At 66.3% G+C, this 113106-nt stretch carries 96 protein-coding genes, 23 pseudogenes and 1 riboswitch (2 of these 120 only partly in view); of the genes and pseudogenes, 52 read left to right on the forward strand and 67 right to left on the reverse strand.

Going from position 1 to position 113106, the window contains the following annotated elements:
- The 3 genes from AC0IX7_RS16575 to coxB all read right to left on the reverse strand — a co-directional run.
- A protein-coding gene (locus AC0IX7_RS16575; protein WP_471812901.1) for a hypothetical protein crosses the window boundary here: on the reverse strand, positions 1-854 show its 5' portion. The gene continues 616 nt to the left of window position 1, outside the view; 854 of the gene's 1470 nt are visible here — the first part of the coding sequence; the start codon lies at positions 852-854; its stop codon lies beyond the left edge, outside the window.
- Positions 855-1543: 689 nt separating this feature from the next.
- Positions 1544-3208, reverse strand: a complete 1665-nt coding sequence (gene ctaD / locus AC0IX7_RS16580) for a cytochrome c oxidase subunit I (RefSeq protein ID WP_471812902.1) — start codon at positions 3206-3208, stop codon at positions 1544-1546.
- 72 nt (positions 3209-3280) lie between these two features.
- Complete coding sequence (coxB, locus tag AC0IX7_RS16585) at positions 3281-4372, reverse strand: cytochrome c oxidase subunit II (protein ID WP_471812903.1); 1092 nt, start codon at positions 4370-4372, stop codon at positions 3281-3283.
- 371 nt (positions 4373-4743) lie between these two features.
- Here coxB and pyrE point away from each other — a divergent pair, with 371 nt between their 5' ends.
- The 5 genes and pseudogenes from pyrE (at position 4744) to AC0IX7_RS16610 (ending at position 8717) form a co-directional block, all read left to right on the forward strand.
- Positions 4744-5328 carry an orotate phosphoribosyltransferase gene (gene pyrE / locus AC0IX7_RS16590; RefSeq protein ID WP_471812904.1) on the forward strand — a complete coding sequence of 195 codons (585 nt, stop codon included), beginning with the start codon at positions 4744-4746 and terminating at the stop codon, positions 5326-5328.
- Positions 5264-6064, forward strand: coding sequence for a pyridoxine 5'-phosphate synthase (locus tag AC0IX7_RS16595; RefSeq protein WP_471812906.1), 801 nt, complete (start codon positions 5264-5266; stop codon positions 6062-6064). The genes pyrE and AC0IX7_RS16595 overlap by 65 nt, the downstream gene beginning before the upstream one ends.
- Before the next feature lie 167 nt (positions 6065-6231).
- Positions 6232-6665 (forward strand): annotated as a pseudogene (gene acpS, locus AC0IX7_RS16600) (holo-ACP synthase).
- A complete protein-coding gene (gene lepB / locus AC0IX7_RS16605) occupies positions 6662-7642 on the forward strand; it encodes a signal peptidase I (RefSeq protein ID WP_471812907.1) in 981 nt (326 codons plus the stop codon). The pseudogene acpS and the gene lepB overlap by 4 nt, the downstream one beginning before the upstream one ends.
- Before the next feature lie 43 nt (positions 7643-7685).
- Positions 7686-8717, forward strand: a complete 1032-nt coding sequence (locus AC0IX7_RS16610; RefSeq protein ID WP_471813921.1) for an AI-2E family transporter — start codon at positions 7686-7688, stop codon at positions 8715-8717.
- Positions 8718-8893: 176 nt separating this feature from the next.
- Here the strand turns inward: AC0IX7_RS16610 and AC0IX7_RS16615 are convergent, their stop codons facing one another.
- From AC0IX7_RS16615 to AC0IX7_RS16625, 3 genes are all read right to left on the reverse strand, one after another.
- Positions 8894-9193 (reverse strand): glycosyltransferase, encoded by a 300-nt coding sequence (locus AC0IX7_RS16615; protein WP_471812908.1) that lies wholly within the window; start codon positions 9191-9193, stop codon positions 8894-8896.
- Positions 9194-9399: 206 nt separating this feature from the next.
- A complete protein-coding gene (locus AC0IX7_RS16620; protein WP_471812910.1) occupies positions 9400-9579 on the reverse strand; it encodes a hypothetical protein in 180 nt (59 codons plus the stop codon).
- Positions 9579-9956, reverse strand: a complete 378-nt coding sequence (locus AC0IX7_RS16625) for a hypothetical protein (RefSeq protein WP_471812911.1) — start codon at positions 9954-9956, stop codon at positions 9579-9581. The genes AC0IX7_RS16620 and AC0IX7_RS16625 overlap by 1 nt, the downstream gene beginning before the upstream one ends.
- A gap of 160 nt (positions 9957-10116) precedes the next feature.
- Between AC0IX7_RS16625 and AC0IX7_RS16630 the strand changes: the two genes are divergently transcribed.
- The 4 genes and pseudogenes from AC0IX7_RS16630 to AC0IX7_RS16645 all read left to right on the forward strand — a co-directional run bounded on the left by AC0IX7_RS16630 (position 10117) and on the right by AC0IX7_RS16645 (position 12747).
- Positions 10117-10422, forward strand: coding sequence for a hypothetical protein (locus tag AC0IX7_RS16630; protein WP_471812913.1), 306 nt, complete (start codon positions 10117-10119; stop codon positions 10420-10422).
- On the forward strand, positions 10329-11048 hold the full coding sequence (locus AC0IX7_RS16635; RefSeq protein ID WP_471812914.1) for a hypothetical protein: 720 nt from the start codon (positions 10329-10331) through the stop codon (positions 11046-11048). Before AC0IX7_RS16630 ends, AC0IX7_RS16635 begins: the two co-directional genes overlap by 94 nt.
- Positions 11045-11551, forward strand: coding sequence for a DUF2141 domain-containing protein (locus AC0IX7_RS16640; RefSeq protein ID WP_471812916.1), 507 nt, complete (start codon positions 11045-11047; stop codon positions 11549-11551). Before AC0IX7_RS16635 ends, AC0IX7_RS16640 begins: the two co-directional genes overlap by 4 nt.
- Positions 11514-12747: pseudogene (locus tag AC0IX7_RS16645) on the forward strand (glycosyltransferase). Before AC0IX7_RS16640 ends, AC0IX7_RS16645 begins: the two are co-directional and overlap by 38 nt.
- 189 nt (positions 12748-12936) lie before the next feature.
- Here AC0IX7_RS16645 and AC0IX7_RS16650 read toward each other — a convergent pair.
- From AC0IX7_RS16650 to ubiG, 4 genes and pseudogenes are all read right to left on the reverse strand, one after another.
- The gene (locus AC0IX7_RS16650) at positions 12937-13428 is read right to left on the reverse strand and encodes a hypothetical protein (RefSeq protein WP_471812918.1); all 492 of its coding nucleotides are present in this window, start codon (positions 13426-13428) and stop codon (positions 12937-12939) included.
- Positions 13359-13913, reverse strand: coding sequence for a hypothetical protein (locus AC0IX7_RS16655; RefSeq protein WP_471812919.1), 555 nt, complete (start codon positions 13911-13913; stop codon positions 13359-13361). Before AC0IX7_RS16655 ends, AC0IX7_RS16650 begins: the two co-directional genes overlap by 70 nt.
- Positions 13835-14122 (reverse strand): hypothetical protein, encoded by a 288-nt coding sequence (locus AC0IX7_RS16660; protein ID WP_471812921.1) that lies wholly within the window; start codon positions 14120-14122, stop codon positions 13835-13837. The genes AC0IX7_RS16655 and AC0IX7_RS16660 overlap by 79 nt, the downstream gene beginning before the upstream one ends.
- 214 nt (positions 14123-14336) lie before the next feature.
- A pseudogene (gene ubiG / locus AC0IX7_RS16665) lies at positions 14337-15006 on the reverse strand (bifunctional 2-polyprenyl-6-hydroxyphenol methylase/3-demethylubiquinol 3-O-methyltransferase UbiG).
- Between the two features lie 121 nt (positions 15007-15127).
- Here ubiG and AC0IX7_RS16670 point away from each other — a divergent pair.
- From AC0IX7_RS16670 to pal, 9 genes and pseudogenes are all read left to right on the forward strand, one after another.
- On the forward strand, positions 15128-16381 hold the full coding sequence (locus AC0IX7_RS16670; protein WP_471812923.1) for an aspartate kinase: 1254 nt from the start codon (positions 15128-15130) through the stop codon (positions 16379-16381).
- 130 nt (positions 16382-16511) lie between these two features.
- A pseudogene (locus AC0IX7_RS16675) lies at positions 16512-17497 on the forward strand (NAD(P)H-dependent flavin oxidoreductase).
- 413 nt (positions 17498-17910) lie between these two features.
- Positions 17911-18642, forward strand: a complete 732-nt coding sequence (locus tag AC0IX7_RS16680; RefSeq protein WP_471812925.1) for a hypothetical protein — start codon at positions 17911-17913, stop codon at positions 18640-18642.
- Between the two features lie 136 nt (positions 18643-18778).
- On the forward strand, positions 18779-19237 hold the full coding sequence (locus tag AC0IX7_RS16685; protein WP_398457137.1) for a YbgC/FadM family acyl-CoA thioesterase: 459 nt from the start codon (positions 18779-18781) through the stop codon (positions 19235-19237).
- On the forward strand, positions 19234-19926 hold the full coding sequence (gene tolQ, locus AC0IX7_RS16690; protein WP_248523962.1) for a protein TolQ: 693 nt from the start codon (positions 19234-19236) through the stop codon (positions 19924-19926). The genes AC0IX7_RS16685 and tolQ overlap by 4 nt, the downstream gene beginning before the upstream one ends.
- 115 nt (positions 19927-20041) lie before the next feature.
- A complete protein-coding gene (gene tolR, locus AC0IX7_RS16695; RefSeq protein ID WP_248523964.1) occupies positions 20042-20479 on the forward strand; it encodes a protein TolR in 438 nt (145 codons plus the stop codon).
- Positions 20480-20489: 10 nt separating this feature from the next.
- Entirely contained in the window at positions 20490-21524 is a 1035-nt protein-coding gene (locus AC0IX7_RS16700) for a cell envelope biogenesis protein TolA (protein ID WP_471812927.1), read from the forward strand.
- A 220-nt stretch (positions 21525-21744) separates the two neighbouring features.
- A complete protein-coding gene (gene tolB, locus AC0IX7_RS16705; RefSeq protein ID WP_471812928.1) occupies positions 21745-23115 on the forward strand; it encodes a Tol-Pal system beta propeller repeat protein TolB in 1371 nt (456 codons plus the stop codon).
- Between the two features lie 51 nt (positions 23116-23166).
- A pseudogene (gene pal / locus AC0IX7_RS16710) lies at positions 23167-23693 on the forward strand (peptidoglycan-associated lipoprotein Pal).
- A 161-nt stretch (positions 23694-23854) separates the two neighbouring features.
- Here pal and AC0IX7_RS16715 read toward each other — a convergent pair.
- The 5 genes and pseudogenes from AC0IX7_RS16715 to AC0IX7_RS16735 all read right to left on the reverse strand — a co-directional run bounded on the left by AC0IX7_RS16715 (position 23855) and on the right by AC0IX7_RS16735 (position 27505).
- A pseudogene (locus tag AC0IX7_RS16715) lies at positions 23855-24704 on the reverse strand (S1/P1 nuclease).
- Positions 24701-25621 (reverse strand): annotated as a pseudogene (locus tag AC0IX7_RS16720) (isoaspartyl peptidase/L-asparaginase family protein). The pseudogenes AC0IX7_RS16715 and AC0IX7_RS16720 overlap by 4 nt, the downstream one beginning before the upstream one ends.
- Complete coding sequence (locus AC0IX7_RS16725; protein WP_471812929.1) at positions 25618-26175, reverse strand: acyltransferase family protein; 558 nt, start codon at positions 26173-26175, stop codon at positions 25618-25620. The pseudogene AC0IX7_RS16720 and the gene AC0IX7_RS16725 overlap by 4 nt, the downstream one beginning before the upstream one ends.
- 53 nt (positions 26176-26228) lie before the next feature.
- Positions 26229-26756 (reverse strand): annotated as a pseudogene (locus tag AC0IX7_RS16730) (acyltransferase family protein); the annotation flags it as partial.
- A gap of 227 nt (positions 26757-26983) precedes the next feature.
- Positions 26984-27505: a DUF1993 domain-containing protein gene (locus tag AC0IX7_RS16735; protein WP_471812931.1), complete on the reverse strand. Its 522-nt coding sequence runs from the start codon at positions 27503-27505 to the stop codon at positions 26984-26986.
- A 129-nt stretch (positions 27506-27634) separates the two neighbouring features.
- Between AC0IX7_RS16735 and ispG the strand changes: the two are divergent.
- The 5 genes and pseudogenes from ispG (at position 27635) to AC0IX7_RS16760 (ending at position 30854) form a co-directional block, all read left to right on the forward strand.
- Positions 27635-28772 (forward strand): annotated as a pseudogene (gene ispG / locus AC0IX7_RS16740) (flavodoxin-dependent (E)-4-hydroxy-3-methylbut-2-enyl-diphosphate synthase).
- A 37-nt stretch (positions 28773-28809) separates the two neighbouring features.
- Positions 28810-29109, forward strand: coding sequence for an AbrB/MazE/SpoVT family DNA-binding domain-containing protein (locus tag AC0IX7_RS16745; RefSeq protein ID WP_471812933.1), 300 nt, complete (start codon positions 28810-28812; stop codon positions 29107-29109).
- Positions 29106-29486: a type II toxin-antitoxin system VapC family toxin gene (locus tag AC0IX7_RS16750; RefSeq protein WP_471812934.1), complete on the forward strand. Its 381-nt coding sequence runs from the start codon at positions 29106-29108 to the stop codon at positions 29484-29486. Before AC0IX7_RS16745 ends, AC0IX7_RS16750 begins: the two co-directional genes overlap by 4 nt.
- Positions 29483-30382 (forward strand): DMT family transporter, encoded by a 900-nt coding sequence (locus tag AC0IX7_RS16755; protein ID WP_471812936.1) that lies wholly within the window; start codon positions 29483-29485, stop codon positions 30380-30382. Before AC0IX7_RS16750 ends, AC0IX7_RS16755 begins: the two co-directional genes overlap by 4 nt.
- Positions 30379-30854 (forward strand): annotated as a pseudogene (locus AC0IX7_RS16760) (GNAT family N-acetyltransferase). Before AC0IX7_RS16755 ends, AC0IX7_RS16760 begins: the two are co-directional and overlap by 4 nt.
- Positions 30855-31065: 211 nt before the next feature.
- On the opposite strand, the gene ppa reads toward AC0IX7_RS16760, so the two are convergent.
- The 4 genes from ppa to AC0IX7_RS16780 form a co-directional block, all read right to left on the reverse strand.
- Positions 31066-31644: an inorganic diphosphatase gene (gene ppa, locus AC0IX7_RS16765; RefSeq protein ID WP_471812938.1), complete on the reverse strand. Its 579-nt coding sequence runs from the start codon at positions 31642-31644 to the stop codon at positions 31066-31068.
- 74 nt (positions 31645-31718) lie between these two features.
- Positions 31719-33632, reverse strand: coding sequence for a M61 family metallopeptidase (locus AC0IX7_RS16770; RefSeq protein ID WP_471812939.1), 1914 nt, complete (start codon positions 33630-33632; stop codon positions 31719-31721).
- An 82-nt stretch (positions 33633-33714) separates the two neighbouring features.
- The gene (locus tag AC0IX7_RS16775) at positions 33715-34236 is read right to left on the reverse strand and encodes a DUF1345 domain-containing protein (protein WP_471812940.1); all 522 of its coding nucleotides are present in this window, start codon (positions 34234-34236) and stop codon (positions 33715-33717) included.
- Complete coding sequence (locus AC0IX7_RS16780) at positions 34200-34364, reverse strand: hypothetical protein (protein WP_471812942.1); 165 nt, start codon at positions 34362-34364, stop codon at positions 34200-34202. Before AC0IX7_RS16780 ends, AC0IX7_RS16775 begins: the two co-directional genes overlap by 37 nt.
- A gap of 49 nt (positions 34365-34413) precedes the next feature.
- On the opposite strand from AC0IX7_RS16780, the pseudogene hisS reads away from it, so the two are divergent.
- The 5 genes and pseudogenes from hisS (at position 34414) to AC0IX7_RS16805 (ending at position 39277) form a co-directional block, all read left to right on the forward strand.
- Positions 34414-35656, forward strand: a pseudogene (gene hisS / locus AC0IX7_RS16785) (histidine--tRNA ligase).
- A 123-nt stretch (positions 35657-35779) separates the two neighbouring features.
- Positions 35780-36832: pseudogene (prfA, locus tag AC0IX7_RS16790) on the forward strand (peptide chain release factor 1); the annotation flags it as partial.
- A gap of 135 nt (positions 36833-36967) precedes the next feature.
- Positions 36968-37768: pseudogene (gene prmC / locus AC0IX7_RS16795) on the forward strand (peptide chain release factor N(5)-glutamine methyltransferase).
- 256 nt (positions 37769-38024) lie between these two features.
- Complete coding sequence (locus tag AC0IX7_RS16800; RefSeq protein WP_471812944.1) at positions 38025-38879, forward strand: DUF4167 domain-containing protein; 855 nt, start codon at positions 38025-38027, stop codon at positions 38877-38879.
- Positions 38876-39277, forward strand: a complete 402-nt coding sequence (locus tag AC0IX7_RS16805) for a hypothetical protein (RefSeq protein ID WP_471812945.1) — start codon at positions 38876-38878, stop codon at positions 39275-39277. Before AC0IX7_RS16800 ends, AC0IX7_RS16805 begins: the two co-directional genes overlap by 4 nt.
- Positions 39278-39845: 568 nt before the next feature.
- On the opposite strand, the gene AC0IX7_RS16810 is transcribed toward AC0IX7_RS16805, so the two are convergent.
- From AC0IX7_RS16810 to AC0IX7_RS16850, 9 genes are all read right to left on the reverse strand, one after another.
- On the reverse strand, positions 39846-40604 hold the full coding sequence (locus tag AC0IX7_RS16810; RefSeq protein ID WP_471812946.1) for a sulfite exporter TauE/SafE family protein: 759 nt from the start codon (positions 40602-40604) through the stop codon (positions 39846-39848).
- On the reverse strand, positions 40597-41802 hold the full coding sequence (gene rlmN, locus AC0IX7_RS16815) for a dual-specificity RNA methyltransferase RlmN (RefSeq protein WP_471812948.1): 1206 nt from the start codon (positions 41800-41802) through the stop codon (positions 40597-40599). The genes AC0IX7_RS16810 and rlmN overlap by 8 nt, the downstream gene beginning before the upstream one ends.
- A 263-nt stretch (positions 41803-42065) precedes the next feature.
- Positions 42066-42389 (reverse strand): glycosyltransferase, encoded by a 324-nt coding sequence (locus AC0IX7_RS16820; RefSeq protein ID WP_471813923.1) that lies wholly within the window; start codon positions 42387-42389, stop codon positions 42066-42068.
- Positions 42299-42979 carry a glycosyltransferase gene (locus AC0IX7_RS16825; RefSeq protein ID WP_471812949.1) on the reverse strand — a complete coding sequence of 227 codons (681 nt, stop codon included), beginning with the start codon at positions 42977-42979 and terminating at the stop codon, positions 42299-42301. The genes AC0IX7_RS16820 and AC0IX7_RS16825 overlap by 91 nt, the downstream gene beginning before the upstream one ends.
- 4 nt (positions 42980-42983) lie before the next feature.
- Complete coding sequence (locus tag AC0IX7_RS16830; RefSeq protein WP_471812950.1) at positions 42984-43289, reverse strand: hypothetical protein; 306 nt, start codon at positions 43287-43289, stop codon at positions 42984-42986.
- The gene (locus AC0IX7_RS16835) at positions 43231-45024 is read right to left on the reverse strand and encodes a GumC family protein (protein ID WP_471812952.1); all 1794 of its coding nucleotides are present in this window, start codon (positions 45022-45024) and stop codon (positions 43231-43233) included. The genes AC0IX7_RS16830 and AC0IX7_RS16835 overlap by 59 nt, the downstream gene beginning before the upstream one ends.
- Positions 45021-45872 (reverse strand): hypothetical protein, encoded by an 852-nt coding sequence (locus tag AC0IX7_RS16840; protein WP_471812953.1) that lies wholly within the window; start codon positions 45870-45872, stop codon positions 45021-45023. Before AC0IX7_RS16840 ends, AC0IX7_RS16835 begins: the two co-directional genes overlap by 4 nt.
- Positions 45866-47356, reverse strand: a complete 1491-nt coding sequence (locus AC0IX7_RS16845; protein WP_471812954.1) for a polysaccharide biosynthesis/export family protein — start codon at positions 47354-47356, stop codon at positions 45866-45868. Before AC0IX7_RS16845 ends, AC0IX7_RS16840 begins: the two co-directional genes overlap by 7 nt.
- Before the next feature lie 19 nt (positions 47357-47375).
- Positions 47376-48599, reverse strand: a complete 1224-nt coding sequence (locus AC0IX7_RS16850; RefSeq protein ID WP_471812956.1) for a hypothetical protein — start codon at positions 48597-48599, stop codon at positions 47376-47378.
- Between the two features lie 234 nt (positions 48600-48833).
- Here AC0IX7_RS16850 and AC0IX7_RS16855 point away from each other — a divergent pair, with 234 nt between their 5' ends.
- Complete coding sequence (locus AC0IX7_RS16855; protein WP_471812958.1) at positions 48834-50300, forward strand: hypothetical protein; 1467 nt, start codon at positions 48834-48836, stop codon at positions 50298-50300.
- Between the two features lie 78 nt (positions 50301-50378).
- Here AC0IX7_RS16855 and AC0IX7_RS16860 read toward each other — a convergent pair whose 3' ends face one another.
- Together AC0IX7_RS16860 and AC0IX7_RS16865 are read right to left on the reverse strand one after the other, a co-directional pair.
- A complete protein-coding gene (locus tag AC0IX7_RS16860; RefSeq protein ID WP_471812960.1) occupies positions 50379-51551 on the reverse strand; it encodes a glycosyltransferase in 1173 nt (390 codons plus the stop codon).
- Positions 51552-51593: 42 nt separating this feature from the next.
- On the reverse strand, positions 51594-52034 hold the full coding sequence (locus AC0IX7_RS16865; RefSeq protein ID WP_471812961.1) for a serine O-acetyltransferase: 441 nt from the start codon (positions 52032-52034) through the stop codon (positions 51594-51596).
- Positions 52035-52510: 476 nt separating this feature from the next.
- Between AC0IX7_RS16865 and AC0IX7_RS16870 the strand changes: the two genes are divergently transcribed.
- The gene (locus tag AC0IX7_RS16870; protein WP_471812962.1) at positions 52511-53719 is read left to right on the forward strand and encodes a glycosyltransferase family 4 protein; all 1209 of its coding nucleotides are present in this window, start codon (positions 52511-52513) and stop codon (positions 53717-53719) included.
- On the opposite strand, the gene AC0IX7_RS16875 is transcribed toward AC0IX7_RS16870, so the two are convergent.
- Together AC0IX7_RS16875 and AC0IX7_RS16880 are read right to left on the reverse strand one after the other, a co-directional pair.
- Positions 53686-54759 carry a glycosyltransferase family 4 protein gene (locus AC0IX7_RS16875; RefSeq protein ID WP_471812964.1) on the reverse strand — a complete coding sequence of 358 codons (1074 nt, stop codon included), beginning with the start codon at positions 54757-54759 and terminating at the stop codon, positions 53686-53688. The two genes, AC0IX7_RS16870 and AC0IX7_RS16875, sit on opposite strands and share 34 nt — an antisense overlap.
- Positions 54760-54996: 237 nt before the next feature.
- Positions 54997-56007, reverse strand: coding sequence for a hypothetical protein (locus AC0IX7_RS16880; RefSeq protein ID WP_471812966.1), 1011 nt, complete (start codon positions 56005-56007; stop codon positions 54997-54999).
- Between AC0IX7_RS16880 and AC0IX7_RS16885 the strand changes: the two genes are divergently transcribed.
- The 4 genes from AC0IX7_RS16885 to AC0IX7_RS16900 all read left to right on the forward strand — a co-directional run bounded on the left by AC0IX7_RS16885 (position 55973) and on the right by AC0IX7_RS16900 (position 57909).
- Complete coding sequence (locus tag AC0IX7_RS16885; protein WP_471812967.1) at positions 55973-56455, forward strand: sugar transferase; 483 nt, start codon at positions 55973-55975, stop codon at positions 56453-56455. The genes AC0IX7_RS16880 and AC0IX7_RS16885 overlap by 35 nt on opposite strands.
- Positions 56456-56567: 112 nt before the next feature.
- Positions 56568-56834, forward strand: coding sequence for a hypothetical protein (locus AC0IX7_RS16890; RefSeq protein WP_471812969.1), 267 nt, complete (start codon positions 56568-56570; stop codon positions 56832-56834).
- Positions 56835-56954: 120 nt separating this feature from the next.
- Positions 56955-57593 carry a hypothetical protein gene (locus AC0IX7_RS16895; RefSeq protein WP_471812970.1) on the forward strand — a complete coding sequence of 213 codons (639 nt, stop codon included), beginning with the start codon at positions 56955-56957 and terminating at the stop codon, positions 57591-57593.
- Positions 57532-57909: a hypothetical protein gene (locus AC0IX7_RS16900; RefSeq protein WP_471812972.1), complete on the forward strand. Its 378-nt coding sequence runs from the start codon at positions 57532-57534 to the stop codon at positions 57907-57909. Before AC0IX7_RS16895 ends, AC0IX7_RS16900 begins: the two co-directional genes overlap by 62 nt.
- Positions 57910-57969: 60 nt before the next feature.
- Here the strand turns inward: AC0IX7_RS16900 and AC0IX7_RS16905 are convergent, their stop codons facing one another.
- The 5 genes from AC0IX7_RS16905 to AC0IX7_RS16925 form a co-directional block, all read right to left on the reverse strand.
- On the reverse strand, positions 57970-58437 hold the full coding sequence (locus tag AC0IX7_RS16905) for a hypothetical protein (RefSeq protein ID WP_471812974.1): 468 nt from the start codon (positions 58435-58437) through the stop codon (positions 57970-57972).
- Between the two features lie 114 nt (positions 58438-58551).
- Positions 58552-59703, reverse strand: coding sequence for an acyltransferase family protein (locus tag AC0IX7_RS16910; protein ID WP_471812976.1), 1152 nt, complete (start codon positions 59701-59703; stop codon positions 58552-58554).
- Between the two features lie 56 nt (positions 59704-59759).
- Positions 59760-61001 (reverse strand): glycosyltransferase, encoded by a 1242-nt coding sequence (locus tag AC0IX7_RS16915; RefSeq protein WP_471812978.1) that lies wholly within the window; start codon positions 60999-61001, stop codon positions 59760-59762.
- Entirely contained in the window at positions 60998-61582 is a 585-nt protein-coding gene (locus AC0IX7_RS16920; protein ID WP_471812980.1) for a serine O-acetyltransferase, read from the reverse strand. Before AC0IX7_RS16920 ends, AC0IX7_RS16915 begins: the two co-directional genes overlap by 4 nt.
- Positions 61579-62274, reverse strand: coding sequence for a lipopolysaccharide biosynthesis protein (locus AC0IX7_RS16925; RefSeq protein WP_471812982.1), 696 nt, complete (start codon positions 62272-62274; stop codon positions 61579-61581). Before AC0IX7_RS16925 ends, AC0IX7_RS16920 begins: the two co-directional genes overlap by 4 nt.
- On the opposite strand from AC0IX7_RS16925, the gene AC0IX7_RS16930 reads away from it, so the two are divergent.
- From AC0IX7_RS16930 to AC0IX7_RS16945, 4 genes are all read left to right on the forward strand, one after another.
- Positions 62264-62896, forward strand: a complete 633-nt coding sequence (locus AC0IX7_RS16930; RefSeq protein WP_471812984.1) for a hypothetical protein — start codon at positions 62264-62266, stop codon at positions 62894-62896. The two genes, AC0IX7_RS16925 and AC0IX7_RS16930, sit on opposite strands and share 11 nt — an antisense overlap.
- Positions 62897-63022: 126 nt before the next feature.
- On the forward strand, positions 63023-63646 hold the full coding sequence (locus AC0IX7_RS16935) for an acyltransferase family protein (RefSeq protein ID WP_471812986.1): 624 nt from the start codon (positions 63023-63025) through the stop codon (positions 63644-63646).
- Complete coding sequence (locus AC0IX7_RS16940; protein ID WP_471812988.1) at positions 63622-64359, forward strand: acyltransferase family protein; 738 nt, start codon at positions 63622-63624, stop codon at positions 64357-64359. Before AC0IX7_RS16935 ends, AC0IX7_RS16940 begins: the two co-directional genes overlap by 25 nt.
- Positions 64360-64385: 26 nt before the next feature.
- Positions 64386-65684 carry a hypothetical protein gene (locus AC0IX7_RS16945; RefSeq protein ID WP_471812990.1) on the forward strand — a complete coding sequence of 433 codons (1299 nt, stop codon included), beginning with the start codon at positions 64386-64388 and terminating at the stop codon, positions 65682-65684.
- A 49-nt stretch (positions 65685-65733) separates the two neighbouring features.
- On the opposite strand, the gene AC0IX7_RS16950 is transcribed toward AC0IX7_RS16945, so the two are convergent.
- Both AC0IX7_RS16950 and AC0IX7_RS16955 read right to left on the reverse strand, forming a co-directional pair.
- Positions 65734-65922, reverse strand: coding sequence for a hypothetical protein (locus AC0IX7_RS16950; protein WP_471812992.1), 189 nt, complete (start codon positions 65920-65922; stop codon positions 65734-65736).
- 153 nt (positions 65923-66075) lie between these two features.
- Positions 66076-66246 (reverse strand): hypothetical protein, encoded by a 171-nt coding sequence (locus tag AC0IX7_RS16955; protein ID WP_471812994.1) that lies wholly within the window; start codon positions 66244-66246, stop codon positions 66076-66078.
- A gap of 335 nt (positions 66247-66581) precedes the next feature.
- Here AC0IX7_RS16955 and AC0IX7_RS16960 point away from each other — a divergent pair, with 335 nt between their 5' ends.
- Positions 66582-67058, forward strand: coding sequence for a lysozyme inhibitor LprI family protein (locus AC0IX7_RS16960; protein ID WP_471812996.1), 477 nt, complete (start codon positions 66582-66584; stop codon positions 67056-67058).
- Here AC0IX7_RS16960 and AC0IX7_RS16965 read toward each other — a convergent pair.
- The 5 genes from AC0IX7_RS16965 to AC0IX7_RS16985 form a co-directional block, all read right to left on the reverse strand.
- Entirely contained in the window at positions 66991-68058 is a 1068-nt protein-coding gene (locus AC0IX7_RS16965; RefSeq protein WP_471813925.1) for a beta-barrel domain-containing protein, read from the reverse strand. The two genes, AC0IX7_RS16960 and AC0IX7_RS16965, sit on opposite strands and share 68 nt — an antisense overlap.
- A gap of 199 nt (positions 68059-68257) precedes the next feature.
- Complete coding sequence (locus AC0IX7_RS16970) at positions 68258-68458, reverse strand: hypothetical protein (protein ID WP_471812997.1); 201 nt, start codon at positions 68456-68458, stop codon at positions 68258-68260.
- On the reverse strand, positions 68455-70590 hold the full coding sequence (locus tag AC0IX7_RS16975; protein WP_471812999.1) for a type I secretion system permease/ATPase: 2136 nt from the start codon (positions 70588-70590) through the stop codon (positions 68455-68457). The genes AC0IX7_RS16970 and AC0IX7_RS16975 overlap by 4 nt, the downstream gene beginning before the upstream one ends.
- Positions 70591-70767: 177 nt before the next feature.
- The gene (locus tag AC0IX7_RS16980) at positions 70768-72777 is read right to left on the reverse strand and encodes a hypothetical protein (protein WP_471813000.1); all 2010 of its coding nucleotides are present in this window, start codon (positions 72775-72777) and stop codon (positions 70768-70770) included.
- Between the two features lie 31 nt (positions 72778-72808).
- Positions 72809-75880, reverse strand: a complete 3072-nt coding sequence (locus tag AC0IX7_RS16985; protein WP_471813001.1) for an RHS repeat domain-containing protein — start codon at positions 75878-75880, stop codon at positions 72809-72811.
- 283 nt (positions 75881-76163) lie between these two features.
- On the opposite strand from AC0IX7_RS16985, the gene AC0IX7_RS16990 reads away from it, so the two are divergent.
- Both AC0IX7_RS16990 and AC0IX7_RS16995 read left to right on the forward strand, forming a co-directional pair.
- Positions 76164-77465, forward strand: coding sequence for a UDP-glucose dehydrogenase family protein (locus AC0IX7_RS16990; RefSeq protein ID WP_471813002.1), 1302 nt, complete (start codon positions 76164-76166; stop codon positions 77463-77465).
- A gap of 2 nt (positions 77466-77467) precedes the next feature.
- Positions 77468-78444, forward strand: a pseudogene (locus tag AC0IX7_RS16995) (NAD-dependent epimerase/dehydratase family protein).
- 18 nt (positions 78445-78462) lie between these two features.
- Here AC0IX7_RS16995 and AC0IX7_RS17000 read toward each other — a convergent pair.
- The 7 genes from AC0IX7_RS17000 to AC0IX7_RS17030 form a co-directional block, all read right to left on the reverse strand.
- Positions 78463-79629, reverse strand: a complete 1167-nt coding sequence (locus tag AC0IX7_RS17000) for a PepSY domain-containing protein (RefSeq protein ID WP_471813004.1) — start codon at positions 79627-79629, stop codon at positions 78463-78465.
- A complete protein-coding gene (locus tag AC0IX7_RS17005; protein ID WP_471813006.1) occupies positions 79521-79925 on the reverse strand; it encodes a hypothetical protein in 405 nt (134 codons plus the stop codon). Before AC0IX7_RS17005 ends, AC0IX7_RS17000 begins: the two co-directional genes overlap by 109 nt.
- Positions 79912-82083 (reverse strand): TonB-dependent receptor, encoded by a 2172-nt coding sequence (locus AC0IX7_RS17010; protein ID WP_471813007.1) that lies wholly within the window; start codon positions 82081-82083, stop codon positions 79912-79914. Before AC0IX7_RS17010 ends, AC0IX7_RS17005 begins: the two co-directional genes overlap by 14 nt.
- Before the next feature lie 111 nt (positions 82084-82194).
- Positions 82195-82421: riboswitch (cobalamin riboswitch) on the reverse strand.
- 81 nt (positions 82422-82502) lie between these two features.
- Positions 82503-82829, reverse strand: coding sequence for a hypothetical protein (locus AC0IX7_RS17015; RefSeq protein WP_471813009.1), 327 nt, complete (start codon positions 82827-82829; stop codon positions 82503-82505).
- 250 nt (positions 82830-83079) lie between these two features.
- Entirely contained in the window at positions 83080-83664 is a 585-nt protein-coding gene (locus AC0IX7_RS17020; RefSeq protein WP_471813011.1) for a response regulator transcription factor, read from the reverse strand.
- Positions 83661-85241: a sensor histidine kinase gene (locus AC0IX7_RS17025; protein ID WP_471813013.1), complete on the reverse strand. Its 1581-nt coding sequence runs from the start codon at positions 85239-85241 to the stop codon at positions 83661-83663. The genes AC0IX7_RS17020 and AC0IX7_RS17025 overlap by 4 nt, the downstream gene beginning before the upstream one ends.
- A gap of 107 nt (positions 85242-85348) precedes the next feature.
- A complete protein-coding gene (locus tag AC0IX7_RS17030; protein ID WP_471813015.1) occupies positions 85349-85798 on the reverse strand; it encodes a MarR family winged helix-turn-helix transcriptional regulator in 450 nt (149 codons plus the stop codon).
- A gap of 119 nt (positions 85799-85917) precedes the next feature.
- Here AC0IX7_RS17030 and AC0IX7_RS17035 point away from each other — a divergent pair, with 119 nt between their 5' ends.
- Both AC0IX7_RS17035 and AC0IX7_RS17040 read left to right on the forward strand, forming a co-directional pair.
- Entirely contained in the window at positions 85918-86343 is a 426-nt protein-coding gene (locus AC0IX7_RS17035) for an organic hydroperoxide resistance protein (protein WP_471813017.1), read from the forward strand.
- 753 nt (positions 86344-87096) lie between these two features.
- Positions 87097-87612 (forward strand): Ros/MucR family transcriptional regulator, encoded by a 516-nt coding sequence (locus tag AC0IX7_RS17040; protein WP_471813019.1) that lies wholly within the window; start codon positions 87097-87099, stop codon positions 87610-87612.
- Positions 87613-87684: 72 nt separating this feature from the next.
- Here AC0IX7_RS17040 and AC0IX7_RS17045 read toward each other — a convergent pair whose 3' ends face one another.
- The 5 genes and pseudogenes from AC0IX7_RS17045 to rpmF form a co-directional block, all read right to left on the reverse strand.
- The gene (locus AC0IX7_RS17045) at positions 87685-88044 is read right to left on the reverse strand and encodes a MerR family transcriptional regulator (RefSeq protein ID WP_471813927.1); all 360 of its coding nucleotides are present in this window, start codon (positions 88042-88044) and stop codon (positions 87685-87687) included.
- 73 nt (positions 88045-88117) lie between these two features.
- Positions 88118-88417 (reverse strand): integration host factor subunit alpha, encoded by a 300-nt coding sequence (locus tag AC0IX7_RS17050; RefSeq protein WP_128455114.1) that lies wholly within the window; start codon positions 88415-88417, stop codon positions 88118-88120.
- A gap of 94 nt (positions 88418-88511) precedes the next feature.
- Positions 88512-89479: pseudogene (locus AC0IX7_RS17055) on the reverse strand (beta-ketoacyl-ACP synthase III).
- The gene (plsX, locus tag AC0IX7_RS17060) at positions 89476-90504 is read right to left on the reverse strand and encodes a phosphate acyltransferase PlsX (RefSeq protein ID WP_131587388.1); all 1029 of its coding nucleotides are present in this window, start codon (positions 90502-90504) and stop codon (positions 89476-89478) included. The pseudogene AC0IX7_RS17055 and the gene plsX overlap by 4 nt, the downstream one beginning before the upstream one ends.
- Positions 90505-90539: 35 nt before the next feature.
- Positions 90540-90710 (reverse strand): annotated as a pseudogene (rpmF, locus tag AC0IX7_RS17065) (50S ribosomal protein L32); the annotation flags it as partial.
- A 233-nt stretch (positions 90711-90943) separates the two neighbouring features.
- On the opposite strand from rpmF, the gene AC0IX7_RS17070 reads away from it, so the two are divergent.
- Positions 90944-91387 (forward strand): MAPEG family protein, encoded by a 444-nt coding sequence (locus tag AC0IX7_RS17070; protein ID WP_471813020.1) that lies wholly within the window; start codon positions 90944-90946, stop codon positions 91385-91387.
- A pseudogene (locus AC0IX7_RS17075) lies at positions 91384-92996 on the forward strand (M28 family metallopeptidase); the annotation flags it as partial. The gene AC0IX7_RS17070 and the pseudogene AC0IX7_RS17075, both read left to right, overlap by 4 nt.
- A gap of 283 nt (positions 92997-93279) precedes the next feature.
- Here AC0IX7_RS17075 and AC0IX7_RS17080 read toward each other — a convergent pair.
- Positions 93280-93947 (reverse strand): annotated as a pseudogene (locus AC0IX7_RS17080) (MBL fold metallo-hydrolase).
- An 80-nt stretch (positions 93948-94027) separates the two neighbouring features.
- On the opposite strand from AC0IX7_RS17080, the pseudogene pabB reads away from it, so the two are divergent.
- The 4 genes and pseudogenes from pabB (at position 94028) to msrA (ending at position 98244) form a co-directional block, all read left to right on the forward strand.
- Positions 94028-95799, forward strand: a pseudogene (gene pabB / locus AC0IX7_RS17085) (aminodeoxychorismate synthase component I).
- Positions 95800-95848: 49 nt separating this feature from the next.
- Positions 95849-97048 carry a pyridoxal phosphate-dependent aminotransferase gene (locus AC0IX7_RS17090; protein WP_471813022.1) on the forward strand — a complete coding sequence of 400 codons (1200 nt, stop codon included), beginning with the start codon at positions 95849-95851 and terminating at the stop codon, positions 97046-97048.
- A 340-nt stretch (positions 97049-97388) separates the two neighbouring features.
- Positions 97389-97535, forward strand: coding sequence for a hypothetical protein (locus AC0IX7_RS17095; protein ID WP_187502244.1), 147 nt, complete (start codon positions 97389-97391; stop codon positions 97533-97535).
- Between the two features lie 49 nt (positions 97536-97584).
- Complete coding sequence (gene msrA, locus AC0IX7_RS17100; protein WP_471813024.1) at positions 97585-98244, forward strand: peptide-methionine (S)-S-oxide reductase MsrA; 660 nt, start codon at positions 97585-97587, stop codon at positions 98242-98244.
- A gap of 159 nt (positions 98245-98403) precedes the next feature.
- Here msrA and pdeM read toward each other — a convergent pair.
- Positions 98404-99063: pseudogene (pdeM, locus tag AC0IX7_RS17105) on the reverse strand (ligase-associated DNA damage response endonuclease PdeM).
- 184 nt (positions 99064-99247) lie between these two features.
- On the opposite strand from pdeM, the gene AC0IX7_RS17110 reads away from it, so the two are divergent.
- Positions 99248-101194 (forward strand): potassium transporter Kup, encoded by a 1947-nt coding sequence (locus AC0IX7_RS17110; RefSeq protein WP_471813026.1) that lies wholly within the window; start codon positions 99248-99250, stop codon positions 101192-101194.
- Positions 101195-101354: 160 nt separating this feature from the next.
- Here AC0IX7_RS17110 and AC0IX7_RS17115 read toward each other — a convergent pair.
- From AC0IX7_RS17115 to AC0IX7_RS17125, 3 genes and pseudogenes are all read right to left on the reverse strand, one after another.
- Positions 101355-102750, reverse strand: a pseudogene (locus AC0IX7_RS17115) (M20/M25/M40 family metallo-hydrolase).
- A gap of 86 nt (positions 102751-102836) precedes the next feature.
- Positions 102837-103643, reverse strand: coding sequence for an aspartyl protease family protein (locus AC0IX7_RS17120; protein WP_471813028.1), 807 nt, complete (start codon positions 103641-103643; stop codon positions 102837-102839).
- A gap of 508 nt (positions 103644-104151) precedes the next feature.
- Positions 104152-106574 (reverse strand): annotated as a pseudogene (locus AC0IX7_RS17125) (ligase-associated DNA damage response DEXH box helicase).
- 92 nt (positions 106575-106666) lie between these two features.
- On the opposite strand from AC0IX7_RS17125, the gene AC0IX7_RS17130 reads away from it, so the two are divergent.
- Entirely contained in the window at positions 106667-107272 is a 606-nt protein-coding gene (locus AC0IX7_RS17130; protein ID WP_471813030.1) for a hypothetical protein, read from the forward strand.
- Between the two features lie 367 nt (positions 107273-107639).
- The gene (locus tag AC0IX7_RS17135; RefSeq protein WP_471813032.1) at positions 107640-108638 is read left to right on the forward strand and encodes a ligase-associated DNA damage response exonuclease; all 999 of its coding nucleotides are present in this window, start codon (positions 107640-107642) and stop codon (positions 108636-108638) included.
- A gap of 13 nt (positions 108639-108651) precedes the next feature.
- On the opposite strand, the gene AC0IX7_RS17140 is transcribed toward AC0IX7_RS17135, so the two are convergent.
- The 6 genes and pseudogenes from AC0IX7_RS17140 to AC0IX7_RS17165 form a co-directional block, all read right to left on the reverse strand.
- Complete coding sequence (locus AC0IX7_RS17140) at positions 108652-108825, reverse strand: hypothetical protein (RefSeq protein WP_471813033.1); 174 nt, start codon at positions 108823-108825, stop codon at positions 108652-108654.
- On the reverse strand, positions 108804-109292 hold the full coding sequence (locus tag AC0IX7_RS17145; protein WP_471813035.1) for a DUF418 domain-containing protein: 489 nt from the start codon (positions 109290-109292) through the stop codon (positions 108804-108806). Before AC0IX7_RS17145 ends, AC0IX7_RS17140 begins: the two co-directional genes overlap by 22 nt.
- A complete protein-coding gene (locus AC0IX7_RS17150) occupies positions 109235-110041 on the reverse strand; it encodes a DUF418 domain-containing protein (RefSeq protein ID WP_471813037.1) in 807 nt (268 codons plus the stop codon). The genes AC0IX7_RS17145 and AC0IX7_RS17150 overlap by 58 nt, the downstream gene beginning before the upstream one ends.
- Before the next feature lie 60 nt (positions 110042-110101).
- Positions 110102-111605, reverse strand: a pseudogene (rpoN, locus tag AC0IX7_RS17155) (RNA polymerase factor sigma-54).
- Between the two features lie 150 nt (positions 111606-111755).
- A complete protein-coding gene (gene lptB / locus AC0IX7_RS17160) occupies positions 111756-112538 on the reverse strand; it encodes an LPS export ABC transporter ATP-binding protein (RefSeq protein ID WP_187502235.1) in 783 nt (260 codons plus the stop codon).
- 127 nt (positions 112539-112665) lie between these two features.
- Positions 112666-113106, reverse strand: partial view of an LptA/OstA family protein gene (locus AC0IX7_RS17165; protein WP_187502234.1) — the 3' portion only. 123 nt of this gene lie beyond the right edge of the window; the window shows 441 of its 564 coding nt (coding positions 124-564); the start codon falls outside the window, past its right edge — the gene reads right to left on this strand; the stop codon is at positions 112666-112668.

Consider the following 113106-nt stretch of genomic DNA (forward strand, 5'->3'; position numbering starts at 1 on the left):
CGGAGGAGCAGGCAGGCGAGGGTGGCGAGCAGGATCGCCTCGAACCCGGAGAATGTCGCGAAGTCGGCGGGCTGCCACTCGTCGAGATGCGCGAGCAGTTTCAGCCGGTCGACGTAGAATGGGAAGACGAGGCCGTCGAAACCGGCGGGGGTCGCGGTGGCGGCGACAGCGCAGGCCAGACCGAACGAACCCCAGCCCAGGACGACGCGACGGCGGTCGGACGGGGCGGCGACGATCAGCGCTTCGAGCGCGAACACGCCGACCAGTGCCAGCCCGAACACGAAACTGCCATGCGCGTTCGCCCATACCAGCATGAGTAAGGCGACGCCCAATGGCGGCGGTCGGTCGCGCTCGCGTGCGTGCAGCAGGACGATCAGCCAGCCGGCCAGCATCGGCAGCGCGAGGATGTGCGGGCGTGCCAGTAACGACAGGAGCAGGCCGGTGACGAGCAGGAGCAGAGCGAGGATACTGGCGCGCGTGCTCAGCCAGCGGCGGATTTCATAGGCGACGAGCGCGAACAGCGCGGCCATCGCTGCGCCTATGAGGACGATCAGGCCACTCCAGCCGGCGGCGCGGTAACTCGCGTACATCGCCAGTTCGGACAGCCATTCGTGCGCGACCCACGGCCGGCCGGTGGCGGTGAACGAGAACGGGTCGGTGGTCGGGACATGGGCGTGGGTGACGACCCAGGCGCCGGTCGCGAGGTGCCAGCCAGTGTCGCCGTCACGCAGCGCGGTGGGGACTATGATCGTGAACGCGAACGCGGCGAACGCGGCGAGGAGGGCGAAGGTCGAGCGGGGGATGCCGGTGGGGGCGTCGGGACGGACTGGGGTTGGGGGCGGGGCGCTCGGCATGGAGGCGGGATTAGCGCGATTGTCCTTTGGAATGGTGAATGGGGGGTGGGGTTGCGTTTAGGCTGGGGTCTTGCCTGTAAGCCCGGCCTCTTTCCGTTCCCGCCCTCTGACCTTTGCTCCAGCCGGTAGCCGTCGTACGGGTCCGCTGCGTCACTCCGGCGCCTTTCCGCCGCCCGAGTCTCACAGTCCGAGTTCCCGCTGGCCTAGCTCCTTACCGTCACCCAGGCCCTTCCCGTCACCAACTCCTTTCCCATCCATCCCCGCATCTTCCGTCAGCCCCGCTCCTTCCCGTCACCCCAGCGAAAGCTGGAGTCTCCCGTTTGGCGAGCGCGTGGATTCATAGGGTGAGATCCCAGATTTCGCTGGGATGACGGCGGGGGAGACGGGCGTGCGTGATTATGGGCGTGGGGTGACGTGGAGGGGATGACTAAGGTGGGGATGACGAGCGCAGAATGACGCAGGTGCCGACTCCCGCCTCCTTGTTCTCCCGCGAAGGCGGGAGCCCAGGCTGTGTTTCGGCCTTCGCGGAGACACATGATCTGGCTTGAGGGCGTAATTGAACGAAAAACGCCCCGGGTCTCCCCGAGGCGTCTTCGTTTTTGGCTGGCCCCGACACGGGAGTAAATCCCGTGCCGTCGGACGCGGCGAGCCGCGCCGGCCGGGCGGGGGCCTGAGGGCCCTTGTCCGCCTCAGTCGATCTTCGGCAGGGTCTCGAACTGGTGGTACGGCGGCGGCGAGGAGATCGTCCACTCCAGCGTCGTCGCGCCGTCGCCCCATGGGTTGTCGCCCGCCGGCTTGCCCGCGACCATCGACCAGATCAGGTTGACGAAGAACACCACCATGCCCGCAGCCATGATCATGTAGCCGACCGAAGCGACCGTGTTCCAATGCTCGTACTGCGGCGTGTAGTCCGGGATGCGGCGCGGCATGCCCTGGAGGCCCAGGAAATGCATCGGGAAGAACATCACGTTCACGCCGATGAAGAACACCCAGAAGTGCAGCTGGCCGAGGAACTCGTTGTACATCTTCCCCGACATCTTCGGGAACCAGTAATAGAACCCGGCGAACAGCGAGAACACCGCACCCAGCGACAGCACGTAGTGGAAATGCGCCACCACGTAATAGGTGTCCTGCATGTAATCGTCGATGCCGCCATTGGCGAGCACCACGCCGGTCACGCCGCCGACGGTGAACATGAAGATGAAGCCGATCGACCACACCATCGGCGTCTTGAAGGTCAGCGAGCCGCCCCACATCGTCGCGATCCACGAGAAGATCTTGATGCCGGTCGGCACCGCGATGACCATCGTCGCCGCGGTGAAGTACATCTTGGTGTTCACGCTCAGGCCGGTCGTGAACATGTGGTGTGCCCACACGACGAACCCGACCACGCCGATCGCGACCATCGCATAGGCCATGCCGAGATAGCCGAAGACCGGCTTGCGGCTGAACGTCGAGATGATCTGGCTGACGATGCCGAAGCCCGGCAGGATCATGATGTAGACTTCGGGATGGCCGAAGAACCAGAACAGATGCTGGTACAGGACGGGATCGCCGCCGCCGGCCGGGTCGAAGAAGGTCGTGCCGAAATTGCGGTCGGTCAGCAGCATCGTGATCGCGGCTGCGAGCACCGGCAGCGCCAGCAGCAACAGGAACGCGGTGACGAGCATCGACCACACGAACAGCGGCATCTTGTGCAGCGTCATGCCGGGCGCGCGCATGTTGAAGATCGTCGTGATGAAGTTGATCGCGCCGAGGATCGACGAGGCGCCGGCCAGATGCAGCGCGAGGATCGCCATGTCGGTCGACGGCCCTGGCTCGCCGTACGTCGAGAGCGGCGCGTAGAGCGTCCAGCCGTTACCCGCGCCACCGAAGAACGGCGAGGCCAGCAGCAGCGTGAAGGCGGGGATCAGCAGCCAGAACGACACGTTGTTCATGCGCGGGAACGCCATGTCCGGCGCACCGATCATGATCGGCACGAACCAGTTGCCGAACCCGCCGACCATTGCCGGCATGACCATGAAGAACACCATGATCAGGCCGTGCGCGGTGATCAGCACGTTCCAGAGATGGAGCGATTCGTCGAGGCTGGCGCTGCCGCCGTGGAGCATCGACGCCCAGCCCTGGAGATACTGGATGCCGGGATGCGCGAGTTCGGCGCGCATGAGCCCCGAGACCGAACCGCCGATGATCCCCGCGACGATCGCGAAGATCAGGTACAGCGTGCCGATGTCCTTGTGGTTGGTCGACATGAACCAACGCGCGAAGAAGCCCGGTTTGTGATCGGTGTCGTGGTGATGGTCGTGCGCTTCGTGGCTTACGAACGCCGACGGGGTGAAAGCGGTGTCGGTCATCTTACTGTCCCGCGTTGCCGGCGCCGGCCGGGTTTGAGGTGGCGCCCTGCGTCGTCGCGGGGGCTGCGGTGGTCACGTTCTCGACCGGGCCGGTGGCGTTGGCGGTTTCCGCCGCCTCCTCGACCTTCGCCGCGGAGCCGTCGGCGCCGGGCTGCGGGATGACCTTGTCGGACGCCTTGCCGGGGTCGGCATCGTGCCGCCCTTGGCGCGGACCCACGCCGCATATTCGGCGGGCGGAACCGCCTCGACCGCGATCGGCATATAGCCGTGGCGCGCGCCGCACAGTTCCGAGCACTGGCCGAAATACAGGCCGGGTTTGTCGATCGTGAAGCTCGTCTCGTTCAGGCGGCCGGGGATCGCGTCGAGCTTGATCCAGAACGCAGGCACCGCCCAGCTGTGGATCACGTCGTTCGACGTGGTGATCAGGCGGATCGGCACGCCGACGGGGAGGACGATGCGGTTGTCGGTCGCGAGCAGTGCCGGTCCGTCGGCATCGGTGCGGGCGCGCTCGCCGGCGGCGACCTCACCCTTTTCCTTCAGCATGTTGGCGGTGATCTCGAAGCCGCCATTGTCCGGATACTGATAGGTCCAATACCATTGGTTGCCGATCGCCTTCAGCGTCACCGCGCCCGACGGGGCGGGCTTGAACTGTGCCTGGAGCAGCCCGATCGAGGGCACTGCGATCAGCACGAGGATCACGACCGGCGCGAGCGTCCAGATGATCTCGATGACGGTGTTGTGCGACGTCTTCGACGCGACCAGGTTGCGTGCCTTGCGATAGCGGAACGACACCCAGAACAGCAGCGCGAGAACGAACAGCGAGATGATCGTGATCGTCGGCACCAGGATCGAATTGTGCATCCAGTGCGCGAACTGACCGTTCTTGGTCACCTGGGGCTGGAGCCCGAACAGGCCGTCGGTCGGCTGGCCGATCATCGGCTTGGCCGTCATCGCCGGCGCACCGTCCATCGCGAGTTCGGGGCTGGACGGGTTGGCGGTCGGCGTCGCGGCCGATGTGGTCGGCGCGGTGTTGGAGACACCACCCGGCGCTGCCGCGGCCTGCGGTGCTGGTGCCGCTGCTGGCGTGCTCGTCGGCGTGCTTGCAGGCTGGGCCGCATGCCCGGCGACACCACCGAGACTCGCCAGTGCGAGCCCCGCTGCCATCGCAAATCCTCTCATCCCCATCTTGCGCATCGTTATTCTTGACCCCGGTTTATAGCGAACCCGATATCACGGACGCGCGGATGTCTGCTTATCATTTGGCAGGAGCTATACCCAGCAGGGGGCTCGCCTCAAGCATTGTCTGGTATGGGCCCTTCAGACGCCCGTACTAACCCCCGTCATCCTGACGAAAGTCAGGACCCAGGACCACAGGGGACGGCGTTCGTGATCCTGGGTCCTGACTTTCGTCAGGATGACGGAGGCGAGGCGGGGTGCAATGAAACGCAGGATAACGGTGAGCCGCCGGTTCTCGTTGCACGCGGTTTCGCGCGCCCGTATCAGCGCGGACAGACCTTTTGGAGCGATGACCCGCGATGACCGAAGACGACGTGCTCGCCGAATTCCGTGCTGCCGAGGCGCTGCTCGAAGGGCATTTCATTCTGTCCTCGGGGCTTCGCAGTTCGCGCTATCTGCAATGCGCGCGGGTCTTGATGGACCCTGCGAGAGGCGCGCGACTGTCGGAAGCGCTGGTGGCATCGATCCCGGCGGAGTTGCGCGCGCAGATCGATATCGTGGTCTCGCCGGCAATGGGCGGCGTGATCGCCGGCCACGAAATGGGCCGCGCGCTCGGTGTCGAGGCGGTATTCCTCGAACGCCCCGACGGCGTGTTCGAACTGCGCCGCGGCTTCCGCCTGGCGCCGGGGCAGCGCGTGCTTATGATGGAAGACGTCGTCACCACCGGACTGTCGTCGCGCGAGGCGATCGCGGCGATCGAGGGCGCGGGCGGCGTGACCGTTGCGGCGGCGGCGTTGGTCGATCGTTCGAACGGGACGGCGGATCTCGGCGTGCCGTTCTTCCCGCTGATCCGGCTCGACGTGCCGACTTACCCGGCGGATGCGCTGCCACCCGAACTGGCCGCGATCCCCGCGATCAAGCCCGGCAGCAGGGCGGCGGCATGAGCCCGCTGGCAACGACCACCTCCGCCTCGGCGTCAACATCGACCACGTCGCGACCGTGCGGAATGCGCGAGGGGCTGGCTATCCGGATCCGGTACGCGCGGCGCTGGTCGCGGCGGCGGCAGGGGCGGACGGAATCACCGCGCATCTGCGCGAGGACCGCCGGCACATTACCGACGACGACATCGCGCGGTTGTCGGCCGAGCTGACGATCCCGCTCAACCTGGAGATGGCAGCGACCGACGAGATGCTCGGCATCGCGCTGCGCCACAAGCCGCATGCCGCGTGCATCGTGCCGGAGAAACGCGAGGAACTGACCACCGAGGGCGGGCTCGACGTCGCCGGGCATTACGATCGGATGGCGCGGCTGGTCGACGCACTCGCGGGAGCGGGCATCCGCGTGTCACTGTTTATCGAACCGGCCGCGCACCAGATCGAGGCGGCGGTGCGGCTCAAGGTGCCGGTGATCGAACTTCACACCGGGCTGTATGCGGAGCTGTCGGGCGAGGCGCGGACGGTGGAACTGCGGCGGCTGACCGATGCAGCGGCACTGGCGGCGAAGAACGGCATCGAGGTGCATGCGGGGCACGGCCTGACCTACGACAACGTCGCACCGATCGTGGCCATCCGGCAGGTTCGAGAGCTGAACATCGGGCATTTCCTGGTCGGGGAGGCGCTGTTCGTTGGGCTCGGCGAAGCGGTTCGGCTGATGCGCGAGGCTATGGATGCAGCGCGGTAAGCCAGAAGGTGTGTTCACGCGGAGACGCGGAGACGCGGAGCAGAAGGGGGCCACTGGGCGCCGTCCCGCTTGCTTCTCACCTTCGCCGCGCTTGCGGCTCTCATACTCTCCGCGCCTCCGCGTCTCCGCGCGAACAAATTCTTTGTCTTCCGACTCCAGGCATCGCGATGATTATCGGGCTCGGGTCCGACCTCTGCAACATCGAGCGGATCGCAGCGTCGGTCGAGCGGTTCGGGGAGCGGTTCGAGCAGCGGGTGTTTACCGATGTCGAGCGGGCGAAGGCGGCGCGGCGGCCGTTCACCAAGGCCGGCACGCTGGCGAAGAGGTTCGCGGCCAAGGAGGCGTTTTCGAAGGCGGTCGGCACCGGGTTTCGCGCGGGCGTGTTCATGCGCGACATCGGCGTGGTCAACGCGCCCAGCGGCGCGCCGACATTGGCGCTGACCGGGGGCGCCAAAGCGAGGCTTGACGCGTTGACCCCGAAGGCCACGCCGCGCGCGTGCATTTGACGATGACCGATGATCATCCGTGGGCGCAGGCCTTCGTGATCATCGAAGCCATACCTCTGATATCCCCGGACATGCGCCAGGATACGAACCGATGAAGGACGCGGCGTTGGACGGCAACGAGTTCCCCGAAAAGCCCCTCGCGCAGACGACCGCGGCCGATACCGCGCCACCGGCCGGCACCACACCGGAAACAACCCGCCGCCGCGGCACCGACTGGTGGGGCGAGGTGAAGGGCATATTCTGGCTGATCCTGGTTGTGCTCGGCTTCCACAGCTTCATCGCCAAGCCCTTCTATATCCCCAGCAGATCGATGCTGCCGGGGCTTCGGATCGGCGACCGGCTGGTGGTGACGAAGTTTGCCTATGGCTGGTCGTTCGTGTCGCCGACGATCCCGAACCCGGTCGCGATCTTCAAGGGCGTCGTGCTGCGCCAGCAGGAAGACAGCTGGAGCGTGTCGCTGCCGTTCATCCACGGCCGCCTGTTCGGCTCGCTGCCGACGCGCGGCGACGTGGTGATCGTGACGCCGCCGGGCACGCATAACGACTATATCAAGCGCGTCATCGGCCTGCCCGGCGACAGGCTGGCCGTGCGCGGCGGGATCGTGTTCCTCAACGGCGTCGCGGTGAAGCGTGGCCCGCTGCATGACACGCTGATTCCGGTCGACACCAACAGCCCGTGCAGCGAGATCGACTATCCCGGCGCGCGCGAGACGCTGCCCGACGGGCGCGAGATGTGCCGCCTGCCGACTTATACCGAGACGCTGCCCAATGGTCGCCGTTACGAGACGATCGATCTGGAATCGGACAGCCAGGGCGACAATTTTGCCGAGATCACGATCCCCGCGAACCACGTCTTCCTGATGGGCGACAACCGCGATCGCTCGGCCGACAGCCGGTTCGCGCTGAGCCAGCTCGGGCTTGGCGGGCCGGTGCCGTATGAAAATCTCGGCGGGCGTGCGGAGTTCATCACCTTCAGTCTCGACGGCGATGCGACGTTCAATCCGCTGACCTGGTGGGGATCGCTGCGGCCTGATCGCGCTGGCACCTCGCTGCATCCCGCCAAGGCCGATTGAGGTGGCCGACGATAAAGCCGTCACCGAACGCAGCCCGGTCGAGATGCGCGATCCGTTCCTGCGCAAGGAACTGAAGCGCGCGGTCATCTGGCTCGGGCTCGCCTGCGTGATCGCGTTGCTGATCGTGCTGGTCCAGCCGTTGCTGATCATCTTTGCGGGCGTCGTGTTCGCGGCGTTGCTCGATGGCGGTGTGCGGCTGCTCGGGCGGGTGCTGCCGATCGGGCGCGGCTGGCGGTTGCTGATCGTGGTGCTGCTGACGTTCGCGTTCCTGGTCGGGACGTTCGTCCTGACCGGCGTGCAGGTGACCGAGCAGGTGACCCAGCTGCGCTCGACGCTGGAGACGCAAGCCAATCGCTTCACCGGCTATCTGACGTCGCAAGGGCTCATGCCAGGCGCGTCGGACGTCAACAGGATCGTCAAGCAGGCGCTCGGCTCGGTCGGGCGGGTGACGTCGTGGGTGGGTACCGCGATCGGCGCGTTGACCAGCATGTTCATGATCCTGATCCTCGGGCTGTTCATCGCGATGGATCCGGGCACCTATTCGCGCGGGCTCCAGTGGATGGTGCCGATCGACCTGCGTCCCGAATTCGCCAAGACGTTGGTCAAGATGGGCGACACGTTGCGCAAGCTGCTCGCCGGGCGCCTGCTGGGCATGGCGGTCGAGGGCGTCGCGACGGGTATCGCGCTGACGATCGGTGGCGTGCCGATGGCGATGCTGCTCGGCATCATCGCGGGTATCTTGGCGTTCATCCCGAATGTCGGCGCGATCGTGACCGGCGTGCTGATGGTCGCGGTCGGGTTCAGCGCGGGCGTCGATACGGGGTATTGGGCGATCGGCACGTATTTGATCGTGCAGACGATCGACGGATACGTGATCGTGCCAATGGTGGCCAAGCGGACGGTCGACCTACCGCCGGCGCTGACGCTGGGCGCGCAGATCCTGGCGAGCGCGCTGTTTGGGATCCTGGGGTTGGCGCTGGCCGATCCGATGACCGCGATGCTGAAGACGGCCTTGGAGCGGCGTTCGGCGCGGGAAGAGGAGAAGGCTGAGGCGGTTGGTGAGGCTACGGCCTGATCCAGTTTAGCGTACCCGCTTCCAACTGATGCCGGTTCAAGCCCACCCCCGTCATCCCCGCGGACGCGGGGACCCATACTGGCAAACCTCGGAGTATATGGGTCCCCGCTTCCGCGGGGATGACGGCAGGTGGGGCGGAGACCGATAATGGGGCGGGGGCAAATAGGGCTAGGGCGCTAGCGCCTTACCAATTGGTCGAAGAGCGCGAGGTATCGATCGGCCGAGTCCGCGCCGGGTTGCGGTACCGGCTCCGACCGTGGCGCAGATGGCGCTAGCCATGCATCCAACGCTGCGATCAGTCCCGCCGCATCGTCTCGCGCGACGATCGTACCGCGATCCGGGCGGTCGATGATCTCCGCCACCGCCGCGCTCGAATCGGTGGAGATTATCGGCGTCCCAACCGACAGCGCCTCGCGCAGCACGCCGGGCACACCTTCATAGTCCGAGGTCAGCACGACCACCTTAGCGCGGGCCATGACCGGCAGCGGGTCGGTGCTGTGGCCGAGCAGGCGAACACGGTTCCCAAACTGAGCGCCTGGATCTGCGCGTCGATCGCCCCCGCTCGCTCCCTTCGCCAAGGATAACCAGCGGTATCGTCCGGTCCGCCAGCAGCGGGAGTGCGGCGATCAGCCGGTCCCAGCGCTTCTGCGGTTCGAGCCGTCCGACGCCGAGAATGAAACGATCAGAGCAGGTCTGGCACCTCCCCGGGAATCACCACCGCCGGCGGGTTTGGAATGACGCTCGTCCGCCCGACCATCCGCGTCGCCCGCGCCGCCTCCTGCGCGGTCGCCGGTGTCATCGCCACAAGATGGTCGAGGAAACTGCCGTGCCGCGCCAGCCAGACCTGGTGCGCAGCGTGCATCAGCCGGCCATGATCCGCTCGGGCAGGCGCGTTGGACATCTTGGCGACGATCGGCGGACAGGCCTTGCCGAGCCGCAGCCGGGTCCAGGCCGCAATCCCGGTATAGAAATTGCCTGGGCAGAAGATGATGTCCGGCGACAGGCGCCGCACCACCCCGGCAATGCCAGCAACCGCGACGGCGTGATGATCTCCAGCCCCTCCGGCAGTTCCGCCGCCAGCGGTCCGGAGACATCCTCGATCGCCAGTGTCACCCGCCGCCCCGCCGCCAGCCAACCGCGCGCGAGGCGCAGTTGCGCGCGCTCGACTCCGCCGCCGCGCAGGTCCTCGGCATAGGTCAGGATGTGCCGCGCGGTCGGTGGTCCGCTCAGGAGTGACATATGGGGGTCATCATGATGCGCGATGGGTAAAGCGGAGATCGCGATCGAATGAAACCGACTTTACGTGCATGCGCGCCGACGGGCGGCTATTGGACCGCGCCACCTCGAATGAGCGTTGGGCGACGGAATGGCTTGAGGACAATGGTTTGAGGACCGGCGATTGAACTTCCGTGCGAAAACTGCCGATCGCGACGGCTATGCGGATATCGCACGCGCGGGGCTCGAACCGCTGAAGACGATCGGCAGCCGCTGGCCGGCGATCATCGGTGCGGTGCTGACGCTGGCGATGATCGTCGGGCTGGGGCGCGAACTGCTCGGGCATGGCCTCGCCGGACTTACGCGCTCGGTGCCGCAGGACCCGCGCTTCTATCTGTGCTTCGGCCTGCTCTACATGTCGCCGCCGACCGGGGACTACGTGATTTTCGCCGCCTGTGGGGCATCCCGCTCGGCGGCCTTGTCGCGCTGATCAAGAAGCGGATCGCGAACGAAGTGGTGTTCGGCTATTCGGGCGACGCCTATTTCTACGCTTGGGCGCGGGCCAAGGCGCGGATGGTGGCGTCGCCGTTCGGCGCGGTGAAGGACGTCACAATCTTGTCGGCGATCGCGGGCAATGCGGTCACGCTGCTGCTGGTGGCGATCGCGCTGCCGCTCGGCCGGCATCTGCTGACGCACGATCAGTTCCGCACCGTGCTGGCATCGGCCGGCGTGACGCTGGCGATCTCGCTGCCGTTCCTGATCTTCTCGCGCCGCGTATTCTCCCTGCCGCGCGCGAAATTGTGGTGGGTGTTCGGGATCCATTGCATCCGGTTGCTGTGCGGATCGGTGCTGATCGCGTTCGCCTGGCATTTCGCGTTGCCGGGCGTGCCGGTCGGGATGTGGCTGTTCCTCGCCGCCGGTCGCCTGCTGGTGTCCCGCCTGCCGCTGGTGCCGAACAAGGACCTGCTGTTCGCCAACGCCGCGATCCTGTTGATCGGGCAGGATCAGGCCTTGTCGGAACTGATCGCGTTCACCGCCGCTCTCACGCTGCTGGTGCATGTCGCGCTGATCGTGGCGTTCGGCGCGCATGCCGTTGCCGATAGAGGTCGCGCATGATTCGATACGCGATCGCCGGAACAGTGTTGCTGGCAAGCCCGGCGGGCGCGCAGCTGCTTGGCAGCGATGCGGCCGCCTGTCGGCCCGGAGGGAGCCCCGCGATCGCCGTCGAGATCACCGGGCTGAAGGATCGTACCGGCGAACTAAAGCTCGAACTCTATCCCGGCGACGAGGCGGGTTTCCTCAAGGACGATCACGTCCTGATCGCAGCGAGGAAGACGTTTCGCCGCGTGGTCGTGCCGACGCCCGCGACCGGACCGACGACGATGTGCATCCGGGTGCCGCAGCCGGGCCGCTATGCGCTGTTGCTGACGCATAATCGCGATGGGAAGAACAAGTTCAGTTTCTGGACCGATGGTGCCGGTTTCGCGAGCAACCGGAAGCTCGGGCGGTCGCGCCCCAAGGTCGAGCAGGCGCTGGTCGAAGTCGGGGCTGGCGTGACGACCGTGCGGATCACCGCGCAATATCTCCGCGGACTCGGCGGCTTCGGGCCGATCGGCTGATGATGGCCCCGCTAGGAGAATCGTCGACGTCAACGAGTTCTACTCGCCGACTGGCGGCGGCGTGCGGACCTATGTCGACCGCAAGATGGGCATCATGGCGGACATGGGCCACGAACTGATCGTCGTCGCGCCCGGCAGGAAGACCGCGTCGAGGAACGGCCGGGCGGCGGGCGGATCATCTACCTCAAGTCGCCGGGCATGCCGTTCGATCGTAACTACGGGCTGTTCTGGGACGAGCGCGCGATCCACCGCGTGCTCGACGAACTCGATCCGGACGTGGTCGAGTGCTGCTCGCCGTGGCGGCCGGCGTGGTTCGTCGGCGACTGGCAGGGCCGCGCGGTGAAGTCCTTCTTCATGCACAACGACAATATCGCGGCCTACGCACAGCGCTGGTTCGCGGGCGTCGCCAGCCACGACCAGATCGAGCGCGGGTTCGCCTGGTACAGCCGGTACATGAACCGCTTTCTCGCGAAATACGACGTCGTCGTCACCAACGGCCCGGCGCTGGAAAAGCGATTGCGCGCGCGCGGGTACGGATCGATGCGGCGATGCCGCTGGGGATCGAGCGCGGACATTTCTCGCCGGACCTGCGCGATACGCGGCTGCGTGCGGCGTTGCTGCGGCAGTGCGGCTTGCCCGAAAACGGCATGCTGCTGCTCGGGCTCGGGCGCCATCACGGCGAGAAGCGCTGGCCCTTGGTGGTCGATGCGGTGGCGCGGGCGGGGGCGACTCTGCCGGTCGGGCTGATCCTGATCGGCGCGGGCGCGCAGACCAAGGCGATCCAGCGGCGGATCGGCGGCTCGCCGCATATCCGGATGTTCGCGCCGGTCTATGACCGTGAGCGGCTGGCGCGGATCATGGCCAGTTGCGATGCGCTGATCCATGGGTCGGAGGCGGAGCCGTTCGGGCTGGTTGCGTCGGAGGCGATGGCGTCGGGCCTGCCGCTGATCGTGCCGGATACGGGTGGGTGCGCCGAAGTCGCCGACCGCCATGCGAGCGAGCTCTACGCGGCGCGCGATGCGGAGAGTGCGGCGGCGGCAATCGGGCGGTTGTTTGCGCGGGATCCGGCGATGCTCCGGCGCGCGGCGGCGGTGGCGGCGCGGCATGTCCGCAGCGACCGGGAGCATGCGGTCGAGCTCATGGACTATTACGCGGGACTGGTTGCGGCGAAGCAGGGGTGCGGGCTGGCGGCCTGAACGCGGTGAAGTGCGTGCCGGGAATCGGGATCGCGTCATACCCGGCGTCGCGCGCGGCGCTGGCGAGGGCGCGGTCTAGGCTGGCGTCGCCGCTGGTCGCTGGGCCTTCGCCGCCGGTGAGGATCGTCGATCCGTCGAGCTTTACGCGTGCTCGTGAGATCAGGTGGAGCGTGTGTTCCTGGGATGCGGCTAGCAGGTGCGTGCTGCGGAAATAGAAGGGGCCGGTGGCGAAGGCGGGGGCGGGCAGGCGGTTCGCCGCGGGGAGGATTTGCGGGAGAGCGTGGCGATCGGGCCTTCGACTCCGTGTTGGTCGAGCGTGCGGCCGACCGCTTGGCCTTCGCGCTGGGCTTGGGTCAGCGAGAGGCCGTCCGAATCCGCCAAGGCCGCGACCGAGGGGGCGAGGCCGGCGATGGCGAATGTCGCGAACGCGATCCGCCATGCACGGCTCGGGGGCGGGATCAGCGACAGGCGGACGAACAACGCGGGCAGGGCTGGGAGGAGATATTGCCGCCAGGTCGGGAACGGCAGCAGTGCGGCTATCAGGCCCGCGAGGATCAGCCAATCGAGCAATCCGACCGCGCGGCGTCGCCAGGCGTCGCGCGCGACCAGGGCTAGCGCGGGTAGGGCTGCGCCGAGCGCGAGGAACTTGAGCGTGTCGATCGCCTTGGCGGCGAGCGACATCTTCCAGGGCGCAGCGCGTAATATTCGGCGGGGCCGCGGGCCGGGAAGGTAAAGGTACCGAACACGAAGCCGGCCGGGCTGCTGGCATAGGTCCATGCGACGAAGGCGACGACCGGGAGCGTGCCCAGCAGGATCGCGACGGGGCGGTGGCGGCGGTCGACCAGCGCGTAGAGGCCGTAGGCCAGCGCGGGGAACGCGTAGAGATTTTCGCGGCGGCGGCGCTGGCGAGGAGCAGGCCGGCGAGTGCGGCGGTTTTGCGCCTGATGGCGGGGTGGACGATCAGGGGAGTGCGGCCGCCAGAAGCGCGGCGGGAGCGCGTCGTTGCGCGCGGTACCGATGCTGAAGAGGAGGATGTCGCAGGTGGCGAAGAGCGCTGCGCAGGTGATCGCGGCTTTGGGTTTGGCGCCTAGGGTCCGGCGGCGGTGTGGACGCAGGCTATCGTCGCGACGCCGAGCAGGGCGTTGAGGATGCGGAGGACTGGCCATGTCCACGCGCTGGCGAGGATTGCTACGGGCGCGAAGAGGTAGGGTTGGAGCGGGGTCTGGAGGTAGGCGAAGTCTCTGTACGGGAGCAGGCCGTGCGCAGTGAGCGCGGCTGCGGCGACGTATTGGCTCTCGTCGTGGTCTACCGGGCGAAGGAGTGCGAGGGTGATGAAGAGGATTGCCAGCGCTGCCAGCATCAGAAGGATGTTCACCCGCGAAGGCGGGTGCCCAGTCTGGGCACCCGCCTTCGCGGGTGAACTGGGTTGGGGAGGAAGCGCTCCATCACCCAGCCCCACCCGCTCGCCACCACCCCGGCGGAGGCCGGGGCCCAATTGGGGGACGGTTATGATTGAGGACGGCGCTCCGTTATCTTGGCCTTCCCAATTGGGCCCCGGCCTTCGCCGGGGTGAGGGAAAAGGCCACGGGTCAGGCTTTTACCGCGGTCAGGAAGTAATCGAGGTTGGTCGAATCGCTCAGCGCAAACCCGGTCGCGGGCGAGAAGCTCAGCCCCGCGTATCCGTCAACCGCAGTCCCGCATCCTTCAGCAACGCCGTCAGCTCTTCCGGCGTGAGGAACTTGTTCCAGTCGTGCGTGCCCTTGGGAATGACGCCAGCACCCTCCGCCACGGTGATCATCGCCAATCGCGACAATGGCGTGCGGTTAGGCGTCGACAGGATCAACAACCCGCCCTCCGCCAACGTCCGCGCGAGGCCGCGTACGAAACCGGCGGGATCGCTGACATGCTCGATCACCTCAAGGCTCGTCACGAGATCGAACTGCCCGACCAGCCCCTCGACTCCCCCGCGCGGTAGTCGATTGCCAAGCCGCTCTGCGCCGCATGGATCTCCGCCACCGCGATATTCTCGGGTGCCGCATCGATCCCCGTCACCGCCGCGCCAAGCCGGGCCAAAGGTTCGCACAACAATCCCGCGCCGCACCCGACGTCGAGTGCGGTCTTCCCCGCCAGCGGCGTGAAGGTCGACCCATCGCCACCCCAATGCGCGTCGACCTGCTCGCGGATGTAGCGCAGCCGCGGCGGGTTCAGCTTGTGGAGCGGGCCGGACGAGCCCTTCGGATCCCACCAGTCCTTCGCCATCGTGCCGAAATGCGCGGCCTCGCGCAGATCGATTGTTGCGCCGTTTACGGTGTCACTTGCCAGTATCATGCGCGCTACCTATCAGGGCCGCCGCTTCGACCCAAAGGGATTTGCGCTGCCAATGGCCCGTATCGTGATGAAATTCGGCGGGACGTCGATGGCTGGGATCGAGCGTATCCGCAACGTCGCCGCGCGCGTGAAGCGCGAAGTCGACGCGGGCAATCAGGTCGCCGTCGTCGTCTCCGCGATGGCTGGTGAGACCGATCGGCTGGTCGGCTTCTGCCGCGAGGCGTCGTCGCTGTACGATGCCAAGGAATATGACGTCGTCGTCTCGGCCGGCGAGCAGATCACGAGCGGCCTGCTCGCGATCGCGCTCCAGGCGGCCGGCTGCAAGGCGCGCAGCTGGCTCGGCTGGCAGTTGCCGATCAACACGTCGGACGCGCACGGCTCGGCCCGCATCGGCGAGATCGACACGGCCGCGCTCGACGCGAGCCTTGCCGAGGGCGTCGTCGCCGTGATTCCCGGTTTTCAGGGCGTCGCGGACGGCCAGCGCGTGACCACCTTGGGCCGCGGCGGCTCGGATACGTCGGCGGTGGCGATGGCGGCGGCGATGAAGGCGGATCGTTGCGACATCTATACCGACGTCGACGGCGTCTACACGACCGACCCCAGGATCGTGCCGCGTGCGCGGAAGCTGAGCAAGGTCACGTACGAAGAGATGCTGGAACTCGCCAGCGTCGGTGCCAAGGTGTTGCAGACGCGGTCTGTCGGCCTGGCGATGAAAGAGAATGTGCGGGTACGCGTGCTGTCTTCGTTCGAAGACGGGGATACCAATGACGGACATCGTGGCACGTTGATCGTGGGCGAAGAGGAAATCGACGATATGGAACGCCAGCTCATCACCGGCATCGCGCACGACAAGAACGAGGCGAAGATCACCCTGACTCAGGTCAGCGATCGGCCGGGTTCGGTCGCCGCGATCTTCGCGCCGCTCGCCGAGGCGGGGATCAACGTCGACATGATCGTGCAGAACGTCGCGCATTCGACCGGCTCGACCGACGTGACGTTCACGGTGCCGGCAGCCGATCTGGCGCGCTCGCTCGACGTGCTCGACAAGGCCAAGGACGCGATCGGCTATGCGACGATCGTCCATGACACGCGCGTCGCCAAGGTCTCTGTGGTCGGCGTCGGCATGCGCAGCCACGCGGGCGTCGCCTCGACGATGTTCACCACGCTCGGCGAGCGCGGGATCAACATCCAGGCGATCGCGACGTCGGAGATCAAGGTCAGCGTGCTGATCGAAGAGGATTATACCGAGCTCGCGGTGCGCGTGCTGCATACGGCGTACGGGCTCGATGCCGAGGATGCGGCGTAAAACTCTCCCTCCCGCTTGCGGGAGGGGTCGAGAGGAGCTAGGCGGGGCGCATGACCGACATGTCCGCGCCTCAGGCACACCCTCCCCGACCCCTCCCGCAAGACGGGAGGAGCAGAGGCTGCAACGCCGGATGGCGCGCGGCGCCGCGTTCCTCGGGTCGGAGGTCGCCATTCTCGGCGGCGCGATGTCGTGGGTGAGCGAGCGTCACCTCGTCTCGGCGATTTCGAACGCGGGCGGGTTCGGCGTGATCGCGTGCGGGGCGATGACGCCCGCGCTGCTCGATACCGAGATCGCCGCGACCAAGGCGATGACCGACAAGCCGTTCGGCGTGAACCTGATCACGATGCACCCCGATCTGTTCGAGCTGATTGCGGTCTGCACCAAGCACAAGGTCGGCCACATCGTGCTCGCCGGTGGCCTGCCGCCCAAGGGCAGCATCGAGGCGATCAAGGAAACCGGCGCCAAGCTGATCGCATTCTCGCCCGCGCTGGCGCTCGCGAAAAACTGATCCGTAGCGGCGTCGACGCGCTGGTGATCGAGGGGATGGAGGCCGGCGGCCATATCGGCCCGGTCTCGACCAGCGTGCTCGCGCAGGAGATGCTGCCCGAGATCGCGGAGCAGGTTCCCGTGTTCGTCGCTGGCGGGATCGGTCGCGGCGAAGCGATCGCCGGCTATCTCGACATGGGTGCGGCGGGCGTCCAGCTCGGCACGCTGTTCGTGTGCGCGACCGAATCGATCGCGCATACCAATTTCAAGAAGGCGTTCATCCGCGCCTCGGCACGCGATGCGATCGCCAGCGTGCAGATCGATGCGCGGCTTCCCGTCATCCCGGTGCGTGCGTTGAAGAACGCGTCGAGCGAGTTGTTCACCGCCAAGCAGCGCGAAGTCGCCGGGCACCTCGACGGTGGGCGCGTGGAGATGGCCGAGGCGCAGTTGCAGATCGAGCATTACTGGGCGGGCGCGCTGCGTCGTGCGGTGATCGATGGCGATGTCGAGCATGGCTCGGTGATGGCGGGCCAGTCGGTCGGCATGGTCAAGCGCGAGGAGCCGGTCGCGGACATCATCGGCGGGCTCATGGCGCAGGCGGCGGCTGCGCTAGAAGCACGCGCGGTTTGAAACACCTCTGATCCTCCCCCGGCGGGGAGGTGGCAGCCCGCTTGGGCTGACGGAGGGGTGACCCGCCATCGAGAGGGTGTCACCCCTCCGTCTGGCAAGCGCCAGCCACCTCCCCTTGCAGGGGAGGATTGCAGAGCATGTGTGTATTAAGCTCGGTCATGCCTCGCTCCTAGACATTCATCAGCACCACCCCGGCGAAGGCCGGGGCCCAGATTGGGAGACGTTGCTGATCCACGTGGGCGCTCCGTTACTGCGACCTTTCCAGTTGGGCCCCGGCCTACGCCGGGGTGGACTAGTCGAGCGCCACCAACCCCGCCCCCTCTCCACTCACCGCAAACCACGTACGGCTTACGTCTCGTTAACCTAATCCCTGCATAGAGTGTCCCGTCGGGGGACGTTACGAGGTGGTTGCGATGAGTCGTCGGTTTGCTTTGCTGTCCGTTACCGCGCTGGGCCTGCTGGCCGGCTGCACGTCGAAGCCGCGGACCGTCGCGCAGGTTGCGCCGCCCGTCATAATGGTCCCGGTGCCCGCGCCGACGATGCCGAAGGGCGCTTCGCCGACCATCGTCATCCCGGTCGCGCTGGCCGACGGCACTTATCCCACGCCGAATCGCAACCTGACGACGTCCGCCAAGGTTTGGCATCTCCGCGCCGCGCTCAACGTCGCCGCGCTTGCCTGCCGTGGGCCGCAGGAATTGACGATCGTCGCAGGCTACAACGCGCTGCTCTCGGCGCAGAAGCCGGTGCTCGCCAAGGCCGAGGCGACCTATGCCAGCGAATACAAGGCTGGCGGCGGCGACTGGCAGGATCGCTACGACGATTCGATGACGCGCCTGTACAACTTCTTCTCGCAGTCCCCGCGCGCGACGAGTTCTGCGCGGCGGCAGGCGTCGTCCTCGCGCAAAGCACGGGTCTTACCGCCGAGGCACTGCCAGCGTTCGCCGCGCAGAACCTGCCCTTGCTCGAGCGTCCGTTCACCGATTTCTACCGCGCGGTCGATGCATGGCGCGGTCGCACGGTGCGTCCGGTCCAGCCGCAGCTGGTCGCCTCGCGCCAATATGCGTCGAACATGCCGGTGCAGACGATCACCCAGGCCCGGCTCCAGCCGATCTCGCAGCCGGTGCCACCCGCGCAGCCCCGCCTGAAGCTCGACGCCAGCGTCTTCCAGTAAAATCCTTTGATCCTCCTCCGCCAGGAGGAGGATAGTAGAGAGGCGTTACCGCGAACATCTTGCAGGCAATGGTTGGCTTCCCTGCGAAGACTGGGTTAACAGCCGCGGGAATGGCTGAGGTTTCAGATCGTCCGGCGGAAGGCCGCTTCGAAGGGCGCGAGCACCGGTTTCCGGTGCGCGTCTATTTCGAGGACACCGACCTGTCGGGTGCGGTCTATCACGCCAATTACCTGCGCTACATGGAGCGCGCACGCTCGGACATGCTGCGGGTGGGCGGGATCGACCAGCGCGCGGCGTTCGAGGTAGGCGAGGGCTCCTACGCGATCGCCAGCGTCGCCATCCGCTATGCCGCGCCCGCCAGGCTCGACGACGCACTGCTGGTCGTCTCGCGGATCGTGCAGGTCCGCGCAGCCGGGGTCGCCATTCATCAAAGGGTCATGCGCGACGGGCTTGTCTTGGCCGAGGCGGACATTGTGGCGGCATTGGTCGCTCCCAACGGTCGCCCACGCCGCCAGCCACGCGCATGGATCGATATCTACGAACGCCTAGTCTGGCAGGGGGAAGCATGAATCCGGTGTTGACTATGGATAGCGCGACGCTGTCGCCGATCCACTTGTTCCTGCAGGCCGACTGGGTCGTGAAGGGCGTGATGATCGGGCTGCTGCTCGCCAGCATCTGGACTTGGGCGCTGATCGTCGCGTTCTGGCGGCGGATCGGCAAGACGCGCAAGAACATGGTGCGGTTCGAGCGCGATTTCTGGAAGGCCGAGGATATCGACGTCTTCTATAAGGCGGAAGGCGAGAGCGCCTTGCCGTCCGCGCGCGTGTTCGCGGCGGGCGTGACCGAGTGGCGGCGCTCGACCGCGGGCGGCACGATCGACAAGAGTGGCACGCGCGAGCGACTGGCGACGACGATGGGCGCAGCGGTCGCGAGCGAGATCGACACGCTGTCAGACCGGCTCAACGTGCTGGCGACGGTCGGCTCGGTCGCGCCGTTCGTCGGGCTGTTCGGCACGGTGTGGGGCATCATGCGGAGCTTCACCAGCATCGCGGCGGCGCAGAACACGTCGCTGGCGGTGGTAGCACCGGGTATCGCCGAGGCGCTGTTCGCGACCGCGATCGGCCTGTTCGCGGCCATACCCGCGGTGATCGCGTACAACCGCTTCTCGCATGGCATCAACCGGATCGAGGCGAGCCTGAACCGGTTCGCCGACGGCTTCCACACGACCCTCTCGCGCCAACTGGACGGCTCGCGATGAGCGGCCTTCTCATTCCGCTTGCGGGAGGGGTTAGGGAGGGGCTTCTATCTCTTCCTCGTACGGCTATCGCGGCACTGCCCTCCCCCGAGCCCTCCCGCGAGCGGGAGGGAGTAAGGTGGCGATGAACCTTCCTTCCTCCCGTGGCCGCGGTCGGCGCGCGCCGATGGCGGATATCAACGTCACGCCGCTGGTCGATGTGATGCTGGTGCTGCTGATCATCTTCATGGTGACCGCGCCCTTGATGACCGCAGGCGTGCCGGTGAACCTCCCCGACGCGCGCGCGAAAGCGCTCGACCAGGAGCAGAAACCCGTCGAGATCTCGATGGACGAGACCGGCGCGCTGTTCATCGACCAGGATCAGGTCGCCGACGACGCGCTGCCGATCCGGCTCGCGTCGATCGCCGCCAGCCGCGCGGTCGGGGACGAGCCGCAGGTGCTGCTGCGCGCGGACCGGAAGCTCGATTACGGCCGCGTGATGCGCGTGATGGGCGAACTCAACCGCGCCGGGCTGAACCGCGTCGCGCTGGTGACCGTCGAGGGCAACCAGAACTGATGGCTGGCTGATGGATCGTTCGGAGAAGATCGGCCTGGGCGTTGCCGTCGTCGGGCATGCGGTGCTGTTCGGGCTGTTGTCGCTCGGCTTCCTCAGCGCGCCCGAACCCCCGAAGATCACCCAGCAGCCGATCGACGTGAGCTTGGTGCCCGACGTCGCGCTGGAGGCGACCGCGCCGCAATCGACCGAGGCGCCCGCACAATCGATCGCGCCGGACGAGGGTGCGCCCGAGGATGCCGCGCCGCCCGCCCCGCAAGAGGCTGAGCGGGAGCCTAAGCCCGATCCCACGCCGCCTGCGCCGCAGCCTAAGCCTGCGCCGCCGAAACCGGCACCCAAGCCGCAACCGGCGCCGGAACCCGTGGCCAAGCCGCAGCCCAAACCCAGGCCCGCGCCACCAAAGCCCGCCGCCAAGCCGGCTCCGGTCGCGAAGCCTGTCGTGAAGCCGCAGCCAAAGCCGACCAAGGCCAAGCCGACCAAGTCAGCACCGGCGAAATCTGCGCCGGCGAAGACTGCGACGACGTCGAAGGATACCGCCGCCAAGTCGTCGTCGAGTGCGGCCAAGCCCGCCAAGCCGTCCTCGACCAAGGGCAGCGGCTCGACCGCGGAGGCCAAGACCTCGCGGCCGCGCGGCTCGCGGCTCGGCGACAATTTCCTGAAGGGGCTGTCGGCCGATCCGTCGCCGAGCAAGTCGGAGGCGCCCAAGGCCGCCAAGCTCGGCGCGCAGGCGGCGGCGAACATCGGCTCGGCGATTTTGCGGCAGGTGCAGCCCTGCGCCAACCGCCAGGTCACGCCGGGGCCGGGCGCGGAGCGGATCCGCGTGACGATCAACCTGAAGCTCAACCGCGACGGCACGCTGAAGTCGCGGCCGACGATCACCGGTCACGCGGGCGTCGACGACGACAACCGGCGCTATGTCGACCGCGTCGACGATCTGGCGATCGCGACCTTCGTCGGGTGTTCGCCGCTACGCGGTTTGCCCGACGACCTGTATGACGTGCAGAACGGCTGGAGCAATTTCAGCCTGCGCTACAAACTTCCCGGCTGAGGATGTCCGTTATGACTCGATCGATCCTGGGGTTTTTCCCTTCACCGCCAGTCTTCCCCCAGCTTGACCGCCACCCCGGCGGAGGCCGGGGCCCAGTGGGAAGGTGGAGGTAATGATGCGCAACGCTCCTTCAGCGGCGTCCCCCAACTGGGCCCCGGCCTTCGCCGGGGTGGTGTTGGGTGGGCGTAGGGCTCGTTCGATTTTTGCCTCGGTTGGGTTGATGGCGTTCGTCTCCGGCAGTGCCGCCTACGCACAGGACGCACCCGCTCCAGCACCCCAGCAAGCCCCTGCCGACCCTGCAGCTCCAGCCCCAGCAGGCGACCAGTCCGGCGGCCTCGTGGTCGACGTCACCGGCGGCATCTCCGCGCCGATGCCTATCGCGATTCCCGTCATGCCGACCGCTGCGGTCGTCTCCACCCCAGCAGGCTCCACCGACGTGCTCGGCCGCCAGCTCGCGGAGATCGTCACCAACGACCTGCGCAACTCCGGCCTGTTCACGCCGCTGTCCCCCGGCCAGCTTCGCCCGGTCAGCTTCCCCGAAGTCACCGCGCCCGGGTTCGAGTATTGGGGCAGCACAGGCGCACAGGCGCTGGTGCAGGGTTTCATCCGCGCGAACGGCGACGGCAACCTGACCGTCGGCTGTTACCTGTACGACGTGTCGTCCAAGGCCGAGCTGACCCGTACCGGCTTCGTCGTGTCGCCGTCGGACTGGCGCCGCGCAGGGCATAAATGCGCCGACATGGTCTACACCCGCCTCACCGGCGAAGGCGCGTATTTCGATAGCCGCGTCGTCTATGTGTCCGAGACCGGACCCAAGGGTCGCCGGATCAAGCGGCTCGCGATCATGGATCAGGACGGTGCCAATCACCGCTTCCTGACCAACGGCCAGTCGATCGTGCTGACGCCGCGCTTTGCGCCGAACCAGCAGTCGATCGTCTATATGAGCTATCTCAACAATCGCCCGGCGATCTATGTCTACGACATCGGCTCGGGCAAGCAGCGGCTTGTGGTGGCGAACGCGAACCTGACCTTTGCGCCACGCTTCTCGCCTGATGGCCGCAACATCCTGTTCTCGATGGCGCAGGGCGGCAACACCGACGTGTACCGCGTCTCGTCGCAGGGTGGTACGCCGCAGCGCCTGACCAACTCGCCGGGGATCGACACGGGCGGCAGCTATTCGCCCGACGGTTCGAAGATCGTGTTCGAGAGCGATCGGTCGGGCGGCCAGCAGATCTACGTGATGAACGCCGACGGATCGAACCAGCAGCGGATCAGCTTCGGCGGCGGGCGTTACGCCACGCCGGTGTGGAGCCCGCGCGGCGACCTGATCGCGTTCACAAAGCTAGGTGGCGGGTTCCGGATCGGCATCATGAGCCCGAGCGGGGGCGGCGAGAAACTGCTCACCAACGACTGGCAGGACGAGGGGCCGAGCTGGTCGCCAAACGGTCGCGTGATCAACTTCTATCGCTCGGGACGCGGCAGCGGCGGCAAGGCGGACCTCTGGTCGGTCGACCTGACCGGCGTCAACGAGCGGAAAATCCCGACGCCGCTCGATGGCTCGGATCCGGCATGGGGCCCCTTGCGGCCCTGAACCTGCTATGGGGGCATAACGGGGAATGTGATTTTCTACGGGAGACTATCTATGTCGAAGCTTTCCAACATCTTGCTCGCGTGTACCGCGCTGATCGCCGTTTCGGGCTGTGCGAAGAAGCGCCCCGCCGTGCTGCCACCCGCGCCGGTCGACAATAACGCGCCTGTCGATCCCAATGCGGGGATGAACAACGGCAATGTCGGCGGCGCGATCGTGCCGGGGTCGGATGCCGACTTCCAGCGCTCGGTGAGCTCGAACACGGTCAATTTCGGGCTCGACATGTACGACATCGATCCGACCGCCCGCGCGATCCTCGACAGCCAGGCGCAGTGGCTGGCGAAGTTCCCGAACCAGCGCATCACGATCGAAGGCCATGCCGACGAGCGTGGCACGCGCAGTATAACCTGGCGCTCGGCGATCGTCGGGCGAACGCGACGAAGAACTATCTGGCGGCGAAGGGCGTGTCGTCGTCGCGGATGACGACGATCAGCTATGGCAAGGAGCGGCCGGTGGCGATGGGCTCGGACGACCAGAGCTGGGCGGCGAACCGCCGTGCGGTCACGGTGGTGTTGAACTAATCTGCCTTGTCCCTCTCCCCTGCGGGGAGAGGGAAGGAGGAACCGCTTGGCGATGGGAGGGTGAGGGGTTGTTGGGGCTGATGGTCCGAGCCTCACGCCCCTCACCCTCCCACGCGCAAGGGCACGCGGGTCCCTCCCTCTCCCCGGAGGGGAGAGGGGTTTTAGCCTAGCGCCTTGTCGAGCAGTTTCGCGAGGCGGATGCCTCCGCGGCGGATTTCTTCGCGCGAGACGGGCACCATTTTCGCGATCGTTGCGTCTTCCATCTTCACGCGCGCCGGAACCGTGCCGCATGCGTCGCCACCCAGCGCCGCCGCATACGCTGTGTGCGACGCTTCCCAGCTCTCCCGGCTCCAGTCGACGACCGTCCCAGCGCCGATCTTCGCGCGCTCGGCCGCCGGATAGCGCCGCACCAGCGACGGTGGCGTCGAGATCGCGCGCTCCGCCAGCGGGCCGTCCCAGATCGAATGCAGGTTGAACCGCGCCGGCCCGTAGATGCCGTAATCCGCCTTCACGTCGTTGCCGCCCTTGTCGTGGCGGTCGCCGGCATGGAGCGGCTGGTGGAGATCGCCGACGAAGTGGATCAGGAACGCCAGCGCCTGGACGCGGTCCTTTGCGACGCGGCGCGATCCCGCAGCAATGTCACGTCGCGGTCGATCTGCGCCGAGACGCAGTCGCCGTCCTTGCAGGCAGGCGTCAGGTCGAACGGCGCGCAGACGTCGGCGTTCTGGTAGTGCCAGCTATACGCGAACCCGAAGCGCGACTTGCCGTCGGCGGTCTTGAGCGGCTTGATGCAGTCCGCCCAGACGCTCGCCTCCTCGATCGTGCCCGCCGGGCATTCGGGCGTGTCGAGCAACGCCTGTTGCGCCAGCAGTTTGCGGATCGCGGCCTTGGTCTTGGGCGTGACGTTGGCATAGGCGATCTGCGCGACGGTCTGGTGGCCATACTCCCAGAACGCGGTGGCGGGGAGGCGAGGCCGAGCAGGGCCCCGGCGGCGAGGAGATAGCGCTTCATGCCGCTTCGTTAGCGTAGATCGCGACCGTCCGGCTACCCGCTGACGACGCCGTGCCGCGGTACATGCCGACTGTGTTGAAGCCCCACGCCATGTCGCCGCCCGGCCCGGCGACGATGACGCCGCCAGTGCCGCCGAGCGCCTTCACTTCGGCGAGCACCGCGTCGGCCGCGACTTGCAGCGGCTCGCCTGACAGGCGGACGCGCGCGGCGATCTCGTGACCGACGCCAACTCGCAGGAAGAACTCGCCCGAGCCGGTGCACGATACCGCACAGGCGCGATCGTCGGCGAAGGTGCCCGCGCCGATTACCGGCGTATCGCCGATCCGGCCCCAGCGCTTGCCGGTGACTCCGCCGGTCGAGGTGGCGGCGGCGACGTGGCCATGCGTGTCGCACGCGACCGCGCCGACCGTGCCGTATTTCATGTCGACGTCGAACCCGCCGCCATCCGCCTGGAACTCCGCGAACTGCCGCCGGCGTTCGTCGGTCGCGAACCAGTCGGCATCGGCTTGCGGCAGTCCGCGATCGCGCGAGAACGCATCGGCGCCCTTGCCGGCGAAAATACGTGGCGCCCGTCGTCGAGGATCGCGCGCGCGAGTCCGACCGGGTTGCGCGTCGCGGTGGCTGCGGCAACGGCGCCGGCGGCTCGCGTCCGGCCGTCCATGATCGCCGCGTCCAATTCCAGCGTGCCGTCATGCGTGAAGACCGCCCCTCGGCCTGAATTAAAGTGCGGGTCGTCCTCCAGCACGCGCACCGCCGCTTCGACCGCATCGAGTGCGCTGCCGCCATCCGCCAGCACTTTCGACCCTACCGTCGAGCGCCCGCGACAGGCCGGCGCGCGCGCCCGCATCCTGCTCGGGCGATACCATCTCGCTATCGAGTTTGCCGGCGCCGCCGTGGATGACGAGGGTCCAGGTCATGCTGAGTCTTTCGAAGGCAGGGCGCGAAGGCCGATGAGGGGACGGAGCGGCGCGATGCTGCGACCGGTCCAGTAGAAGGCGACGCAGCCGACGATCGTCGCAGCCAGCAGGCATGCGAACTCCACCCCGCCCGGCAGGCCGGCGGGGAGCAACGCGAACATGACGAGGACGATGATCGTCTGGTGGATCAGGTAGAAGGGGAACACCGCCTCGGTCAGCATCGGCCGCCAGCGATGATCGCGGTTCCAGTGTCGCTCGGCGATTCCGATCAGCGCGACGATCGCGCCCCATTGCTCGACCGCGTGCGCGATACCGTAGGGCGTGTAGACCCAGCGCGGCGTCGGGACATCCGCCGGCCAGCGCAACTCGACGCCGATGATCCAGAGATAGGCCAGCAGCGCTGCGATCGCGCCGACCTTCCACCAGCTTGCGATCGCCGCCATCGCCGGCTCCGACCGCGCGAGGCCGAAGCCGAACAGGAAGGCGGGGAAATAGGTGACGTGCGCGATCCAGTCGCCCACAAAGCCTGCGTATCGCCGACCATCCGCATCCACCAGCCATGGACGAACGCCAGCCAGACGACCGGTAGCAGGACGACCGCCCAGCTACCGAATACCCGGTCGAACGCACGTTGCAGCCAGTCGCCGCGGACGACGACCACCCCGAGCGTCAGGATAGTGGTGTAGACCCAGAGATAGACGACGAACCAGAGGTGGTTCCAGGTCGGCAGCGACAGCCCGGCGAGCGTTTCGAAGCGAAAATAATCGTGTGTCCAGAACGTCCAGTAGCTGCCTGCATAGCCATGCTTGGTGACCAGCTCGACCCAGGGTTGCGGCGGCACGATCACCGCGATGCCGAAGACCAGCGGTACCAGCAACCGGTTGCAGCGGTTGGCGAAGAACCCGCCGGTGCCGCTCGACCGTGCGAGCAGCGCGCGGCTGGCATAGCCCGAGACGACGAACAGCAACGTTAGGCGCCACGCGTTGCTGGCGAGCATCGGCAGCCGCACCCAGTTCTCGACATGGAGCGACTTTACGTGGAAGTTCCACGGCACGAAGACCATGCCGATATGGTAGACGATCAGCAGGGCGAACGCGCCGATCCGCAGCCAGTCCATGCCGAAATGCCGATTCATCGCGCGGCCCTACGGGGCGGGGGCCGGTGCCGCAAGCGCGCTAGGGGTGATGTGGTGCTCAGGACGGGTGATCCCGCGATCCTCCCTCGCCAGGGGGAGGTGGCTGGCTATTGCCAGACGGAGGGGAGGACACGGAACACCGGTTGCCCTCACCTCCCCCTCCGTCACCTTCGGTGCCACCTCCCCTTGCGGGGAGGATCAGAATCATCGCAGCGCCTGCTTTCAGTTCAAACCTTCATCCGCGGCGTGCCCATGAAGTCGCGCTTGCCGATCAGGACACCCTGCGCGCGCAGGATCGCGTAGGCCGTCGTGGCGTGGAAATAGAAGTTCGGCTGCGAGAACGACAGCAGGAAGTTCGCGCCGGTGAACGGCATGACGAACGTCCCGAACTCGAACTTCGTGTCGTTGTCGGCAAGTGCGTCGAACGCCTCCCGGTCGATCGCCTCCAGCGTGGCGATCGCGTCGCGCAGGACGGCGTGGAGCCCCGCGAAATCGGTCGGCCAGGGCGACCGGTCGGGCGAGAAGGTGCCGCAGCGGACGCCTTCGATCCCGCCGACCGAATGCGCTGCGCACGACTTCACCTGATAGCCGAACGGCAGCATGTCGTCGGCGAGCTTCGCGTCGATCAGCGTCGCGGGCTCGATGCCGCGTTCGGCGGCAAACGCCTCCGCCTTGTCGAGCAACGCGTCGACCGCGCGGAGGATCTGGAGGTTCGAGGGGATCGTCGCATCGTAGAGGGAAAGCGTCATCGACCGGGCTCCTATGTGTCGCGCCGCTATGGCCGACGTTCGCGGCGCCTGCCAGCGCCGTCCTTGCCAGCGATGTTCCGTTCCGCCGCGCAAGTCGCTATATACCGCGTGAACTCCCGAGGAATCCTCATGTCCCTTCGTCCCTGGCGCGATATCACCCGCCGCAAGAGCCGCCAGATCATGGTCGGCACCGTCCCCGTCGGCGGCGACGCGCCGGTCACCGTACAGACGATGACCAACACGCCGACCGACGACGTACGCGCGACGGTCGACCAGATCCGCCGCTGCGAAGAGGCGGGTGTCGACATCATCCGCGTGAGCTGCCCCGACGTCGAGATCGACCACTGCACTGAAGCAGATCGTCCGCGCAAGCCGCGTGCCGATCGTCGCCGACATCCATTTCCACTACAAGCGCGCGCTCGAAGCGGCGGATGCCGGCGCGGCCTGTCTGCGGATCAACCCGGGCAATATCGGCTCGGCGGCGCGCGTGAAGGAGGTCGTCGACGCGGCCAAGTCGAACGGCTGCGCGATTCGGATCGGCGTCAATGGCGGCTCGCTCGAGCGGCACCTGCTCGAGAAATACGGCGAGCCTTGCCCCGATGCGCTGGTCGAGTCGGCGCTCGATCATATCAAGCTGTTGCAGGATCACGATTTTCACGAGTTCAAGGTCGCGGTGAAGGCCTCCGACCTGTTCCTCGCGGTCGCGGCGTATCAGCAGCTCGCCGAGCAGGTCGATTGCCCGCTGCATCTCGGCATCACCGAAGCGGGCGGCTTCGTCGGCGGCACGGTGAAGTCGGCGATCGGGATGGGCAGCCTGCTCTGGTACGGCATCGGCGACACGATCCGCGTGTCGCTGTCCGCCGAGCCCGAGGAGGAAGTCCGCGTCGGCTTCGAGATCCTCAAGGCGCTCGGCATCCGCAACCGCGGGGTCCGCGTCGTCTCGTGCCCATCCTGCGCGCGGCAGGGCTTCGACGTGATCCGCACGGTGCAGGCGCTGGAAGAACGCTTGCAGCACATCCGCACGCCGATGTCGCTCTCGGTGCTCGGCTGCGTCGTCAACGGCCCCGGCGAGGCGCGCGAGACCGACATCGGCATCACCGGCGGCGGCAACGGCAAGCACATGGTGTACCTCTCGGGCGTCACCGACCACCACGTCCAGGACGCCGACATGGTCGACCACATCGTCCGCCTGGTCGAGGCCAAGGCGGCGGAGATCGAAGCCGCGGACGAGGCGATGGCGGCACTGGTGCCGGTGGCGGCGGAGTAGGTCCCGTGATAGGCTCCAGCCTCGTTGGAGGCCGGCCATGACCTATCATGCTAAAGTCGTCAGTGGGCATGTTGCTTTGCCCGAGGACCTGCGCCGGGAAGCGGGGATCGAGGACGGCGATTCTCTGGTCGTCGAAGTCGATCCGAATGGCGGCCTGACGATGAAGACCTACGCGCAGGTCGTGCGCGAGGTGCAGTCCGAATTTCGCGCTATGGCAGTGCCGGGGTCGGCGCCGGAAGATCGCAATCTTGTCGACGAACTGATTGCCGAACGCCGCGCCGACGCCGCGCGCGAAAATGCCAAGCTTGAGGAATGGCAGTCGCGCCAGACTTCGTGACGGTCGTTTTCGACGCGTCCACCGTCTTGGCGATCCTCAAGAATGAAACCGGAGCGGACTCGGCGATCGAGCATGCGCGTGGCGCAATGCTGTCCAGCGTCAATCTGATCGAGGTGCGCAGCAAATTGTTCGAGATCGTGTCCGACGTGGACGCGGTGATCGCGAACCTCGATCGACTTGAGATCGTGATCATGCCGTTCACCGCGACCCAGGCGAAGATCGCCGCCGATTTATGGCCCGTCGTCAAAGGCAAGGATGTGTCGATCGCCGACCGGGTCTGCCTGGCATTGGCTATCGATCAGGCTGCAACGTTGTGGACGGCGGACAAGGATTGGGTGACGCTGGGGTTGGACTTGGATATCCGCCTGATTCGATGACCTCGCGCACCGTCTCCCCCGCACTGGCCTTCGCCGTTGCCGCGTTTGGCATCGGGCTGTTCTCCATGATGGATGCGGTGATGAAGTCGCTCGTCCTCGCGATCGGCGTCTATAACGCGCTGCTGTGGCGGCAGATGATCAGCGTCGGGCTCGGTGCGGTCGCGTGGAAGCTCGGGAACAGTGGGCGGCCGAGCGGGCGTGCGCTGAAACTGCACTGCGCGCGCGGGCTGGTGACCACGGCGATGGCGGTGCTCTTCTTCTGGGGGCTGGCACGCGTACCGATGGCGCAGGCGATTTCGCTGACCTACATCGCGCCGATTCTCGCCTTGTTGCTCGCGGCCGTCACGCTGGGCGAGCGAGTCGGGTGGAAGACATTCGTCGCGTCGATCGCCGCGCTTGGCGGCGTGCTGGTGGTGATGATCGGGCAGGGACGCGAGGTGCCCGGACCCGGGACGTTCCACGGGACGCTCGCGATCCTCGGCTCGGCGGTGCTGTATGCAGTCAATCTCGTGATCGCGCGGCTGCAGAGCCAGGCGGCGCGGCCGGGCGAGATCGCGTTCTTCCAGGCGCTCGTGATCACCGCGACACTGGCGCTGGCGGCGCCGTGGCTCGCGGTGGTGCCCGAGGCGGCTCAGTGGCCCAAGCTGTTGCTGGCGGCGGGGCTCGCCACCGCGTCGCTCTGGCTCCTCGGCTGGGCTTACGCGCACGGCGACACCGGATTCCTCGCGACCACCGAATATACCTCGTTCGTCTATGCCGCCGTGCTGGGTTTCCTGGTGTTCGGCGAGCGGGTATCGGCATTCACGCTGGCGGGCGCGGCGATCATCGTCGTCGCGTGCCTGTACGCGGCGCGGCGGCGTGACATCGCGCAGAGTTCGATCGAGGCCAGTGCATGACCCATATCCGTCCCGCCACCCGCGCCGATGTCGGCACGATCCTGCGCTTCGTCCGCGAACTCGCTGCGTTCGAGCGCGAGCCGGATGCGGTCGAGACCACGGAGGCGATGCTCGAAGAGGCGCTGTTCGGGGAAAAGCCGGCAGCCGAGGCTCTGATCGCGGAGAACGAGCACGGTCCGCTCGGCTTCGCGCTGTTCTTCCACAATTTCTCGACCTGGACGGGCAAGCGCGGGCTGTATCTCGAGGATCTGTACGTGACGCCCGAAGCACGCGGGCGGGGGTCGGCGGTGCGCTGTTGTCGCATCTCGCCGGCATGGCGCTCGATCGCGGGTGCGCGCGGTTCGAATGGTCGGTGCTCGACTGGAACGCCGATGCGATCGCGTTCTACCGGAAGGTCGGCGCGGTCGGGATGGAGGACTGGACGATCCAGCGGATGTCCGGGGATGCGCTGGTCAGGCTGGCAGGGCGGTAGGAGGGCCACCGCCGCGAACAGTATTGGGACTCGCCCGCGTCCACACTATCCCCGTCATTCCCGCGGAGGCGGGAACCCATATCGGCTAGCTTCACCCTTAGGTCGCGAGCGTCGGAGATTATGGATCCCGCCTGCGCGGGGATGACGGTAGAGTAGGTTTTGAAAGATGTACGCCCCGGATCGATCCGGGGCGACGATCATACCGGCGGGATCATCGCCCCGCGGCGTCGTCCGAATTCATCGGCTCCTTGCCCTCCGCCTTCTCGGCCTCGTAGCGCGCGATCGCCTCGACCGTGATGCGCTTGGCTTCCTCGGCGTCGCCCCACTTGCCGACGCGGACCCACTTCGTCTTCTCGAGGTCCTTGTAGTGGGTGAAGAAGTGCTCGATCTGCTCGAACACGATTTCGGGCATGTCGGCACGCTCGCCGATGTTGGCGTAATAGGGGAACACCGCGTCGACTGGCACGCAGACGAGCTTCTCGTCGCCGCCGGCTTCGTCTTCCAGGTTCAGCACAGCAATCGGGCGGGCGCGGACGACGCAGCCGGGGATGAACGGCGAGCGCGCGATCACGAGGGCATCCAACGGATCGCCATCGGGGCTCAGCGTGTGCGGCACGAAGCCATAGTTCGCCGGATAGCGCATCGGCGTATGCAGGATGCGATCGACGAACAGCGCGCCCGAGGCCTTGTCGAACTCGTACTTCACGGGCTCGCCGCCGGTCGGCACTTCGATGATGACGTTCAGGTCTTCGGGCGGGTTCTTGCCGGTCGGGATGAGATCGATACGCATGGCGGTCCTTTCGAATATGACGGTGCCGGCGCTCCTCGTCTGGGGAGCGGCCGGCACCGGTAGATTTCAAAGGCTCAACGCGGCGTCAGCAGCTTGTCGAGCCCGCCGTCACCTGTACCCACCTTCTGCAGGCGCGGATAGCGCGGCCCGTCATGGTAATCGAGCGTGATATCCCGGAATCGGTCATTGTTCTTGACCGTCAGGCGAATCGGCACCTTCGTCCCCTTCGCCGCCAGGATCGCCGCCTTGATCCGGTCGGACGAATAGGCCTCGCTGTTGACCGCCTCGATCTCGGTACCGACGTCGAGGCCCGCCTTGAACGCCGGGCTGTCCCAGATCGACGAGGTCACGACGCCGTCCTTGTTGATCACCATGCCGAGCGAATAGCTGACGTCGGTGCCACGCGTCTTTTCCGCCTGCTTCAGATACGGGCTCTGCTCGGGACCGTAGACCAGCTTGTAGCCGTTCATCGCGAAGCCGTTGATCGGCGCAGGCTTGCCGGTCTCGGTCAGCCGCGTGTTGAGGAACGTCGCCCAGTCATAGGGGACGATCCCGTTCAGCGTCTTGGCGACGTCGGCGAAGGTGTAGGTCAGCTCGCCGTAATCGCCGTCGCGGACGCCGAAGAACGCCTTGGCGAAGTCGTCGATCGACTTGGTCCCGCCGGACTTCTGGCGGAGCATCGCGTCGACCTCCATCCAGACCATCAGGCCCTCGTTGTAATAATCCTCCGACCGCTGCCAGCTGGTCCAGCCCTTGGGTTTCCGCGCCGAGATGACGGGATCGTTGGTGGTATCGATCAGCGGGCGCCATTCGCGACCCTTTGCGCTGTCGTAGACGCCGAGGATCGAGGCGTAGCCGTCGAGCGTGTCCTGCTTGCTGACCAGCCCCGAGCGCGCCTGGAGCACATAGCCCCAGAACTGCGTCTGGCCCTCATACACCCACAGCAGCGAATCGCGCATCGGCGTGCGGAAATCGGGCGTCCACAGGTCGGCGCCACGGCGGAACTTGCCGTCCCAGCTATGGGTGAACTCGTGCGGGAGCAGGTTGCGGGTGGCGGCACCGGTTTCCCATTCGGTGAAGTAGCCGGGACGGACGCCGTTCTCCGAGCTGCGGTGATGCTCCAGGCCGATCCCGCCGAGCTGGTCGGTGATCGACAGCAGGAATTCGTAATGATCGTAATGCTGCGCGCCGAACGTCTTCACCGCTTGATCGACGAGGCGCTTGTGCGCGTCGATCTGCTCGGGCTTAGCGGCGAGCTGATCGGGGCTGTCGGCGAAGACGTTGAGATCGACGCGCGGGCTGAGCGGCCAGACCTTGCCGTATTTGCCCGCCAGCGTCGGCAGATCGACCAGGATCTCGTAGTTGGTCGTGTCGTAGCTGTAGGTCGAGCCCGAGACCTTGGCCGGCACCGCGCCCGCCGCGGTCCAGCCGGTCGGATAGGTTGCCGTCATCTTGATCGGGATCTGGCGCGTGAAATAGCCGGCCGGGTACAGGCTGACGAGGTTCGGCTGGAGGCTGACCATCGTCGGCGTCATCACAACCCTGCCCTGGTCGGGTTTGGTCGCGGAGATGAACTGGAATTCGGCGACGATGCTCTTCACGCCGGTCGGCACGTCGATGTGGAACGCAAAGACATCGACCGGATCGCGCGTCCAGGGCACGATCTTGCCGTTCGCCCGGATCACGAGGCCGGCGAGCTTCTCGATCTCGCCGCGCGGCGAATGCGCGCCGGGCAGCCACTTCGGATAGAGCAGCGCCATCGGGCCTGCCTTGGCGACCGGAATGGTTTCCTTCACGCGGAAGATGCCACGCTCGGTATCGGTCGCGTCGACGTCGAGCAGCAGCGTGCCGGGATAGGGCGTGTCGACCGCGTCGGGGATGGTGTCGACGAAAGGCACCGGCTGTGGCGCGGTGTTGCCGGCGGGAACCTGCGCGACTGCAGGAAGTGCAGACGCGAGCAGGGATGCGACGAGAAGCTTGCGGATCAAGGAAGGGCCTTCCGGCTGAGAGACGATGTCACAAGGTGTAATCGTCGGAAAGGGCAGCCGTCCAGTCCTTTACAGGAGGAGCTCAACTACTCCCGAGCACGTTGATCGTGAACGCCAGCACGCCGATGTTGAACACGAACGCCGCCATGCTCTGGCCGAGCGCCGCTTTGCGCACCCGACGCGAGGTGATCTGCACGTCGGAGGTCTGGAACGTCATCCCCAGCGTGAACGCGAAATAGGCGAAGTCCCAGTAATCGGGCTCGTCGCAGTTCGGGAAGTCCAGTCCCTTCGCGTCCTTCCCGTCATCGTCGTCGCTGTAATAGAGATGCGCATAGTGCAGCGTGTAGATCATGTTCGAGAACAGCCACGCGAGCGCCAGCGTCGCGATCGTCAGCGCGATTCCGACCGCGTCGTTCTTGCCCTGCAATTCCTTGGCGACCGCGACCAGGATGACCAGCATGATCGTCCCACTGAACCCCAGCAGCACCGCGCGGTTGGCGTCGTTCTCCTCCGCCGCGCGGCGCATCCGGGCGGCGTTGGCGTTGCGGAACAGCGTCGAGACCGCGATCAGGAACACGATCGCACCGACGTCGAACGCCACCATCGTCCCCGGCCCAGCCCCAATCGCGGGATCAGCGCGACCAGCCCGACCACAAAGACCAGCACGAACAGGACGAAGCGCGGTGGGGCCACGCGTTGTCCGAGGCTCCAATATCTGGGTTTGTCGTTCATGCCACAGCGCTAGCGCTTCGGGAGGACGTCGCCTAGATACGCGCGCATCATGGCCAGAATAGAAACCCCGCGCCGCATCCGTGGCACCCAGGACATTTTCGGCGACGAGCAGCGCCGGTTCGCGCACGTCCTGTCGACGTTCGAACGCGTGCGGGCGCTGTATTGCTTCCAGCGCGTCGACATCCCGGTGTTCGAGTCGACCGCAGTATTCGCGCGCTCGCTCGGCGAGACGACCGATGTCGTGTCGAAGGAGATGTACACGTTCGAGGATCGCGGCGGGGACTCTTCACGCTGCGCCCCGAGTTCACCGCCGGCATCGCCCGCGCGTACCTCACCGAAGGCTGGCAGCAGTTCGCACCGCTGAAGCTCACCACCAGCGGCCCGGTGTTCCGCTACGAGCGCCCGCAAAAGGGCGTTTCCGGCAGTTCCACCAGATCGACGCCGAGGTGATCGGGGCTGCCGAGCCGGCGGCGGACGTCGAACTGCTCGTGCTGGCGGACCAGCTGCTGCGCGAACTCGGGATTTCCGATGGCGTGACGTTGCAGCTCAACACGCTCGGCGACGCGGCGACGCGCGATGCTTGGCGCGAGGCGCTGGTGGCGCATTTCGAGGCGCATCGCGGTGAGCTTTCCGAGGACAGCCTGACCCGACTCGAAAAGAACCCGATGCGGATCCTCGATTCGAAGGACCCGCGCGATCGCCCGATCGCCGACAGCGCACCCGACATTGACGCGTATCTCACCCCGGAAGCGCGCGCCTTCTTCGACGCAGTGACGGCCGGGCTCGATGCGGCCGGCGTCGCGTGGGAGCGCAACGCGCGGCTGGTCCGCGGTCTCGATTACTACCGCCACACCGCGTTCGAGTTTGTGACCAATCGGTTGGGCTCGCAGGGGACCGTGTTGGCTGGCGGACGCTATGACGGGCTGATCGGCTCGCTCGGCGGACCGGAAACGGCGGGCGTTGGCTGGGCCGCGGGTGTCGAGCGTTTGGCTATGCTGCTGGAGGAGCCGGCGGCGGCAACGATCGACGCGGTCGTCGTGCCGATGGGTGCCGAAGCCGAAACGCGCGCAACCGGTATCGTCGCGGATCTCCGGCGCGCGGGCGTGGCGGTCGAAATGGCGTACAAGGGCAAGATGAAGGCGCGGATGGCGAAGGCGGATGCGCTCGGCGCCCGGTTCGCGATCATCATCGGCGACGACGAACTCGCCAAGGGCGTTGCTGCGGTGAAGACGCTCGGCGCGGGGACGCAAGCCGAAGTCGCGTTCGCCGATCTCGCGGAGGCGCTGCGATGACCCGCTTCGTCATCCTGACGAAAGTCAGGACCCAGGGTCACGAACGCTGCGCCCCGTTACCCTGGGTCCCGGCTTTCGCCGGGATGACGGAAGGGGTGCGCGCGTGACCCAAATCTCCCCGACCGCATCCGCGCGATCGAGGCGCGGCGTGACGAGCTGCAAGCGCTGATGTCGACCGGCGACCTCCCCTCGGACCGCTTCGTCGCGGTGTCGAAGGAATATGCCGAGCTCGAGCCCGTCGCGCAGGCCGCCACCGAAGTGCGTCGGTTGCGGCAGGAGGCCGAGAGCCTCGCGTTCATGGCGGACGATGCCGATGACGAACTCCGCGCGATGGCGTCCGAGGAGCTGCACGAGAACCGCACGCTGCTCGAAACCGCCGACCGCAAGCTCGCGCTCGCGTTGTTGCCGCGTGATGCCGCCGACGAGCGCGCCGCGATGCTTGAAATCCGCGCCGGCACCGGCGGCGACGAGGCGGCGCTGTTCGCGGGCGACCTGTTCCGCATGTACCAGCGCTATGCCGAATCGCAGGGCTGGCGGGTCGAGATGATCTCCGGCTCGTCGTCCGACGCGGGCGGCTTCAAGGAAGTCGTCGCCAGCGTCACCGGCCAGGGCGTGTTTGCCAAACTCAAGTTCGAAAGCGGCGTCCACCGCGTCCAGCGCGTGCCGACCACCGAGGCCGGCGGCCGGATCCACACCTCGGCGGCGACCGTCGCGGTGCTGCCCGAGGCGGAGGAGGTCGACGTCAAGATCGATGACAAGGACCTGCGCATCGACGTCTATCGCTCGTCGGGCCCCGGCGGCCAGTCGGTCAACACCACCGACAGCGCGGTGCGGATCGTCCACATCCCGACCGGCCTGACCGTGATCCAGCAGGACGAGAAGTCGCAGCACAAGAACAAGGCCAAGGCCCTCCGCGTGCTCAGGACGCGGCTGTACGAGGCCGAGCGCGACCGGCTCCATGCCGAGCGGGCGGGTGCGCGGAAGTCGATGGTCGGCTCGGGCGATCGCTCGGAGCGGATCCGGACGTATAACTTCCCGCAAGGCCGCGTGACGGACCACCGCATCAACCTGACTCTGCACCGCCTGCCGGAGATCGTCGCGGGTGAAATGGACGAACTGATCGGCGCACTGGTCGCGCAGGACGAGGCCGACCGCCTTGCGCAACTGGATAGCTGAGCCCGCCCCGGCCGCAACGGCATTCCCCTTCCGCTTGCGGGAGGGGTTAGGGAGGGTGTCCCACAAACGCCGCCGCCCGGTGACGGCCCCTCCCCGACCCCTCCCGCAAGCGGAAGGGGAGCAGTAAGCGCAGCCATCGCCACCGCCGCCGCGCAGTTCGCGTTCTCCGCCACCCCGCGCCTCGACGCGGAACTGCTGATGGCGCACGCCCTCGGCGTCGAGCGTAACGCCGTCCTCCTCGACCCCGACCGCTACACCGTCCCCGCCACCTTCGCCCCCTCGTCGAACGCCGCCTTCGCCACGAGCCGATCGCCTACATCACCGGCACCCGCGGCTTCTGGTCGATCGACCTCGCCATCGGCCCCGGCGCGCTGGTCCCCCGCGCCGACAGCGAAACGCTCCTGATCGCCGCCCAAGCGCACTTCGCCGGCCGTGCCCCCGCCACCGTGCTCGACCTCGGCACCGGCCCCGGCACGCTGCTCCTCGCCACGCTCGACGAATGGCCCGCGCAAGGCCTCGGCGTAGACTATTCCCCCGAGCGCTCGCCTACGCCCGAGCCAACGCCGCCACCCTCGGCATGACCGATCGCACACATTTCCTCCGCGGCAGCTGGGCCAGCGCCATCTCGGGCCAGTTCGACCTGATCCTCGCCAACCCGCCCTACATCGCCACCGACGAGACGCTCCCGCGCGAAGTCCATGATCACGAACCGCACGCCGCTCTGTTCGCCGGCCCCGACGGGCTCGACGACTACCGCATCCTAGCCAAGCAACTCCCCGCGCTGATCGCCCCCGGTGGCGCAGCGGTGATCGAGATCGGATCGACGCAAGGCCCGCCCGTCACGGCACTGCTCGATGCGCAAGGTCTGTGCGTCGCGCTCCACCACGACTATGGCGACAACCCCGCGCGCTGGTCGCGACCAAAGCCGCCACTTGAAGAATATGGCGCGAATACGTACATTTCGCTTGTAGTAAGCCCGTTGGGGCCGCTATCACGCGGGCAGGGGCACGCACTCTCGACATCATGGTCGGTTTTGAGCGTTGACCCGCATCCTTCGCCTTGAAGTCGCTGCAGTCCGGCGACCCTGGGAAGTCCGACCAGCGATCTCGAACGGATCATCGCTGCGCGGCGGGGGTTTGCACCGCATTTCGGAGCACGACCAGATTTTGGTTCGACGACTGAGGACACAAGCTTGATCAACAACCGGCAAGCCGGCCGCCGTCGCGGTCGTGGCAACAATAATGGCGGCGGTGGTGGCGGTGGCGGTCAACGCCAGGGTGGCGGCGGCGGCCAGAACGGTCGCGACACCGGCAACCGCATCGACAGCCGCGCGCGCGGCAACGCGAGCCAGCTGTACGAGAAGTACAAGAACCTCGCGCGCGACGCGCAGATGCAGGGCGACCGCGTCAACATCGAATATTATCTGCAGTTCGCGGACCATTATTTCCGCGTCCTGAGCGAAACCCGCGCCCGCTTCGAAGAGAGCCAGCCGCAGGCGCAGCAGCAGCCGCGCCGCCAGCAGCCCTTCGATCTCGACGGCGACGACGATTACGGCGACGAGGGCGAACCGATCCGCTCGGGCGAGCAGCAGGGTGGTCAGGCTTCGGCTGAGCAGAACCGGGCCGAGCAGAATCGTGGCGAGCAGCAGAATGGCGGCCAGCAGAGCGGTCAATACTCGAATGCGCCCCGTCAGAACCGCGACAATCAGAATCGCGAGGACCGCCCTCAGCGCGAAGATCGCCCGCGGTACGAGAACAACCGCTACGAAGGTCAGCGCAACGACGGCCCCCGCAACGATGCTCAGCGCAGCGAAGGCCAGCGCGAGGACCGCGTCCGTGGCGACAGCCAGCGCAACCAGCGCAACGCCCCCGCGATACGCAGCAGCGCGACGAGCGTAGCGGCGAAGAGCAGGGGCAGGCTCGTGAGGCCCAGGCCCGCGAGAACCAGTCCCGCGACAACCAGGCCCGCGAGGAGCAGGTCCGCGAGCCGCGCAGCGACTACCGCGATGCGCCGCAGCGTGAGACGACCCGTCGCACGCCACGCGTGAGCGCGCCGATGGCCAACGCCAACCAGGATTCGGAAACCGACACGCTGCGTTCGGCGACCGAGACCGCTCAGCCGACCGAAACCGCCGAAACCACGGCGCCCGTCGCTGCAACCGAGGAGCAGCCCCGCCGTCGCGGTCGCCCGCGCCGCGATCGCAGCCTCGACGCCCCCGCCGCTCAGGATCAGGGTGCGCAGGACCAGGGTTCGCAGGACGAGGGCACGCCGACCGCGTTCGACGCTGACCGCCTGCCGCCCTCGCTCGGCATTTCGGCCACCGTCGCACCGGCACCGGCCCCAACATCGGCAGCCGAAGCGGCTCCCGCAGCCGACGCCGGCACCGAGGAAAAGCCCCGCCGCCGCCGCGTTCGCGCGGTGCCCGACGAGGTTCAGGCCGGCTGATCTCGACCGCCCCGGATTGATCCGGCGAGTATACCTCGCCGACATGCAAGGTCTGTCATCCCCGCGGAGGCGGGATGAGTGCCTATTCATTCCCGGGCGAACACCAAAAAAGGCCGGTACCGCATCCCGCGGTACCGGCCTTTTTCCGTATCGGGGGGCAGGGGATCCTCGAAGTCGATCCCCTCGCACACTGTCGTCGCGGTGGATCAGACGCGATGATCTCCGCCACCAGAGATCTTCTAAACCCCCTCCCTGGAAGGGAGGGGCTGGGAAGTGGGTAGGCCAGCTTGAGCCATCACCATTGAACCACCCGGACACCCCCGACGCGACCTGACAGAAACGGTAGAAGATCAGCAGGCAACACCCAGCCCGAAGCGGATCGTCCTCGCACACAGCGGCATAATCCGCCCGCTCCCGACCCGGAACGGTCTACCCAGCGCGAACCGGTTCCCCGCGCTGTCGGCCAAAGTTCGCGACTCCGAGCGCCACCCCCGAAACACGCCGCCCGACCACCCGGTCAGCCCCTATTCCTCAGCGCCGCGCGCGCTCGACTAAGCCCCACCAACGCTCAGGAATACGCCCGCCAGAAGAACACGATCGTCGTCGCGATCGTCACCAACAGCGTCCAAATGCGGATCACCTGCGGCGATAGCAACAAACCCAGTCTCGCGCCGTAATGCCCGCCGACGATCCCGCCGATCAGCATCGGCACGCACAGAGCCCACACCACCATCCCGGTCGCGATGAAGATGATCGTCGCCGCAAGATTAGCCACCGCCAGCATCAGCGTCCGCGGCGGTGCCAGCGTCGCCGGCGTCGCGCCCGACAGCAGCCCCCACGCGGCGGTCAGCATCAGCCCGACCCCGCCCCCGAAATAGCCGCCATAGATTCCCAGCAGCGCCTGCACCGCGACCAGCGACTTCGGCCCGATCTCGACCCGCGACCGGAGCCACAGCGACGCACGCGTCCCGAACGCGATCGCCAGCGTCGCGAACAGCAACAGCCACGGCACGATCAGGTCGAACGCGCGCGCCGACGTGGCCACCAGTAAGAGGCTGCCCACGAGTCCACCGACGAAGGTGATCCCCGCCATCGTCTTCATGCTGACGCCGGAGATCCGCTGGAGCCCGTGCCGATACGCCCACGCGCTCGCCATCGCACCCGGCTGGAGCGAGACATTGCTGGTCGCGTTGGCGAAGGTCGAGGGCACGCCAAGCCCGATCAGCGTCGGCATGGTCGCGAAGCTGCCACCGCCCGCCAACGCATTCATCGCACCGCCGAGAACACCCGCCCCTGCCGCCAGAGCGACCGCACTCCACTCAAGCAAAAGCGTCGGACTCGACAGCAGCCTCACGATCGAGTTGCGCGCGGCTCTTCTTCTCCGACGCGGTCTTCAACTGGCCGCACGCCGCATCGATGTCACGCCCGCGCGGCGTCCGCACCGGCGCCGAGATCCCCGCGCCGAACACGATGCTGGAGAACGACTTGATCCGCTCCGGCGTCGAGCACTCGTATGCCGCGCCCGGCCAGGGATTGAATGGAATGAGGTTCACCTTCGCCGGCAGCTCGTACTTCCGCAGCAACCGCACGAGCTCGCGCGCATCGTCGTCGGAGTCGTTCTTGTCCTTCAGCATCACGTACTCGAACGTGATCCGCCGTGCGTTGTTCGTGCCCGGATAGTCCGCGCACGCCTGCAACAGCTCCTCGATGCCGTATTTGCGGTTGAGCGGCACGATCTCGTCACGCACTTCCTTGGTCACGGCGTGCAGCGATACGGCCAAATTCACGCCGATCTCCGCGCCTGCGCGTGCCATCATCGGCACCACGCCCGACGTCGACAACGTGATCCGCCGCCGACTGAGCGCGAGGCCCGCCCCGTCCATCACCAGCTTCAGCGCATCGCGGACGTTCTCGAAATTATACAGTGGCTCGCCCATCCCCATCATCACGATGTTGGTGAGCATGCGGCCCTCGGGCTGGCTCGGCCATTCGCCCAGTGAATCGCGCGCGAGCATTACCTGCCCGACGATCTCGGCCGGCGTCAGGTTGCGGACCAGTCGCATCGTGCCGGTGTGGCAGAAGGTGCAGTTGAGCGTGCAGCCGACTTGGCTCGACACGCACAAGGTGCCGCGATCCGCGTCGGGGATGAACACCATCTCGTAATCCTGCGCGTCGTCAGACCGCAGCAACCACTTCCGCGTGCCGTCGGTCGACACCTGCGCCTCGACCACATTGGGCCGGCTGATGACGAAGCGCTGCTCGAGCCACGGATGCATCGTCTTCGAGATGTCGGTCATCGCCGAGAACTCGGTCGCGCCGCGATTGTAGATCCAGTGCCACAGCTGCTTGGCGCGCAGCTTGGCCTGCTTCTCCTCGAGCTGCGACGTCTCCAGCGCCATCCGCAGATCGGCGAGCGACAGCCCAAGCAGATCGATCCGCCCGTCGCTGCGCGGCACGAAGCTGCGGGGAACGGGCACGGGATCGATGTGCCCCGGAATAGGCATGAGGTTCGCGGCGGTCTGCATGGAGCGAGCCCCTAGCGGAATTTCGCCGATTTTTCTAGCCTGCTACGCCCGGGCTCCGTCAGCGCGTAGCCAGCAGATCCCGATAGGTGGCGTCGACCGCCTCGACCATCGTCTCGCTCGTGTATTTGTCGATGAATCGTGCATGACCCCGCTCCCCCACTCCGCCAATCCTGCAGGATCCAGCGTTTCGAGGAGGTGCCGCAGCGCGTCGACGTTGTTCGAAGGAAACGTCAGGCCGAAGCGTCCGGCATCCAGCGTGTCGTTCAAGCCCCCGCGTCCGACGCGATCACGGCTCGGCGGACGCGCATCGCCTCGATCGCGACGAGACCGAAGCCTTCCCAGCGCGAGGGGACGATGATGGCATCTGCCGCCATCATCTCCGAAACCACGCCGTTACGGTCACGCCATCCAACATATTCGACAAAATTCGGCGTGATCTGGCCGATCTGCGGCGCGACGACGGGTTGGCCGACGACGCGCAATGCATAACGATCGCCTAGCCCTGCAATCGCTTCGAGCAGCAGGTCGAGCCCCTTTGCCGGTCGAACCTGCCCACGAACAGCAGCTTGATCCGATCGTCGTCCCAGCGCGCCGGAGCCACTGGCGGGGGCGTCTTGCTGATCGCATTGTTGATCACCACGAGCTTCTCGTCGGGCAAACCCACACCGCGTGCGACGTCGCATTCATGGGGCGAGATCAGGATGATACGGTCGGCTTTCCGCGCGAGATAGCGTTCCACGGCGATGATGAACCGTTTGGCGCGCGGCGACACCTGCATGCTGAACGCCCAGCCATGGGGGCAGAAGATCATCCGAGGCCAGCGTCCGAAGCGGCCGAGCCGCGTAATCACGCCGGCCCCGAACGAGTGGGCGTGGACGATCTCGGGTCGTATCTGGCGGCGTACGCGGCGATAGGCGAAGAACAGCTTGGCCATGCCGAGCAGCCGGTTGGGCCGATCGAAATATTCGAACCGGATACCGCTTTCGAGCAACCGCGGTTCGATGTGATCGCGGTGCTGTTCGGGCATCAAGAGCGTCAGCGCTTCGGGTCCATAACGCTCGGCCTGCGGTGTCAGCAACTCGGCAAGAAAACTCCCCGTGCCGCCGATGATGCTGTCGCAGACGTGCAGTACGCGCGGTGGGCGGTCGTCAGCGCGCGTTCGGCTCGGGGACGCCATGCGATCAGACCAGGACGGTGCCGGTGATCGGGATGCCGTGCTGGTCGAGCACTTCGATCAATCCGCGCACGACGTTCCGCTTGGTGAAATGCTTGCGGATAACGATGACGGCCGTGTCGAAGCCGGTCAGCGCGTCGGCGATGCTCGTGGCGCCATTGGTCGCGTTGACGACGGTGGCCGCGATCAGCTGGCTGGCCGAGGTCGCGATCGCATCGTGCTGCTCGATCAACGAGCGTTGCTCGACCGCCTCGCTACCGCCGGAGGTCTCCGCTCCGGTCCCCGAAACCAGCAGGCCCGGGATCGCGGTCACCTGATGCTCGGCATGATCGGCCAGCTGGAACAGGCTGGCAATCCGTGGATGCGCGCGGTTCGCGTCGACGATCACCGTCTGCGACCCGGCCTGTGCCATCACCACGCCAAGGTTGGCGGCCAATACGGCCAATGCCTCGTCGCAATCGATCCCGATCAGCGCGCACGCGCGTGATCCGCGATCGCTGTCGGCATAGCTTTGGAGGATCGAGCTGCGGATCGCTCGTGCTGCGACGACATAGGGCGTGTCGCTGGCATAGGCAGCCACGACCAGCGGATCGACGCTGCCTGGTGCGACGACATCGGTCGGGCCGGTGTGCGTATCGCGATCGAAACCGGCCGTTGCCGGACCTGTGGTCGAACGAAGCCTCACGCCATTGCCTCCTTGCGGGGGCTCGCCAGCCCGTGGTGCCGCTTTTGATGTCGGTCATGTCGGCGATCACGTCGAGGTCGAGCGCGCTCGCGGTGCCCGACGGCGTACGCAGCCGGGGCGCCAGCATTTCCTGACCGATCGCAGCCGCCAGCCCCGCGCCTGCCCCCATCACGATCGCCGCGATGATCCACAGGATCAGGTTCGGCTTCGAAGGCAGGGTCGGCGGTACCGCACGATCCAGTCGGCTCGCATTGGCCTGCGACACCTCGGATTGCAGGGTCGCCTCGTTATAGCGCTGACGCACGGTGTCGTACGTCGCCCGCGCGGCATCGACGTCGCGCTGCAACACGTTCAACTGATCCTGCACGCCGGACAGGGCGAGCATCCGGGTCTGCTGCGCGGCGAGGTCGGCACGAATGCTCGATTCCCGGCGACCCGCGGCCGAGCTGGCGGCGGTCAACGCCTGCGCCTGGACCGACCGCGCAGAGGCGAGCTGCCCACGCAGAGCCGACAGCTGCGCATTGGCGGCGAGCATGTCCGGGTGGTTCGGCCCGAGCGTCTTGGACAGTTCGGCAACCTTGCCGGCCTGAAGACCGCTCTCGCGCTGAAGGTCCTGGACGATCGTCGACTGGGCGACCTCGGGCTGTGCGGTCGAGCCCGATTTGGACTGCGCGACCGCGGCGGCGGCCTGTGCCGCGACGAGTTCGGTCGACAGGTTGCGGACGCGGTCGGCCTCGACGTCCATCCGGTTCATGCCGACGATGCCGTGCTGGCGCTGAAAGTCGGACAATCGCGACTGCGCGGCCTCCAGACGATCGCGGACGTCACGGGTTCGTGCGTCGTACCATTTGGCGTTGCCGCGCGCGTTGCCGCTGCGCAGCGTCACCTGCTTGGTCAGGAACGTGTCGACGATCAGGTTCAGCGTCTTCGCCGCCGCCTCGGGCGACTTGGCGGTCAGGCTCAGCCGGATGACGTTGCTGCCCTTCTCGCTGCTGATCGCGAGATCGCGGCGCAGCATCGTGAGGCCGTTCTGGTTGCGCTCGGTCGGGGTATCGCCCAGCGCCGCGCTCTGGAACTGCGGGCTGCGTTGGACGACGTCGCTCAGGACGGCATCGCTGCGGATGATATCCTGCTGCGTGCCGATCACCGATTCGAGTACCGAGCTGTTGTCCGAGCCGTTGGCGCTGTTGGCGCTGACGGGATCGCGCTCGGTCAGATCGACCAGGATCGACGACGTCGCGGTATAGGCGCGGGGGCGGGTGAAGCCGAGTGCGGCGATGGCGAGAAACACTACCCCGCCAACCAGCAGGACAAGACGGATCCGATGCCGGATCGCGCTTATCAAATCAGCGAAACTGATCACTGGTCACGCACTCCTCGTACCAAGACATTACGCAAATCGTCGAACCCGGTCGGCTTGATCCGCGCGGGGTCGATCCTGCGATTATAGACAAGCAGATAGAATTGCGGCGCCAGCGTATCGTCGAAGTAATAGCTGCCTTCGATCGCGCTGGCATGAAGGATCGGGCTCAGTGCCGCGAACGCCGCGGCGATGGTCGCGTCGTCATGACCATCCTCGTTGAGCACCAGCGTCACCTCGTCCCGCTCGATCCGCGTCCGCATCGCCGCGGCAAGGCAGATCACCGCGATCGCCATTGCCGTCGGCTTGGGCAGGCGCTGGAGATCGACGACCAGCGCCGCGGCGCGCGGGCTGAGCGCACCCCATTCGCTATACGCATCGAGCAGACCCTGCTGGACCAGCGTGTCGTCGATGTGATCACGACCCGCGCGGCTCGCCGCGATCGCGCAGTTCGCGCCGAACAGACGCAGGTGATACGGCGATCCGACCGCCGAGCGGGCGATCTTCATCGCCGCATCGTCGTCGATCGTCAGCCCCGCGGCGTCACAGCAACGGACCAGCAGCGCTTTCAGCTGTTCGGTCTCGATCCCGCCGATCGGTACCGACACGATATGCCGACGCAGCGAGGGATGCCCTTCGATCAGGTCCTCGAGATTGGCAGCGATGCCGACCGCGACGATCCGGACCGGCGACCGCATGTCCGACAGCAGCTTCATCAGCGCCGCCATCTCGGTCTTGGTCGCGTGCGTCTCGATCCGGTCGAACTCGTCGAGCACGAAGATCGTCGGGCGACGCACCTTCTCCGCGAGAATGGTCGCCATCTGGCGCGCGTCGAACGGCGCGGTCAGCAAGACTGGACGTCGACCCGCCGAATGCCTTCGCCGGGGATCGACAGAAGTTCGACGAGATAGGGACGGCAAAGTTCGGAGAAGTCAATATCGCCGCCGGCCAGATTGTAGAGCACGGTCGCGCCGGCCTCGTCCGCCATGTCGCCGAACACGCGTGCCAGCGACGTCTTGCCCGAGCCGCGCGCGCCGAACACGATGCCATGCTTGCCATGTTCGAGGACCGCCTCGACGAGCCGGTCCAGCTCGCGCGCGCGCCCGGCCAGACCGGCGCGATTCTCGACCGGCATGCCGGCGTCGAACGCGCTATGGATCCGCGTCCGCCCCGAACTGAGCGATCGCGATGGCGAGACGGCGGGCGCGGGGCCAGCAGGGATCGCCGCGATCGGCCCCGGATGCGCAGGCACGGAGGCCGCGTTGCCGGGAGCCGCGCGAAGGTCGGGCAGGCTGGATAGGGGCGGCTCGGGATCGAGCAGGCCCGACAGCCAGTTGCCGAGGCGTGCGAAGAAACTCACGGGTGGCCTTTCCGCGCTGTCGAGTTGAACGGCGCCGCCCCGAGCGAGATGTTGGCGATCAAGGGCGTGGCGATCGAGGGCGTAGCGATCGAAGTGATGGCGAAAAAGGTCATCGCGATCAGAACCACTTTTCCTTGATGACCAGCACATCTTCGGGCTGAACCGGCATGTCGAGGTCGGGCTTGTCGAGCTTCTGCCCGCCGCGCCGCACTTCGATCCGCTTGACCGAGCCAGCCAGCGTCGGGCCCCTGCGAGCGCCAGTGCCTGACGGAACGTCATGCCCGGCTGGACCGGGAACGCACCGCCCTTGTTCACTTCGCCATACACGTAGATCGTCTCGGCGGTCGGGACGAACAACGTGTCGCCGGGCTGCACCATCCGCGATGCGCCGCCGCTGAGGTCGGCGAGCGAGATGCGCTGTGGCTGGCCACCGGCCGGGGTCAGGATCACCGCATTGGCACCATCGATCCGCGGTCCGCCGGCGCGCGCGACCATCGCCGAGACGGTGTAGGGGCGATCGATCGGGTACAGCCCCGAATTGGGGACCGCACCCAGCACGGTCGCCGTCTTGCTGCTGTACGCCGTGATCTCGACGTTGATCGACGGCTTGCTGAGATAGCCACCGCGCACATAGGCCTGCGACAATTCGGTGCCGAGCTGCGCCGTCGTCTTGCCCGCCGCCTGGACGACGCCGAGATACGGCGCGGTGATCGTGCCGTCCGCACGGATCCGCGTCTTCGACGACATCGCTTCCTGCCCGAAGACGGTCACTGCGATCTCGTCGTTCGCGCCGAGAACGTAGGAACTCGCCGCCGTCCCGGTGGCACCCGGCGAGGTCGCACCTGCCGAGGTCGAACCGGGGGCCGTCTGCGCCGGAGCAGGCTCGGCGGTCTGGGCGTGCACAGTCTGGGCGAGCAGAACCGCCGACAGCGCGAATGCGCCAGCCAGGCGTACGGAGTGCCAGCTACCTGTCATGATGTGCCTCGTCATTAGATCAGAACCTGTACGATACGCCTGCCGCAACGCGGTCGGCATCATAGTTGTTGAGTCCGGTATTGGTGCGGCGCGACGTGCGCTGCGCGTCCAGAGTCAGATTGAGCCGCTCGCCCATGGCACGGGTCAGGCCCAAAGTCAGGCTTGAAAAGCGGTCGCTCGAAAAAGGTGCTGCGATTACAAGGGGATCGCCACGAAACTGGCGCCGCCCGAGAACTGCGCCACCGCGCAGGAGCGTCCGCTCGGCAAACCGCCATTCGGTGCTGAGCGCATAATCGGTCTGCACGGTGAACCCGGCCGGCACGAGCGAGTCGTTGACGATCCGTCGTCCGGCCTCGCCCTTGAACAGGATCCGCGGGATAGGGCGGAACACCAGGTCGATATCCCAGCCCGCACCGCGATACGGACGGACATTGGCGCCCTTGCTGCTCGCCTGCAGGTAATGCAGATCGACCGACATCTCGACGCGGCTGACGACCGCGCGATTGAACGTAACGCCGGCCTCGTCGATCCGGTTGACGACGCCGATGGTCGGGCGATCGGCGCGCGAATAGCGATAGAAGAGCGCCGCCTGTCCCAGGCTAGGACGCGCATAGCCGATGCCGCCCGCCGCCGACACGAGCGTCTGGTCGGCAAAGTTGAACAGCGTGTCGTTGCGGGTCGTCCGGCGCGATAGTTCGGCGAGCGGAAAGAAGCCGACCGCGCGCGGGCAGCTGGCCTTCACCGCCAAGGTCGAGAAGGTCTGGAAATTGTCGATCGGGCCGTTGATATCGCCGTAGTCGGCCTGCTGGCGGGTCAAGCGCAGGTCGGGCTGGATCTGGCAGATGCCGGCGATCCGGATCGTCCCGCTGCCCCTGATATCGGCGCGCACCCGGCTGCGATCGGTGTTCTGCGTATAGAAACTATACCCGAGGTCGCCGTCGACACGCAGATCGTTCTGCCCGAGCTGACGCTGATACGAGGCGCGGAGCGCGGGCGTGACGATGATGTCGTCGACCGGGGCCGCGCGATCGTCGCTGGTACGGAAGATGTTGTCGTCATACGCGACCTCCGCCGTCGGCGTCACGCTCAGCCCCGGCTGGTTGACGCCGGAGGTGCCCAGCAGCGGGATCGGGATCAACGGTACGCCCAGACGTTCGGTCTGCGCGACCGCCGGATGCGGCATCGCGAGCACCGTCACGCCGAGCGTCTGCGCGACGACGCCGAACAGCGTGGCATTGCCCAAGAGTCTGGCATTTTCTTTGCCGCAACGCAGCATGGACCGACGAGCAGGGGGGCGACCGAACATGGAGTCTGCGTGCCTTCTCATATTCACGACGTCAAGACGCCCGGGTCGATGCGGTCGTGACCATCCTTTGAGGTCACGCTGCACCGCCGCATAAACGTTTAATTCTGTCCGGACTATTAACCGCATCTAAAATCTTGGGAATTAGCGCGTAGCCATCAAAGAGGGAAAGATATGGCTCGCCGTTTTGTGCCGCTGCTGAGTGTGTTGCTGGCGTCGTGTGGCGGTGGCTCCGATCCGTCTACCGAAGCGGTCGTGACCGTTCCCGTAGCTGCCCCGACTCCTGCGCCGACTCCTGCGCCGACTGCGACTCCGACTCCGGGCGCGGGCGATGCCAGCGCGCTGCCGGTCGATTCAGGGGCGACCGCGATCGTCTTTGCAGGTGCCGATCTTCCGGTCCGGACCACGCCCTATATCGTCGGTGCGGCGACCCATTTCTCCTATGCGGCCTTGGCTGGCTACGATCCCGACAGCGTCGCGCAACGCTTCGCCGATTCGGGCATACGCGCGTTTCGCGAGGATCTTTTCTGGAACGCGCTGGCACCCGACTGGGACGTCGATGGTGCCCATCTGCCGACGCCGCTGGTGACGTTCCTCGGCAAGAGCAGCGCCCGCCCGCTTTATATCCTCAACAACGGCAATCCGTGGATACCCGGTGCCTCGCCGCCGGTCGGGGATGTCGGGCAGGCTGCGTTCGCGATCTATGCGCAGCATGCGGTGGCGGCGACGGGCGGTCGCGACGCGCTGTACGAGATCTGGAACGAGTGGAACCGCAATGCGGTTCGCGACAAGCCGGTGCTGGTCGGTCCCGGCGATGCCTCGGACTATCGCGCCTCGCTATATTACGCGCCGCTCGCCGCGCGTACGACCAGCGCGATCAAGCAGGTGGCGCCTGGTGCCAAGGTATTGGTCGGCGCGGCCGGGGACGATCCGGGCTGGCAGTGGACGCTCGACGTACTGGCGCGCGGTGGTGCCGCGCAGGCCGATGGCGTGTCGGCGCATATCTACAATCACTGCGCCAGCACCTCGAACCGCACCGCGACCGAGGCGATCGGCCGCCTGGGTACGCTTCATGCCAAGGTCGCCAGCGCGAATGGCGGGCGCGACCTGCCGGTCTACGTGACCGAATGGGGCTGGCCCTCGGGCACCGCGTCCTGTTCGGTGAACAACGCGAAGGTGGCGACCAACGTCCCGCAATTCCTGCTGCACACCGCCGCGCTGCCCTGGGTGGCGGGCAGCTGGTATTACGAAACCAAGGATTCGGGCTCCGACCCCACCAACATCCAGCATAATTTCGGGCTCTACGACGCCAATTATGCCGCCAAGGCCGCGCAATGCGCGTTCGCCGACGCCAGCGCGCTCATCGCCGAGGCCAAGGCGATGGCGGTGCAGACCGTTGACGGCGGCCTGACGGTGATCAGGGTCACGACGCCCCGCGGTCTGGCGATCGTCGCGTGGAGTGCTGTGTCGGGCCGTCAGGGGCGGGTCACGGTCGGCGGCACGGCCGCGTATTCCAGCCGCACGCTCTGCCAGGCATCGGGCGCGGCCACTGCCGATCGCAGCGTCACGGTCGGCGAGATGCCCGTCGTCATCGACGTCCCCAACGTCAGCCGCCTGGGAGTCAACGCCCGCCTGCTATGAGGAACCCCGAGTCCGAGCGGCCCCTGCAACTCGATCGACGCTAGCGCTTGCTCGCTGCGATCTGTTCGAAGGCGCCGATCATCTGCTTGGCCAGCCCGTCATAGTCATAGCGCTCGGTCTGCTTCGCCGCCTGCTCGCGCAGAACGAGCAGCTGTTCGGGGCGGTCGAGCACATCGACGATCGCCGCGCGCCATTGCTCCGCGTCGCCGGGGGCACCAGCATGCCGTTGACGCCGGGCTCGATCAGTTCGGGCAGGCCACCTTTGTCGCTGCCCATGACCGGCAGCGCGTTGACCAAGGCCTGGAACACGACGCCCGGCGAGTTTTCCGCCCACAGCGACGGCACGACCAGCAGGTCGCTTTCGGCCATGATGTCGGCGACGATCTGTTGCGGGACATGGCCCTGCATCGTCAGCCATGGACGCTCGCCATAGGTCGCGCGCAACGCGTGATCCTCCGGCCCCTTGCCGAGCACGGTGAGATGGAAGTCGTAGGTGGCCGACAGCTGGTCGAGCAGTTCGAGGAGAAAATTGATTCCCTTGGTCTTTTCCAGCCGCCCGACGAACAACAGCCTGACCTTGTCGGCCGGCGCGTGCGTCACGCGCGGTGCAGGATAGCGGTTCGGATTGAGGATGTGGAAGCGCGGATAGTCCTCGATCGGCAGCAGCGAAGAGATCGTGTCGAGGTTGGATTGCGACGGCGAGATGAAGCCCAGCCGCGGGATCTCGCGCAGGAAGCCCATCTTCACCTTCGAACTCAGGCGACAATTGGTGCATTGCTCGACGCATTCGTCGCTGCCGCGGAACATCGTCGTCCGCAGGCAGGCATAAGCGAGATCGTGCAACGTGATCGCAGTCGGAATGTCGTGGCGGCCGATGACCTTCAGGCCATTATAGCCGAGGCCCGAAATCCAGTGGATGTGGATGAAATCCGGCTTGAAGTCGTCGATGACCTTCTCGAACATCGCCTCGTTGCGCGGGTCGTAATGATCCTGGGCATGCCAGATCGGCTTCTTCCAGCCAGGCGCCTGGCTGGCCCTGAACACCGGATAGATGTGCGGCGTGTTGACGCGGTACAGCGTGTAGCCGTCCTGCGGCGTGGCCCAGCTTTCATGCTCGACCATCGGCGCCGCAGTCAGCACCGCGGCTTCGTGACCATTGGCCGCGAACCAATAGGTCAGGCTGTGAGCGCACAGCTCCGCGCCGCCGATCACGTAGGGCGGATAGAATGCGGAGATGCTCAGAATGCGCATCGCGTCCCCCTTCGCGGGTCCGCGGCGCAACGATGTGACGGGTCATGACGCGCCGACGATCCGGGCCGGCACGCCCACCGCGACCGCGCCGTCGGGCACGTCGCGCAACACGACTGCATTGGCGCCGACCATGGCTCCCTCTCCGATTGTGACCGCTCCGATGATCGCGGCGCCTGCCGACAGATAGGCTCCGCGTCCTATTCGGGCATGCCCTGGACTGTGCGAATGTCTAGAGCCGATCGTTACATTCTGCAAAATAACGACATTCTCTTCGATCGTGCAGACGCCCACGACGATTCCGTACGGATGGGGGATATAGAGCCCCGCTGCCACGGTACAGCCGATTGCGATCTCTGACCCGAATTTGCGACAGGTCCACCACCACCAGATGCGCCGCAACGGCCGACCGACGACCGGAATACGCGCCAGCGCATCCTGGATCCGTCGCGCCAGCACGAACTGGAACCCTTGCGTCAACAGCACCATCCGCACCGCGAACGCCGGGGTGAGGGGGTCGATTCATGATGCGCGAACAGCGCCAGATCTCGCCGGACCGCAGCCCGAAAACCGACTGCCCCGCCATTGCCCTCGGTTGTCATGAACGGACGATACCCTTGTTGCTCGCCAGCATTCCCAGGCGGTGGAGATGTTTTTGATGCATTGCGGCAATCGCAAAGCCCCGCAAGGCCATGCCGATGAACTTGTACCGTTTTTTGTAAGAATCGAGCAAGCGTTGGCCGTTTTTCGCCGCGTCGAGGCACTTCGTGGTTGCAGGAAGTGGTGGCGACGCGATACCGCACGTGCGAAGTGAACATCGATGACGTGGCATTTTCGGTGGATCATGGTTCGAATTCGGCAACGATCGACCGGGACGGCAACAGTCCGCGGGCAATTTCAATCAGCGGCATCATGGCTGTATGCATGACGGCATGGCCGCATGGAACGATCCGAAGGGTAGCATGCGCATTCTGATCGTAAATACGTTGTATCCCCCGTCCTCCGTGGGCGGAGCGGAGCGTTCGGTCGCGCTGCTCGGGCGGGCCGTGGCGGCACGGGGACACGACGTTCATGTCGCCTCGCTGCACGACGGCGACGCGACCCTCGAGGAGCAGGACGGGCTGGTAACGGTCCACCGCTTGCCGTTGCGCAATATCTATTGGCCGTTCCGCCCCGACCATCGCCCGTCAAAGCCCGCGCGGCTGCTGTGGCATCTGCGCGACCGGCGCAATCGGCGGGCGACGCGCGACCTGATCGCGCTCGCCAAGCGGATCAAGCCCGATGTCCTGCACACCAACAACCTGCAGGGCTTCTCGACCGAGATCTGGCACTGGGCGCGCGCGAACGACATCCGGATCGTCCACACATTGCGCGACTACAGCCTGATGTGCGCGCGCGCGGCGCTGTACCGCGACCGCAAGGATTGCGTCGAGCGGTGCGGCGATTGCCGTCTGCTCACCGACCGCAAGAAGCACAACACGCCGCTGGTCGACGCGGTCGCCTCGAACAGCCGCTATGTGATCGACACGCACGAGCGGCACGGCTTTTTCCGCGATACGCCGAGCCGGGTGATCTTCAACATCGCCGACGTCACCTCGGTGGTGTCGAGCCTGGAACGGCCGGGACGCGAGGATGCGCCCGGACTGGTGTTCGGCGTGATCGGCCGGGTCGAACCCGAAAAGGGCATCGAGGTCGTGCTGACCGCGATCACCGGCGTCGAGGGCGACTGGCGGCTGCGGATCGCGGGCGGCGGCCAGACCGACTATATCGAGGGGCTCAAGGCACGCTATCCCGATCCGCGGATCGACTGGATGGGGTTCGTCAAGGCCGACGCCTTCTACGATAGCATCGACGTGCTGATCATCGGTTCGACCTGGCCCGAACCGCTGCCGCGCACGATGATCGAGAGCCTCGCGCGCGGTACGCCGACGCTCTATTCGGACGCCGGCGGCACGCCTGAGATCGGCCCGATGGCGCCGCTCGCCGAGATGTACGCCAAGGACGATCCGGAGGCGCTGGCCACGCAGATCCGTCGTGCGCTGGCCGATCCGGTCGCATGGCGCGCACGGCGGTCCGCCGACCCGGCCTTGCTCGAGCAATTCTCCGAAGGTGCGGTCGCCGGCCGCTATATTGCGCTCTATTCCGGCGATACCGGCAACACGGCCAGCTGACAGGACGCGCCGTACCGACCGGCCGGTCGGTACGGTTTCAGACCGTCGCGAGCGCCGCGATCAGATCGTCCGCACTTGCCGCCCAGGTATAGGCGTTCGCGCGTGAGACGGTCCGTGCGGCGAGGGTTTCGACCAGCGTGTCGTCGCGCAGCATCCGCTCCATCCCCGCGGCGATCGAGATCGACCGACATCGGATCGACGTACAGCGCCGCGTCGCCGCACACTTCGCGCACCGGCGGGATGTCGCCCGCCAGCACCGGCCGACCGAAGCGCATCATCTCCAGCGGGGGAATCCCGAACCCTTCGTACAGGCTGGGGAAGACGAGCGCACGCGCACCGCGATACAGCCCCATCAGCGCGGCGTCGCTGATCCGGCCGGGCAGGATCACGCCGGGCGGTACCGTATCCATGCCGTTCTGCGCGAAGGATTTGACCGCCGCGCCGACCAGCACCAGTCGGTCGTCGGGTTGCGCGACTCGCGCGAACGCCTCCAGCGCGCGGGGCAGGTTCTTGTTCGGCGCGAACGACCCGACGAACAGCATGAAGCGGCCCGGCGTCAGACCGAGCTGGTCGACGATCGCCGTGTCCGGCACGATCGCATCGACATGGTCCGCTGCATTGGGGATGACCGGGATCGTCGTGGGGTCGAGGCCGAGCACCGCGGCGAGCCGATCGCGCGAAAAGCCGGACACGGTCGCGATCCGCGAGCGACGCGCGATGAGGCGCCCCAGGGTGCGGTGCATGGTCCGATACGGCCGCGAAAAGTTGCCGGGAAGGTCGTAGACGAGCGCGTCGTGGACGACGGTCAGCGATCGCCGCGGCAGGACCGGTCCGGAATTGCAGAGGTTCAATAACGTCGAGCCGTGCGCCGCTCGGGGCAGGTGGAATTGCTCCCAAGCATGGCCGCCACCTTTACCAATCGTCCGGGCTGAAAAATGGGGCCATTCAGCGGGAGCGGCAACGCCCGGCGGGAGCAATATCGTCCAGCGCGGCGGCTCTGCGCCCTGTGCGATGCGGTCATGCACCTCGTTCAGCAGCATGCGGGCAAATCGTTCGACGCCAGTGACCGAGCGACCCAGGAAGCGACCGTTAACCCCAATCATCGTCTATATTTTCCAATTCTGTCCGTCGATAAGCACGGCGCGACGCCATCTGGTTGCCGGTTGGCCGCGCGGCGTCATGGTGCGTCGCTTAGGCTGATTCGGTGACCTCGTTCAGCTTTCATGAGGTCCAGTCCGGCTATAACGAGCGATTGATCCACAACGGGCCAACCGCTATCATTGTTGCGTCGCAGCGAAAACCGGTCGGTTGACCAGTGGCCGATTTTCTAGGGATTTAGTCACGCGATGGAAGTAGCCATGGAGCATGTCGGCGAGATTTCGTTGGCCGGTGCACTCCACCGACGCAATTTGCGATTGCGGCTGTATTGCCTGCTGATCTTCACGGATCTGCTGGCGATCTCGATCGGCTTCGCGATCGGCAGTTTCGTCCGCGGCGACAATTGGCTGTCGTTGAGCGGGATCGATCTCGCCTATCCGGTCCTGCCAATCTACCTCCTGATCGCCTTCAACAATAAGGCGTATTCGCGGCCGGCGATCACCAGCGGGTCGGAATCGATCCTGCGTGCGATCGTGCCGTTGGCGATCACCGGCTTCGCGCTGTTGACGCTGATCTTCTTCGTTCAGGCCGGCAACGAGATTTCCCGGGTCGCGTTCGCGATCGGTTTCGGCGGCACGATGATCCTGATGGCCGGGTTCAGGATGGCCATCGTGATCGTCGTGCGTCGTACGGCAGCGCCCAAGTTGGTGGCAGAATTGCTGATCGTCGACGATGTCCCGCGTGCCGAATGGAACGAGCGTCAGGTCTGCGACACGATCTTCGCGGCAGAGGCCGGGATCGAGCCCGACATGGGCAACCCGCACATGCTCAACCGTTTCGGCCAGATGGTCAGCAAGTACGAGCGCGTCGTCGTCCAATGCCCGGCGGATCGCCAGCTTGACTGGTCGCTGCTGCTGCGTGGCGCCAATGTCGACGGCGAAATTCTGTCGCCCGGCTTCGGCAAGCTCGGTGTGCTCGGGCTCCAGAACTTCAAGGGCCGGCAGACGCTGCTCGTGGCGCGTGGGCCGCTGAGCTATACCGACATGGCCAAGAAGCGTGCGCTCGATATCATCGTGACGCTGGTCGTGCTGATCGCGATCTCGCCCGCGCTCATCCTGATCGCGCTCGCGGTCAAGCTCGATCTCGCCTGGTCCCGTGCTGTTCCGCCAGGAGCGGATCGGGCGCGGCAACCGCATCTTCCACATCCTGAAATTTCGCTCGATGCGAGTCGAGAATTCGGATTCACGCGGATCCACCTCGACCCAGCGCGACGACAAGCGGATCACCCGCGTCGGTGCGTTCATCCGCAAGACCAGCCTCGACGAGATCCCCCAGTTCATCAACGTGCTGCTCGGCGACATGAGCCTGGTCGGCCCGCGCCCGCATGCGCTGGGATCGCTCGCAGGGAACCAGCTGTTCTGGGAAATCGATCGCGAATACTGGCATCGCCACGCGCTGAAGCCCGGCATTACCGGCCTGGCGCAGGTTCGTGGCTTTCGTGGCGCGACGCACCGCGACGTCGATCTCAAGAACCGGCTTCAGGCCGATCTCGAATATCTCCACGACTGGAGCCTTATGCGCGACGTGACGATCCTGTTCCGGACGATGAACGTGCTGGTCCACAGCAACGCCTATTGAGCCCGTATTCCGGGCGAGCTAAGCGCAAAATCCGGGGGTCGAGGAGAAATCTATGCCGTCCATCCGATCCCTGACGTCGCCGCGCCCATCCTGGAAAATCCTTGCCCGAACCGTGGTCGCGGTTTCCGGCCTGGTCGGGGGCGCGATCGCGCTCGCCTCGATGGCGCCCATGGCGGCGACGCCCGGTCAGCTCAAGGTGCTGCCCGACGGGCCATTGAGCCCTCGACCGGTCCCGCTGATCGTCGGGGTCGGCGTGCATTTCGGTATCGGCGGCGACTATGGCTATGATCCCGCGCGCACCGCGCAGGCGATGGAGACCGTCGGCGCATCGTCGTTCCGCGACGATCTGACCTGGGCGGGCTTCAAGGGGCGGGGATGAACGCCCCGGGCACCGTGCGTCCCGGTCAGGCCGCCTTCCTCGCCGCGACGCGCGCGCGCCCGCTGTTCATCCTCGACCATCCCAATCCCGCGATCGGCGGCGACGGCGTTCCCGTGACCGATGCCGGCCGTGCCGCCTTTGCCGGATCTCGCCCGCGATGCCGCACAGCAGACGGCCGCGCGGCGCCCGATCTACGAAATCTGGAACGAGTGGAACCTCAACGCCGCCCCGGCGATGGGCAAGCTCATCGGACGCGCCGGACCCGGCGACCCTCGCGGTGGCGACGCCTATGCCCGACTGGCGGCGCAGGCCACTGCGGCGATCCGCGCGACCCAGCCTGGCGCCACGATCCTCGCCGGGGCGGCGGGCACCGACGATGGCTGGCAATGGGTTCGCTCGGTCGCGGGCGGTGGCGGCTTGCGGGGTGCCGACGGCCTGTCGGTGCATTACTACAATCATTGCGAACGCCCCGAAAACCGCACGGCGGACGAGGCGATCGACAAGATGCAGGCGTTGCATGGCGCGATGCCGACCCGCGGTGGGCGGGCGATGCCCATCTACGTCACCGAGATCGGCTGGCCGACGACCCGTGGCGGATCTTGCGACATCGCGCGCAACGATTCTGGGCGACAACATCGCGCAGTTCCTGCTCTGGTCCGCGGCGACACCCTGGATGCGCGGCGTCTGGATCTATCAGTTGAAGGACCAGGGTCAGCGCCCCGACGACATCGAGGACAATTTCGGGCTCTTCACCTATGATTATAAGCCCAAGCCCGCCGCCTGCATGGTCCGCGACGTCACGCACCTGATCGCGCGCGCCAAGAGCTGGCGGGTCGATCAGCCGCAACCCGGGCTTACCGTGGTCCGGATGGACGACGGCCAGTCGCGCAAGCTGATCGCCTGGACCGACCGCTCTTCGCAGAAGGCGCAACTGGTGCTTGGCGGCGCACCCGTACCCTATCGCACGGTCTGCGCGCCCGATGGGCCACGCGACACGACGATCCCGATCGGATCGCGGCCGGTGGTGGTATCGCTGGCGGGTAAAGGCACGGCGATCCGCTATCGAATGATGTAACGCTCTGGTCGACGGTGCGTCCGGCGAGTCTGCCGGCCGGGCGCACCCTCGATCCGGGGATCAGGCCAGCAGGCGTGCAGCGACGATCGTGATCGCCGTCCAGCCGGCGAGGCTCAGAGCTCCGAGCAGCATCAGTCGACCGCGCGGTGCCCATTTGAACGTAGCCGGCGCGCGGAACGCGGCATGTGTCTGGCCGAGGTCATGGACGTTGTCGGTCATCGCCGCGGTCACGCTTCCCGCGGGCAGCGCGACGTCGAATTGGCAGCCATAATCCGACCGGCCGACCCACGTGATCCGCGCGCTGTTCTGGCCGACGCCGGGAATGCCGATCGTCACCGCCTGGTCGATCGCCAGCGGCAGGAGCGACTCGATCCGACAACCGTCGCGATTGAGATCGGCGATGCGAATTTCACGCGAGGGCAACTCGTCGGCAAGGCGCAACGTGCCCGTGCGCGCCAGCGACACGCGCGTTTCGCCGCGGCGCTCGACCGTATCGGCAAACGAAACTAAATTATGAGCAGTTGCCACCATGCGTTCCCTAAATGGGGCAGACCCCTGACCCATCGGCCGATCTAGGGGGCATGGATTGACGAAATCCTATTATTTCATCGTTACCAGATTGCTAACTAATATTAGTTGCCGCTATCCGACCGACTTCGGTTGCCCGCTGCGGGGCGTAGCTCCAAGCAGGCTGCCGACGATCCGCTGGAACACGCGTTTGCGGCGCTCCGACACCTCGGCGATCAGCAGAGCCAGCGCGACCGCGCCGCCGATCGCGACGGACCCGCCGAGCAGGTGGGTGCGCAGGCCGGGGAACAGCGAGGTCAGCATGATCAGGAACGGCTGGTGGATGAGGTAGAGCGTGAAGCTCGCGCCCGCCAACCAGCGGATCGCACGGGCGAACCCCGCCGGGAACACGGTGCGGCCTTCCGCGGCGCGGCGGAACGCGACGATGTTGATGGTGATGACCACGCCGACCAGCGCGAAATAGACGAAGCTCTTGGCCAGTTGCGCCACGCTGGCTGGCTCGTACATCGGCCAAGCCCAATGCTCCATCGTCCGCTTGACCAGGAAATAGCCCGGGATCGTCGCGACGAAGGCGGCCAACGCCAGCCATTTCGACATCGTCACCCGGCCCGCTCGGATGTGACGATAGGCGAGCAGGCCGAACAGCCAGATCGGCATGTACGCGACCACCTTGGGCCCGAAGGCGATCATCAGCAGGACGCCGATCAGCGCGCCGCGCACGCGGCCAAGATAGAAGAACGCCGCGAAGATGACGTAATAGGCCGCCTCGAATCCGAGCGACCAATAAGGCTCGTTGCTGCCGAACACGCGGTGGCTGAACCAAAGTTCGTTGGTGAAGGTCAGCGCGAACGGCAGATTGGCGAGATAGGCGGGATCGTAGAAGCCATGGGTGCTCAACGGTACCACGCCGAAGCGGTTGGTGATCATGTCGCACGCGAAGCCGACCAGCAGCGCGATCAGGCACACCGAATATAACCGGGAGAGGCGCGCGGTCGCATAGGCGCGAAGGCTGTGCTCCTTCTCTTCCGCGACGAAGGCGATGACGAACCCCGACAGCACGAAGAACACCGCGACCGCCTCGCCCGTATGGCCGGAGATGAATCCGGGCAGCCCCGGCATCACGAAATGCCGCGCATGGCCCAGCACCACCTCGAACGCCGCGACCAGTCGCAACAGGTCGAGATAGATCGACAGGTTGGGATCGAGCACCTTGACCTTGGCAGCCTGTGAACCGGTCGGTCCTGCGTGCGTCTGCGTATCGCTCACGATGCCCGCTCCTCGTTCGTCGCCAGGGTTCGTCGTCGCCGCCATCATCGGGGCCATCATCGGGTCCGTGCCGCGCGTGCATCGATCAGCGTGTCGACCAGCGCGCCCTCGCGCCGTCGGCTATGCGCGGCCCAGCGTTCACGCACTTGTGTCCGCGCCGCCTCGACCGCCGCGGGATCCTGCGCGAGGGCGAGGATATGGCGAGCGGCGGCTTCGGGCCGGTCGAGGTCGAGCAGCGCCTCCACGCCCATGAACTCGAATCCCTGCAACGACAGCGGTGTCGCCATCACCGGCGCACCCGCGGCGAACGCCTCGAGCATCTTGATCTTCAATCCGCTGCCATGGACGACCGGGCTCAGCATGCACAGGCAGGTGCCGAGCAGCCGCTCCATCTCGTCGTCGGCGACGAAGCCCAGCGTTTCGACGTTCGCGGCGGGCGGGCCGATATGCTCGCGCGTACCCTTGCCGATGAACGTCACGATCGCCGGTGCGTCCAGCGCCAGCAGCGCAGGCGCGAGCGCGCGCGTGATCCAGTCGATCGCGGCGCGATTGGGCGGGAAGCCGGGGCTGCCGATGAACAGCACCCGGCGTTGATCGACGCCGTCGGAGGGCGGCGCGATCGCCTTTGGGTCCGAAGTCTGAGCGCTCCGTTCGATCACCGGGCACAGCGCGACGCCCTTCGCCCCCGTCAGTCCTCGGTAGTGGCGCGCATCGCTGTCGGAGATGAACACGGTCCGCGCCGCACGGCGCAACAGCAATGCCTCGATCAGCCAGGCCTGGACCGCCTCGATACGCAGGAACAGCGCCGACAGGCGCGATTTCCGCAACCGCGCACCGTCGACCAGTGTGTCCGGCGTGACGTTGTGCGCGATGAACACGAACGGCGTCCGTCCGAGCACCAGCCGCCACATCGACACGTTCGCCAGCGCCTGGATGTGATCGACCACGATCAGGTCGGGTCCCGCCGCCAACCCCGCGCGGATCGCCCGTCGCGCTGGTGTCGAGACGAAGCCGATGCTCATCAGCAGCTTGCCCGACAGCAGGTGCGCCAGCTTGCGGGCCTTGGACGGCGTCCTGGTATCCGCACGATAGCCGGTGACACCACCGAACGCAGGAGACGCGGTATCGGCCGGCAACGTCGCGAACACGCCGGTCAGCGCGATCGCGGACGACGCCGCCAGCTCGCCGATATGCGCGCGCGCGACGACGTCCATCCCCGATCGCGGCGCGACGGGATCGCCGGCACCGATATAGAAGACGCGCAGCGCCGGGCGGTCTGACGCCGCGAGCGGGGTCATTGCGCGCCGACGCTCGAAGGGCTGGCCGCGCCCAGGATCCGCGCGGGCGTTCCGGCGGCGATCGCGCCGGCCGGCACGTCCTTCAACACGACCGAATTGGCACCGATCTTGGCGCCGTGGCCGATCGTGATCGGTCCGAGAATGGTCGCGCCCGCGCCGATCTCGACATCGTCGCCGATGATCGGCCCGCGGGGCGCATCGTCGCCGCGCTTGCCGATCGTGACGCATTGCAGGATCACGACGTTGCGCCCCACCGTGCAGTCGCCGAGCACGATCGCATAGGGATGCGGCATGTAACAGCCGGGGCCGACGTTCGCGATCGCAGCGATCTCCGATCCGGATCGTCGACAGGTCCGCGCCCAATATAGTCGCGCCACGATCCGGCCTATCGCCGGGATCGATGCCAGCAATCGCTGAATCCGGTGTGCGAGGATGAAGCGGAAGCCGGGGAGGAACAACCACGCATAGATGAAAAACGCGCCGCCCGGGCGCCGGCTGCCGACCTTTGCAACGCGGATCAGGTCACCGCGGACATGATCGGCGCAGGTGCGCCATGCCGATGGCGAAGGAGTATCGGTCATCGCTGCGGCATCCCCGTTTCCGGATCGTTCGCCGTTGCCATGTGTGGAACGGGCGAAAGATCGGACTGCTTCATCTTGCTCAGGACATGGCGCAGGTACACCAAACGAACGATGAACAGCGTGCTGGCGGTCGCCGCCGCCGACAGGCCCGCACCGATCAGCCCGAAGAAATACATGAACCCCGTGCCGAACGCGATCGCGACGATCACGCCGGCGACGTTGTTGACCGCGTACATGCGGTCGCGTCCCATGCTGGTGATCGACACGTTGAGCAGGTCCGAGCCCGAACGGATCGTCGCCGCTAGCAGCATGATCGCGAGCAGCACGCGGAACACCGGGAAGCGGCCCGGCGGCGCGAAGTAGAAGATCAACTCGGTCGCCAGGAAGATGCCGACGCTGAACACCGCGGCGAAGGTCAACGTCTTGATCATCTGGCGGCGCAGCTCGGCCTGCCACTCGGCGGGATCGCCACCGCGGAACGCGCGCACCATCCGCGGCAGCGCAAGCTGCACCACGGCGGTCGAGATCAATGTCTGCAGCGCGTTGGTGATCGAGAAATAGAAGCTGTAGATACCCGTCGCGACCAGCCCGAGCAGCGCGTTCAGGATGAAGCGGTCGGCATAGCCCAGGCCGACGATGCCGAGGTCGCTGAAATAGATGTACCAGGCACGGCGCGCGCGATTGACCAGCACGCTCAGCTTCTTCTTCGCGCAAGCCCGCCTTCATCGGCCAGCGTCGCAAATAGACGAACAGCATGCCGATCGCGAGCAGGTGGCTGAGAATCCAGCCGATGAAGATCATGTCGAGCGTCTTCAGCGCCGGCACCGCAAAGCCGATTCCGACGACGATCGGGATCCACAGCGCCGAGCGGACGAACACCAGGACGTTGGCGAACAGCGCCAGCTCCAGCCCGATCATCGGCATGTAGATGTCGAGTGCGAGCGTCTCCAGCCACAGCAGGATCAGGATCAGGACCTGGGTCTGGGTGATCTCGCCGGTCTGCCAGATCAGCACGGGCACCGCGATCAGCGTGCCAGCCAGCAGCGATGCGAAGGTGATGATCAGGCGATCGCGGATCAGCGGCGCGGCGGTCGCAGGCGTATGCCCCACCACTTCGCGCGACACGAAATAGTTCAGCCCCCAGCCGACCGTCGCGGGGACGATGCCGATCGCGCCGATCGCCAGGCCGTAAACACCCGCCGATGCGAGGCCGAGCTGGCTGACGATATAGAAGGACAGCGCGAATCGCAGAAAGAGCGTCGAGCCGCGCAGAGCCATGTTCGGCGCGCCGCCGCGGATCAATCGTGTCAGTAACACAGACATGATGAAGGCAGCGTCTCCGCTAGGGCGTCGGCGCAGATCCGATCGCCGGCCGACTGCCGGGTCATACTGCACTACAGCATGCCAGTAGGCGATTTCGGTCCTATACGTCCACCCGCGGTGATCGCGGGACGGGGCCGTATCCCCGGCACGTCGCCAAATCCGGTCGGCGTGTCGCATGCTCGCTGCGTCATTTCGGATCGTGCTGCACTGCGGCATACTTTTCCGCAATTGACCTTCTATAGTGCATTCCGCAGTGAGCATGTCCGGGGCGCGATGTCCCGCGCCACGATCTTCCTGCCCAAAACGAAGGTGTTCCCGATGCGTCTCGGCCGGATAGACAGCCTCCAGATCCTGCGGTTCCTCGCGGCGTTCCTCGTGCTGTGCGGTCACAGCCAGCACGCTCTCGTCGAGCATATCGGCGCGCGCGCGGGCAACTGGGGTTTCATCCCGTTCGACTGGGGGCTCGGAGTCGACGTGTTCTTCGTCATATCGGGCTTCGTGATGTATTACATGATGCACGACCGGTTCGGGAATGCCGGCGCCGCCGCCGATTTCCTGCGCCGCCGGCTGATCCGGATCGCGCCGCTCTACTGGCTGTTCACGACGCTTGCGCTGGTCGTGCTGATCGCGACCGGTGCGCCGCGGCCGGGGCAACGAACATCCTGTTCTCCTACCTGTTCCTGCCCGGCCCGGTCTGCGGCGAATATTGCTTTCCGGTGTTCACGCTCGGCTGGACGCTGAACTACGAGATGATGTTCTACGTCGTGTTCGCGGTCGCGCTGCCGTTTCGCCGCACTGCGGGGCTGGCGATCATCTTCGCCGCGATCCTCGGGCTGATGGCGGTCGCGCATCTCGCACCGCTCGATTGGCGGATGCTGCATTTCTGGGGCTATCCGCTGACCGGCGAGTTCCTCGCGGGGATCGTGCTCGCGCACCTGTTCCTCAAGGGCGTCCGCATTCCCCGCCCGATTGCGTTCGCGATGCTGCCGCTCGCGCTGGTGCTCGCGGTGATCGGCTATCAGACCGGCGCGTACGACACGATCGGGCGGATCGTGACCGGCGGCATTCCGGCGACGCTGATCATGGCCGCCGCGGTGCTCGGGCTGGAACCGGTCGGCGGGCAGCATGTCGCGCCGTCCGGCCTGACCCGGCTGCTGGTCGCCGGCGGCGATGCCTCCTACGCGCTGTATCTGTCGCACCCGATCGCGATCAAGGTGGCCGAGGCGATCACGCAGAAGCTCGGTTTGTTCGAGCGTGCGCCCGTGCTGCTCCTGCCGATCGCGATCGTCGGTGCGCTCGTCGGCGCGGTGATCGTCCACCGCGTGATCGAAAAGCCGATGCTCGCCTTTCTCAACCGACGCTGGAGCCGCTTCGGCAGTACCGGTATGGGTGACGGCCAACCCGCGCCGGGCCGTGCCGGCGTCATCGTCACCGCAGAACCGGAATCTCGCTGATGGCTAGTATATGGTATAGTTCCGACGTGACGGACGATGCCGCGGGCGCGGTCGGCAAGAACGATCTGGCGCTGACCTGCGCCGCCGCGGTGCTCTGCATGTTCGCCATCCGCGACGCGTTGACGGGGATGCTGCGGTATCTCCTGCAGCTGGCACATCTGTCGCCGCTCTGGTTCGTGCCCGATCTGCTGGCGATGGTCGCGTTCGCCTATTTCATCTGGCATTATGCGATCCAGAAGCGCTCGTCCTTTGCGATCATCGCGACGTTGAGCACGATTTCCGCGGCCGCCGTGTCGATCATCTTCATGTCCTGGACGCCGGCGATGTTCGCGTCGTCGGTCAAGTCGTTCATGCCGATCTTCGTCGGGTTCATCTGTTGCGGACGCAGCGTCGTGCGACTGCCCGCGGTGCGGGTCTGCCTCGCGATCATGTCGGCGGTGTCGATCATCGGCCTGATCTTCGCGCCGCATATCGACTATCCCTGGGTCGGCGCGGACATCGACAGCTTCAACGGCCTGCGCAACATCTCGCGCGTGTGGTGGATCGACGGCAAGGTGCGGTACGGCGGCTTCGCAGGCGATAGCACGATGGCCGCGTTCATGGTGCTGTTCCCGTACATGATGGTCTATCGCTGGGTGCCCAAATGGATGAATCTTCTGATTCTCCCGTTGATGTTCTGGGCGATCCAGGTCTCGACCAACCGCACCGCGCTGCTGACGCTGGCGATGTTCACGCTGCATCTGGTAGTGGTCGACGTACTGATCCCGGCAAAGAACCGCCTCCACGTCGATCGCCTCCTCGCCAAATTCTCGTTCCTGACCGTGCTGGTACCGTTCGTGCTGGTCTTCACCCTGGCCGGCGCTGAGCTGCAGGACGTCTCGTCCAAGCTGATGAGCTTGCAGGACCGCATCGACAACAGCTGGCAGCTGCCCTTCACCTACCTCCAGCAGATCTTCCCGGCGGGGCTCCTGATCGGCTGCGGCCTCGGCTGCTTCGCCTATCCGATGAAGTTCTCGGACATGGCCCAGTACAACGTGCCGGTCGATAACTTCTACATGACGACCTACCTGATGCTGGGGATACCGTTCCTGGTCATCGTCGCCGGCGTGTTCGTCTCATGCTTCAGGACGGTGGACCGTACCAAGCTGTTGTTGCTGATGATGCTGAACGTCTACGCGATCACGGTGCAATGCTATGGCCCGGCGTTCGCCACGCTGATGATGGGCTACGCGTTCAGCGATGCGTTCATGACCGAAACCGGTGGATGGCGCCGCCGGGTCCGCAAGCCGGAAGGGGCGGACGAGCGAGTATTGGTCACGTCCTGAGTTCGCGCGTCGAAATCACGATCATCCGGAAGTCCGTGTCGATCCGCCGCTACACCGCCTGATCGGTTTCGGTACGCGCGCTGTACAGGGCCGCGAACTTCTCGTGGAGCATCCTGATGCTGCCGTCCGTCGCGATTGCAGCGCGGTTGCGATGCCACTCTGCGCGGGCCGCCCGATAGGCGTTATTCTCGCAGATCTGGTCTGCGCCGGGTGCAGGACCATCTTCGGCAGCTATCATCGCAGTTTCTCCTTCCCACGCTCCCTAATCGCTGGAAGAGGGGCGCGCGTGACGAGAAACGATCACCGGCTGGGGTAGATTTTACAGTTCCTGGGGCGTCGGTGGCACGTTCGGGTGCCCCGACACCCCGCGCCCCCGTTCACGCGCCATCGTTCAGGAGCGGGAGCCGTTTTCGGCATACCGGGCGGCTTCACCTTGCGCGGCGAACACCGCCGCCTGGTCCAGATGCGCGCACCGCTCGCGCCGCGACGACGATTGCGCCGCATCCTCGAGTTTGGCGAGCACCAGTGCCTCATAATCGATCGGTTCCAACAGCTCGGACACGGCAGCTTCCCAGGTCGCTCGTAAAGTACGAGCCCAAGGTACGGAGAGCTGTCCTAGATGATGCGACCCGAAACCTCCCATCGGACGAAGCGATCGGTTCATCCGACCAGCCGATCGAGCGCCGACAATGGTCATGCCCAAATTTCATGAGCGACAGGTCGTGACGCGCAAGTAAAAGGTGCGATCCGCACTGCGCGATCGCTACAGTCCGAAAACAGGCATACGCTTGATATTCCGGAGGACGCCGAGATGAAGTCGACCGTCGACCGCGTATCGAAAGGGGCCCCCGCGCCAGTGTTTCCCTGTCGATAGCGATCACGGCGATCACGGCGATCATGGCGATCGCGAGCGGAGCAACCGCGCAGCCCTCCGGTGATCCGAACCTGCGGCGGCACTGGCCTTCGGCCTTCGACGTCGTGCTTCCCAAGGGCGTGTCCTCGGACGATCTCAAGGGGCGGTGCTGGACGCAAGCGGCGCTGGATAGTTACGTGACCGAAGGCCGCCTCTGGATCGAGGATATCTACGGGCTTCCCTACGGCTATGTCGAGAATCACTGCCTGCGGGAACAGCTCTCGAAGACGAACGTGGCGCTCAACGCTTCCTACCGGACGCTGTTGCGATCGCTCGGCCCAGCGGACCGCAGGCGCGTCGTCGCGTCCGAACGTCGCTGGATCGTCCGAAGGAACGACGCTTGCAACGTATCGGACGGTATTAGCTACGTCATGCTTGGCAGCTTCGTATGCCTCATGAACATGACGAGCGACCGCCTCGCATGGCTCGCGACTTGGAAGGTTGACCGCTCAGCAGAGTAGGCCCCTTTGCCCTACCGTTCGCGGGCCGCTTCGGAGACGTCGCGCGATACCGGGTCGAGCATATAGTCGAGCAGGCGCCGGCGGCCGGTGCGGATGTCGGCGGTGACCGCGAGGCCGGGGTCAGGGTCATCTTGCGCCCGTCCGCGGTCACGGTGCGCTGGTCCATCGCGATCCGCGCCATGTAATAGGACGGCCCCTTCTCGTCCTGCACCGCGTCGCGGCTGACCGAGACGATCCGGCCCGGCACCGTGCCGAACCGGGTGAAGGGATAGGCTTCGAGCTTGAGCGAGACCGGCTGCCCGGCGCGAACGAAGCCCGCGTCGCGGTTGAGTAGCTTGGCCTCGACGGTCAGCTTGCCGTCGGGGACCACCACCATCAGCGCGCGGACCGGCTCGACCACGCCGCCGACGGTGTGGATCGCCAATTGCTGGACGGTGCCGTCGACCGGCGCGACCAGCCGCTGCATCCGGCTCTGCTGGCTGGCCTTGGCAAGATCCTGGCGGCGCTGCATTGCGTCCGACTGCGCCTTGGCGAGATCGCCGAGTGCGGTCTGGCGGGCCTGTTCGCGCGAATGGTTGAGTTCCTCGCCGAACCGCTGCGCCTCCGACAGCCCGCGCGTGCGCTGTTGCGCGGCGACGTCGCGGCTGCCCATCTCGCTATGCCGCTGGCGCTGCATGTCGAGCACCCGCAAGCCACTGGCATAGCCGCGCGCCGCCAGCGTCTCGACCGCCTTGACCTGGCGCTCCATCAGCGGCCGGTTGGCGTCGAGCGCGCGCATCTGATCCGCCGCGCCGGCCGCATCGGCGAGCGCGGAGCGACGCGCGGCGGCGAGCCCGGCATCGGCGGCGCGGGCGCTGCCGAGTTGCGCGGCGACCAGCCGGCGCTGCGTGTCCAGCACGTCGGCGGGCGTGCCGGGCGGCGCGACGAACACGCCGCGCCCCCGCTCAGCCCGTCGACGATCGCGGCGTTGCGCGCCACGTCGATCTCGGCGGTGAGCAATGCCTGGCGCGCCTGCGCTTCGTCGGCCGACGACAGGGTCGGATCGAGATCGACCAGCGGCTGGCCGCGCTTGACGACATCGCCGTCATGAACCCAGATCTTGCGGACCAGCCCACCGCTGACCGACTGGACCAGCTTGACGCTGTCGGCGGGGATCGTCCGTCCTTCCGCGGTCGCGACAATGTCGACATGGCCGAGCGTCAGCCAAGGGCGGTCGCCGCCATCCCGCCGAGCAGCAGCCAGGTGGTGATGCGCGCGGTCGGCGACACCGGGCGCTCGATCACCTCGAGCGCGGCGGGCAGGAACGCGGTCTCCAGCGGGATGCGACGGTCGCGGCGGGTGGCGCGATCCTCGATCCAGGCGCGACGGACGAGCGACAGATGATGGGTGAGCGCGGTCATGAGGTGATCCCGTACAGGACGCCCATCTGGCGTCGGTAGAGGTCGGCGTAGCGGCCGTCGTGGCTGAGCAGCTCGTCGTGCGATCCCTGTTCGACCAGGCGGCCTTTCTCGAGCGCGACGATCCGGTCGCACTGGCGGATCGCGGACAGGCGATGGGCGATGATGATGACGGTGCGGCCGACCGCCATCTGCTTCAGGTTGGTCTGGATGATCTCCTCGCTCTCGGCGTCGAGCGCGGAGGTCGCCTCGTCGAAGATCAGGATGCGCGGCTGGGTGACGAGCGCGCGGGCGATCGCGAGCCGCTGGCGCTGGCCGCCCGACAGGTTGGCGCCGCGCTCCTCGATCATCGTGTCATAGCCCTGCGGCATCCGCGTGATGAACTCGTGCGCCCCCGCCATCTCGGCGGCGGCCATCACCTTGTCGATCGGCAGCGCGGGGTTGGCGAGCGCGATGTTCTCGCGCACCGTGCGGTTGAACAGCACGTTCTCCTGCAACACCACGCCGATCTGGCGACGCAGCCACGCGGGATCGATCTGCGCGACGTCGACCCCGTCGACCAGCACGCGGCCGTTGGCGGGGACGTAGAGCCGCTGGAGCAGCTTCGTCAGCGTCGACTTGCCCGATCCCGACGAGCCGACGATGCCCAGCGTCGACCCGGCGGGGATGGCGAGGTCGATGTCGTCGAGCGTCCACGGACCATCGTCGACATAGCGGAAGCGGACGTTCTCGAACGTCACGCTGCCGCGGATCGCAGGCAGCGCGGTCTGGCTGCCGGCACCCGGCTCGACGCGGTGGTTGAGGACGTCGCCGAGCCGCTCGACCGCGATCCGGACCTGCTGGAACTCCTGCCACAGCTGCGCCATGCGGATCACCGGGCCCGACACGCGCTGCGCGAACATGTTGAACGCGACCAAGCCGCCGACGGTCAGGTCGTGCGCGATCACCGCCTGCGCGCCGAAATACAGGATCGCCGCCATGTTGAGCTTGGAGATCAGCTGGATCGCGTTGTTGCCGGTGTTGCCGAGGTCGATGACGCGCTGGTTGGCGGCCGAATAGCCTGCGAGGCGGCGCTCCCAGGCGTCCTGCCACTGCGGTTCGACCGCGGCGGCCTTGACCGTCTGGATCCCGGCGATGCTCTCGACCAGCAGAGCGTTGTTGGCCGCACCGCGCTCGAACTTCTCGTCGAGCCGACTGCGCAGCGGGCCGGTCACGAGCAGCGCGACCGCGAGATAGGCGGGAATCGCGAGCACTGCGACGAAGAACAGCTTGACCGAATACAGCGCCATAACCGCGAGGAAGACGACCGCGAACAGCGGGTCGATCAGCACCGTCAGCGAGGCGTTGGTGAGAAATTCGCGGATCGTCTCGAGCTGGCGGACGCGCATCGCGGTATCGCCGACGCGGCGCGATTCGAAATAGCTGAGCGGCAGCCGCAGCAGATGGCGGAACAGCCGCGCGCCCAGCTCGACGTCGATCTTCTGGCTCGTTTCCGAATACAGCCGGGTACGCAGCCAGCCGAACGCGGTCTCCCAGAACGACACCGCGACGAACCCGATCGTCAGCACCGACAGCGTCGACAGCGTCCCGTGCACCAGCACCTTGTCCACCACGCTCTGGAAGAACAACGGCGCGGCGAGCCCGAGCAGGTTCAGCGCCAGTGTGATCAGCAGCACCTCGCCGATCAGCCGGCGATAGCGCACGATCTGCGGGATGAACCACGAGAAATCGAACCCCTTGCTCGCGAGCGCCGCGCTCTCGCGCGTCGTGACCAGCACGAGCGTGCCCGACCAGAGCGTCTGGAGCGTCGCCAGGTCGACCTTGGCGACCGGCTGGTGCGCGCGCTGGATCAGTACCTCGTCGCCCTGCATCCGGCCGATCAGGAACCAGCCCTCGGGCCCGTCCGCCAGCGCCGGCAGCGGCAGGCGGGCGAGATCCTCGGGCTTGGCGGTTCGCGACTTGGCGCGCACGCCGTCGATGCCGCCCGCCAGCCGCACGATCGCATCGGCGTCGAGCGAGTGGAAATGGCCCAGACCGTGGCGCAACTGATCGGCATCGACCGCGATGCGGTGGATCGCCAGCAACGCGGTCAGCGCCACCAGGCCGCTATCGTCCTGGATCACCTGATGCTTCATGCGCCGGGCCGATCTGCGGCACGGGCGGTTCGCACACGGGCGGCGGGAACACGGACTGGGGTCATAACATCTTCCACAAAACCGATTCGGTGTGGTTAACGTTACGGCCAAAATCCTAAGCGGATGTTGCGATGCAGCGCGCTTCACCGCTTAAACCGGTACGCGCGCCGCAAAGCGTCAGCCGAATGCGTAAACGCCGCTGTTAGCCGAGGTCTGCACCAGTCGGTGCGCCGCCGCCCCGGTCAGCGTGATCGTCGCACCCTGATCGTATTTCACGGTCAGGTCGCTGCCCGATATCTCCATCATCGGCTGGTATCCCGACTTCGCGAACGCCGAGAGATCGAGCAGATCGTGGCCCGCACCGAAGTCCGCGATCGTCGCCGACGTACCCAGCGTGACGAGGAAACGATCGTCGCCGCCACCGCCGGCAACGGTCGCACCGCTGCGGTCGACCAGCAGCAGTTCGTCCGCCACCGAGCCGGTGACCCCGCCCGCGCCGCCGACCAGGATCGCGTCATAGCCGCTCGCCGCGTTCCGGACATCGGCGATCGCATGGCCCGCGGTCGTAAAGCTCTCGGTCGTCGCGACGCCCGCGGCGGTGGTCGTCGTACGGCCCGTCATCACGCCCGCAGTGTAGCTGCGAACGACGCTGCCACCGCCGGCAAGCTCGGTCTTGCTGGAGGAGAGCTGATCCTTCGCGGTATCGAAGTTCATCGTCGTACGCCCGGTCGCATCGGTCACGACCTTGCTCTGCTCGCGGCCGGCGATGTCGAAATATTGCTGCGTCCGCCCGGTCGCGTCGTTCACCTCGGCATAGGCGCGGCTGCCGTCGGTGCGGGTGCGATCGACCGAGATCGTCTTGCCGGTCGTATCGGTCTTGACCACGCCGATCGCATAGTCGGAGCCGGTCGGCATATAGACGGTGTTGACGGCCGAGCCGTCCGGCGCGGTCACATATTTGCGCGTGACCCTCCCGGACTGGTCGTACAGCAGGGTCGTCCACTGCCCCTGCGCATCGACGGTGACGTCCTTGATCAACCGGCCCGCGGTGTCGAAGCCGCGGCTGTGCTTGATCCCGTTCGACTCGTCGATCCGGGTCACGAGCGCGCCGGTCTCGGCGTCGTATTCGCTGGTCTGCGTGCTGTCGCTGCCGATCGTCGCGGCCTTCGTCTTCCGGCCCGTGGCGTCGTAATAGGTCAGCAGGCTGGTGCCGTCGGGATTGCGCGTCTCGGTATAATCGAGCGTCCCGTCACCGTGCTTGCGCACGACCGAGACGACCACGCCCTTGCCGTCGACGAGCTGGGTCTGCGTGACGTAGGATTTGCCGGTGACGTTATACAGCGTGTTCTCGGCGGTACCGTCGGCGCGTTCGATGAAGTTGCTCGTCAGCTTGCCGGTGGTCGCGTCGTACAGCGTCGTGTTCCAGCTGCCCGCAGCATCGACGATCACCGCGGTCGTGCGGATCCCGGCGGCGGTATAGGTGTCGGCGGTGCGCGATCCGTCGGCGTTGTAGGCCTCGACGATCTTGCCGCCGGCCGCGACCTGGGTCCGCCGGCTGGCGAGTTTGCCGTTCTCGTAGAGCGAGGTGGCGACATCGCCGTTGACCAGCTGGCCGATGTCGCGCGTGATCAACCCGGTGGTCGCATCGAACTGCTGCGTATGCGTTTCGCCGGTCGCGGCGATCGCCACCGACTGGCTGAGCTTGCCCGTCGCGTCGTAGGTCTGGAGGAGACGCGCGCCGTCGGCGGCGTTGGTTTCCTGATACGCCAGGCTGCCATCGGCATGACTGCGCACGACCAGCGTGACCTTGCCCTTGGCGTCGAACACGCTGCGCTCGGTGGTCCAGGCCTGACCTGTGATGCCGAACGATTGCGTCTCGCCGCTGCCGTCGGCGTTCTTGATATAGCGCTTCGACACGGCACCCGTGCCGTCGAGAACCGACGTGGTCCAGGTGCCCGCGGTATCGACCGTCACTTCGTTGGTCTTCTTGCCCGCGGCGTCGTACGTCACGGTCGAGCGGCTGCCGTCGGGCAGTACCGAGACCATCTGCGCGACGATGCCGGCCTTGAAGCTGGTGGTGACCGTCCCGCCGACCGCCGACTGGACGACGCGCGACAGCAATGTCGCGGTCGCCGGATCATAGGTCAGCACCGTCCGCGTACCGTCCTTGGCGACGTCGCCCGTCACCGTCGTCTCGGTCTGGCGACGGCCCTGCGAATCATACGCCGTCGTGATCTTCGAGCTGCCCTGGACGATCTCGGTCGAGACCAGCCGGCCGTCGGCGGCGCTGCGAGGTCAGCGACACCATCTTGCCGGTGGCGTCCGTCACCTGGATCTCGGTGGTCCAGGCGAGGCCGGTCAGGCCATAGGCGCGGGTTTCGCCGCTGCCGTCGGGATTGGCGACATACACCTTGGTGACCGCACCCGAGGTCGCGTCGTACAACGTCGTCGTCTTCGTGCCGTCGGGGTCGGTCTGCAACTGCGAGATCTTCGCGCCCGCGCTGTTGTAAGTGTAGGTGACCTTGCCCTGCTCGTTGACGACGTCCTCGTTCACCAGGCCGCCGCCGCTATAGGTCTGGCTGCGGATGATCGCGCCGTTGGCGGCCAGTTCGAGCAGGCTCTTCAGCCCGCCGGTGGTCGGGTCGTAGGTGGTGATCACGCGCCCGCCGCCGACCGCGGTGATCGTCTGGTTGAGCCGGTGGCCGGTCGCGTCATAGCTCGTCGTCGTGCGCTTGCCGTCGGCCGCGTACGAGTCGGTATAGTCGAGCGTACCGTCGGCATGGCGCCGCACTACCGAGACGACCTTGCCCGCCTTGTCGGTGGTCTGGACCTCGGTCACATAGGATTTGCCGGTGACGTTGTAGCTGGTGACGATGCTGCGCCCGTCGGTATATTGCACATAGGTGCGCTGCGGCTTGCCGGTCGTCGCGTCGAAGACCTGCGTGGTATAGGTCTTGGCGGTGTCGACATCGACCTGCCGCGTCTTCAACCCGGTCGCGTCGAACGTCTCCGAGGTGCGGCTGCCGTCGGCGCGGACCAGCGTCCGGTCGCTCATCACGCCTGCGACATAGGTTATCGTCGTGGTCGCTCCGGCCGCGGTCTGCACCACGCTCGACGCCAGCTTGCTGGTGGTCGCATCGTAGGTCAGCGAGGTGCGCGTGCCGTCCGCCGCGTTCGTCACCTTGGTCAGCAACTGGCCGTTGGCGCCGTACGTGCTGGAGATCTTGCCGCCGTCGGCAAAGGTCTGCGCGGTGGTGACCGGCGTGCCGTCGGCGCGCAGTCGCTCGACCAGCGTCACCACGCCCTTGGTGTTCACCACCTGGTGCTCGGTGACATAGGCGAGGCCGGTCAGCTTGAACGCATAGCTCTCGCTGCTGCCGTCGGGCCGCTGCACGAACTTGCGCGAGACGTCACCGCTCGCGTCATATTGCAGCGTCGTCCAGACGTTCTTGGTATCGACCTGGACCTCGCTGACCCGCTTGCCGGCGGCGTCGTAGGTGTCGGTGACCTTCGAGCCGTCTGCCGCGGTCAGCGTGTAGGTCGACACGATACCGTTCTTGTAGATCGTCGCGGCATTGCTGCCGTCCTTGCCGGCGACCGTCATCGATGCCGGCTTGCCGGTCGCGATGTCGTAGCTGGTGACGGTCCGCCCGAGCTTCGGATCGTCGACGATCGTCGCCGACAGCTTGCCCATGGTATAGCTCTGGTCGCTGATCACGCCGGTCGCATATTCGGTATGGATGTTCGAAATGACGCCGCCGAGATAGCCATAGTCGGCGGTCGAGACGAGGATGCCCTTGGCGTCGAACGCCTGTTCTTCCTTCCAGCCGACGCCGGTCTCGGTGACCTTGAACGAATAGCCGCCGTCGATCTTCGCCAGTACGTCGCCGTAATTGGCGATCATGTACCGCATCGTCGATACCGAGGCGACGTTCAGCACCGCGCTGTCGGTCAGCGCGATCGTCTTCAACCCGGTCGATCCCGCCAGCTTGTCGATCTGTGCGACCAGCCCGTCCGCGGTCGTACTCAGCGCGGCGGGAACCGCAGTGGCGGTCTCGGTATAGGCGGACTTCGACCCGACTTCGACGACCAGAGCGCGATCGCCGACGGCCAGCGTGATCTGGCTGACGTTGGTATAGCTCGCGATCGGCGCGCTGCCCCGCAGCGGATCATAGACGTATACCGTCTTCTGCATGCCGCCGAGATCGATCGTGACGGTCTTCGTCGCCAGCGCGTTTTCGGACTGGGTGGTGGTGTTCCACAGATTGGCATCGCGCCACAGCAGGATGTCATAGGCGCCGTTGGTCTTGGTCAGCGTCAGCGAATGGCCGTCGGCCGGCATGCCGTCCAGCGAATAGGCGGTCGCGGCCGACGCCGCGGTGCCGGTCCCCGCATCGACATAGGAGAGCAGGCTTGTCAGGTTGTGGACCGCGGTCGCCGCCTGCTTGGGCGTGCCGTCGGCGTTGAACAGGCCGAAATGGAACTCCTTCTCCGCGCCGTCCGGGTTGAGGCTGCTGTCGAACAGTTCGTACAGGAACGTCTGGCTCGATCCGTTCTCGAACGCGGTGAGCAGTGCGTTGACGGTCAGCTTGGCCTGCGCGCTTTCGTTGACGCCGAGGCCGGGATCGCTCGACAGCGTGGTGTAGCCGGTCTCGGTGATGACGATCTTGTCGCCCTTGGACGCCGCCGCGGCGCGCGCCATCGATGCCTCCATCACCTTGTCGGACAGTCCGCCCGACGCGGTATAGGCATGCGCGTTGGCGTAATCGGAATAGGCGCCGAGATCGCCGATCGCCGCATAGGCCGACGGGCTTTCCAGTGCGACCGACAGGTTGATGACCGACACGCCCGACAGCCCGGCATTGCCCTTGATCGCGGTATACAGCGCCTTCTGATACTCGACCGCCGCCGTCAGCGAGCCGCTGCCGTTATAGCTGAACTCCTGCGTGTTGACCTCGTTCAGGCCCTCGATCGCGACGATGCTGCCGGCATGCCGGGTCTGGAAGTCCTCGAGCGACGCGACATAGTTCGCCAGCCCCGACGCCCCGGTCGCGGGCAGGCCAGACGACGTCACGAAGTCGAATTTGACCCCCGCGGCCGCCATTGCGTTAACGACTGCGTTACCGATTCCCGACCCCGGTAACGTATCGCGCACCGTGCCGATGCCCAGATAGTTCAGGCTGCTGATCGTCATGCTGGCATTGCCGTACGCATTATTAGCGTTGCCGGAGTGAGCGTTAACGCCCAGCGTCGACAGAAACGAGGTGGCGGAAGCGGTCGAGTTAGGCATGGCGGATCTCCATAACGTCGCCCGTGCACCTCGCAGAAACTCATGGCACCGAGGCTAATCAAAAGCGTTAAAATCGCGTTAGCTGTCTTTTTTACAATATATTTTGCGATGCAGCAAATTTGTCGCAGCCCGATTGCAGAAACGGAACGCGTCCCGACTGGAGGGCAGGCTGTCGCTGGACCCCTTGCCAAAATGCCGGAAAGGCCGCACCAGCATGCCCCACACGCTGCTATGCAGCAGAGTTGGTCTGCCCGCAGACCCTGCCAGATGTGAGTAAACGACCATGCGGATCGCGGTAATTGGAACAGGGTATGTCGGACTGGTGTCGGGGGCATGTTTTGCCGACTTCGGTCATGACGTCGTTTGCGTCGACAAGGACGCAAGCAAGATCGACGCGCTGCATGCGGGTCGGATCCCGATCTTCGAGCCGGGCCTCCAGGCGCTGGTCGAAACCAACGTCAAGGGCGGCCGCCTGGCGTTCACCACCGACCTGACCGAAGGCGTCAAGGGTGCCGAGGCGGTGTTCATCGCGGTCGGCACGCCGTCGCGGCGCGGCGATGGCCATGCCGATCTCGGTTACGTCTTCGCGGCGGCTGCCGAAGTCGCGACCGCGGTCAGCGGCTTTACCGTCGTCATCACCAAGTCGACCGTCCCGGTCGGCACCGGCGACGAAGTCGAGCGGATCCTGCGGGAGAACAACCCGGATGCGGAATTCGCCGTCGTGTCCAACCCCGAATTCCTGCGCGAAGGCGCCGCGATCGACGACTTCAAGCGGCCCGACCGCGTCGTCATCGGCGGCCATGACGAGCGCGCGATGGCCGTGATGCGCGAAATCTATCGCCCGCTGAGCCTGAACCGCTCGCCGGTGATCGAGATGTCGCGGCGCGGCGCCGAACTGACCAAATACGCCGGCAACGCGTTCCTCGCGACCAAGATCACCTTCATCAACGAGATCGCCGATCTCTGCGAAAAGGTCGGGGCCGACGTTCAGGAGGTCGCGCGCGGCATCGGGCTCGACAACCGGATCGGCGCGAAGTTCCTCAATGCGGGGCCGGGCTATGGCGGCTCGTGCTTCCCCAAGGACACGCTGGCGCTGCTCAAGACCAGCCAGGATTACGAAGCGCCGCAGCGGATCGTCGAGGCGGTCGTCGCGGTCAACGAGAACCGCAAGCGCGCGATGGGCCGCAAGGTCATTGCGGCGATGGGCGACGAAGTCCGCGGCAAGACGGTCGCGGTGCTGGGCCTGACGTTCAAGCCGAACACCGACGACATGCGCGACAGCCCCGCCATCGCGGTAATCCAGTTGTTGCAGGACGCCGGCGCTCGCGTGCAGGCTTATGATCCCGAGGGCATGGAACAGGCCGCCAAGCTGCTCCAGAACGTCGATTTCAAGGACGACACCTATGCGACGATGGAAGGCGCCGATGCGCTCGTCATCGTCACCGAATGGGACGCGTTCCGTGCGCTCGATCTGAAGCGCGTGAAGTCGCTGCTGTCGGAGCCGATCCTGATCGATCTCCGCAACATCTACCCGCGCGACATCGTCGAGAACGCCGGCTTCACCTACATCGCGGTGGGCCGCTGACCGTGGCCGCGCCCGTTCTCGTTACCGGTACCGCAGGCTTTATCGGCCATGCGACGGCGCACCGTCTGCTCGATCGCGGCGAGACGGTGATCGGTATCGACAACGTCAACGATTACTACGACCCGCGGTTGAAAGAGGCCCGGCTGGCGACCTTCGAGGGGAAGCGGAACTTCGCGTTCCACCGGATGGATGTGTCGGATGTCGAGGGCGTGGCGCGTCTGGTATCCGACAACGGCGTGACCCGGGTGGTGCATCTCGCGGCGCAGGCGGGGTTCGGTACAGCATCGAAAACCCGTTCGCCTACGAGAAGTCGAACCTCGCGGGGCATCTTGCGGTGATGGAGGCGTGCCGGCACCAGCCGCAGTTCGAGCATCTGGTCTATGCCTCGTCCAGCTCGGTCTATGGCGACAAGCCGATGGGCGGGCAGGGGTTCAGCGAGGACGAACCGTCGGTCATGCCGGTATCGCTGTATGCGGCGACCAAGCGCGCCTGCGAATTGATGAGCCAGTCCTATGCGACGCTCTACGGTTTCCCGCAGACCGGCCTGCGGTTCTTTACCGTCTATGGCCCCTGGGGGCGGCCGGACATGGCCTACTTCTCCTTCACCGACAAAATCTTGGCCGGGCAGCCGATCGAGGTTTACGGCGAGGGCAAGATGGCGCGCGACTTCACCTATATCGACGATATCGTGACCGGTATCGTCGGCGCGCTCGATCATCCCCTGGCCCTGCGCGAGCACCGCGTGCTCAACATCGGCGACAGCCATCCGGTCGGCCTGATGGAGATGATCTCGACGCTGGAAACCGCGATCGGACGCGAGGCAGTGAAGATCATGAAGCCGATGCAGCCAGGCGACGTCACCGCGACCTATGCGGACGTGTCGAAGCTCAAGGCCCTGACCGGCTACAAGCCTGAAGTGATGCTCGAAGAGGGCCTGACCCGCTTCGCCCAATGGTACCGAGACTACTACAAGATCTGAGGCCGGGACGCCCGCTGCTTACGGCCGTCGCCGTTGCAGCCTCTTCCATCCCAACCAGACGCCGCTGATCGACGTCACCAGTCCGGCGATCGATCCCAGCCACAACAGCAGATCCCAGATCGGGCGATGCTGCGTCAGGACGTTCAGGTCCCATTTGTGGAGGAGGTCGAACGCCCAGCGATAGATGCGGCGCCGACGGTCGACCGTCGCGAGCACCTCGCCGGTCGCAGGGTCGACATACAGCCAGGTCGAGGCCGGGTCGTCGAAGCGCAGGTGCAGGATCGGCAGGCGCGGCATGTCGCCGACCTGATACCAATAGGCGTCGGGCGTCGTCAGCCGATCGAGCGCGATCAGCGAGGCGCCCGCCTGAAGGCGGCGCGCGGCAGCGACGATGGCGCGAGTGGTAGGACGCGCGGGCGTGAGCGAGGCTGCGCTCAGCGTGGTCCGTCGGCCATCCGCATAGTCGAGGACGACGAGTGGCGTGTTCGCATAGTCGGTCAGACGCGCACGGACGGTCCCCGCGCCTGCAGTGGCGAGCCGATCGAACTGCACTGCGGAGACCTGATCTGCGGCGGCGTAGGTTCGGGCGGCGGCTTCGGCCGGCGGGACGCTGCGAAACAGATGGCCCGGATCGACCGAGAGCCAACCGCTGACGATCCAAGCGATCAGGAAGCCGCCGCCGACCAGTCCGGCCAGATGGTGCCACAGCATCCAGCCGCGATAAGGCGACGCGCGGCCACCGCTGAACCGGTGCCGGCCGAGCCGCGTCCGGAGGATTCCGATCCACATCCCCGCGACGGCGGCGGCGATGCACGGTCCCGAAACCCACATCACGATCTGGCGCCATGCCGCGTTATCCTGCCGCAGAACGGTCGGGTACAGCCAGTGCGGCACCGAACCGAGCCAGTTCCACAGCCGCTCGCGCCGGGTCGTCGACTGCACCACGCTGCCCGTCGAAGAGGAAACGTAGAGTTCGCTCCCATGCGAATCTGCGAGCGTCACCTTCCACAAGGGGCGATGCCGGTCGAACCCGCCGGCCACGGTCCACTGGTCACGCGTCAACCGCTCGGTGTCGGCTACGGGCGCCTGCCCGAAGCGGCGAGCGATGCGCGCGGCATAGCCGGCATCGACCTCGGCAAGCGTGGCCCCCGGTGCGCGGCGATCGTGCGCCGCTCGCCCTCCCATGTCTCGATCCGCCAGACCGGCACATCGTCGCGCATTTCGAGCAGCAGCTCTCGTGGCCATCGCCCGGCATCGAGCGGCGGCGGCACGTCCACCGCCCGCCAGTCGATCGGCTCCGCGCGGGCCATTTGCTCGGCTGGCGTGAGCGAGGGGTAGGGGACGTAGATCATCACGAGCCCCGACGAAAACCACATCGCGAACAGCAGGCAACTCGCAATCCCGATCCAGCGGTGCACGAGATAGAGCCAGCGCCGGCCTAGCTTGGCGAGCGATGCGGGGCGGCGGCTAGAAACCGGCACGGAGCGAGACGTCCACTGAACGAGGACGGCCCAGGACCCATTGCTGTACCCCGTAGCTGTTGATCGCATAGGCCGCGTCGAACAGGTTGTAGACGTGAAGATCCACGGCGACGCGCGGGGTCATCGCATAGGACAATGTGGTATCGACCGTCACATATCCGGGGATCCGGAAGTCGTTGGCATTGTCGGAGAATCGGCGGCCGACATAGCGCAGCCCGGCGCGGGCCTGGACGGCCGGCGTGGCGGTCCAGCGCAGCCACAGGTTCGCCATCGTCTCGGGCACCTCGGGCGGGGTGTTGCCGGCGTAGTTCGCGGTCTCCGACATGAAGTCGTCGAACCGGGCGTTCAGAACGCTGCCGTTCGCATCGAACCCGAAACCCCTTGGCAGATCGATCGAGACCGCGGCCTCGATCCCCTTGGCGGATCGCTGCCCGACCTGCTCGATCGGGCTGGTCGGCGTGAGTTGCGCCAGCAGCCCCGTCTTGACGATGCGGTACGCCGCCAGGGTCGCGGTGCCGCGGCCGTCGAGGAACACCGCCTTGGCGCCGACCTCGACCTGATTGCCGACGGCGTTGCTGAACTGGGCTTGCCCGGTCGAATAGGTGGTCAGCGTGCCCAGTGGATCGACCCCGGTCGCGTACTGGGCATAGAGCGAAACGGTGGGGATCGGCTGGTAGACGCTGCCGACGCGCCACGTCGTGTTGTGCAGGCGCTTGTCGAGCGCGAAGGCTTCGGTGGCGCCGTCGATCGTCCAGCGCTGGATCCGGTCGCGTTCGTAGCGGATCCCGCCGACGATCGAGACCTGCTCGCCCAGCTTCAGCCGGTCCTCGGCAAACATCGCATATTCGGTCGTCCGCGTCCGATAGCGTGGCGCGATCCCCTGCGTGTCGACGATGACGCCCGGATCGAAATCGTACGGATCGACCTCCGACACCTGCGACGCGGCCCCGAAATTATGCGAATAGGTCAGCTTGATCAGGTTAACGTCGAATCCAACGACGATGTCATTGGACAGGCCATCCGCGATCGGCGTGCGGACCGTCACGCTACCCTGATCGCCCCATTGCGTCTGGTCGTGGACGATGCCGGTCATGTCGGTGCGGTAGATGCTGCCGGGTGTCGCTGCGCCGCCACCGTTGCCATTCGGGCAGGCGCCATCGGTCGCGACCCAGCAATAGCTTTCGAGGTTGAGCCAGGAGCGTTTCGACGTCAGCCGATACGCCTGGTTGCTGACGGTCAGCGCCGTCGATGGTGTCCAGTCGACCTGGAGGCTGGTGCGGTTGTCGCGAAAGCGGACATAGCCGTCGCGCGTGTTGTAGTTGCGGCGTCGGTTGCCGTCGTCGAGCCGCCCGCCGATCAACGGCGTGCCGAAATAGCGCATCGGGTGCTGGCTGCCGTAATCGTCGCGAACCGTGACGGCGAGCGTATCGGTCGGTGCCCAGCGCAGCGTCGCGGACAGTGCGTAACTGCGCGATTGCCCTCGGTCGACATACCCGTCGGACCGGCGATAGCTGCCGTCGATGCGGTAGGACAGGTCTTCGCCTGCCGGTCCCCCGGCGCCTGCGGCGACATGGAAGGTGTCTTGCGAGCCATAGCCGATCTCGCCATCGATTTCGGTGCGCCGGGTATTCGGCTTGCGCATCAGCACGTTGACCGCACCGCCGAGCGCGCCTTGACCGTATAACACTGACGCAGGCCCGTTGAGGATGTCGATCCGCTCGACCATCCACGGATCGGTCGGGAAAGTAAGCGTCCCGGCCGCAGGAAACAGCCGCACGCCGTCGATCAGCTGGAGCACCGACCCCTGGCCGCTGAACCCCCGTGCCGCGAGCGCTGTGCCGCCATTGCCGAGATTGCCGACGCTGGTGATGCCCGGCGCGCGGCTTTCCGCATCGGCGATCGCCATGTCGCCCCGCGCGCGGATCGTGGCGCCGTCGATGACCGACAGCGTCGCCGGCGTCTCCAGCGGCGACAGGTTGAGCCGACTGGCCGTTCCGTTGGGCACCGTCAGATCCGCTTCATGGCGGCCCGTCACCAGAATGTCCTCGGATGTGGGTTCGGCGGTTTGCGCATTGGCCGCCGCCGGCAGCCCGATGACAAAACCGGCGGCGATGCAGGCGTAGTGGCGTTTCCGTCGTGCGCCGATCGTGATGTTCATGGTCTTCATACCCCGATGAAGGGCGAAGAAGACGGATGGACGCGAAACAGGCCGCGTTCGGACTGTCCGGCCGCGTGCATGCAAGCAGCCAGCCCGGAATCCCCGCCGGTGGACGTTATCGCGTCGGAGGCAGGTATCCTGGCTCGCGGGTCATGACGCCGGTCTGGCCTTCCCGGCGGGTCCTACCGCCAGTGACACTCGTCGACCGTCGCTCGCCGCTTACAGTTGCGGGGGCAGCGCCGGCCTGGGACCTGGTTCCTAAAAGGAGATCCGCACCGGCTTCCCGTCTTAGCTTCGGGACGATTGCGCGACCGAAGAACCTCGACGCGCCCCGTGTCCCAGCTTCCCGGAAGACGGTCAAGCGTCATATAAAGAATTCTTTATATGACCTTCTTTCGCCGATACTTAGCGTATGTCGCTCACGTCACGGGCCCGCCGAGCAGCTCGGCTACGGCGCCAATCGGGGTGGTGAGCGCCCGATAACAGAGCATCGCCGCGAAGCACGCCACCCCCATGCCGATGATCGTCAGGCATATGAACTGCAAAGCCGATGAGTGGCGTTTGCTGCGATCGGCCCGCTGGATTACGTGCCTGCTGAAGTCTTCGCGGATCTGGCTTCGCCGATCGACGTTTGCCGGACCACGCGCGGGCGGGGATTCGCTCAGAAGCGCGGCGACGCTGACCGGGTCCTGGGTCCGTACGCCGAAGCGACTGCCACCGCTCCAGACGACACGTCCGATGATCACGAGAGCCCCCGCCGGATATCGACATATGTGCCAATAGCCGGGGGCATCGCGCTGGAGACGAGAAGTCCCCGATCCGATACGTCATGGATACATCCGTTCGACCATTTGCCATTGACGTTCATCCGGCAGGATACGGACAGTTCTTTCAAGGCTGGCAATGTATACCCGATCTCACGACGTCATCATCGGCGATCGGTATCTCGAAGTTGCGGTGCTCCCAACCCGGGAAATATACGGAGCTGCGTGCGCGTTACCGGGCGAGTGCGATCAATTGAGCGATGCCGTTGGTACCGGTCTTGGCGACGATCGCGGCCCTGTGGTCCTCCACCGTCTTGGGACTGATGGCGAGTGCGGCGGCGATCGCCTGGTTATTGTGTCCCTTGACCAGCAGATCGAACACTTGGCGCTGGCGCGGTGTTAGCGTCGCGGTGCGTGCAAGCGCCGATCGCTGTGTCTTCGACCAGGCGACGCCTTCGCACACTGCGGCCAGCAGCCGATCCTCGTCGATCGGTTTTTCGAGATAGTCGAGGCCACCATAGCGCCGCACCGCATCGACCGCGTTGGCGGTCGTCGGCCATGCGGTCATGAAGACGATCGCGACGGTAGGGTCGACGGCGCGAACCCGATCGGCAAAGTCGAACCCGTCGATGTCGCCCATCATCACGTCGGTGACGATGCAATGCGCGGGTGCCTGCCCGTATACCGCAAGCAGCGGCACAGGATCGAGGAACGGCTCGGCGACATGGCCGTGGCGACCGAGCAACCGGGCGACGGCAGCACCGAGATCCCGATCGTCATCGACGACATAGACGAGTCCGCGGGTAGGATCGGTCATTCGGTTTCACCCAGCAACGGGAGGAGGATCGTCGCACGGGTTTCGCCGGTGTCATCGCTTGCTCTGGTAAGGCTGCCGCCATGCGCCTCGACGATCGCGCGGGCCACGAGGACGCCGATACCCATGCCAGGCTGTGGACTGCGATCGGGGCGAGATCGGTTCGTCACGACGATACGGGCTTTGCCGTCCTCGCTTGTCACGTCAAGCGACACCTGGCCGTCGCCGCGGGCCTGGATGGCATTGCGCACGAGGTTGACGATCGCCTGCGCCAGTTCCACTTCCTGGGCGAGTACGACGAGGTCCGGGTCGACCGTTTCGATTGCGAGCGTCACTCCCCGGGATTTCGCTTCGGGATGTGCCAACGCCGCGACGGTATCGATCAGCGCCGCCAGCGGTAACGGCGTCGGTTCGTCGACCGCTCTTCCCCCGAAGCGCCGCAATCGACGGACCAGCGTGGAGAGCGCGGCTGCCTTGCGATCGATCAACGCCGCGGTCGTGGCGATCTCTGGGTCGGCCGAGACGGTGATCTCATGCAGGTGCTTGGCCTCGATCGCCAGTGTGGACAAAGGTTGGCTGATCTCGTGGATGACCGCGACCGACATAGCGCGCAACGTCTTCAATCGCTCGGCCTGGAACAGCAGGCGATCCCGGCGTTCGAGATCGCCGCGCGCTCTGGCCTGCGCATCGGCGAAGCTGCCGGCGAGATACCCGACGACCATGATCGAGGCGAGGCTCATATGCAGGGCCAGCCGTTCGTCCATCCGCATCGGCATTGCGGTGCGCGGCAGCACGATCGCGGCGACGACGGCGATGGCAAGCCAACTCGCGGTGCGGCCGGATCGCAGGCCTATCCATGCGACCGCCAGCAGCACGGGCGTATGGGGCGTCCCGAGGCCGATTTTCGCGAGCAGGATCTCGGTTCCTATCGAGGTGGCTAGAACACCGACGGCCTCGATCACGGCGGATGTCCGTGGCTTCTCCGGCCGCGATGCGGTGCCGGACAGGAATTCGGCGAGCCAGAGCAGCGGCGGCGTGAGCAGCAGGACCCCCAGCAGGTCGCCGACCACGAATCCGGTCAGCGACGTCACCACGTCGCGCAGCCCGGAAACGCCGGTCAGGTCGGGACGCAGCAACGACCATGGCAAGGCGGCCAGGGCCGCGGCGATCGGTGCGCCGACCGACGCAAGCCCGAGCGGCATCGGCGCCACGCTCATGCTCGTATGGGCACGGCCCGCGACATGGCGAACGAGCAGGACGACCAGGCCATAAGCTAGCGGCGGCCTGATGACTCCGGTCAGGTGGATTGCCCATTCTGGAGAACGGAGATCGATCACGCCCGTCGTGCACTGCACCAGAATCTCGGCGATTATCAATCCCGGGAGCAGCCGGGGACCGCGCCGCCATAGCAGCGCCATGCGGAAACCCGCCGCGGGATAGAGCAGCGAATAGAAGCCCCGACCGCCCCATTCCGAGGCGATATGGTGCGTCACCCAGAACGCCACCGCGTAGCCGAGCAACCATGGCAGATCGGGAAGGGATACGCGAAACGGGGCAGGGACGGGCGCGCGCGGAGTCATTGTCGGCTGTTTGCACGATCGAGCCGCTGTCGCCTATCCGGGCAATTCCCTGAACGCGGGTCCCTGAACGCGGGTCCTTGAACGCGGGGCCCTGACCACGGGAACGGTCAGGACGGGGCTGGTCGGCTGTCAGCCAGCGCGCGGCGGAGCGCGGCGACTTCGGTATTGAGAGCCGCCAGACGGTCGGGCGTCATCCCCGATCGCTCCACGATCAGCGGCCCCAGACATCCGGTCTCCGCCCAGCGGGCCTTGCCGGCGCCGGTCAGGCGCACCCGGACCTGGCGTTCGTCAGCAGGGTTGCGCACCCGCGTCACCAGCCCGGCGGCCTCCAGCCGCTTCGCCAATGGCGTGATGGTGCTCGGCTCGAGCGCCAGCCGGTCTGCGATCGCTCCGATCGAGCAACCGTCCTCCGCTTCGTTCAGCGTCTGGAGAACGAGAAACTGCGGGTAGGTGATCCCCAGCCGATCGAGCACCGGCTTGTACGCGCGGTTTATCGCGATGGTCGCGGCGTAGAGCGAGAAACAGAGCTGATCATCTAGCGGCAGCGGATCGGGCACGGCAGGACTCCTTATCCGCATCGATTAGCACAAAAATGATTATCGCAACAAATTGTACTGGACGCCGGCATCGAGACTCCCTAAATCCCTTATCGCGATAACAAACACGGAGATACATCATGTCGGTCGACGTCAAGTACACCACCGAAGCCACCGCAACCGGCGGTCGCGACGGTCATGCGCGCTCGCAGGACGGCCGTTTCGACGTAGCGCTTTCGACCCCGAAGGAACTCGGCGGCGCCGGCGGCAACGGCAGCAATCCCGAGCAGTTGTTCGCGGCAGGCTATTCCGCATGCTTCATCGGCGCACTGAAGGTCGCCGGCCAGCAGCTGAAGATGAAGATCCCCGACGACGTCTCGGTCACTGCAAAGGTCGGCATCGGGCCGCGTTCGGCCGGTGGCTTCGGCATCACCGCCGATCTTACCGTCTCGCTGCCGGGTATCGAGCGCGATCAGGCGGAAAAGCTGGTGGAGGCGGCGCATCAGATTTGCCCGTATTCGAACGCGACGCGCGGCAACGTCGATGTAGGCCTGACGCTCGCCTGACATTCGCTAGACGATCCGGGCCGACGACCCGGGTGTGCGAACGATAGGGAAGGGGGCAGCCAGACTAGACGGCCCTCTTCCCGACGCGTCCCACGCCCGTTTAGCCGTGTCTTCGATAAGGTGCGGATAGTTCGGACGCCTGCCGAGTTATGCGTCCGATGATCAACGGCTAGGTCGCTACGTCATGGCATCACCGCGCTATTCGGCCGCCTGTCGGTTTCGGCCTCGGCGGGATCGCAACCAATCGATCGGTCATTCCGGCGTCGCGCGCGGAGGTGATCTCTGCGGTTGGATCGGCATGCAGCGCTAGTCTCCAAAGGAGGACGCATCGTCGCGATGATGAAGACAAGATCAGGGAGATCAGGTCTGTCAGGATGGACCTGCCGTCGGGATTAGCGCTCCCGACATCGCTCCGGCGTTGATAGCGCCTGTCCCCGCACCCGATAATATCCCGGCGAATGACGCGGTGATGCCGGCAAAGATAGTGTCGACGTTCTGGAACGATTTGCATGGTCAAGGTCTTGTCCATCCGACGCGGTCCTTCGTCGCGCATTGGTGGATATCGATAGACCCGGAACATCAAGGCCTAGTCGATAATGTTCGAGCCGCGATTGTCCCAGAAGCGGCGAAACGCATTCTATCCAGTTCGGTCCGAGTATTGGATCGCAATTATCCGCAAACATACAGTGTTCATTCGCGAACAAAGGTTGTAGGCGTCCGCCGGGGGATGCATGATGAATTCAAGGAAATAGCGTGACGGATACGATTAACACGGTCGAGCTTGCTGCCGAACTGACGGCAGCATGGCTGGCAAACCCCAACACCCGCACTGCGGCCGATGACGTGCCGGCCTTTCTCGTGGCGATGCATGCCGCTGTCGCAAAGCTCTCCGGTAACGGCGAAGCCGAGCCCGAAGCTGCTGCGGTTCCTGCATCCGAGCCGGCGGTTTCGGTGCGCAAGTCGCTCGCGTCGCCGGATCACATCATCTCGATGCTGGACGGCAAGAAGTACAAGACGTTGCGTCGTCATCTTTCGACCAACGGTCTGACGCCGGAGCAGTACCGCGAGCGCTTCAACCTGAAGCCCGACTATCCGATGGTCGCCGCGACCTATTCGGAAGCACGCCGCGCGATGGCGAAGTCGATCGGTCTGGGTCGCAAGGCCGGCTCGACCGTCGAAAAGGCTGCCGATGGCGCGGTCAAGACGGTCCGCAAGACCGGCAAGGCAGCACTCGATGCCGCCAAGAAGACGCTGGGCAGCGACGCCTGAGACTATGCGGGGAGGGCCGAGCCTTCCCCGTGTTCTCCGATAGCCCTTAAGAACGCCCGTCGGAGAACGCGCTCAGGCGGCGTCCTCGATCAGCGCCTGCGCCAGCAGCGCCCGGATCGCCTTCAATGCGGGGATCGGTGACTGCACCTGTACCGGGGTAGCCGAACCGCTTGCGGCCGGTGCGGATTTCTCGCCGGACAGCAATTGCTGCACACCGCGCACGGTATAGCCCTCGCGGTTCAGCAGCGTGTCGATCCGCCGGACCAGCGCCACGTCCTCGGCCCGGTAATAGCGACGATTGCCGGCGCGCTGGAGCGGACGGAGCTGCGGGAACCGCGTTTCCCAATAGCGCAGGATATGCTGCGGCAGCCCGGTGTCGGCGGCCAGTTCGCCGATCGTGCGAAACGCCGCCTCGGTCTTGGTGCCAGGCATCGAACCCGCCTCAACTGTCGAGCCCGTCCCGCCGGTCGAGGGCGCGCCGTCGTCGGCGTCGCCAGGCATGAATTCAGCCGGCACCGACGATGCGCTCACGCATCATCTGGCTCGCGCGGAAGGTGAGGACGCGGCGCGGTGCGATCGGCACCTCGATGCCGGTCTTCGGGTTGCGCCCGACGCGCTCGCCCTTGTCGCGGAGCACGAACGTACCGAACCCCGAAATCTTCACGTTCTCACCGTGCGACAGAGCGCCACACATTTCTGCGAGGATCTGTTCGACGATCTTGGACGAATCCGCACGCGACAGTCCAACTTCCCGGTGAAGCGACTCGGCCAGATCGGCCCGCGTCAAAGTGCCAGTCATAGTCATTCGCAAGCTCCCAGACTCGGCGCTTCTCCTACACAGGCACGAAGGCGATCGGAAGGGATTTGTTCTACAAGCGAATCGATATCTTTCGAAGGGATTAGAAGCGGATAACCGCGGCACCCCAGGTAAACCCGCCACCCATCGCCTCGAGAACGACGATCTGGCCCTGCTGGATGCGCCCGTCGCGGACTGCAACGTCGAGCGCGAGCGGCACCGATGCGGCCGACGTGTTGGCGTGCTGATCGACGGTAACGACGACTTTCGCAGGCGCCAGGCCCAGCTTCCGCGCGGTCGCGTCGAGGATACGGGCGTTCGCCTGATGCGGTACGACCCAGTCGACCTGATCCGCCTCGAGCCCGGCCATAGCCAGCGATTCGGTCATCACCGAGGCGAGATTGGTGACCGCGTGGCGGAACACCTCGCGGCCCTTCATGCGGAGCTTGCCGACGGTGCCGGTCGTCGAGACGCCGCCGTCGACATAGAGGAGTTCGTTATGCCGGCCATCGGCGTGCAGCTTGGTCGTCAGGATGCCGCGGCCGCCTTCGTCCGCGGTGTCCTGCGCCTCGAGCACGATCGCGCCGGCGCCGTCGCCGAACAGCACGCAGGTCGTCCGGTCTTCCCAGTCGAGGATGCGGCTGAACGTCTCAGCGCCGATCACCAGCGCGCGCTTGGCGACGCCGCTGCGGATCATGCTGTCGACCACCTGCACCGCGTACAGGAAGCCCGAACAGACCGCGGCGACGTCGAACGCGACACAGTCGTTGATACCGAGCATCGCCTGCACCTTGGTGGCGCTGGCGGGGAAGGTCTGGTCGGGTGTCGCGGTCGCGAGCACGATCAGGTCGATGTCCTGCGCCTCGATGCCGGCGGCGGTCAAGCAGCGCGGCACGCGTCGGCGGCCAGAGTCCCGGTCGTCTCGCCTTCGCCGGCAATGTGGCGGAAGCGGATGCCGGTGCGCTCGACGATCCACTCGTCGCTGGTGTCGACCTGTTCCGCGAGTTCGGCGTTGGACACGCGACGCGCGGGCAGGGCCGAACCCGTGCCGATGACGACCGAACGGATCATGCCGCCTTCTCCACGCTGCCGAGATCGTCGGCGATGCGCCGGATCAGATCGTTGCGGACCATCTTGGCGGCATTGCCGATCGCGGTCGCGACGCCGCGATCGGTCGCACCGCCGTGGCTCTTCACGACGATGCCGTTGAGCCCGAGAAAGACCGCGCCGTTGTGATTGTTGGGATCGAGGTGATCGCGCAGCAATTCGGTTGCTGGCCGCGAAATCAGGAAGCCGAGCTTCGAGCGGACCGAGCTGCGGAAGGCGCGCTTGAGCAGGTCGGCGACGAATCGCGCAGTGCCCTCGGCGGTCTTCAGCGCGATGTTTCCGGAGAAGCCGTCGCACACGACCACGTCGACTTCGCCGCGCGACAGTCGGTCGCCCTCGATGAAGCCGTTGAACTGCATGTCGACCGCTGGCGTCGCCCGCAATTGCGCGGCCGCATCGCGGATCTCGTCCGTGCCCTTCATGTCTTCGCTGCCGATGTTCAGCAGTGCCACACGAGGATGCGGGATGTCGAGTGCGGTGCGCGCATAGGCGGCGCCCATGATCGCGAACTGAACGAGGTTGCGTGCGTCGCACTCGGTGTTCGCGCCGAGGTCGAGCATGACCATGTCGGTATCGCCGAGCGTCGGCAGACGCGCCGCGAGTGCCGGTCGGTCGATCCCGGGCAGCATCCGCAACGACAGCTTCGCCATCGCCATCAGCGCGCCGGTATTGCCCGACGACACTGCGGCGGCGGCGCGACCCTGTTTCACCAGGTCGATCGCGATGCCCATCGAGGTCTTCTTGGCGCGGCGAATCGCCTGGGTCGGCTTTTCGCTCGACCCGACGACTTCCGGCGCGTGGACGATCTCCGAATGCTGCGACAGGTTCGGATGAGCCTTGAGCCCCTCGCGAATCGCAGCTTCGTCGCCGACCAGCAGGAAGCGCATGCCCTCGAATTGATGACGTGCGAGAGCGACACCGGCGAGCATCACTGCCAGCCCGTCATCGCCACCCATCGCATCGACCGCGATCCAGCCGCTGTCGGGCATTCGCTATCCTTCGTTCAAGTTAGAGGCTTGCGACCTCAACCCTCGACCGAGAGGATTTCACGACCATTGTAATGGCCGCACGAGCCGCAGAGGTTGTGCGGGCGCTTCAGTTCGCCGCAGTTCGGGCATTCCTGGAACGACGCGATCGTGAGCGAGTCGTGGCCACGGCGCATGCCGCGCTTGGAGGGCGAGGTTTTCTTTTGGGGACGGCCATTTCGGCACCTTGTTCAATCTAAAGGTCGGGGCTCTGAGTACGCCCGGACACGGAACTCGGCAACCGACATGAATGCCGGCCGCCTGAAGCAACCCATGCGGCCTGACGCTCGCGAAGCGTGGCGCTATAGCGATTTCGTCCCGCGTTGCAAGCTTTCGCCCCCGCGTTGCAACCATTGGTCGCGAGTGGCAGGACCCGATCCGACATCCAACGAGGGGCAACGCCGTGATATTACCCGTGACACTGACGATCGCAGCGGCTGCGGCCGTCGTCAATCTGTGGCTCGCCTTCCGAATCGTGCCGATCCGGGTGAAGGACAAGGTGCTGCTGGGCGATAACGGCAATGCGCTGTTGCAGGGGCGGATGCGCGCGCATGCGAACTTCACCGAATATGCGCCGTTCATCCTGATCCTGCTGGGGCTGATCGAACTCGCCGGCGGATCGACGATGTGGCTGTGGATCGCGGGCGTCGTGTTCGTGATCGCCCGCGTGGCGCACGCGTTCGGCATGGACCGGGCGACGTCGAGCGTGCCGCGGGCCGGTGGTGCGCTGGCGACCTGGGCATTGATGGCGGTGCTTGCCTGCTGGGCGCTGGCGATCGCGTATCAGGCGAACAGCGTGCCCGCCGCGAAGACGTTCCAGGTCGTGCCGTCGGGTGGTCGGGCATGAGCGCGTTTCGCTTCCTTCCCGCCGCGGCGCTGTTGGCTGCGTCCCCTGCCGTGGCGCAGGTCTCGCCCGAGCGATTGTCCGCGGACGTAAAGACACTAGCGTCTGACGCGTTCGAGGGCCGTGCTCCCGGCACGCCGGGCGAGACCAAGACGATCGCCTGGCTGATCGCGCAGTTCAAGGCGATGAAGGCGCAGCCCGGTGGGCCGAACGGCAGCTGGACGCAGCCTGTGCCGCTCGTCCACACGCGCATGGGCTCGGGCACCGTCCGTGCTGGCGATACGACGCTGGCGCAGGGGCGTGACGTCTATCTGAGCACCGTGCGCGGCGTCGATCGCGTCGCGATCGCCAACGCGCCGATGGTGTTCGTCGGCTACGGCGTCAGCGCGCCCGAGCGCGGCTGGGACGACTTCAAGGGCCTCGATCTCAAGGGCAAGGTCGCGGTGTTCCTCGTCAACGACCCCGATTTCGAAGCGGTCGCGGGCGACGATGCGAAGGGCAGGTTCGGCGACCGGCGGATGACTTATTACGGCCGCTGGACGTACAAGTACGAGGAGGCGGCAAGGCGAGGGGCGGTCGCGGCGCTGATCGTCCACGACACGCCGGGCGCGGGCTATGGCTGGAACACCGTCACCGCCCCAGCTGGCGAGAATTACGATATCGTGCGGAAAGATCCCGAGTCGCGGGTGATGCTCCAAGGCTGGCTGGAAGGTGGTGCGGCGACTCGGTTGTTCGCTGCCTCGGGCCTTGATCTGGCAGAGATGCGCAAGGCCGCGCGGCGGAGCGACTTCCGCCCGGTCGCGCTGAAGCAGGCGTTCACCACCGACCTGCCGGTGCAGCACGACACCGCCGTAAGCCAGAACGTGCTGGCGAAACTGCCGGGCAAGACGCATCCCGACGAGGTCGTGATGTTCGGCGCGCACTGGGACGCCTACGGGATCGGCGCGCCCGACGCGCAGGGCCGCACGATCCGCCCCGGCGCGAACGATGACGGGCTCGGCGTGGCCGGCGTGCTCGAACTCGCGCGCAAATTCGCCAAGGCCCCCGCACCGACCGCAGCCTCGTCTTTGCGCTGTGGAGCGGCGAGGAGCGCGGGCTGCTCGGCTCGGAGACCTACGCGGTGAACCCGGTCTATCCGGCGGCGAAGACGGTCGCCAATCTGACGCTCGACATCCTCCAGACCGCAGGCCCCGCGAAGGACGTCATGCTGGTCGGTGCAGGGCAGAACAGCCTCGAGGACATGCTGGGTGACGCGGCGACGGCGCAAGGCCGCGTCGTAACCCCCGAAGCCCTGCCCGAACGCGGGCTGTTCTACCGCGCCGACCATTTCTCGGTCGCGCGACGCGGCGTGCCGACACTGCTGCTGATGGCGATCAGCGGCGCACCCGACCTGGTCAACGGTGGCCGGACTGCAGGGCAGGCTTGGCTCGACGGCTATATGAAATGCTATCACCAGACCTGCGACGCTTGGAGCGCGGACTGGGATCTGCGCGGCGCGGCGCAGGATGTGGACCTGTTCCAGACGATCGGCACGAAGCTGGCGAACAGCCGCTTGTGGCCGGAATGGCGCAACGGTTCGGAGTTCAAGTCCGTGAGGGCTGAGACGGCGGGGAGCGGAGTAGAAGATCGCAAGGAATGCCACCCCGGCGAAGGCCGGGGCCCAATAGGAAAGGTTGCAGTAACGTCGCGCTACCTACCCAATCTACGTCCCCCAATTGGGCCCCGGCCTTCGCCGGGGTGGGGGCGTTGGGAAGGTGGCGCCTCTTCTACTTCATGTTCTCCCGCGAAGGCGGGAGCCCAGGGTTACGGGCGCTATCCGCTTGGTATCCTGGACCCCCGCGTTCGCGAGGGAACAGGAAGGTTCGCGGGGGAACAGGTGGGGCCGCGAGCGGACGTTACGCCGCCAACGCCCGATCGCTCACGAACATATTCGTCGCCCGCTCATGCGCGAACGTGCTCGCCGGCCCATGCCCCGGAATGAAGCTCGTATCGCTCCCGAGCGGCCAGAGCTTCTCGACGATCGACTTCACCAGCACCTGATGATTCCCCCAGGCATGTCCGAACGCCCGACCGAACCCTGGAACAACACGTCCCCAACCTGTGCGAACTTCGACGGCGCGTGATGGAAGATCACATGCCCCTCGGTATGCCCCGGCGTCTCGTACACATCGAGCACCAGATCGCCGACCGAGACCGTATCGCCCTCCACCAGCCACCGGTCCGGTTCGAAATTCACGCCGGAAATCCCATATTTCGGCCCATCCTGATCAAGCCGCTGCAACCAGAAACGATCCGCCTCGTGCGGGCCCTCGATCGGCACGCCGAGATCGTTCGACAGCCGCTTCGCGCCGCCGGCATGGTCGATATGCCCATGCGTCAGCAGGATCTTCTCGACCGTGACCCCCGCCTGTTCGACCGCCGCCATGATCCGCGGCAGGTCGCCGCCGGGATCGATCACCGCGGCCTTCATCGTCGTCGTGCACCAGAGGATCGTGCAGTTCTGCTGGATCGGCGTGACCGGCACGATCGCGGCGCGCAGGGGCGGAGTGGCTGGATTTGTCATGGCCCCGAAATAGGATAGCGCATCGGTTGGAGCAATCGCCGCTTGCGGTGTACCCCATCGCCCGTGCAACAGGGAAGGCGATGTGGACTGCGCCCTTCGTTTTGCTCGATGATGCTCGTGAGGGGGCGCTCCGGCGCGATTGTACCGCGACCCCGTCCGGATCGTCCGCGCCGATACGCTCGCCGAGGTGCGCCCGGCGCTCGATGCCCTTCGCGACGCCCGTGCGGAAGGGCTGCACGCCGCCGGATACCTCACCTACGAAGCCGGTGCCGCACTTTCCTCCAAGCCGGTCGACGTCCGCGCCGAAGGGCCGCTGCTCTGGTTCGGCCTGTTCGCCGAGTACCGAACGATAGCGCCCGAAGACGTCGCCGCGCTGCTCCCCGCCCCCGCCGGCGCGTGGACCGGTGCACCCGAGCCCTTGATCGACCGCGAGACCTATGACGCGAGCCTGACACGCGTGCTCGACCTGATCGCGGCGGGCGACATTTATCAGGCGAACCTCACCTTCGCCGCCAGCGTGCCGTTCGTCGGCGACCCGCTCGCGCTCTACGCCCGGCTGCGGCAGCAGGCCAAGGCAGGATATGGCGCGCTGATCGACACGGGCGAGACGCGCTTCCTGTCGCTGTCGCCCGAACTCTTCTTCGCGCTCGACGGCGACACGCTCACCTGCCGCCCGATGAAGGGCACCGCGCAACGAGGCGACACGCCCGAAGCCGATCGCGCACTCGCCGATGCCCTCGCCGCCGACCCCAAGCAACGCGCCGAAAACCTCATGATCGTAGACCTGATGCGCAACGACCTGTCGCGTGTCGCCACCCACGTCGCGGTCCCCGACCTGTTCACCGTCGAGACCTATCCGACCGTCCACCAGATGACCTCGACCGTCACCGCGACGCTCAGAGCCGACTGCGACGCGGTCGACGTGCTGACCGCGCTGTTCCCCTGTGGATCGATCACCGGCGCGCCGAAGCAGCGTGCGATGGAGGTCATCGCCGAGGTCGAGCACGCGCGCACTCGCGGCATCTACACCGGTTCGATCGGCCGGTTCGACGCGAACGGCGACGCGATCTTCAACGTCGCGATCCGGACGCTGGCGGTCCGCGATGACACGGCGACGATGAGCCTCGGCTCGGGGATCGTCGCCGACAGTGCGGCGGATGCGGAATGGGACGAATGCCATGCGAAAGGCGCGTTCGTCACCGCCGGCCAACGCCGCTTCGACCTGATCGAGACGATGGCGTTCGATCCCGACGACGGGCTCCTCCGCCTCGAAGCGCATCTCGCGCGGATGAAGGCGAGCGCCCAGGCCCTTGGGTTCACCTTCGACCGCCACACCGCACGCAACGAACTCCAGGCGGCGACCTTCCGGTTGCGCGGGCCCCGTCGCATCCGTCTGTTGCTCAGCCCCTCGGGCGCGATCGCCATCGAGGCGGCACCGCTCCCACAGTCGCCCGCGCAGGCCACCGTCGCGATCGTGCCGCTGCCCGTGCCCGGCACCGACTTCCGCCTCCGCCACAAGACGTCCGCGCGTGCCTTCTACGACGATGCGCGCAAGGCGGCGGGGACGTTTGAGGTCGTGTTCGAGGATGCCGACGGTTTCCTCACCGAAGGCAGCTTTACGTCATTATTCGTGAGGCGAGGCGCGACCCTCATGACGCCGCCGCTACGGCCCAGTCAGTTTTCGGGCCTGCTTCCCGGCATCCTCCGCGCCGAACTGCTCGAATCGGGTCGCGCGATCGAGGCACCGGTGACCCGGGCCGACCTCGCCAATGGTTTCTTCATCGGAAATGCAGTTCGTGGCCTCATTCCGGCGATCGTTACGGTTGCGAATTCGGCCAAGCGGAGCGTATAGCGCCCGCGAATTCCGCAGGCGTACTGCGGACAACCGCAAAGGTTACACCATGCACGCATCCGCCGCGCTCGGCCGCATCAGCCCCTCGCCGACGCTCGCGATCACGTCGCGCGTTCTCGAACTGAAGCGCGCAGGCGTCGACGTGATCGGCCTGGGTGCCGGCGAACCCGATTTCGACACGCCGGATTTCGTGAAGGAAGCCGCGATCCAGGCGATCCGCGACGGCAAGACCAAATACACCAACGTTGACGGCACGATCGAACTGAAGCAGGCGATCGCCGCCAAGTTCGCGCGCGACAACAATCTCACCTACACCACCGACCAGATCAGCGTGAACGTCGGCGGCAAGCACACTTTGTTCAACGCGATGGTCGCGACGATCGATCCGGGCGACGAGGTCGTCATCCCCGCACCGTACTGGGTCAGCTATCCCGACGTCGTGCAGTTCGCGGGCGGCGTGCCGGTGATCGTCAAGGCGGGTCCCGAGGTCGGCTACAAGCTCGATCCCGCCGCGCTCGATGCGGCGATCACGCCGAAGACCAAATGGGTGATCCTCAACTCGCCGTCGAACCCGACCGGGGCCGGCTACACGATCGACGAGCTGAAGGCGCTCGGCGCGGTGCTCGCGAAGCACCCGCACGTCTGGATCTTCGCCGACGATATGTACGAGCACATCGTCTATGACGGCTTCAAGTTCGCGACGATCGCCGAGGCCTGCCCCGAGCTGTTCGAGCGCACGCTGACCGTCAACGGCTGCTCGAAGGCCTATGCCATGACCGGCTGGCGGATCGGCTATGCGGGCGGCGCAGCGTGGCTGATCAAGGCGATGGCCAAGCTCCAGTCGCAGTCGACCTCGAACCCGTGCTCGATCGCGCAGGCGGCGGCGGTGGCGGCGCTGAACGGCGACCAGTCGTTCCTCGCCGAGCGCAACACCGCGTTCCAGGGCCGTCGCGATCTGGTCGTGGCGATGCTCAACGAGATCGACGGCATGCACTGCCCGACGCCGGAGGGTGCGTTCTACGTGTACCCGTCGTTCGCCGAGCTGATCGGCAAGACGACGCCGAACGGCCGCCTGATCGACACCGACGAGGCGATGGTCGGCTATCTGCTCGACGACGCCAAGGTGGCGGTGGTGCAGGGCGCCGCGTTCGGTCTCTCGCCGGCGTTCAGGATCAGCTATGCGACGTCGGACGCGCTGCTCCGCGAGGCGTGCACGCAGATCCAGACGGCCTGCGCCGCGCTGAAGTAACTACTTGATCCTCCCCCGCCAGGGGGAGGTGGCGCGAAGCGACGGAGGGGCGGTAAGGGTAACCGCTGCCCCGTGTCCTCCCCTCCGTCACCTTCAGTGACACCTCCCCCTTGCGGGGAGGATCGTAAGGTTCGGGCAACATTCGAGACACACGGCGACATCTCCTGGCAATCCTGCTGGGGGATTCCTGCTGCACGATGAACGCATCGGCCACGGCGCGTTAATCGAGAGTTTCTAAAAACGACATTGTGGTTGGCCGGCATCTCTACGACATGCCGGTACGTAGCTGACACCAACCCACCCGGTCGGTGTCGTCACTTGGTTTCATTGGGATCGCATCATGCGCAGTATCGTAAAGTCGAGTTTCTTCTGGCAGTTTAGCGGCGGTTTCGTGCTGGGTGCGATCGGCTTGCTCGCGCTTCAGCCCGCCGAGGCGCGCCAGACCTTCGCCAGCCATTTCGAACACAGCGCGCCCGCCACGCGCTAATCTTACGCGCGTCTTGGCGAATGATCGCGGCAACCCCATGTATATACACATGAAAAAGCCGATCCTCGCCACGCTCGCCGCTGTCGGTATTGCCGGTGCGTTCATGTCCACCGGCACCGCGCAGGGCGCCCGCGCCGTCGTCATCCCCGCCGTCAAGACAGACCTTCCCGCGACACCCGGTATCCAGACCGCGGTGCTTGCTGGCGGTTGCTTCTGGACGATGGAGGCGGTGTTCGAGCATGTGAAGGGCGTGAAGGCCGTGACGACCGGTTATGCCGGCGGGACCAAGGCGACCGCGACCTACGATCAGGTGTCGGCCGAGACGACTCGTCATGCCGAGGCGATCAAGATTGCCTACGACCCGCGCATCGTCAGCTACGGGACGCTGCTCCGCGTGTATTTCTCGATCGCGCATGATCCGACGACCTTGAATCGTCAGGGCCCGGACAGCGGCCCCAGCTATCGCTCGGCGATTTTCCCGCAGTCGCCGGCGCAGGCTCAGGTGGCGCGCGCCTACATCGCGCAACTCGGCGCGACGCGCGCGTTCTCCGGGCCGATCGTGACGAAGCTGGAGACGGGGACGTTCTATCCGGCCGAGGCGTATCATCAGAATTTCTACGACCGGAACCCGACGCATCCGTACATCGTGATGTGGGACAAGCCGAAGGTGGCTGCGTTCAGGGCCGCGTTTCCGACTATCTCTAACTGAGGCACTGCGTTTCGGGCGCAGTACCACCACCCCGGCGGAGGCCGGGGCCCAATTGGGAGCGGCATATAACGAAGGCATGTCCGCCGTTACTTCCACCTTTCCAATTGGGCCCCGGCCTTCGCCGGGGTGGTGACTTATCTACCTGACCAGCGACAAGCTTTAAGCAGCAACCGGAAACCGCAGCATCCGATCCGCCACCGGCACCATCGCCTCCGCACCAATCCCCACCGCCCGAACGATCTCCGGATGGTCCACATCCAGCCCCCGTCAGCGATCCGAACGCCGGCAAAATCACCTTAGTCGCCGTCGTCACGAAACATCGCCGCGCGACCGACTTCCCCGCACGCGCAGCCGCAGCTTCGGGTGGAAATGCCCAGACAGTTCCGACCGCGTCTCCGCCCGGTCCGCCTCATGCCGCAGCACCAGCCCGTCGACGACCACCTCGTCCACGACATCTCCGCCACACCGATCGAGGATCGCCGGATCGTGATTGCCCGTGATCCACGTCCAGCGCGTGGTATCGGTCATCGCCCGCAGCATGTCCTGCGCCCGCTGCGGCAACCGAGCACACCCGTCGCTGTCATGGAAGCTATCGCCCAGGCACCAGACTTCGCGCGCACCCGTCGCCGTGACCAGCGCAGTGAGATCGGCCAAGGTCGCGATCGAATCATAAGGCGGCAACATCTGCCCCCGACCCGCGAACCAGCTCGCCTTCTCGAAATGCAGGTCGGCGACCAGCAGCGCGTGCCGCTCCGGCCAGAACAGGGCGCCTTGTGGCAACGCCAGAAGCGCATGTCCGCCGAACGAAAAGGGAACCATCCGCTCGCCATGCAGCCCCCGCCGCGGCGAATCAAGCCGGCATCCGCCACGACGGGCAGGACTTGCGCATGTCCGCAATCGGCGTAAAGCGCGCCGTCCCTTCATGAGGAGCGCTTTTCGCGCCATGTCGTCCGAAGCCGGAACACCGCAAACTGCCGCAGTCCATCAACCGCCCGCCGGCGGCGTGGCGGCGCAGGTCTGTGCGCCCGCCGATATGTCGGCGGCGCATCTGCATCCGCATCCGGCGCTGGCCGCGCTGACGGTCGGCGCGATCGGCGTGGTGTTCGGCGATATCGGTACCAGTCCGCTCTACGCATTCCGCGAGGCGCTCGGCCAGTCGTCCGCGGGCGGCATCGATCCGAGCGAGATCCTCGGCGTACTCAGCCTCGCGCTCTGGTCGCTGTTCCTCGTCGTCACCGTCAAATACGTCATCTTCCTGATGCGCGCCGACAACCAGGGCGAGGGCGGCGTCCTGGCGCTGGCCGCGCTCGCCCGTCGCGCGCTCGGCATGCGGTCGAAGGTGGCGATCGTGCTCGGCGCGGCAGGCGCGTCGCTGTTCTACGGCGATGCGATCATCACGCCTGCGTTGTCGGTGCTGTCGGCGATGGAGGGGCTGCGGACGATCCCGAGCGCGGCGCACATTTTCAACGAAGGCGTCGTCCGCATGCTGACGATCGGCATCCTGATCGCTCTGTTCATGATCCAGGCGCGCGGGACGGCGCAGGTGTCGAAGCTGTTCGGCCCGGTCTGCATCGTCTGGTTCGTGGCGATCGGTGCGCTCGGCATCTGGCATATCGCCGACGAACCCTCGATCGTCCGCGTGTTCCTGCCGACCTATGGCGTCTCGTTCCTCGCGACGCACGGCGTCACCGGTCTGTTCGTGCTCGGCGCGGTGTTCCTGACCGTCACCGGGGCGGAGGCACTGACCGCCGACATGGGCCATTTCGGCAAGCTGCCGATCCGGATCGGCTGGTTCTTCCTCGTCTTCCCGGCGCTCGCGCTCAACTATCTGGGGCAGGGCGCGTTCGCGCTCGCCAGCCTTGAGGACGCGGCGGCGCGCGGCATTCCGTTCGTCAACCAGGACTGGTTCTTCCTGATGGCGCCCGAATCGTTGCGCCCGGCGCTGATCATTCTCGCCGGTTTTGCGACGGTGATCGCCAGCCAGGCGGTGATCACCGGCGCGTTCTCGCTGACGCAACAGGCGATCCAGCTCGGCCTGCTCCCGCGGCTGCGCATCCGCCAGACCTCGGCGGTGTTCGCGGGCCAGATCTACCTGCCGGCGATCAACTGGCTGTTGCTGATCGGCGTGCTGGTGCTGGTGATCCAGTTCAAGACGTCGTCGGCGATGGCGGCGGCGTACGGCATCGCGGTGACCGGCACGATGGTCGTCACGACCTTGCTCGCCTATATCGTCGTCCGCCATCGCTGGAACTGGTCGCGCCCGCTCGCGCTCGCGGCGATCCTGCCGTTCCTGACGCTCGACCTGATCTTCTTCGGCGCGAATATCCTGCGCGTGATCGAGGGCGGCTGGGTGCCACTGGTCATCGCCGCGTCGATCGGGCTGATCATCTTCACCTGGGTGCGCGGCAAGAAGATCGTCAGCGCGTTCGAGAAGCGCCAGAGCATCCCTCTCAGCGATCTCGCCGCCGCGCTGGAAAAGCGCCCGCCGGAGCGTGTGTCGGGCACTGCGGTGTTCCTCACCGCCAACCCCCACGCGACGCCCGGCGCGCTGCTGCACAATCTCAAGCACAACAAGGTGCTCCACGAGCGCAACCTGATCTGTAGCATCCGCACTGCGGACCGGCCGTTCGTGGAGGAATCGGCGCGCGCTAAGGTAGAGCGGGTGGACGAGAATTTCTCGATCGTCGTGCTGACTTACGGGTTCATGGAGTCGCCCGATGTGCCGCGCGATCTGGGCGTTGGGAACAAGACCGAGCAGCTTGGGCTGGACCCTATGCGGACGTCGTTCTTTATCGGGCGGAATACGTTGAAGCCGGATGCGGAGAAGGGGATGCCGCCTTGGCAGGACCGGATCTTCATGTTCCTCCAACGCAACGCAAGCGACCCGACGGACTTTCTGAAGATCCCGCCGGGCAAGGTGTTGGAGCTAGGCGAACAGGTCACCGTCTAAACCCCCTCGCCCCCTCGGGGAGAGGGAAGGGGCCCGCGGCGCTTGCCGTGGGAAGGGAGAGGGGCGTGGGGATGCGCCGTCCCGAGCCTCACGCCCCTCTCCCTTCCGTCGCCTGCGGCTCCTCCTTCCCTCTCCCCGGAGGGGAGAGGGACACGAACCATCACCCCGCGAATGCCTTCACGAGGTCGAACAGATAATCGCGGCCGTCGTACAACGACGCCACCCGGATCCGCTCGTTGAGGCCGTGAATCCCCCATGTCCTTGTCGATGAACACGCCGGGTACGCCGTAGACCGGGATCCCGATCGCCTCGAAGAAGATGCCGTCCGTCGCACCGGTCGACATCATCGGCAGGATTGGGATGCCGGGGAAGTGCTTGGCGGCCACCTTGGTCACCGGCCCCATGATCTTCGGATCGAGCGTCGGCGGGATCGCGGTGGGCCGCACCGGCTGGTTCGCCGTCACCGTCACCTTCGCCCCCGCCAGTTCCTTCAGCTTGGCGAGCGTGCCCTCTACCGTCTCGCCCGGAAAGATCCGGCAGTTGATGTTCGCCGTCGCGCGCTGCGGCAACGCGTTCTCGGCATGACCCGCGTTCAGCAACGTCGCCACGCACGTCGTCCGCAAGGTCGAGTGCATCGCCTTGTCACGGCTGACGATCGCATCCGCCGCCTTGTCCTCGGGATTGGCGAGCAACCGCGTGATCGCGCTGCCCATCTCGCCCGGCATCGCCTTCGCGCTCGCCGCGAAGAACGCCTTGGTCGTGTCGGTGAACTTCACCGGAAACTCATACCCCTGCACCGCCTTCACCGCGTCGGCGAGCTCGTAGATCGCGTTCTCCGGCGTGGGCTGCGAGCTGTGCCCGCCGGGATTGGTGGCGAGAAACGTGTAGTTCTGCGCCGCCTTCTCGCCGACCTGGATCGCCAGCAACTGACGCTTGCCATTGTCGTCGAGCCGCCCGCCGCCACCCTCGTTCAGCGCGAACTCCGCCGCGATCAGATCCGGCTTCGACTTCGCCAGATACTGCGCGCCGTTCCACGCAAAGGTCGTCTCCTCGCCGCAGGTCAGCGCGAGCTTGATCGTCCGCTTCGGCGTGTACCCGCCGGTCTTGAAGCGGATCATCGCATCGGACCAGATCGCCGCCTGCGCCTTGTCGTCGACGGTGCCGCGCGCGTAATAATAGCCGCCTTCCTCGATCAGCTTGAACGGATCGCGCACCCAATCCTCACGCTTGGCCTCGACGACGTCGAGATGCGCAAGCAGCAGCATCGGCTTGAGCGCCGCGTCCGACCCCTTCAGCACCGCGACCAGCCCGCCGTCCTTGGGATGCTCCGGCACCGAGAAATAGGTGATGTCCGCGTCCGCATAGCCCGCCGTCTTCAGCCGCGCGCCGATCTGCGCCGCCGCCTGCGTGCAACTGCCCGCGGACAGCGTCGTGTTGGTCTCGACCAGTTCCTTGTAGAGGCCGAGGAACGCCTTCTGGTCGGGTCGCGACTGCGCCTGTGCCGAGACGGGCGCGGCAAGAACCGCCGCCGTAAGTAGCCAACCAGTCGCGCGCATCGTCGTCCCCTTTTTCGTTTCGATCGGGAGAGTTGCAGCCAACGCGCGCCGACGCAACCTCGACGCCGCGGCTATCAGCGCCGCTCTCAACGCCGCCGTGTTCCGCGGGGCAAGGCGAGCCGCACCTCGCGGTTGGCGAAGTCGATGTCGACGCGGCGGAACAGTTGCAGCACGTCCATCCCGAGCAGCATCGCAGGACGTTCAGACAAGCCGAACTGGCGGAACGGTGGCGCGTCTACCGCGGTGAATGCAACGGGCAGGTCGCCGAGCGTCAGGTTGCCGATCGAGACCCGGTCGATCGTGGTGTAGTCGGCGACCACGGTTTCGCCGGTGACTCCGGTCAGCGATACCGGTTGCGAGCGCGCCGCGCTGCCGAGCTTGCGCGTGACCCGTCGGCGGAGCGCGCCATTGGCCATGCTGACCGATGTGCCGGTGTCGAGGATCACGCGGATGCGGATGCCGTTGCAATAGGCGTCGGTGACGACGAGCTGCCCGAACAGGCTCCGCGCTCTGATCACGATCTCGTCGGGGCCTGTGCGTTCGCGGTGCTGTCGTCTGCGTGAGGGGATGACGGTCATCGTCTTGGCGTCGAAGTCGATCGTCACCGCGTGATCCTGCAACGTGTCGATCCCGAGCAGTCCGCGCGCGCCGAGGTTGATCGCGCTGATCGCGGGCGCCTCGATCGGCGCGCTACCGATCACGCTGACCTTCAGCGAGGGAATGACGACGGTGCCGATGCTGTCCGACCCAGTCATGCCGGTGACGCGCACGGTCCGGCCGGGAGCGAGCCCGAGCGTGGCGGCAAGTTCGCGCGAGATGACGGTACGCTGCGCGCCGGTGTCGACGACGAAGGGGAAGGGGCCGGCGCCGGCGATCGTTACCGGGACGGTCATGCGGGTTTCGTCCTCGGCGAACAGGAGCGTGGCAGGGTCGGGCTCTGCTGCGGATGCTGCACTTGGAGAGGGTGCAGCATATTGTTGCGGCGGGACGGCGTCCTGGGCGCTGGCCTGGGCGGAAACGACTAGCAATAGAGGGGCTAGCCACCTGTGCATGCTGCAAATGCTGCGCTCATTCCAGACTGCGCGCAACTACCGTTGTCCGCGGCAGACGGCCCCGAATGTTATGGCGGTTATCATACGTTTGTTTCCCCGCGAAGGCGGGGATCCAGACTGGGCTCGCGCCCTCGCGGGAGAACAGGGCCGCGGCGGTTATCACGAGCTTGCAACTGTTAGTTTGGTGTTACCGGGCATGAGCTGAGCCATTCCGAAATCCTCCCCCGCAAGGGGAGGTGGCGCCGTAGGCGACGGAGGGGGAGGACCACGCAACAGGGGTTTGCCCTTACCTCCCCCCGTCTGGCAAGCGCCAGCCACCTCCCCCTGGCGGGGGAGGATCGAACCCGACTCAGTCCGGCCGCATCGCGTCGGCGATCATCGCCTCCGCCTCAATCAGCAACGCATCGTCCGAACTGTTCGTCGCCACTTTCTCCCGGCCGATCAGCGTCAGCACCGGCACCGCGAGCGGCGTGACCCGCTCCAGATCGACATGCACCATCGTCGCCGCCGCGCGGTCGAGCAGCGACGCCAGCCGCCCCACATCCGTCATCCGCGCCCGCGCATCCGCCCAGGCTGCCTCCAGCAACAGATGCGTGGGCTCGTACTTTCGCAGCACGTCGTAGATCAGGTCGGTCGAGAACGTCACCTGCTTGCCGGTCTTTCGTTTACCCGGATGCTGGCGCTCGACCAGCCCGCCGATCACCGCCACCTCACGGAACGCGCGCTTCAACAGGTGCGATTGCTGCACCCACTCCACGAACTCGTGTTCGAGGATATCGGCCGAGAACAGCGACGCTGGGTCGGTAATCTTCTCCAGCCCGTACACCGCCAGCGCATAGTCATTGGCGACGAACCCGAGCGGTTTCAGCCCCTGCGTCTCCATCCGCCGCGTGATCAGCATGCCGAGCGACTGGTGCGCGTTCCACCCTTCGAAGCTGTACGCGACCATGTAATGCCGCCCCTCGCGCGGGAACGTCTCGACCAGCAATTGCCCCGGCTCGGGCATCACCGATCGATACGCCTGCATCTCCAGCCATTCGCGCACGTCGTCGGGGAAGCGCGCCCAGTCGCCCGGCTGCGCGAGGAACCCGCGGACGCGGTCGGCGAGGTTGGTCGACAGCGGCATCCGGCTGCCGCCATAGGTCGGGATCCGCGCGGGCTTCGATGTGGCGCGCACGACCAGATCCTCGAGGTCGATCTTCATCATCTCCAGGCTCAATCCGGCGAAGAAGAACGTATCACCGTGGCTCAGCTGCGCCGCGAACGCCTCCTCGACGCGGCCCAGCACGCGGCCATTGCCGAACCGCACGTTGAGCATCGTCGCCTCGACGATGATGCCTGCGTTCAGCCGGTGCTGGCCGATGAATTTGGGATGGCTGACCCGCCACGTCCCGTCCGCGTCCTTGGTCAGCCGCTTGAAGCGGTCATACGCCTTCAGCGAATACCCCCGTCACTGATGAAGTGCAGCACACGCTCGAACGTCTCGGTCGGCAGCGCGGAATAGGGCAGCGCCGAGCGGATCTCGTCGAGCAGATCCGCTTCGCGGAACGGCGCCGCGCACGCGCACGCCATCACATGCTGCGCCAGCACGTCGAGTGCACCGACGCGGAAGATATCCGCATCGAGTTCGCCCGCCTCGACCGCGTCGAGCGCCGCGCGTGCCTCGAGATATTCGAACCGGTTGCCCGGCACGACGATCGCCTCTGACGATTCGTCGAGACGGTGGTTGGCGCGCCCGATCCGCTGCAACAGCCGCGACGAGCCCTTCGGCGCGCCCATCTGGATCACGCAATCGACATTGCCCCAGTCGACGCCCAGATCGAGGCTCGACGTCGCGACCAGCGCGCGGAGTTTTCCCTCGGCCATCGCGTTCTCGACCTTCCGCCGCGCCTCTTTGGCGAGGCTGCCGTGATGCACGCCGATCGGCAGATTGCCCGAGTTCACCTTCCACAGATCCTGGAAGATCAGCTCGGCGAGGCTGCGCGTGTTGCAGAACACGATCGAGGTCTCGTGCGCTTCGATCTCCGCCATCACCTGCGCGGCGGCATAGCGGCCCGAATGTCCCGACCACGGCACGCGACCCTCGGGCAGCAAAATCGCGATGTTGGGATCGGCGCCGGGTTCGCCGCGGACCATCGCGACCTGGTCGATGTCGCCATCGGGGGCGAGCCATGCGCGATAGCCGTCCGCATCCGCGACCGTCGCCGACAGTGCGACGCGGCGCATCCCCGGCGAAATCGTCTGCAACCGGGCCATGCACAGCGACAACAGGTCGCCGCGCTTGCCGGTCGCGAACGCGTGGACCTCGTCGACGACGATCGTGCGAAGGTTTTCGAACATCGTGATGCTGTCCGGATAGCTCAGCAGCAGCGACAGCGATTCGGGCGTCGTCAGCAGGATCTGCGGCGGCTTGATCCTTTGCCGTGCCTTGCGGTCGGAGGGCGTATCGCCGGTGCGCGTTTCGACCCGGATATCGACGCCCATCTCGTCGATCGGCGTCAGCAGATTACGCTGCACGTCGACCGCGAGCGCCTTCAGCGGCGAGACGTAGAGCGTGTGGAGCCCAGTCGTCGGCGCCTCGATCAGTTCGGCGAGCGTCGGCAAAAACCCGGCGAGCGTCTTTCCCGCGCCGGTCGCCGCCACCAGCAGCGCATGATGCCCCGCGCGCCCTTCCGCCAGCATCTCGCGCTGATGCCGCCGCGGCCGCCAATCGCGCGACGCGAACCAGTTTTCCAAGGGAAGGGGAAGGTCGCTCACGGCCTGTTCACGCATCGTCGTCATATGGGGGCATCGCGCCGCACCGCTATGGACCGCGTGCGGAACGACCGCCACTTTGGCTAAAGCTCTGTTGTGAAAGACGATCGGTGTCGCTTTTTCGTTATCTCCTGCCGCTACCGTTGCTCGCACTCCTGCCGTTCGCCAATGCCACTGCCGCCGACAAGTCGTTCGTCGGCGGCGGCGGAATGGTCCGCCTCTCGCATCCGTCCAGCCTTATGCCGACGCGCAACTTCGCCGGTCGCGCGCTGCTGAACAGCGGCTGGCGCCAGATGTGGGATGGGACGCCGGTTGGCCGCGGCGTCGGCATCGTCCGCTTCTGGCAGGTCGCCAAACCAACCGACGGCCAGGGGCAGGTGACCGAGATGATCCAGGTCGGCTTCAGCCGGAGCGCGGGCGTGGTCGCCAAATGCGGTACCGAGGGGCTGGTTGCCGGCCATGCCAGGCGCCTCCCCAACCGGATGCTCGGCGGCCACCGCTGGACGGTCTACACCAACGGTGACGCAGGCATGAGCCAGCAGGTCAACGCGACCAACTTCCGCAGCGTCATCAACGGTGCTTGCTATGCGATCGACCGGATCACCTATGCGGTCAAGGCGGCCGCACCAGCCGGCCGGCTTGCGCCGCCCCAGGCGGTGGCTGCGGCGCGGATGGATCAGATTCTAGCGACGATCAAGGTCGGCGGGCGGCGCTGATCGATCCTCCCCGCAAGGGGGAGGTGGCTGGCTCTTGCCAGACGGAGGGGAGGAAAGGGCAACCGCCGTTCCGTATCCTCCCCCTCAGCACCTTCGGCGCCCCCCCTGGCGGGGAGGATCGATCGGTCGCCGCCAACGCGAGCCGCGACGTCGACTCCGGCTCGTCCTGAACAGGGGAATGACAGACCCCACCAATACTCCGTCACCCCGGACCCGTTCCGGGGCCCACCGTTCCGCGACCTCACTGCTCTCGATCGTGCGGAGGCGTGGATGCCGGAACCAGTCCGGCATGACGGGGACCATGGGTCACGGCACACGCGCACGCCGCCAACGGCACCACACCCCCGCGTCACGCGTTACCTCCCGCATGGCAAAACTCGGCGACTGGCTCGAACCGCATCCGCACGGCATCCTCGTCAAGCCGATCGACGCCTGGATCGATCCCTCGATCCCCAGTGCGAAGGCACTCGTCACGCACGGCCACGCCGACCATGCGCGCGGCGGCCACGATGCCGTTTGGGCGACCCCCGAGACCCTAGCAATCATGGACGCGCGCTACGGCCCGCAAGCCGGCAACCCGGTCGCTTACGGCGAGACGATCAAGATGGGTGAGGTCGACATCGGCTTCGTCCCCGCAGGCCACGTCCTCGGCTCCGCGCAGATCGTCCTCGATTATCGCGGCGAGCGGATCGTCGTGTCGGGCGATTACAAACGCCGCGCGGACCCGACCTGCACGCCATTCGAGCCCGTCAGATGCGACGTCTTCATCACCGAGGCGACCTTCGGCCTGCCGGTCTTCCGCCACCCCGATACCGGCGACGAGATCGACAAGCTGATCGCCGCGCTGCACGCGAACCCCGATCGCTGCGTCGTCGTCGGTGCCTATGCGCTCGGCAAGGCACAGCGCGTGATCGCCGAACTGCGCGAGCGCGGGCACACCGCCCCGATCTACATCCACGGCGCGCTGCAAAAGCTCTGCGACCTGTATGCCGAGCACGGCGTGAGGCTCGGCGAACTCCTGCCGGTGGCGGATGCGAAGAAGGCGGACATGGCGGGGCATGTCGTGATGTGCCCGCCCGGCGCGCTCAACGATCGCTGGTCGCGGCGGCTGCCCGATCCGATCACCGCGATGGCGAGCGGCTGGATGCGCGTCCGCGGTCGCGCGCGCCAGAAGAACGTCGAGCTCCCGCTGATCCTCAGCGATCACGCCGACTGGGACGAACTCACCACCACGCTGACCGAGATCGCCCCGCAGGAAGTATGGGTCACGCACGGCCGCGAGGATGCGCTGGTCCATTGGTGCATGACCCGCCAGATCAAGGCGCGCGCACTGGCGCTTGTCGGGTTCGAGGACGAGGACGACTGAGGCCGCCGTCCCGTCAAATCGGGCGTAGTTCTCCCGAGAACGGCGGCGGCGTCGCCTTGCGCCACGGCAGTGCGCGGCCCTCCACCAGCGAGCGCCATGCCCATTCGACCGGGGCGATGTCGAATTTCCGCACATAGGCGTTGGCGAGCAGCAACAGCCCGATGTTCACGGCCAGCGCGGTCGCCATGAGTCCGGCCCAGCCGAGCGTGCCGTACAAGGCGAGGCCAAGGGCGGGAACAGGATCCACAAGCAGACGATCGTCTGGAGGATGTAGATCGACAGCGCGGTGCGCCCGGCCGCGATGAATGGCCGTAACAGCGTGGCGCCGAACCCGGTGCCGAGCAGCAGGCATACCGCGCCGATATGGCCGAGCGTCATCGCCTCGCGCGCGACCTCGGCGGTGGCCCAGATCGTTTTCGGCGCGCCGTCGAACCGCGTCTGTTCGATCGCGCCGACGACCCGCAGCGGGATGCCGACCGCATAGGCGATTAGCGTCATGCGCAGGTAGAAGCCGCGCGATCGTGCGCCTTGCAGGATGCCGAGCCTGTAGAGCGCGGCACCGATCAGCATGACGCTGACGGCTTCCCAGAAGACGATCAGCTCGAACCCCGCGACTGGAGCGTGACCGTGACGCTCCACTGCATCGCCGCCCATGTCGCGAAGCTGCCGGTACGCGCCTTGTCCTCCGCGACGACCTTCGCGCGGCTTTCGGCCTTGCTCTTCGCGCGCTTGGCGTCGCCGGTCGCGACCTTGGCGAGCAGCTTCCGATCGTCAGCGGTGACGGGTCGACCGGCAGCGCGTGCGGCGGTGATCGCGGCGACCTGCGAGCGCTGTTGCAGCGTCTGATAATAGCCGAAATAGCCTGCGCCGCCGAGTTGCGCGACGGCGGCGATTAGCCCAATCGTGATCAGCCAGCGCGGGCGCATCCGCCTGAACAGGAACGCGGCCAACGCGGCGATCGCATAGCTGTGAAGGATGTCGCCGGGCCACAACAGGATGAAGAGGTGGACGATGCCGAACCCGAGCAGAAGCACGTTGCGCAGGTAATAGCGCTTCATCACGACGCGCTTGCCGACGCTCAGCGCGGCGCGATCGGTCAGGATCACCATCCCCGCGCCGAACAGCAGTTCGAGCATGCAGCGCGCGGTGCCGTTGGCGATCACTTCGCGGAGCCACCACGCGACCTGATCGGCCTGGCTCCAGCCGAGATGCCGAAAGTCGCCGAACGACGCCCAGAGCGAACCGCCCATGTCATTGATATTCATGAACAAGATGCCGAGGATCGCGATCCCGCGGAGGATGTCGAGGACTGCGATACGCGGTGCGCCGTCGGGCTCGGTCGCCTGAAGTATCGTCGGTTCGACTGCCGTGGCGGCTAAGTCACGTGTGGCTTGGTCGTGCATCGTTCTGGGCCCCCCGAGATGACAGGCCCGACGCTAGGCCCATCGCGACGAAAGGCAAGCTTAGCCGGCGCCCTCTAGTGTACGGGCCCGCCGGCGTTGTACCGAACTTCCGATCCCCAACGCTTCGCGGTACTTTGCGACGGTTCGGCGTGCGATGTCGAAGCCTTTGGCGTTCAGCAACTCGACCAGCGTGTCGTCCGACAGGATCTTCGCGCCTTCCGTATCGATCAGCGCGCGGATCGCGGACTTCACCGCCTGCGCCGACACCGCCTCGCCGCCGTCCGCGGACTGGATCGCGCTCGTGAAGAAGTATTTCAGCTCGTAGAGCCCGCGCGCGCACGAGACGTATTTGTTGCTCGTCACGCGGCTGACGGTCGATTCGTGCATCTCGATCGCGTCCGCCACCTGGCGCAGCGTCAGCGGCCGCAAGTGCGCGACGCCCTTCAGGAAGAACGCTTCCTGCTGTTTCACGATCTCGGTCGCGACCTTGATGATCGTCCGCTGGCGCTGGTCGAGCGCCTTCACCAGCCAGTTGGCGCTGGCGAGGCAATCGCTCAGCCACGCCTTCGACGCCTTGTCCTGCTGCCCGCCCGACAACTCGGTGTAATAACTCCGGTTGACCAGAACGCGTGGCAAAGTCGACGCGTTGATCTCGATCGCCCAGCCTGCCGGCGTACGCGCCACGAACAGATCGGGCGTCACCGACTGCGCGGGCTCGCCGCCATAGCGACAGCCGGGCTTCGGATCATAGCCGCGCAGTTCGCGGATCATGTCGGCCATGTCCTCGTCGTCGACGTCGCAAATCCGCTTCAATCGGGTCAGCTCGCCACGCGCGAGCAGGTCGAGATTGGCGATCAACAACGCCATGCAGGGGTCGTAGCGATCCGCCTCCTTCGCCTGCAACGTCAGGCATTCGGCAAGATCGCGTGCGCCGACGCCGGTCGGGTCGAAGGTCTGGATCGTTGCCAGCACGGCCTCGACGCGGACCAGCGGCACGCCGAGCCTGTTGGCGATGTCGAGCAGCGACACGGTGAGATAGCCCGCCTCGTCGATCTGGTCGATCAGGTGCTCGGCGATGAACGCGTCCTCGCGGGGGATCGCGGGACCGGCCTGCGCGAGCAGGTGGTCCGCGAGGCTGAGGCTGGTATCGGCGAACGCGTCGAGATCGGGGCCATCCTCGCCGCCGACACCCCCGCGCTCGCGCCGGTCATCGATAGCGCGCCGTCCATCCCGCTGCCGCCGTCGGCGACGCTGTCCTGCTGGTGGCTTTCAGTGGCATAGTCGACGTCGAGCGTCGGTTCGTCGCCGGCGCCGGCGCCGGTGCCCGCGACGAGTTCGTCGGCGGGGACACGTTCGTCGCGGACTTCGGGGCGGGTTCGCGGTCGGGGGCGTCGTTATCTTCGGCTGCACTCGCTTCGAGGAGCGGATTGCGCTCGACTTCCTCGGCGATGAACCCCTCGATCTCGAGGTTCGACAGCGCCAGCAGCTTGATCGCCTGCTGGAGCTGCGGGGTCATCACCAGCGATTGCGACTGGCGGATGTCCAGGCGAGGGGCGAGGCTCATGACGCTAAGGTGAGTTCTAATCCTCCCCGCAAGGGGGGTGGCAGGCATAGCCTGACGGAGGGGAGGTAAGAGCCAACTGGTGCTTCATGTCCTCCCCCTCCGACGCCTTTGGCGCCACCTCCCCTGACGGGGAGGATCGTAAGCAATGAATTAAAGCGAGAAGCCTTCGCCGAGGTACAGTCGTCGCACGTTGGCGTCGGCGACCAGTTCCGCCGGCGAGCCGGAGAACAGCACGCGGCCGTCATAGATGATGTAGGCGCGGTCGACGATCTCCAGCGTCTCGCGGACATTGTGGTCGGTGATCAGCACGCCGATGTCGCGACGCTTGAGGTCCTTTACCAGATCGCGGATGTCGGCGATCGAAATGGGGTCGATGCCCGCGAACGGCTCGTCGAGCAGCATGATCGACGGATCCGCCGCGAGTGCGCGGGCGATCTCGGCACGGCGACGCTCGCCGCCGGACAGCGCCATCGCCGGCGCTGCGCGGAGCCGGGTGAGGCCGAATTCCTCGAGTAGCGTGTCGAGTTTCCGCTGGCGTGCCGCCTTGTCCGGCTCGGACAGTTCGAGCACGGTCAGGATGTTCTTCTCGATCGTCAGCCCGCGGAAGATCGACGTTTCCTGCGGCAGGTAGCCGAGGCCGAGGATCGCGCGCCGGTACATCGGCAGCTTCGTGATGTCCTCGCCGTCGAGCATGATGCGGCCCGAGTCAGGCTTCACGAGACCCATCACCGAATAGAAGCAGGTCGTCTTGCCAGCGCCGTTGGGCCCGAGCAGGCCGACCACTTCGCCGCGCCCGACCGAGACCGACACGTCGGTCAGCACGACGCGCTTGTCGTAGGATTTCGCGATCGAGACGACCTGGAGCCCGTTGCTCACCGGCGGCTCGGAAATCGGCTCTACGTCCTCGATCGGGGGCAGCGTGGTGGCGTCCATGGGATCAGGCCCTCGCAAAGTCAGTCGCCGAATGCTCGGCGTGATGGTGTCGCCGAACCTCGGGGGTTTGGCAGGAAACATGCATGAGCGCGCCGCCGGAGGGAAGCCCTTGCGGTACGCTCGCGCGTCAGTTGCGCTTGGGGACCGAGAAGGTGCCGGTCACGCGGCCACCGGTCTGCGTGACCGTGCCACCGCTCGCGGCCGATCCTGCGGCGCTGCCCCCGGCGACCGACGATCCGTCGATCACCGAACGTCCGGTGTCGAGGTTCATCGTCAGGCGCCCGCCGTTCACGGTGTTGCCCGCCTGCGTCAGCGTGACCGCGCCGAGCATCGTGATGACGCGGCGGTTGAGGTCGTAGATCGCATACTGGCTGCGCGCCGTCTGGTCGGGACGCTTGACGATCACGCCGCCCGACGCGTCGAGCCGCGAGACCTGCGGGTTTCCGCCGATCACCTGGCCGGTATAGGCGACCGTCATTCGCGCCGAATTGAGCGTCATCTCGGCCTGCTTGACCGCGACGTTGCCCGACAGGATGGCGCGGTTCGCCTTGTCCTGAAGCTCGATATG

The sequence above is a fragment of the Sphingomonas sp. AC411 genome (assembly GCF_979253035.1).

What these genes read in the sequence shown, in the direction of transcription:
- AC0IX7_RS17135 (WP_471813032.1), top strand. Translation starts at nt 107,640, where the DNA reads ATGGCAAAACTCGGCGACTGGCTCGAACCGCATCCGCACGGCATCCTC.
- AC0IX7_RS16655 (WP_471812919.1), bottom strand. Translation starts at nt 13,913, where the DNA reads ATGGCCAGTCCTCCGCATCCTCAACGCCCTGCTCGGCGTCGCGACGAT.
- AC0IX7_RS16875 (WP_471812964.1), bottom strand. Translation starts at nt 54,759, where the DNA reads ATGCTGCTGAACGAGGTGCATGACCGCATCGCACAGGGCGCAGAGCCG.
- AC0IX7_RS16625 (WP_471812911.1), bottom strand. Translation starts at nt 9,956, where the DNA reads ATGTCACTCCTGAGCGGACCACCGACCGCGCGGCACATCCTGACCTAT.
- AC0IX7_RS16615 (WP_471812908.1), bottom strand. Translation starts at nt 9,193, where the DNA reads ATGGCCCGCGCTAAGGTGGTCGTGCTGACCTCGGACTATGAAGGTGTG.
- AC0IX7_RS16780 (WP_471812942.1), bottom strand. Translation starts at nt 34,364, where the DNA reads ATGAACGACAAACCCAGATATTGGAGCCTCGGACAACGCGTGGCCCCA.
- AC0IX7_RS16680 (WP_471812925.1), top strand. Translation starts at nt 17,911, where the DNA reads ATGAGTCGTCGGTTTGCTTTGCTGTCCGTTACCGCGCTGGGCCTGCTG.
- coxB (WP_471812903.1), bottom strand. Translation starts at nt 4,372, where the DNA reads ATGGCAGCGGGGCTCGCACTGGCGAGTCTCGGTGGTGTCGCCGGGCAT.
- AC0IX7_RS16960 (WP_471812996.1), top strand. Translation starts at nt 66,582, where the DNA reads ATGGCGATCGCGAGCGGAGCAACCGCGCAGCCCTCCGGTGATCCGAAC.
- lptB (WP_187502235.1), bottom strand. Translation starts at nt 112,538, where the DNA reads ATGGACGCCACCACGCTGCCCCCGATCGAGGACGTAGAGCCGATTTCC.
- AC0IX7_RS17090 (WP_471813022.1), top strand. Translation starts at nt 95,849, where the DNA reads ATGCACGCATCCGCCGCGCTCGGCCGCATCAGCCCCTCGCCGACGCTC.
- AC0IX7_RS16640 (WP_471812916.1), top strand. Translation starts at nt 11,045, where the DNA reads ATGATTCGATACGCGATCGCCGGAACAGTGTTGCTGGCAAGCCCGGCG.
- AC0IX7_RS17150 (WP_471813037.1), bottom strand. Translation starts at nt 110,041, where the DNA reads ATGCACGACCAAGCCACACGTGACTTAGCCGCCACGGCAGTCGAACCG.
- AC0IX7_RS17035 (WP_471813017.1), top strand. Translation starts at nt 85,918, where the DNA reads ATGTCGGTCGACGTCAAGTACACCACCGAAGCCACCGCAACCGGCGGT.
- AC0IX7_RS17095 (WP_187502244.1), top strand. Translation starts at nt 97,389, where the DNA reads ATGCGCAGTATCGTAAAGTCGAGTTTCTTCTGGCAGTTTAGCGGCGGT.
- AC0IX7_RS16745 (WP_471812933.1), top strand. Translation starts at nt 28,810, where the DNA reads ATGACCTATCATGCTAAAGTCGTCAGTGGGCATGTTGCTTTGCCCGAG.
- ctaD (WP_471812902.1), bottom strand. Translation starts at nt 3,208, where the DNA reads ATGACCGACACCGCTTTCACCCCGTCGGCGTTCGTAAGCCACGAAGCG.
- AC0IX7_RS16650 (WP_471812918.1), bottom strand. Translation starts at nt 13,428, where the DNA reads ATGTCGCTCGCCGCCAAGGCGATCGACACGCTCAAGTTCCTCGCGCTC.
- AC0IX7_RS16860 (WP_471812960.1), bottom strand. Translation starts at nt 51,551, where the DNA reads ATGCGCATTCTGAGCATCTCCGCATTCTATCCGCCCTACGTGATCGGC.
- AC0IX7_RS17000 (WP_471813004.1), bottom strand. Translation starts at nt 79,629, where the DNA reads ATGGGAGGGCGAGCGGCGCACGATCGCCGCGCACCGGGGGCCACGCTT.
- AC0IX7_RS16610 (WP_471813921.1), top strand. Translation starts at nt 7,686, where the DNA reads ATGCGCGATCCGTTCCTGCGCAAGGAACTGAAGCGCGCGGTCATCTGG.
- msrA (WP_471813024.1), top strand. Translation starts at nt 97,585, where the DNA reads ATGAAAAAGCCGATCCTCGCCACGCTCGCCGCTGTCGGTATTGCCGGT.
- AC0IX7_RS16975 (WP_471812999.1), bottom strand. Translation starts at nt 70,590, where the DNA reads ATGAAGCATCAGGTGATCCAGGACGATAGCGGCCTGGTGGCGCTGACC.
- AC0IX7_RS16855 (WP_471812958.1), top strand. Translation starts at nt 48,834, where the DNA reads ATGGCTCGCCGTTTTGTGCCGCTGCTGAGTGTGTTGCTGGCGTCGTGT.
- lepB (WP_471812907.1), top strand. Translation starts at nt 6,662, where the DNA reads ATGAAGGACGCGGCGTTGGACGGCAACGAGTTCCCCGAAAAGCCCCTC.
- AC0IX7_RS16985 (WP_471813001.1), bottom strand. Translation starts at nt 75,880, where the DNA reads ATGCCTAACTCGACCGCTTCCGCCACCTCGTTTCTGTCGACGCTGGGC.
- AC0IX7_RS16685 (WP_398457137.1), top strand. Translation starts at nt 18,779, where the DNA reads ATGGCTGAGGTTTCAGATCGTCCGGCGGAAGGCCGCTTCGAAGGGCGC.
- AC0IX7_RS16755 (WP_471812936.1), top strand. Translation starts at nt 29,483, where the DNA reads ATGACCTCGCGCACCGTCTCCCCCGCACTGGCCTTCGCCGTTGCCGCG.
- ppa (WP_471812938.1), bottom strand. Translation starts at nt 31,644, where the DNA reads ATGCGTATCGATCTCATCCCGACCGGCAAGAACCCGCCCGAAGACCTG.
- tolB (WP_471812928.1), top strand. Translation starts at nt 21,745, where the DNA reads ATGGCGTTCGTCTCCGGCAGTGCCGCCTACGCACAGGACGCACCCGCT.
- AC0IX7_RS16700 (WP_471812927.1), top strand. Translation starts at nt 20,490, where the DNA reads ATGGATCGTTCGGAGAAGATCGGCCTGGGCGTTGCCGTCGTCGGGCAT.
- AC0IX7_RS16595 (WP_471812906.1), top strand. Translation starts at nt 5,264, where the DNA reads ATGCGCTGCCACCCGAACTGGCCGCGATCCCCGCGATCAAGCCCGGCA.
- tolQ (WP_248523962.1), top strand. Translation starts at nt 19,234, where the DNA reads ATGAATCCGGTGTTGACTATGGATAGCGCGACGCTGTCGCCGATCCAC.
- rlmN (WP_471812948.1), bottom strand. Translation starts at nt 41,802, where the DNA reads ATGCAGACCGCCGCGAACCTCATGCCTATTCCGGGGCACATCGATCCC.
- AC0IX7_RS17140 (WP_471813033.1), bottom strand. Translation starts at nt 108,825, where the DNA reads ATGGCGACCGCGCTGGCCGTGAACATCGGGCTGTTGCTGCTCGCCAAC.
- AC0IX7_RS16775 (WP_471812940.1), bottom strand. Translation starts at nt 34,236, where the DNA reads ATGGTGGCGTTCGACGTCGGTGCGATCGTGTTCCTGATCGCGGTCTCG.
- AC0IX7_RS17120 (WP_471813028.1), bottom strand. Translation starts at nt 103,643, where the DNA reads ATGACCGTCCCGGTAACGATCGCCGGCGCCGGCCCCTTCCCCTTCGTC.
- pyrE (WP_471812904.1), top strand. Translation starts at nt 4,744, where the DNA reads ATGACCGAAGACGACGTGCTCGCCGAATTCCGTGCTGCCGAGGCGCTG.
- AC0IX7_RS16895 (WP_471812970.1), top strand. Translation starts at nt 56,955, where the DNA reads ATGCCGGCCGTGCCGCCTTTGCCGGATCTCGCCCGCGATGCCGCACAG.
- AC0IX7_RS17025 (WP_471813013.1), bottom strand. Translation starts at nt 85,241, where the DNA reads ATGACTCCGCGCGCGCCCGTCCCTGCCCCGTTTCGCGTATCCCTTCCC.
- AC0IX7_RS16990 (WP_471813002.1), top strand. Translation starts at nt 76,164, where the DNA reads ATGCGGATCGCGGTAATTGGAACAGGGTATGTCGGACTGGTGTCGGGG.
- AC0IX7_RS16735 (WP_471812931.1), bottom strand. Translation starts at nt 27,505, where the DNA reads ATGACGCTTTCCCTCTACGATGCGACGATCCCCTCGAACCTCCAGATC.
- AC0IX7_RS17045 (WP_471813927.1), bottom strand. Translation starts at nt 88,044, where the DNA reads ATGCCTGGCACCAAGACCGAGGCGGCGTTTCGCACGATCGGCGAACTG.
- AC0IX7_RS16870 (WP_471812962.1), top strand. Translation starts at nt 52,511, where the DNA reads ATGCGCATTCTGATCGTAAATACGTTGTATCCCCCGTCCTCCGTGGGC.
- AC0IX7_RS16620 (WP_471812910.1), bottom strand. Translation starts at nt 9,579, where the DNA reads ATGCACGCTGCGCACCAGGTCTGGCTGGCGCGGCACGGCAGTTTCCTC.
- AC0IX7_RS17145 (WP_471813035.1), bottom strand. Translation starts at nt 109,292, where the DNA reads ATGGGCGGCGATGCAGTGGAGCGTCACGGTCACGCTCCAGTCGCGGGG.
- AC0IX7_RS16670 (WP_471812923.1), top strand. Translation starts at nt 15,128, where the DNA reads ATGGCCCGTATCGTGATGAAATTCGGCGGGACGTCGATGGCTGGGATC.
- AC0IX7_RS16825 (WP_471812949.1), bottom strand. Translation starts at nt 42,979, where the DNA reads ATGGCGTCCCCGAGCCGAACGCGCGCTGACGACCGCCCACCGCGCGTA.
- AC0IX7_RS16970 (WP_471812997.1), bottom strand. Translation starts at nt 68,458, where the DNA reads ATGACCGCGCTCACCCATCATCTGTCGCTCGTCCGTCGCGCCTGGATC.
- AC0IX7_RS16950 (WP_471812992.1), bottom strand. Translation starts at nt 65,922, where the DNA reads ATGATAGCTGCCGAAGATGGTCCTGCACCCGGCGCAGACCAGATCTGC.
- AC0IX7_RS16920 (WP_471812980.1), bottom strand. Translation starts at nt 61,582, where the DNA reads ATGACCGATACTCCTTCGCCATCGGCATGGCGCACCTGCGCCGATCAT.
- AC0IX7_RS17050 (WP_128455114.1), bottom strand. Translation starts at nt 88,417, where the DNA reads ATGACTATGACTGGCACTTTGACGCGGGCCGATCTGGCCGAGTCGCTT.
- AC0IX7_RS16915 (WP_471812978.1), bottom strand. Translation starts at nt 61,001, where the DNA reads ATGACCCCGCTCGCGGCGTCAGACCGCCCGGCGCTGCGCGTCTTCTAT.
- AC0IX7_RS17010 (WP_471813007.1), bottom strand. Translation starts at nt 82,083, where the DNA reads ATGAACATCACGATCGGCGCACGACGGAAACGCCACTACGCCTGCATC.
- plsX (WP_131587388.1), bottom strand. Translation starts at nt 90,504, where the DNA reads ATGCCCGACAGCGGCTGGATCGCGGTCGATGCGATGGGTGGCGATGAC.
- AC0IX7_RS16845 (WP_471812954.1), bottom strand. Translation starts at nt 47,356, where the DNA reads ATGACAGGTAGCTGGCACTCCGTACGCCTGGCTGGCGCATTCGCGCTG.
- AC0IX7_RS17020 (WP_471813011.1), bottom strand. Translation starts at nt 83,664, where the DNA reads ATGACCGATCCTACCCGCGGACTCGTCTATGTCGTCGATGACGATCGG.